This window comes from Streptomyces sp. NBC_01275 (assembly GCF_026340655.1).
In the GTDB taxonomy this organism is placed as follows: domain Bacteria; phylum Actinomycetota; class Actinomycetes; order Streptomycetales; family Streptomycetaceae; genus Streptomyces.
In genome coordinates this window covers 9,100,590-9,215,932 of sequence record NZ_JAPEOZ010000001.1, presented here as the reverse complement: position 1 = coordinate 9,215,932, position 115,343 = coordinate 9,100,590, and the positions used below count along the sequence as shown (strand labels likewise).

Genomic DNA, 115,343 nt, shown 5'->3' with positions numbered 1-115,343 from the left:
GAGAAGGCGGCGGAGCGGCGCAGGGCCGGCAAGATCACCACCTTCTACGTGTACGGCTCGCCGGCCCACCCCAACACGCTGGCGTACTCGCCCGCCGTCGAGTCGCGCATGCTGCCGTGGATCTCCGCCCAGCGGAATCTGGACGGTTTCCTGCGCTGGTCGTACAACAGCTGGACCAGCGACCCCTTCAAGCAGCCGGTGCACATCTTCACGCAGGGCGACGAGTACCTGGTCTACCCGGGCAAGGACGGCCCGATGTCCAGCATCCGCTGGGAGCAGCTGAAGGAAGGCATCGAGGACTACGAACTCATCGCCCAGCTGCGGAAGAAGGACGGCGGCGCCGACAGCGACGCGCTGACCGGGGCCCTCACCGTCGCGACCCGGAACCTCGACGGGCGGACGAAGGACGTGGGCGACATCGAGGCCGCGCGGGCGGCAGTCGTGAGGGAGCTGACGTCATGAGGGGCAAGTGGAGATCGCTGCTGCTCACCGGAGCCCTGACTGTCATGCCCCTGACCAGTGCAGGTGTGGCGACACCGGCCCGGGCGGGGCAACAGACCCAGGCGCAGCACACCGTCACCTATGACCAGTACTCCGTGCTGGTCGACGGCAAGCCCCTGTACCTCTGGGGCGCCGAGTTCCACTACTTCCGGCTGCCCAGCCCCGACGCATGGCGCGATGTACTGCAGAAGATCAAGGCGGGGGGATTCAACGCGGTCTCGCTCTACTTCGACTGGGGCTACCACTCGGCCAAGCCCGGTTCCTACGAATTCACCGGCATCCGCGATGTGGAGCGGCTGCTCGACGAGGCCGAGCGCGCGGGCCTGTATGTGATCGCCCGCCCGGGCCCGTACATCAACGCGGAGGTCTCCGGCGGCGGCATGCCCGCCTGGCGCACGACACAGGCCGGCGTGAACCGCACCTCCGAGCCGGAGTACCTGAAGGCGGCCCGGGAGTGGATGAGCCGGATCAACCCGATCATCGCGCGCCACCAACTCACCCGTGGCACGGGGTCGGTGATCCTCTACCAGGTCGAGAACGAGTACCAGGGCGGCCGGCACGACGCCGACTACATGCAGACCCTCATCGACTGGGCGAAGGAGGACGGCATCGAGGTGCCCACCTTCGTCAACGACGGCGGCGCCAACAAGAACTGGGTGAGCGGCAAGGGCGCCCCCGACATCTACGGCTTCGACGCCTACCCGCAGGGCTTCGACTGCAAGGACCCCGACACCTGGAAGAACCTGCCCGACTACTCGTACGTCAACGAGTGGAAGCCCGAGTCTCCCCTGATCATCCCCGAGGCACAGGGCGGCGCCTTCGACCCCTGGGGCGGCACCGGATACCAGGACTGCGCGAAACTCACCGGCACCGACTTCACCCGGGTGTTCAGCAAGACGAACATCGCCGCCGGGGTGAGCGGCCAGTCCTTCTACATGACGTACGGCGGCACCAACTGGGGCTGGCTCGCCGACCCCAACGCGGTCTACACGTCGTACGACTACGGGGCCCCGATCAACGAGTCCCGCCAGCTGACGGACAAGTACCAGGAGTTCAAGCGTCTCGGGTACATGGTCAACTCCGTGACCTCGCTGGCGCGCACCGACAAGGCCGAGGCCCCCGTCCCGTCGGACGACGCCCTGCGCATCGACCGGCGCGTCAACCCCGACGACGGCACCCAGTTCTTCACCGTCCGGCACGCCGACACCCGTGTGAAGGACAAGGACGAGACGACCCTGTCGCTGAAGGGCGCGGACGGCGACTACCCGCGCGTGCCCCAGCAGGGAACGATCACCGTCGACGGCCGGGACGCCAAACTCCTCGTAGCCGGCTACGACTTGAGCGAGAGCCAGCGGCTCGTCTACTCCACCTCGGAGATCATGACGCACGCCCGGATCGGCGACCGGGACGTGGCACTGCTGTACGGGCGGGAGGGTGAGGCCGGCGAGACCGTGCTGCGGTACGCCGAGCGGCCCGAGGTGACCGTCCTGGACGGCGATGTCACCACCGCCTGGGACGCCGAACGCGGCGACCTGCGCCTGAACTACACGCACAAGGGTCTGGCCCGCGTGCTGGTGAACGGCCTGGAGCTGCTGATCGCCGACACCGCCGAAACCGCCCACTGGTGGCGGCAGGACACCGCCGCGGGCCCCGTTCTCGTACGCGGCCCGTCCCTCGTCCGTACGGCCGAACCGGCGGGCAGCACCCTGAAGTTGACCGGCGACTCCACCAAGGCCGCGAAGATCGAGGTCATCGCGGACGCTCGGAAGGTGACCTGGAACGGCCGCAAGGTCGCCGTCACCCAGGCGCCGCGCCCGGTCGGGCTGCCCGCGCTGACGACATGGAAGTACAAGGAGGAGGCGCCGGAGGCCGCCCCGGGCTTCGACGACTCCACCTGGACCACCGCCGACCATCTCACGGCCGACAACCCGGAGCTGGCCGGGTCGTTGCCGGTCCTCGCGATGGACGAGTACGGCTACCACCACGGAGACGTCTGGTACCGCGGCCGGTTCAGGACCACCGGTGCCGCGACCGCGCTCGCACTCGACGCCAAGACCGGTGCGACCGGCCAGTACGCGGTCTGGCTCAACGGCCGCTACCTCGGCAGCTCCGGCAACGGCGCGCACACCTTCGACATCCCGGCGGACACGCTGAAGGGCAGCGGGGACAACGTCCTCTCCGTCCTCGTGGAGAACGCGGGCCACAACGAGGAATGGGGTCACGACTACTCCAAGGAGCCGCGCGGTCTGCTCGGCGCCGAGGTGATCGGCGGGGCCTCGACCCTCACCTGGAAGATCCAGGGCAGCCTCGGCGGCGAAGACCCGGTCGACAGCGTCCGGGGCCCGTACAACAACGGCGGACTGTACGGGGAGCGAGCCGGCTGGTCGCTGCCGGGATACCCCGACGGCAGCTGGAAGAGCACCACCCTCGCTCAGCAGACCGGGGTGACCGGGCCCGGCGTGCGCTGGTACCGCACCTCCGCCCGGCTCGACCTGCCGCAGGGCCAGGACGACGCGATAGCGCTCGATCTCGCCGAAGCCGACGGCGAAGCCGAAGCCGAAGCCGACGGCGGCAACACCGGCTATCGCGCCCAGATCTTCGTCAACGGCTGGCTGATCGGCCGCTACCTGCCGGACACCGGACCCCAGACACGGTTCGTCATCCCCAAGGGCATCCTGCGCGAGCAGGGCGCCAACACCGTCGCCCTGGCCGTGTGGTCCACCGAGGCCGGTGCGGGCCCGGGTTCGGCGAAGTTCGTCGACCTCGGCGCCTCGGCGGGCGGGATCAAGGTCGCTGCGGTGGCCGCGCCCTCGTACGACGCCGGGACGTACGCCCTGCCGACCGTGGGCGCCCGTGTCACCGTCGACGCCGAACCGTTCCTGAGCACCGGCGCCGCCGCAAGGGTCCCCGTCACCCTCAGCGTGCCGAAGGACGCGCCGACCGCCCGGAACGTCGAGCTGGCGCTGAAGGTCCCGGACGGCTGGACCGCGACCACCGACGACACCACCCGTTTCGAACGGGTCCGGCCCGGCGACACGGTGACCGCCGACTACACCGTCACCCCGCCCGCCGACCCGGTCCACTACGCCGTCCTGTCCGCGACGGCCGAGCTCACCCAGCCCGGCCGTCCGGGCGCCGTCACCGGTGTACGGGCCGTGCAGGCGCCGCCGCCGGGGCTGTCCGCCGACGCCCAGGTGAGCGACCTGACCCTCGTCAAGGCGGTCAACGGCTGGGGTCCGGTGGAGAAGGACGCCTCCAACGGGGAGTCCGCGGCCGGCGACGGACGCCCCCTGAGCATCGGCGGCACCCCCTACGCCAAGGGACTCGGCGTGCACGCCGACAGCCGGATCCGGGTCTACCTCGGCGGCGGCTGCACCCGGTTCACCGCGACCGCCGGGGTGGACGACGAGGTCGGCGACAACGGCAGCGTCTCCTTCGAGGTGATCGCCGACGGTCGCTCCCTTACCACAACCCCGGTGGTGCGCGGCTCCGACGGCGGCGCCGACATCGACGTGGACGTGACCGACGCCCGGTGGCTCGACCTGCTGGTCGACGGGGACGGCGATGTCTCCACGGACCACGCCGACTGGGCCGATGCCAAGCTGACCTGCGCGGGAGGCAACTCGTGAACCTCACCCGAGTCCCACAACTGCGTACCGCACTGGCCGGAGCGTTGGCCGCCGTACTGCTCGCGATCCTGACCGTGGCGATGCCCGCGCACGCCACGGTCCCGGCCGCCGCAGCCGCCAGGCCCACGCCGCACACCGTCAGTTACGACAAGTACTCCGTCAAGGTCGACGGCGAGCGGCTCTTCGTCTGGTCCGGGGAGTTCCACTACTGGCGGCTGCCCAGCCCCGACCTGTGGCGCGACGTGCTCCAGAAGATCAAGGCGAGCGGCATGAACGCCGTCTCGATCTACTTCGACTGGGGCTACCACTCCCCCGCGAAGGGCCGTTACGACTTCACCGGTGTCCGTGACGTCGACCAGCTCCTCGACATGGCCGAGGAGGCCGGGCTCTATGTCATCGCCCGGCCGGGCCCGTACATCAACGCCGAGACGGACGGCGGAGGCTTCCCCGGCTGGCTGATGACGCAGAAGGGACAGGCCCGCTCCACCCACCCCGAATACCTCGACGCCGCCCGCGAGTGGCTCAAGGAGATCGACGGGATCCTCGCCCGCCGCCAGGTCACCGACGGCACCGGACCGGTGCTGCTCTACCAGGTCGAGAACGAGCTGTACGACCCGCAAGGCCGCGACTACATCGTCGAGCTGAGCAAGCAGGTACGGGCCGACGGCATCACCGTGCCCCTCGTCGGCAACGAGCCGATGCCGCAGTACGCGGGCGGTGAGGGCCTGGACTTCGTCGGCGAGCTGGACCAGTACAACTCCTTCTGCAAGGGCGAGTGGTGGGTGCCCACCCTCAAGCGGCAGCAGGAGGACGCCCCGCTGGCGATCTTCGAGGCGGGCACCGGCTGGTTCCGGACCTGGGGCGACACCGGCTATGAGAAGTGCCCGGAGAAGATGGGTCCCGCCTACCAGAAGATCGTCAACAAGCACGAGGTCATGCAGGGCACGACGATCGAGAACCTCTACATGACCTACGGCGGCACCAACTGGGGCTGGCTCGCCGACCCGCGCCAGGTCTACACCTCGTACGACTACGGCGCACCGATCAGCGAGCCCCGTCAGACCGGCGCCGACTACGACGAGATGAAGCGGCAGGGCCTCTTCTACACCACCACAGGACCGCTCACCGCGACCGATCCGGCCGACGCCCCCGCCTCGTCCGACGACGCCGTCCACATCGAGGCCCGTGCCAACCCGGACACCGGCACCCGGTTCCTCTACCTCCGGCACAGCGACCCGATGGCCGACGCCGACGCCACCACCACCTTCGACTGGAAGACCCCGGACGGCACCTATCCGGTCACCGCACGGCTGAACGGCAGGACCGGCAAGATCCTCGTCGCCGGTTACGACCTCGGCGGCGGCCGACGGCTCGTCTACTCCACCAGCGAGCTGCTGACCAGCACGCGGACCGGAGACCGCACCCAGGCCGTGCTGTACGGCGGCGAGGGCGACCCCGGGCAGACCCTGCTCCGCTACTCCGCCGAGCCCGAGGTCACGGTGCTGGACGGCAAGGCGGACGCCAGCTGGGACGCAGAGCGCGGCGACCTGAAGCTCGACTACACCCACTCCGGCCTCACCCGGGTCCTCGTCCAGGGCGGCGGCCGCCCCGATCTGCTGCTGCTCATCGGCACCGACGCCGATGCCGCCGGCTTCTGGCGGCAGGACACGGCGGCCGGTCCCGTGCTGGAACGCGGCGCCGAACTGGTCCGTACGGCGTCCGTCAGCGGCCGGGGGACGACGCTCGCCCTCACCGGCGATGCGAAGGAGGCGGGCCCGCTGGAGGTCTTCGCCCCGCCCGGCGTACGGAAGGTCACCTGGAACGGCGCACCCCTCAGGGTGAAGCCGACGTCCTCCGGCAGCCTGCTGGGCACCGTGCCCGGCCCGAAGGACGTCAAGCTCCCCGAGCTGACCGGCTGGAAGACGTCCGCCGAAACCCCCGAGGCCGACCCGGACTTCGACGACGCGTCCTGGACCTACGCCGACAAGTTGAGCAGCAACAACCCGACCAGGCCGGGGACTCTGCCGGTGCTCTACCAGGACGAGTACGGCTACCACTACGGCTCCGTCTGGTACCGGGGCCGCTTCAAGGCCACCGGCGCCGAGAAGTCCCTCTCCCTGACCGCCTACGCCACCAACCCGGACACCGGCTCGGCCGCGGTCGGCGCGTACTCGGTGTGGATCAACGGGAAGTTCGCCGGGACGAGCCGGACCGGCCGCCAGACCTTCCCCCTCGCCGAAAGGTTGCTGCGCAAGGGCAAGGAGAACGTGATCTCCGTCCTGGTCGGCACCATGGGCCACAACGAGGACTTCACCTGGAACAGCGACGACCACAAACAGCCGCGCGGCCTCACCACGGCGTATCTCGCCGGCTCCGACGCGCAGATCACCTGGCGCATCCAGGGCGCCCGAGGCGGTGAGCAGCCCGTCGACACCGTACGCGGGCACATGAACAACGGCGGTCTGTACGGGGAGCGTTCGGGCTGGACCCTGCCCGGCTACCCGGACCGCTCCTGGGCCGACGCCACGCTGCCGACCAGTGACACCGCCCCCGGCATCGCCTGGTACCGCACCACCTTCAACCCGAAGTTGCCCAAGGGCCAGGACGTCTCCGTCGGCGTCACCGTCACCGACGACCCCGGCCGGAACTACCGCGCCCTCATCTACGTCAACGGCTGGCTGATGGGCCAGTACGTCAACGACACCGGTCCGCAGCACACCTTCCCCATCTCCAACGGCATTCTGCGCGCCGACGGCAGGAACACCATCGCCATCGCCTCGTGGAGCGAGGACGCGAACAGCGGTGGACTCGGGAAGGTGGGTCTCACCACGCTCGGCAATGTCACCTCCTCGCTGCGGGTCGGCAATGTGGCCGCCCCGGCCTACGACGCCGCCGTCTACGCCGACCCGGCCGTCCCGGCGCGGGTGACCGTCGACGCCCCCGACACCGTCGAGCCGGGCAACAGCTACCAGGTCACGACGACCGCTGCCGTACCGGACGACGGCAAGCCGCTCCGCGACCTCACCCTGAGCCCGAAGCTGCCCGACGGCTGGACCGCGACCCCGGCCGCCCCGGTGCGGCTCGGCACCCTCAAACCCGGTGCCTCGGCGAAAGCCCGGTGGACCGTCACCGTGCCCGCCGACCAGAAGACCGGCACGGTCGCGATTCTCCGCGTCACCGCCGACTTCACCCGCGCCGGCAAGCCCGGTTCGGTGACCGGGGAACAGGTGGCGGCGGCGCAGCCACCACCCCTCGCGGCCGGCGAACACTACGTCAGCGATCTGCCGTTCCAGGCCGACAGCAACGGCTGGGGGCCGGTCGAACGCGACCAGTCCGTCGGCGAGAACGCCGAGGGCGACGGCCTGCCGCTCACTCTCCACGACACCGTCTACGACAAGGGCCTCGGCACCCACGCCGCCAGCAGCGTGCAGGTCTGGCTCGGCGGCGCCTGCACCGCCTTCCACGCCGCGCTCGGCCTCGACCAGGAGACCTACGGCCGGACCGACGGCCCGGCCACCGTCGCCTACACCGTCCTCGCCGACGGAATCCCCGTCTACGAGAGCGGCGCCGTCGGCCGGGACACCGCGACGAAGAAGATCGACGTCGACGTGACGGGCGCGCGCCGACTCGAACTCGTCGTCTCGGACGCCGGTGACGGCAACGCCCTCGACCACGCCGACTGGGCCGACGCCAAGCTGACCTGTGAGGACGGTGCCTGATGCCCCTGCGGAGAAGATGCGCCGCCCTGGCAGCCGTCCTGGCGGCCGCCCTGTCGGCCCTGCTTCCGGCGCCTTCGGCCGAAGCCGGGGCGGCCCGGCAGCAGGACTGGACGGGGACGTGGGCGACCGCGCAGCACGCGTCGTACGACCCGGGCACCTCTGAAGTGACCGTGCGGATCCCGGTGCGCGTCAGTGCGGGCGGGACGAGTGTCCGGATCCGGTTGACCAATGAGTTCACCGACCGGCCGGTGACGATCGGACACGCGACCGTGGGGCGGCGCGTGAGCGGCTCGTCCGTGTCCGGCCCGCGCGATCTGACCTTCGGCGGGAAGGAGGACGTGACGATCCCGGCCGGGGGGCAGGCGGCGAGCGACGGGGTGCGGATTCCCGTGGCCGCCCGTAGCGACCTGGTGGTGAGCCTGTACTTCCCCGGCAGGCTCACCCACATCAGCCAGCACTGGATGGGGCTGCAGACCGTCTACTGGACCCCCGACGGCGGCGGCGACCACGCCGGGGACGCCGGTGGCGACGCGTTCACCACGACCGACACCACCTTCCCGTTCCTCACCGGTGTCGATGTGCGGGGCGGCCCGGCTCAGGGTTCGGTTGTCGCGCTCGGCGACTCCATCACCGACGGGGCAGCCTCCACCTCGGACGCCGACCGGCGCTGGCCCGACTATCTGGCGGCCCGGCTGTCGGCCTGCACCACCCCCGCCGGAGTGCTGAACGCGGGCATCAGCGGGAACCGCATCACGGCCGGGACCGACGGCAACCCCTCGGCGCCGGAGCGGCTGGAGCGCGATGTGCTGTCCCAGCCGGGCGCCCGGACGGTGATCCTCTTCGAGGGCGTCAACGACCTCAGCTGGGGCGGCGCCACCGGCGACCAGGTGATCGACGGGATGAAGGAGATCGCGCGGCGGGCCCACGCCCGCGGGCTGCGGGTGATCGGCGCGACCGTGGTCCCGTACCGGGGCTGGGGCGACTACTGGACCGAGGCCAAGGAGGCCGACCGGCAGAAGGTCAACACCTTCGTGCGCGACGGCGGCGTCTTCGACGGCTACGCCGACTTCGACAAGGCGGTACGGGATCCGGGCGACCCCACCCGCTACGCCGCCGCGTTCGACTCCGGTGACCATCTGCATCCCAACGACACCGGGATGAAGGCGTTCGCGGACGCGGTCGACCTCGCCGGTCTCGGGGTGGCCCGCGACTGCCCCTCGGCCCGCGTCCGGCTCACGCCGTACCGCCCGAGCCTCCCGACCGGCAGCGCCGCCGAGATCACCGCGACCGTCACCAACACCGGCTCCAGGGCGGTCACCCGGGTCACCACCGGGCTGCGCCTGCCGGACGGCTGGACCGCGGAAGCGGAGGGGGAGACGGGTGTCGACTCCCTTGCCCCGGGCCGGAGTTCCACCGTCACCTGGCGCGTCACCCCGGCCGCCGACGCGGCCTGGGGGCCGTACGACATCGGCGTGGGCGCCTCCTTCCGGCAGGGCGGGCGGACGCGCCACGACACCGACGGCGTGAGTGCCGACGTCACCCCGGTACCGTCCGCGGTCCGGCCCCCGTACCAGACGTTCGCCACCACCGACGACGCCCAATACGCCCAGAACAACGGCCAGTTCGCGATCTGGGCCGGCGGTCGGGACCTGGCCGGCTGGATGGACGAGAAGGCCGCCGTCCAGGTGCCGGACGCCATACCCGCCTCGGGCAGCGTCACCGCCCGCCTCGTCGGCCAGACCGGGAGCGGGCCCTCCGCCAAGGCCGGGATCGCCGTCGCGAACGACCTGACCGCGCCGGAGAACGGCGGCTACGCCGTGCTCACCATGTCCAAGTCGTACGGCGTGGAGTTCATGACCGACAGCGACGGCGACGGACACCTCGACACCTGGGCGGGCGGCGGCTCCTCGTACCACCCGGCCTGGCTCCGGCTCACCCGCGACGGCACCGCCTACACCGCGTACGCCAGTGCCGACGGCACCGCCTGGCAGCGGATCGGGACCGCGACCGTGCCGTCCGCCGACGGCGGCGGCGGCGGCCTCGACGCCGGGATGGTCGCCAGCGCCGTCAACCTCGACCACCCCGGCCAGACCACCACAGCCGTCTTCGACTCCTTCTCGATCACCGACTGACTCGACCACTGACGGAGAGGCCTCCCGTGAACGTCAGCCGTAGACGCTTCCTGACCACGGCCACCGCACTCGGCTCAGCAGTTCTTCTGGCCCCGCCCGGCGCCGCCCACGCGATCAGCGGCAGCATCCCCGACTACGCGCCCACCAGGGCATCCCTCGACACCCACCCCGTACCGCGCTGGTACAAGGACGCGAAGTTCGGCATCTTCGTCCACTGGGGCGTCTACTCGGTCCCCGCCGGCTCCGCCCGCCAGATGGCCGCCGAGTGGTACCTCTGGTACCAGAGCTTCAATTCCGATCCCACCTGGAAGTACCACCGCGACACCTACGGCCAGGACTTCCTCTACGACGACTTCATCCCGCAGTTCACGGCCGAGAACTACGACCCGGACGCCTGGGTGCGGCTGTTCGAGCAGGCGGGTGCCGAGTACTTCACGCTGACCAGCAAGCACCACGACGGATTCGCCCTGTGGCCCAGTGAGGTGACGGACCGTCACGCCGGGAAGTACGGCCCGAAACGCGACCTGGTCGGCGAGCTGATGACGGCCGCCCGCAGACGCGGCACCGTACGGCCCGGCCTGTACTACTCGCTCGGCGAGTTCTTCAACCCGTCGATCGGCCGGCCGATGAAGAACTTCTACACCGGTGAAGAGGTCCCGATGACCGGCTACAGGCCGGTCGCCGACTACATCGGGGACTACGAACTGAAGCAGCTGTACGAGATCGTCGACCGCTACGACCCGGAACTGCTGTGGGCGGACGGCCAGTGGTTCCGGCCGGCCGGCGAACCGCCGTGGCGCAGCGAGGAGCCCCTCTCCCACTACTACAACCAGGCCAAGAACCGCAGAAAGCCCAAGGGTGTCGTGGTCAACGACCGCTTCGACACGCACTTCGACTTCGCCACCTACGAGCAGCGCACCAACCCCACGATGGACCCCCAGAAGTGGGAGTGCTGCATCACCATGGGCTACTCCTGGGGCTACAACAGGTTCGAGGTCGAGGAGGACTACAAGACCTCCGAGTTCCTCGTCCATCTGCTCGCCGACGTGACCAGCAAGAACGGCAACCTGCTGCTGAACATCGGGCCGAAGCCGGACGGCACGATCCCGGACGTCATGCAGCGGCGGCTGCGGGACATCGGCGCCTGGCTGGACGTCAACGGGCCGGCGATCTACGGCTCGACGCCCTGGGTGCGGGCGGAGGAAGAGGGCAGTGCCCTCGGCATCCGGTACACCGTCACCCCGGGCAAGTTCAACATCATCGTGCTGGGCGCCCCCAGCGGCGCCCTCTCCGTACCCGCGGACATCCCCCTCTCCGCGACCTCGCGGATCCGGCTGCTCGGCCACGACAGACCGCTGAAATGGACTCGTTCCGACGGCAGGGTCCACATCAGCGTCCCGGAGACGCTGCCCAGCGGCCTCGCCAACACCTTCACCGTCGACTGGGAGCGGTGGTGAACAGCGTGAGCACGCGTACGGACGCCCTCGGTCCCACCCTGACCGTCACCACCGAACCCGCCGAACCGGCCGGCGGCGACGCCGTCACCGCCACCGCGGTCCTCGTCAACGACTGCCCGTTCCCGCTGCGCGGGGCCGTCCTGTACCTGGTCGACCCAGGCAGGGCGACCGCCGCACGCACCGTCCCGCTCGGTGATCTGCGCCGCGGCGCAGCGACCACCCGCAGCTGGCGCACGTCGATGCCGGCCGACGTCGCCGGGGACGTCGCGTTCACCGCGCACGTCCTCTTCGACGTGGACGGACGCAGCGCCGACTGCGCGCGGGCCGCGAAGACCGTGAGCGTGCCCTACGAGCCGAACGGGGTGCGGGACCCGTACAGGACGTTCGCCACCGCCGACGACGCCCGGTTCGGCCAGTACGGCAGCCAGTTGGTGATCTGGGCGGGCGGCGGTGACCTGTCCGGCGGCCGTGACGAGAAGGGCGGCATCCTGCTTCCCGGCTCCGCCGCCGCGTCGAGCGTGGTGCAGGTCAAGACGGTCGGCCTCACCGGGAGCGACAACCCCTCCGCCAAGTACGGGATCGCCGTCGCGAACGACCTGACCGCGCCGGAGAAGGGCGGTTACGCCGTGCTCACCATGTCGAGGTCGTACGGCGTGGAGTTCATGACCGACAGCGACGGCGACGGCCGCCTCGACACCTGGGCCGGCGGCGGCGCTTCCACCCACCCCGCCTGGCTGCGCCTGGTCCGCTCCGGCACCGCGTACACCGCGTACTCCACCACCAACGGCCTGGCCTGGAACGAGATCGCCAGTGCCACCGTGCCGTCCGCGAACGGCGCTCTGGACGCCGGCGTGGTGGCGAGCGCCGTGAACCTCAACTATCCCGGCACGACGGTCCGGGCCGTGTTCGACCACTTCACCGTGGGGGAATCATGAACGCCTACCGCCCCGAGGAGGACTTCCTCCCGCCGCCCGTCTCGCTCACCGTCACCCCGCCCGCACCCGAGCCGGGCAAGGCCGTGACCCTGACGGCCACCCTCACCAACACCACCGGGACCGCGCTGCGCGGCACCGTGCTGTACCTCGCCGTGGACGACACCGGGGAGCCGGACAGCCTGGGCAGCCTCGCGCCCGGGCGGTCGGTGACCCGCACCTGGCGGACCCGGCTCGACGACGACGCCGAGGGCCGGATCGCTTTCACCGCCCACGCCCTCTTCGACGTGCACCGCCACGGCTCCGACTGCACCCGCGCCACCTCCTCCGTCGTGCTGCCCTACCGCTCACTGCCCGGGGCCTTCGACAACGCGGGGATCGCCTCCGACGACGCCCTCACCGTCGCGAACATCGACGGCTCGAACTCCAGTCTGTCGGCCGAGGCGCTGGCGTCGGTGGGGCTGACTCCGGGTGCCGCGGTCACGTACGACGGGGTGCCCTTCACCTGGCCGGACACCCGGCCCGGGAGCAAGGACAACGTCGTCTCCTCCGGCCAGACCGTGCTGCTGTCCGGCTCCGGTTCCCGGCTCTCCTTCCTCGGCGCCAGCACCTGGGGCGAGGGCAGGGGCGACGGCAAGGTCGTCTACGCCGACGGCGTCGAGCAGGCGTTCTCTGTCGCAGTCCCCGACTGGTACGGGACGAGCTCCTCCGCCGCGGTGGTGGTGCCCTACCGCCACATCACCACCGGCCGGGACGACAACCCCGTCAGCCTGTTCACCTTCGGAGTCGATCTGGCGGCCGGCAAGGAGCTGCGCTCCCTGGTCCTGCCCAAGGTCAGCGACGGCCTCCAGTCGGGCGTCCCCGCCCTGCACCTCTTCGCCATGACGATCACGTCGATCAACTGAGCTCTGCCGGAAGGACGTTCATGCACGAAAACCGAGGCGACCTCGGCATCCCGGGTGTCACCCGCAGACGGATCCTCACGGGTACGGTCGCGCTGGGCGGCGCCGCGCTGCTGACCCGCCCGCAGGGCGCGCACGCGGCCGGCGGCGCCCTGTTCGACACCGCTCCCGCCGCAGCCGCGCTGAAGCGTCTGCTTCCCGACCACCACCGGCAGTTCACCCTGCGGGCCGTCGACGGCGACACCGACCGCTTCCGGGTCACCGGCCGGGCCGGGCACATCACGGTGGAGGGCACCAGCCCCGCCGTGCTGCTCGCGGGCCTCCACACCTACCTGCGGCGGACCGCGCACGCCTCCGTCTCCTGGACCGGCGAGCAGGTGAACCTGCCGCGCACCCTCCCCGCGCCCGCCGAGGAGATCGCGGGAACGGCCAATGTGCCGCACCGCTTCGCCTTCAACGACACCAACGAGGGCTACACCGGCGCCTACCGCGACTGGGACGCCTGGCAGCACGAGCTGGACGTGCTGGCCGTGCACGGAGTCAACCGGGTCCTCGTCTACATCGGCGGCGACGCGGTGTACTACGACGCCTTCCGCGGCCTCGGCTACTCCGACGCCGCGCTGCGCGCCTGGATCCCCGCCCCCGCCCACCAGCCCTGGTGGCTGCTGCAGAACATGTCGGGCTTCGGCGGACCGGTGTCCCGGCAGCTCATCGAGCGGCGTGCCGCGCTCGCCGGGAAGATCGTCGACCGGATACGCGACCTGGGCATGACGCCGGTCCTGCCGGGCTACTACGGCACCGTCCCGGACGACTTCCCCGCCAAGCACGGCGGGGACGCGGCGGTGGTGGCGCAGGGCACCTGGGGCGCCTTCAAACGCCCCGACTGGCTCGACCCGCGCACCTCGGCCTTCGCCGACGTGGCCGCCGCTTTCTACCGGGCCCAGACGGAACGGTTCGGCGACAGCACGATGTACAAGATGGACCTGCTGCACGAGGGCGGCAACCCCGGTGACGTGCCGGTGGGCGAGGCCGCGCAGGCCGTCGAGGCGGCGCTGCAGAAGGCCCACCCGGGGGCCGTCTGGGCGATCCTCGGCTGGCAGACCAACCCGTCCAAGGCGCTGCTCGACGGCCTCGACAAGAGCCGGATGCTGATCGTGGACGGTCTGTCGGACCGCTACACCACCGTCACCGACCGGGAGAGCGACTGGGGCGGCGCCCCGTACGCCTTCGGCAGCATCTGGAACTTCGGCGGCCACACCCCGATCGGCGCCAACGCCCCGGACTGGGTGGAGCAGTACCCCAAGTGGCGTGACAAGGAAGGCAGCTCGCTCGCCGGCATCGCGGCGATGCCGGAGGCCGCCGACAACAACGCAGCCGCCCTCGCCCTCCTCACCGACCTGGCCTGGACGCCCGGCACCGTCGACCTCGACGACTGGTTCGCCGCGTACGCCCTCTCCCGCTACGGCGGCCCCGACCGGCACGCCGCCGCGGCCTGGCAGACCATCCGCGACACCGCGTACAACATGTCCCGCGCGGACGCCTGGAGCGAGGCGCCCGACGGCCTGTTCGGCGCCCGTCCGAGCCTGACGGCGAACAAGGCCGCCGCCTGGGGTCCGGAGAAGGACCGCTACGACACCGTGGCCTTCGACGCCGCCCTCACCGAACTCCTCGCCGTCCGAGCGGAGTTGAGGGACAGCTCGGCCTACCGGTACGACGTCGTCGACGTGGCCCGGCAGGTCCTGTCCAACCGCAGCCGTGTCCTGCTGCCGCAGATCAAGGCCGCGCACGAGGCCGGGGAGAAGGCCCTGTTCGGCAAGTTGACCAGGACCTGGCTGGACTGGATGAACCTCCTCGACGACCTGCTGGCGGCCTCCGGCCCGCACCTGCTCGGACGGTGGCTCTCCGACGCACGCTCCTGGGGCGCCGACCGGGCCGAGAAGGACCGCCTGGAATACGACGCCCGCTCCCTCGTCACCACCTGGGGCGGACGCGCCAGCAGCGAGGAGGGTCTGCACGACTACGCGAACCGGGAGTGGTCCGGGCTGGTCGGCGGCCTGTACCGCACCCGCTGGAAGACGTACTTCGACGCGCTCGCCACGGGACTCGCCACCGGAAAGGATCCGGCGACGATCGACTGGTTCGCCCTGGAGGACAGCTGGGCGCACGCGCACGAGACGCACCCGACCGAGCCCCACGGCTCCCCGTACGCCCTGGCCCGCCGTGTGCGCGACCTGCTCGCCGCCAGCCCCCATCAGGCGGTCCTCGCCGCGGGGGCCGACCGGGGAGCGGTGGCCGAGGGCAGGCCCGCGACGGTGACGGTCACCTTCACCAACAGGAACGGGTTCGCCGCGGCACGCGGCGTGACCCTTTCCGTCACCGCCCCCGAGGGCACGGCGGTGAAGCCGCTCGATCCGGTGCGCACGGAGTCGGTGGCGTCCGGCGCATCGTTCGCCGCTCGCTTCGAGGTCTCTTTGGCGGGTGAGCCGACGGAACTGGTCGGCCAGGTCGTCGCGGCGGCGGCGTACGCGGGCGGCGGGCAGGCGGTCACGCCGGTACGGCTGGTGGCCGCGGCCGGGGTCGGCGACCCCTACCGCACGGTCTCCTACAACGACGCCGTGTTCGGCCAGGCCGGCGACGAGATCGCCGTCGAGGGCGCCGGGGCCGACCTGTGGGGCGGCACCAACGAGTTCGGGGCGGTGTACCGGGCGGGCGCGTACGGCGACGGAACGGTGGCCGAGGTCACGGTCACGTCCCAGGACGCGACCGGGGGCTGGGCACGGGCGGGCCTCGTCGTCCGCAACGACCTGGACGCTCAGGGGAGCGCGGGCTATGTGAACCTGGCGGTCACACCGTCCAACGGCTGCGCGCTGAGCTGGGATGCCGACGGCGACGGCCGTTTCGACTCGATCGCGCTGTCGGGCTCCTTCACCGCGCCGGTGCGGCTGCGGCTGACCAGGTCCGGCGGCTCGTACACCGGGGAGGCCAGCACGGACGGCGTCACCTGGACGACGGTGGGCACGGCCACACCGGGAGGCGCAGCCGCCGCACAGGACGTCGGGGTCTTCATGACCGCGGCCAACGGCTGGAACGGCGCACGGGGCATCGCCACGTTCGACGGATTCACGGTGGCCTGATCTCTGCGACCGCGACGCCCGCCCGGGCGGTCGGCACGCCCCGGCGGAAGCTCGGCCACGAGACGGCGGCCCGCCCATGGGTCCGCGCGCGCGACCGTCTCGGGACCCGCAGTGTGCAGCGGGTGGTTCATGACGGGCTGTCGGACTCCAGGATCTTGGCGAGCTGCTCGATGGTGGTGTGGATGTCACGTTGGAGACGGGCCAGGTCGAGGCCGTCGTCGCCGAGCACGGTCAGGAGGGCGCGTGCGTTGATCGCCTGGACGACCACGTGCCGATCCGCGCTGCGTGTGGCCACTTCGCGCAGTCCCGTGCCCCCGGCCTCATGGGCCATGCGCAGCGCCAGGCTGTGAGTGGCGGCGGACAACGCCGCGATGGACTCCGGGTGCACGGCGTCGACGTCGGCGGCGACGAGGAGGCCGTCGACGGTGGAGATCACCGTCTCGTTCACGCCCATCACGCCTTCGCGCAGTGCCGTGAGGACCTCGACGAGTGGTTCGGGCTGCTGAATCTCGGACATCGGTTTCCTGGCTTGTGGGCGTTGCCGTCCGCGTCGCGCGCGTGACGGTTCAGGACAGTGACTCAAGGCCTGCGCGGACGCGTTGGAGGACGGATGTCTCGGGTTGGTGCTCCTCGATGCTCGGGAGGAGGGACCGCGGGCCGGTCGCCGCGCCGGGTCGGCGAGCGGGCAGGGGCGGCAGCGGGGACGACGGTCCTGCGTGACTTCGACCGAGTCGCAGCGACCTGGAGAGCGCGAGGTTTCTCTGTTTGAACTTCCTGCGCCTACGAGGGTTCACACCGTATCCGATCGATGTGGGTGGTGTGTTCCGGGAGTGCGCTGCGGTAGCGGAGCGCCCGAGGCCGGGGTGATGCCGCCGGACCGGGGGCCCGGCAGGCGGGGTGCGGTGCTCGGCCGACCGGCCGCCGCTTCCATGTCGTGGTGGACGAGACCGAGCGTGCGGAGACGGGCCAGGTCGAGCATCACCGCGTACGTCCCGCGCCCGAGGGCGAAGGCGAGGTCACGAGGGGTACGGCGGCCGTTCGCCGCGTCCAGCACAGCGGTGTACCGCGGGGACAGTGCGGGGCGGGGAGCGTCGGTCGGCCGGATGCGGGTGCGGGCGAACTCCGCAGGCGAACCCCACAGATGGGTGAGGGCCGCGAGGCGGCGGGTGGTCTCGGCGGCGACGACGTGCGGCGCGAAGGCCCGGCCCACGACGACCGTCGGGACCGGGTCGCGTACCTCCCAGTCGCTGCCTGGGCCGAGCGCGAGGGCGAAGGCGCCGTCGAACACGGCGGCTGTGCAGGCGATCTCGAATTCCTGCGGTGTCAGCAGGCCGCGGGCCTGCAGTTCGTCGCGCAGGGAGTACTCCTGCGGCCCGCTCGCCGCCCAGGCCGCCGCCCACGCCCCGTCCTCGACCCGGCCGGACTTGACGAGCGTCGACTGCGGGCTCGGAGCGCCGGGCGTGTCCACGGCGACGATCATCCCCTCGCGCACATGGATGGCGCCCCCGGGTGTTCCGGGCACGAGCACCGCGACCGTGCGCTTGTCTTCGTGGAGGGCGGCGAGGAGGGCAGGAAGATTGCGCGGGTTGCCGGCAGGGACCTTCATGCCGCGACCCCCTCGGCGTAGAGGCCCACGTGATGCAGTACGAGGGCGAGGTTGGTCTGGCTCCGTTCCAGCACGGCGGCCAGCAGAAGCGGATCGCCGCTCCGGGCGATGGACGCCACGACGAGTTGGCGCGTGGTTCCCGTGATCACGACGCTCTCCAACTCCCCTTGCGCACCGGCGGTGCAGAGCCCGTCGCCGACGAGCCCGACGATCCGGCTGCACTCGACCGGATCCAGCCCGCCCGCGCCCGCCTCGCCGTAAGTCAGTCCCGTGACCGCGTCGATGAGCGAGACACCCGTGACGCCCGGTACTTCGAGCAGACGCCGTAGGGAGGCTTCGACTGATGACAACGGGACGCCCTTTCACTGAAGCTTCACATGGCGACTAAAAGCACCGTAGTTTATTTCGAAAGAGTCGGGACAGGGCATCCAGTTCTCATTTTCTGACACGCCGTCATACAGCACCACCGCACAGACCGAAGGGCTGACGATGAACATCGAGACCGCGCTCAAGGAAGCAATGACGATCGACGGCGCACTGGGCGTCGCTCTCGTCGACTACGAGAGCGGCATGTCGCTGGGCACCCTCGGGGGCGGCCAGGGACTGGATCTGGAAGTGGCCGCCGCGGGGAACACAGAGGTCGTCCGCTCCAAGGCGCGGACCCTCGAACTGCTCGGCATGCAGGACACCGTCGAGGACATCCTCATCACCCTCGGCGCGCAGTACCACCTCATCCGCCCCCTCAGCAGCACCAGCGGCAGCCTCTTCCTCTACCTCGCCCTGGACCGCTCCCGAAGCAACCTCGCCCTGGCCCGCCACTCGCTCAAGCGCATCGAGGTCGGCCTGGAGATGTGACGTCGAAGGCGACGGCCGTACGTCACTCGCAGTAGACGTCCCGGCTCGGGCGTTCACCCTTCGACAGAAAGAGCGAGACCGTCTCGTCGCCGCACGCGTTGCCGTTGCCTGAATAGGAGTCGTGGCCGGTGGCGTTCACCGTCACCATGACGGCGCGGTCGCCGAGGGCCGCGCGGAGCTTGCGCGCGCCGGCGAGGGGGGTCGCCACGTCACGCTCGTTCTGCACGAGCAGGATGTTCGACGGCCCCCGGCCGGTGATCCGCACCGGCTGCTGCCGCGGGCGGGGCCACGCGGCGCAGACCATCGCGTTCCTCGGCATGCCCGATGTCAGCGGATACTTCACCCGGCTCTCGGCGACGCCCTTCTCGTACACGGCGGCCGAGGTGGGCCACGCGCTGTCGTTGCAGATGGTCGCCGCGCCGACCGCGACCGCGTTCTGCAGCACCGACTCGGGGGGCGTCTGCGGGGCCGGCGGCACGGCGCCCTGCAGCCCGGCCCGGATCACCCGGGCCAGTGTCGGGAAGTCGTCGGGGTCGTAGAAGGAGTCGAGCATGGTCTGGCGCAGCGTGGTGCCGTTCAGCACCTCGGGGTTGGCGCCGGGCCAGGGCAGCGGTGTGCGGTCGAGCCGCGCGGCCAGGCCGAGGAAGACCGACCGCACCTCGGCCGGGGTGTCCGCGACCCGGTCGGGGTTGCCGGGCTCGGAGGCCCACTTCGCGAACTCGGCGAACACGTCCTCCACGCCCTGCTCGAACCCGGCGAGCCAGGCCCGGGAGACCTGGGTGCGGCCGAAGTCGCCGGTGGGGTCCAGATTGCTGTCCAGGACGATCCGGTCGGTGCGGTGCGGGAACAGCTCGCTGTAGACGGCGCCGACGTACGTGCCGTACGAGACGCCCCACGCGGAGATCCTGCGCTCGCCGAGCGCGGCCCGGACGCGGTCGATGTCGCGGGCGTTGTCGGCCGTGCTGATGTGCCGCAGCAGTTCCCCGCCGTTGCGCGCGCAGGCGTCCGCCGTCCGCCGCGCCGTGGCCATGTTCTCGGCGACGGATCCGTCGGCGGCGGGCCAGGGGCGCAGCCTGGACAGGGCCAGGTCGGCGTGGTCGAGGCCGCAGTCGACGGGGGCGGAGGGGGCGTTGCCGCGCGGGGCGAACCCGATGAGGTCGTAGGCGTCCCGCACGCCCTGGGGTAACCGCTGCCCCTTCTGCGACGGGTCGGCGAGACTGGAGCCGCCGGGCCCGCCGGGGATCAGGAGCAGCGCCCCGCGGCGGGCCCCGGGCTTCTCGCCCGGGATGCGGGAGACGGCGATGCCGATCTTCGGGCCGCCGGGGTCGGCGTAGTCCATCGGTACGAGAACGGTCGCGCACTCCTGTCGGGGATCGAGCCCGCTTCCCTCGCACTCGCTCCACTCGAGAGGCCCGGCGGACGCGGTGGAGGCGGCGGACGCGGCGACCGGCGCGACCAGACCCAGGACGACGACGGAGGCGGACGCGGTCGCCAGGGCGGCGGTCCTCGTGAACTGCTTCTTGCTGTGCCTCTTGCTCTGCTTCCTCATCTGCTTCATGTGGACGAGCCTCGCCGATCACGCCCGCCCCGCCCATCCGGGGAACAACCCCATTCCCATGGGGGTTTACCCCCGTTCTCTCTTCGGGGTCGTCCCGGACGAACGGGCAGGGCTCGCCCCGACGCGGATGGTGGGCGAGCCCTGTCCGATCGATTCTCGGGCCCGGGAGCGCGGCCCGCCCATGAGTGCGGGGTGGGCGACCGTGGTGAACGGAGCGCACCCCGTGCGGGCCGCGCGCGCCCCGTACGGATCGGTGCCCGGTGGGATGCGTAGCCCGCGCCGCGGCTGGGCAGGCGCTCCTGGACCGGGCACCCCCGCTTGATCGCCCATCGCCCGCGGCGGGCGATACTGGTTCTCCCACGCCGACGTCGCCATCGCCCTCACGAATGGACTCATGCACATCTCCTCGACCGCCCCGCCCTCGACTCCCGCCACGGTGTGGCAGACCCGAGGCCGCCACACCGGCCCCGCCGCGCCGGACGTCCTGCGCAAGAATCTCCAGGCCCTCAAGGAGAGCGGAGCCCTCCAGGACTTCCTGGAGCTGCCCGAATCCGAGACCGCCGCAGGAGAAACGGCCTTCGAGGCCCGGTGGCAGGTGCCGGAGGAGGTGACGGTGCGCGCCCGGCTCACGCTCGCGGAGTGGTCCGGCCGAGGCCAGGAATGGACGCTGGTCGCGGAGGCCGAGCAGCCCTGGGACCTGCGGTGGCCGTCGCCCGCCGCCCTGTTCTGGCCCTGGGAGGCGGGGGCCGACGCCCCGTGGGGGCACGAGACCGTCACCGGGCTGCGCTTCCTCGACGTCAACCCGTTGCCGACGGACGAGAAGGAACTGCGGCGCACGCTCCGGGACGCCCTGCGGGACACCTGGACGGTGCACATCGTCGTCCACGAGGCCATGACGCCCGACGAGCGGGGCCGGCGCACCCTGGTCCCGCTGCTGCCGCCCGGACTGCACCACCGGGTGATCGAGCACCGAGCGGCCCCGCACCAACTGCGCACCCTGAACTGGGCGCTGCGGGAGTCCGGGGTGGAAGTGCCGCGCGGCGGCGCACTGGTGCTGCCCGGCATCCCCGCCCCGGACGCCTACGACGCCGCCGACTTCTCGGTGCGCAGCGTGTTCCTGGACGGCACGCACCCCACCGAACTGCTGGACGCCGTCAAGCGGTTCGTCGCCCTGCCCAAGCCGCCGCCGGAGGGCGCCGACGCCGCGCTGACCGTCCTGCGGGAGCAGTGGCTGCTGCTGACCCTGGAGGAGGAACTCGACCAAGAGCGCCGACTCGTCGCGAGGTACAAGGAGGCGCTGGAGGCGATGACCCAGTCCCGGGACCTGTACCGGGAGGCCGCCGAACACGCCCACGAGGCGCTGGAGGCGTTCCGGGAGGCGGCCGCGGAAGCCGGGGAGGCCGGGCAGCCCCGTCAGCCGCAGACCAGGCCGGGGGGCTCGCCGTTCCAGCAGCTGGGCCGGACGCTGGAGCGCCTCCGGGACACGGCCAAGGGGCTGCGCCCGGCCCCGACGGCTACGGCAGCCTCCGCAGCCGCGTCCACATCCGCTCCTACGTCCGCGTCCCCTTCCACGTCCCCTTCCACGGCGGACCACTCGCCGGAGCGGGACGTCACCACCGGCGACGGACCGGAGACGACCGGCCGGTGAGCCGACGGGCCTGAGGCAGGCCCGCCGGCTCGGATCCGGTCACCGAACCGACGTCAGTTCGACGTCAGCGTGACGTCAGCCCTGCGTCGTTGCGGGGAGAACCGCCGGCCGCGCGCCTACGGTCGCCGTACGGCCTCCGCACTGCCTGCGTACAGACGGACGAGCAGGGCGAGCAGGGCCGTCAGCACGGCCACCGCCGCCGTCGGGGCGGCGATCCACGGTGGGACGAGTGTCGCCGCCGTGAAGCGGGGCAGCCAGGCCGCCTCGACGCGGCCCGCGAGCAGCTGGGCTGCCGCGAACAGCGCCGCAGCCGGCACGGCCGCCCCGAGCAGCGGCAGCGCGGGCCTGCGGACCAGCACCAGGGCCAGGGCCGACAGGAGGCACAGGCCGGACAGGACGAACGCGGCCGCGAGGACGTCGAGGGGTACGCCGTCCCGATGGACCGGCAGGTGCGCGGCGCCGCACAGGGCCAGGGCCAGGACGGCGGCCCAGGCCGTCCACGGCACGAGCGCGTCGGAGCGCCGCGGCGGCGGGGACGACGATGCGGACAGCAGCGTGGGCGGCGGCGCGGCCCCTGCCGCCCCCCCCGCTGTCGTGCGAGGCGTCCGATGAGCTCCGCGACCTCCTCGACCGGCCGGCGGGTGGCCGCCGTGCGGACGGCCTCGTCGCCGCAGTGCTGCTCCAGCGGCGCCCGGTACAGCAGGGCCATGAGCCGGGTGACCTCCTCCACGGGACGGCGTTCCGCCGCGGCGCGGATCATGCGGTCGGCGTGCTCCGCGTGGTGCGGCGGCCGGGACAGCACGGCCACCAGCCGGGACACGTCCTCCAGGGGCCGTTCGGCGCCGGCCGCGCGCAGCACGTCGGCCGCCGCGTCCGTGCACTCCGTGGACTGTTCGAGCAGGGTGACGAGTCGGACCACGTCCTCCAGCGGCAGATGCGCCGCGGCGACGCGGAGCAGGCCGTCGATGGGATCGGGGTACGCGGGGCCGGCGTCGTCCGCCTGGGCCGCGTCCGGTTCCGGTGCGGGCGCGGTCGGCGCCGTGCCGGGGAAGACGGCGGTGGCGTTCGCCGCGCCGGTGAGGTGGGGGACGGAACGGTCCGGTACGGGCCGGGTGGAGCGGGTGATCACGCTTGTCTCTCTCCGATGGCTGCGGTCGCCCTGCGCCCCCCGAGATGCGACACGCGACGTGACGCTGACCATTACTACGGACATATGCCACACTTCGCCACTCGAACGGGGCACCCGTGTGAGGTCGGCCGAGGCCGTCCGAGGCACCCGCGTGAGGCCGTCCGGGGCACCCGCGTGAGGCCGTCCGACCGGCGCGCGACCGCGGGCCTCACGCCCCTTCGGTACTGAAGTTCCGTCCGTCCGGCGCGGTAAACCGGCGGTAAAGGGGAATTCGGGAGCCGAAAACGGGAAAATCGAATGCAGGGTGAGAGCCGCGCAAGAAGGCCGACACCTCGCGACGGACCGTACAGGGAGGGCCCGTGGAAGCGACCACCACGCTCATCGTCGTCGCCGTGACACTCGCCGTGGCGCTGTTCGCCGTGGCCGCCGCCGTTCTCGTACGGCTGGTCCGCGCCCGAAAGGGCCTCAGACGAGCGGGACTTCCCACCGGGCCGCGCTGGGTGTTCTGGGGCGCGGTCCTGTACTTCGTGCTCCCGACCGACCTGCTGCCCGACCCCGTCTATCTGGACGACATCGGGGTCCTCCTGCTGGCCCTGCGCTCCCTGCGTCAGACTCCCGAAAGCCTCGGATCCGACCGTTCCGGGACCCTCAACTGACCGTCCGGCAAGACGTTTTCACCCCCGCTCGACCTCCATCTCCGCTGCTCCGCGCCCTGCTCCGGCCCCGACCCGCCGATGATCACGGAGAGTAAGGAAACCAACCACCCGTTCGATTCGTATAAGTGACTGAAGGTGGCACCAATGCAGCGGGCCCGAGTGACGTCGCACAGCGGCACCGCTTGATCGAGGCAGTATCGACGAGGGAGAGACGATGACACCGTTCACGCTCAACTACGCACGCCCCGCGGCGGAGTTGGAGTTCACCACTCCGTATGCCTACGACCCCGGACTGCAGTTGAACGTACTCCTCGACGGCCGGATCGCCGCCCGCGACCACGCCCTGCTGAGAGAGCTGGGGACGACGACGTCGACGGCGGGTTCCAAGACCCACTTCGACGACTGAGCACGGGCCGACGACGATGACCGTGCTCATACTCACCTGTGAAGAGGACGTCACGGCGGACATGGTGGTCGTGCACCTGAACGCCGCGGGCGTCCCGGTCGTACGGCTGGACCCCGCCGATCTCACCAGCACCGTGGCGCTCTCCGGGGAGTTCGTCCACGGCGCCTTCCGGGGACATCTGTCCTCCGCGGGGCGGCTGGTGAGCCTCGAAGGGCTGCGATCCGTCTGGGTCCGCCGGCCGGGGACCGCGGCGGCCCGGGCGCCCGAACCGTCCGCGTGGCTCACGGAGGAGGCCTCGCAGGCGCTGTACGGGATGCTCCGGGGCACCGGGGCGCGCTGGATGAACCATCCCGACGCGGCCCGGCGCGCCCGGCACAAGCCCTGGCAGCTGCGGCTCGCGCAGCGCAGCGGGCTGCCCGTTCCGGCGACCCTCATCACGACGTTCCCGCAGGCCGCGCGGGACTTCGCGGAGCGCTACCCGGATCTGGTGGTCAAGCCGGTGTCCGGGGCCCATCCGCAGGACCCGCCGCGCGCGGTGCCCACCACCCGGGTCCCGCCGGGCGCCGACTTCGCCGCGGTCGCCTACGGGCCGACCCTGTTGCAGCGCCGGGTCGCCAAGCGGGCCGACATACGGCTGACCGCGGTGGGCGACCGGATCCTGGCCGCCCGCAAGGACACCGTCCCGGGCGGCGACCCCGACGTGGTGGACGTGCGCTTCGCGCCCTCCGACACGCCGTGGCGGCCCGCCGACGCCCCACCGCGGCTGGCCGACGCCGTCCGGAAGTATCTGCGCGAGGCGGAACTGTCCTACGGGGCCTTCGACTTCGCGGAGGACTCCGACGGGACCTGGTGGTTCCTGGAGTGCAACCAGTCCGGCCAGTTCGGCTTCGTGGAGGTGGACACCGGGCAGCCGATCGCCCGCACCATCGCGGAGTGGCTGGCCGGCCCGCCCCCTCAGCGCACTCCCCGGGCCGCCGAGAGCTGCGGCTCAGCGGCCTCATGACGTACGGCCGTGGCGGCGCGGCCTCGTGACGCGCGCCGGCGCGGCTGGAGCTCGGGATGAGCCCAGCCGCGCCGGGACGCCGTCGGAACGCCGGGTCAGACCACCAGGGACATCCCCTGCTCGGTCGCCCCGGCCTGCGCCGCCGCCTGGGCCGGGATCTGCGCCGCGCCGGCCTGCTCCAGCAGCACGTCCGCCGCGGCGACCGCCTCCCGGACGTCGGCCGTGCCCATGAGGATGCACAGCGTGTACATCACGTCCGCCAGCTCACGCGCCGCGTAGGGCGTCTCCCTCTCCGCCTGAGCGATCCTCAGCGTCGCGTACCGGGTCAGCAACGTCCTGGCGACCTTCGGGTCCGGAACGATCACGAGCGCCCCTCTCTCGGTTTTTGCGCAGCGTGTGCCCGGACCTGGGCGAATCATGCGTACGGAGCGCTCATGTCACCCGCTGGGGTCACAATCCAGCCGGACCGGCCCAACCCGGTCGGCCCAACCGGACCCGACCCGACCAGACCCGATCCAAGCTGATCCAGTCCGATCCGACGCGACGCGACCCGCTCCGACTCGACCCGCTCCGACACGCCCCGGTCCGACCCAGCCCGACTCGATCCAGTCCGATCCGGTCCGGTCCGGTCCGTTCCAGTCCGTTCCAGTCCGGTCCGGTCCACCAGCGCCTCACGCGACCTGCCCGCCGTGCAGTTCCGTGTACGCGCCGCCCCGGTGCAGCAGTTCGTCGTGCGTGCAGTGCTCGCCCCGGGAACGGTGGTCGAGGGGTCGTTCGTACGACGCCGCCATGGACGGCGGTCCTCCCGGTGGTCGTGTCGGACCGTGGTCGTGTCGGACCGGTGCTGGTGGCGGAGCCGGTGGTCGTGTCAGACGGCGGCGTCGAGCTCCGCGAGTTCCGCGGCGGTCAGGACGAGGTCCGTGGCGGCGAGGGAGTCGAGGATGGTCTCCGGGCGGCTCGCGCCCGGGATCGGCACCACCACCGGCGACTTGGCGAGCATCCAGGCCAGGCACACCCGCTGCGGGCTGACCGCGTGGGCCTCGGCGACATGGGCGAAGGGTGCGTAGGAGGAGCCCAGTTCACGGGCGCGGGAGATGCCGCCGAGCGGGCTCCACGGCAGGAACGCGATGCCGAGCTCGTCGCACAGCCGCAGTTCGGGCTCGCTGGAGCGGAAGGCCGGGGAGAACTGGTTCTGCACGGAGACCAGTCGGCCGCCGAGGATCTCGTTCGCCTGCCTGATCTGCTCGGGGTTCGCGTTGGAGACGCCGGCGGCGCGGATCTTGCCCTCGTCCAGCAGCTCCCGCACCGCGCCGACGGACTCCGCGTACGGGATGCGGGGGTCGGGTCGGTGGAACTGGTACAGGTCGATCGCCTCGACGCCGAGCCGGCGCAACGACGCCTCGCAGGCCGCCTTGAGGTGGCCGGGGCTGCCGTCCACGGTCCAGCTGCCGTCGCCGGGGCGCAGATGGCCGCCCTTGGTGGCGACCAGGACGTCCCGGCCCCGGTCGTGGGTGGCGAGGGCCTTGGCGATCAGGGTCTCGTTGTGACCGACCTCGTCGGCGCCGAGGTGGTAGGCGTCCGCGGTGTCGATCAGCGTCACGCCGGCGTCGAGCGCGGCGTGCAGGGTGGCGAGGGAGCGCGCCTCGTCCGGCCGCCCCTCGATCGACATGGGCATGGCGCCCAGACCGATCGCGCTGACGTCCACGTCTCCGATGCGGCGGGTGTCCATGGGCGCGTGACCTCTCTCGACGGGGTACGAGGGAACTCCGGTGCCCCTGGGGGTGGTTGCGGCGCACCGGACGCGTTCCAGCGTGACCCGGCCGTCGGCCGCAGGTCCAATGGAAGAAACCGAACGCATTCAGCAGCACGACCACTGAATCCGGGAATCCGACCGCTGCGCCCCGGCGGGGGTGCGGGCACGGGTGCGGGGTGCGGGCGCAAGGTGCGGGCGCGGGCGCGAGGTGCGGGCGCGGCGAATTGTTCTCGGCCTATTCTCGGCCGGGTGAACCCGGAGCCCCCGACCCTGCGGTCCCTGCTGGCCTTCGAGGACGGCAACGCGGTGCGCCTGCTGTGCGCGCCCGCCGCGCCCGACACCGTCGTACGGCGGATCGCCGTCGGCCTGGACGATCTGAGTGCTGTTCAGGAAGGCGACGGCATCCTGCTGCTGGCCGTGGGCGCGGTCGCGAACGCCGAGACCGTGCGCGAGGCCGCCCGGCGGGGCGCCTGCGCCGTCGTCCTGGGCGACCCGGGTGAACCGGGCCATCCCTGTGCTCCCGGCGATCCCGGCGACGACGCCGATCCGGTGGCGGCGGCCCAGGAGACCGGCATCGCCCTGCTCGCCCGTGCCGAGGGCGCCGACTGGGCGGAGGCCGCCGCGCTGCTGAGGTCGGCTCTGTCCTACGTCCGAGCGGGAGTCGGCGACCACGACGACGCCGACGTCCTGCGCGGCCCGGAGGCGGCCCCGTCGCTCGCCGTGCTGGCGGCACGGGTCGCGGCGTACGTGAAGGGGTCGATCACCGTCGAGGACACGCGGTTGCGCGTGTTGGCCCACTCCGCGACCGGCCCGGCCGCCGACCCGCTGCGCCGGACGGTCATCCTCGGCGGCCGGGTGCCCGACTGGCGGGTCGCCGAGCTGCGCGCCAGCGGCCTGCTGCGCGCCCTGTGGACCTCGACGGACGTCATCCACCGGCCCGCCGACGGCGACAGTCCCGAGCGGCTGGTCGTCGCCGTGCGCAGCGGGCGGGAGGTCCTCGGCTCGATCTGGGCCGCGGCGGACGGCGCCGCGCTGGCCCCGGACGCGGCCCGGTATCTGCGTACGGCGGCCGGTCTGGCGGCTCCGCTGCTGGTGCGCGAGCGGCTGCGGGAGAGCGGCACGGCGCAGCGCCGGGAGGCCGCGCTGCGCGGGCTGCTGCACGGGCTCGGGGACCGGCGCACCCATGCCTGGTCGCTGGGGCTGTCGCCGGACGCGCCCTGCGCGGTGGTGGTCGCGCAGCGGCGCTCCGCCGGCCGGGCCGACGACCGGTCGCTGGACGTCCTCGTTCTGGAGCTGTCGGCGCACCGCCCGGGGACCGGCGTCCTGCGGGACGGCGACCGCCTCGTGCTGCTGGTCACCGGGGAGGCGTCGGCGGCGGACCACGAGAGGGCCGTACTGGCGCTCGTGCGCGAGCTCGACGCGGTCGTCTCGTCGCTGCCGGACGGGGCCGCGGTGTGGCTGGGCGTGGGGCCGGTGCTGCCGCCGGAGCGGGCCGCCGAGTCGCACGAGCGGGCGGTGCTGGTCGTGCGGGCGCTGCGGGAGCGGGAGGCCCGGGCGCTGGCCGCCGGGCGCCCGCGGCCCGCGCGGCACGCCGACGCGGCCGGGGTGGGCGCCTCGCTGGAGGTGCTGCGGATCCTGGACGCGGCGCGTCCCGTCTGGGAGTCCGGCGGCGGGCCCGTCCACGATCTGATCCGGGCGGACCTCGCCGCGGGCGGGGAGCTCGTACGGACCCTGGCGGCGTATCTGGACGCCGGGGGCGACGTCCCGGAGGCCGCCCGTCGGCTCGTCGTGCACCCCAACACGCTCCGCTACCGGCTGGGCCGGGTCGGGCAGCGCTACGGCGTGGACCTGGCCGATCCCGACGCCCGGCTGCTGCTGACCCTCGCGGTGCGGCTGGCTGTGCGGCCGACGGCGCCCTGACCTCGCGCGTGGACCCTTGCGGACCTCGCGCGTGGAGCTCGTGCGTGGACCCTCGTGCGTGGGCCCTTGCGTGGGGACCCTCGTACGTGGACACGAAGGTTCCGGTTGTCTTTGTGCAGGCCTCCAAAGACGCGCGGCCCCCGCCCGGGCGACTCTGGAGAGGTACCGCCGCAGTACCGCCCGCACTACCGCCGCACCACCGCCGCACCTGACGCCCCAGCGAAGGAGAACAGGCCGTGTCGCTCCCCACCGAGAACCTCGCGCTCGCAGTCCGGCAGGCCGTCGCCGAAGGGCTCCTCGGGGAGGAGCATCCGGTGGCCGGCTTCGTCGACGTGCAGGGCGTGCGCGGCACGGTCGCCGCCCTGCACGAGGCGTTCGCGCAGGTGCCGGACGTGCTGCACGCCTTCGCGGCCAAGGCCTGTCCGCTGGTGCCCGTGCTGCGGCTGCTGGCCGACGCCGGGATGGGCTGCGAGGTGGCGAGCCCCGGCGAGCTGCGGCTGGCGCTGGACGCGGGGTTCGCGCCGGCCCGCATCGTGCTGGACTCGCCCGCCAAGACCCGGCAGGAGATCCGCGAGGCTCTCGCCCTGGGCGTCGCCCTGAACGCCGACAACCTCGCCGAGCTCGACCGGATCGACGCCCTGCGCCCGGCGGACTGCGCGTCCGTCATCGGACTGCGGGTCAATCCGCAGGTCGGCGGCGGGTCCATCGGCGCGATGAGCACGGCCACCGCGCACTCCAAGTTCGGCGTGGCCCTGCGCGACCCCGGGATGCGCGCCCGGGTCGTCGAGGCGTTCGCACGGCGGCCCTGGCTGACCCGGCTGCACGCGCACGTGGGCTCGCAGGGCTGCCCGCTGCCGCTGATCGCCGAGGGGCTCACGGCGGTCCACCGGCTCGCCGAGGAGATCGACGCGCACGTCGGCCACCGTCAGATCACCAGCCTCGACCTGGGCGGCGGGCTGCCGGTGAACTTCGCCGACGACATGGTCACCCCCACCTACGCCGAGTACGTGGCCGCGCTCACGGCCGTGGAGCCGGCGCTGCTGGACGGCCGCTACCAGGTGGTCACCGAGTTCGGCCGCTCCCTGATCGCCAAGAACGGCTTCACCGCCGCGCGCGTGGAGTACGTCAAGGACGCGGGCGGCCGCCGGGTGGCGCTCACCCACGCCGGCGGCCAGGTCGCCACCCGCACGGTGTTCATGCCGGACGCCTGGCCGCTGCGGGTGACCGCCTACGGCCCGGACGGCGCCCCCAAGGACACGCCCCTGCTCCCGCAGGACGTCGCCGGGCCCCTCTGCTTCGCCGGGGACGTGGTGGCGCACGAACGCCCGCTGCCGGAGCTCGCCGAGGGCGATCTGGTCGTGCTGCACGACACGGGCGGCTACTACTTCTCGGCGCACTGGTCGTACAACAGCCTGCCCCGGCCCGCGGTGTACGGCTGTCTGGTGCGGGACGGTCGGGTCGCGTTCACCACCATCCGGTCCGCGCAGACGGTGCGGGAGATCTCCGCGGAGAGCGGACTGGCCCACGCGGACGCCCTGCTGACGGGTCGCGCGACGCCTTCCCTGCGCTGACCGCGCACGGCGTCTCACCTGATGGCCGGGCGCCTCGCCCCGGGCGGCGTCCGTGTGCGAGGCTCACTCACGGTCGGCTTCCCCCGGGCCGCCGATCGCCGCGTCGTCTCGACACTGGGGAGAATCCACGTCATGCGCATAGGTCTGCTCGGCACCGGTCCCTGGGCGCACATGGTGTACGCCCCCGTCCTGAGCGCACACGACGGCCTCGACCTCGTCGGCGTGTGGGGCCGACGCCCGCAGGCCGCGAAGGAACTGGCGGAGGCTCACGGCGCCCAGGCCTACGACGACGTCGACGCCCTCCTCGCGGACGTGGACGCGGTGGCCGTGGCGCTGCCGCCGGACGTGCAGGCGGACCTCGCGGTACGGGCGGCGCGGGCCGGCTGTCACCTGCTGCTCGACAAGCCCGTCGCCACGAAGCCGGCGGGGGCCCGGGCCGTCGTGCAGGCCGTGGCGGAGGCGCGGGTCGCCTCGGTCGTCTTCTTCACCACCCGTTTCCTGTCCGACACCGGGGCCTGGATCGACAGACAGGCCGACGCCGGAGGGTGGTTCACGGCGCACGCGCAGTGGCTGGGGTCGGTGTTCGCCGACTCGGGCGACAGTCCGTTCGCCACGCCCTGGCGTGCGGAGAAGGGCGCCCTGTGGGACGTGGGTCCGCACGCGCTGTCGGTACTGCTGCCGATCCTCGGGGACGTGCGCCGGGTGTCGGCGGCGGCGCGCGGCCGCGGGGGCACCGTCCATCTGGTCCTGGACCATGCCGGCGGCGCGTCCAGCACGCTGACGCTCAGTCTGACGGCCCCGTCCGCGGCGTCGGGCGCGGACCTGGAGATCCGGGGGGAGGCCGGAACGTTCCGGCTCCCGGAGAGCTCCGAGGACGCCGCGACGGCGCTCGGCCGGGCCGCGGACGCGCTGATCGCGACGGCCCGCAGCGGACGTCCGCACCCCTGCGACGCCGCGTTCGGCCTGCGCGTCACGGAGATCCTCGCCGACGCCGAGGCCCTGCTGCCGGCCGACGCCGACTGACCTTCCGGGGGGGGCGGCCGGGCCGCTCAGTCGTCCTCGAACGGCTCGTCGCTCCACCGGAACCAGGCCCGGTCCCCCTCTATGTGCAGCAGGAACTCGGCGACCGGGCCGTCGGGCGAGGTCATGGACACCCGGCGGCGGATCTCGGCGTGGACCGTCTCCCACTCCTCCCAGTCCTCCTCCCGCACGAGGGCGAGTTCGCGGACGAAGAGGGGCTCGACGGCGCCGTACGCCGGTCCGGCGTCGAAGCGGCCCGACAGCCAGGGGAAGTCGGCGTCGTCGATGACGATCTCCCCGACCCGCTCCCGTCCCTCGATGTCCCGCACACACCAGACCTCGCCGTCGAACCCCATCACGCCTCCGTCACCCGCAGCCGGTCGCCTCACGGATCAGCATGCCAGCCGGGTCTGACACCGGTCCGTCAGCCGACGTCGCACTCACCTGACCTCGACGTTCACCCGGCCCGGAGACTCAGCCGACCTCGAAATTCACCCGCTCCCGTACGACGGGGTAGCCGGCCTTCGTGAAGTGCGCGGCCATGGGGAAGTTGCCCTGGTCGGTGGCGGCGGCGATGAACTCGGCGCCCCGCTCGACGAGGTGATGGGTGCATTCGGCGAGGAGGTCGTAGGCGTAGCCGTGGCCCCGGTGCTCCGGCAGGACGCCGATGAACCCGACGCAGGGTCCTGAGGGGTTGTGGGCCGGAATGTGGACGCCGGCCAACTCGCCGTCCGGGGTCCACGCGAGCTGCCACCACGCGCGCGGGGAGGGGCACCAGCGGAAGAAGTCCAGCTCCGACTGGGCCGCCCGGTCGAGGCCGCCCTCCTTGATCGCCCTGCGGGCGTGGGCGTCGAGGGTGTCGGAGTGGATGCGGCGCAGGGCGTCGAAGAACACCGCGTCGTCGGGTTCGGGACCGAACCGCAGACGGCCTGGGCGTTCGGGCAGCCCGCACTCCGGGGTCCAGCGGTACACGAACCGTTCCACCAGCTCGCGTTGGCCGGCTGCGCGGGCTGCGGCGCAGCGGGCCTCGGCGGCGGCCCGCACGGCGGGTTCCTCGCGCCAGCCGGCGGGCAGGACCAGGTCCAGGCCGACCTGCCAGGGCGCGGTGCGCAGCAGTTCGGCGCCGGCGTCCGCCTCGCCGTCGGCGAAGTCGAACCACTCGACGCACAGGGGCTCGGTGTCGTCGGGCCCGCCCCACCAGGCGGCCCGGGCGACGACCCGGCCGTCGCGCAGGGCGACGCGCTTCCACTGCGGGCGGTAGACGGCGCCGGCGAACGCCTCGGCGGCGCGCAGCGGGTCGGGCAGGGCGTCGAAGAGATGGACGTCGCTCTCGTCGAGAGCGCGGATGACCGGATCGGTCACGGATTCCTCCGGGTTGCGTACGACTGGTGCGCTCCCGGGCAGCTGACTGCGTCAGCGAAGGCACGCCGGGGTCACGGAGTGGGAGCGCGGGGTGAGGGCGGATCGCATGGCGCTCGCCTCCTTCCGTGGGTGTCCGGGCGTGCGGGACCCACCGTAGGGAGGGGCCGGGCGGTGCGTCGACCGGTTTTTCGGCGTGCGGCGGACGACGCCGGGGTGGAGCGTGGGAGATGTGGGACCAGTGCACGGGGAACCGCGGGGCTGGCTGCGGGGCGCGCCGCCGCCGCGCTGGGTGCGGGCGCTGCCGCTGGCGCTGATCGCGGGCGTCTGCGCGGCCACGCTGGCCAGCCCCGACCCGTTGGACATCGGCTTCCTGCTGGGCGCCATCCCGCCGCTCGCCGTGCTGTCGTACGGCCCGCTGGCGACCGCCCTTCTCGGCGCGGTCGTGGTCGTGATGCTCAATGTGCCGGCGTTCCGGCTCGACCAGCCGGGGCAGACCGATGTGCTGACGGTGGTGTTCGTGGCCGTGCTGAGCGTGTTCGTGGCGTTCGTGAGCCGTCGGCGGGACGTGCAGCTGGACACCGAGCGCACGATCGCCGAGGCGGCGCAGCGCGCCCTGGTGCCGCCGGTGCCGGATCGGGTGGGGCCGGTGCGCTGCGCGGGTCTGTACCGGGCGGCGGAGCGCGGGACGCTGGTCGGCGGCGACTTCTTCGACGTGCGGGAGAGCGTCCACGGGGTGCGGGCGGTGCTGGGCGATGTGCGGGGGCACGGGCTGGCGGCGGTGGCGACGGTGGCCTCGCTGCTCGGCGCGTTCCGGGAGGCGGCGCTGGACCAGCCGGATCTGGCGGCGGTGGCCGCCCGGCTCGACCGCCGGCTGGTGGTGGACTCGGCGCGGGTGGCGCACGCCGAGCTGTTCGCGACGGCCGTCCTGCTGGAGTTCACGCCTACCGCGGACGCCGTGCGCATCGTCGTCTGCGGCCATCCGCCGCCGGTGCTGCTGCGCGACGGCACGGCCGTCGAGGTGGACGTCGTCCCCTGGACGCCGCTGGGCCTGGGGCTGCCGGACATCACCCCGCTCACCACGCGGACGGTGCCGCTGCGGGCCGGCGACCGCCTGTTCCTCGCCTCCGACGGCGTCTGGGAGGCCAGGGACACGACCGGCGCCTTCTACCCCCTCACGGCCCGCCTGCCCGCCCTCGCCGTCGACGCAGACCCGACCGACCGAGCCGACCCGACCGACCCCACCGACCCGTCTGATCCGACCGACCCCACCGACCCGTCTGATCCGACCGACTCTGACCCGTCTGATCCGTCTGATCCGGCCGACCTCGCCGACCGGGTCTGGGCCGACGTCGTACGCCACTCCCCCGCCGTCCGCGACGACGTCACGATGCTCGTCCTGACTCCTGTGCGTCGGATGCGTCCGACGTCGGGCTGAGGTTCTCGGCGTCGCCCTCGGCGTCGATGTGCGGCAGGATCCGGTCCAGCCAGTGCGGTGTCCACCAGGCGCGCGGTCCCAGCAGCGTCATCACCGCGGGCACCATGAGCAGCCGTACCACGGTGGCGTCGATCAGCACGCTGACGGCGAGGCCCAGGCCCAGCATCTTGACGACGATGTTGTCGCTGATGATGAACGCCGCGAACACGCTCACCATGATCAGCGCGGCGCAGGTGATGACTCGGGCGGTGATCTCCAGGGCGTGGGCCACGGAGTCCTTGGCGTCGCCGGTGCGCAGCCAGTTCTCGTGGACGCGGGAGAGCAGGAAGATCTCGTAGTCCATGCTGAGGCCGAAGATGATCGCGAACATCATCATCGGCACATAGCTCTCGATGGGCACGTCGCCGTTGACGCCCAGCGCGGGACCGCCCCAACCCCACTGGAAGACGGCGACGACCACGCCGTACGAGGCCGTGATGGACAGGACGTTGAGGACGGCGGCCTTGACGGCGACCAGGAGGCCGCGGAAGACGGCGAGGATGATCAGGAAGGCGAGGCCGACGACCACACAGATGATCAGGGGCAGCCGACTGGCGACGATGTCGCGGAAGTCGACCTGGGCGGCCGTGGTGCCGGTGACATAGCCCTTGGCGTCGTAGCCGGAGACCGCCTCGGGCAGGGTCGTGTCCTTGAGCCTGTTCGTCAGGCCGGTGGTGACGGCGTCCTGCGGGGCCTGCGTGGAGTAGACGGTGGCGAGCAGCACGTCGCCGTCCTGGGTGGTCGTCAGCGGGGTGACGGTGTCCGCGTCGGGCACGGCGTTCAGGGTCTTCTGCGCCTGGGACTGGAGGTCGGCGCGTTTGTCGGAGGGGACGGACGTCTGGTCGATGACGACGGTGAGGGGCCCGTTGGAGCCGGGGCCGAAGGCGTCGGTCATCAAGTCGTAGGCCCGCCGGTCGGTGAAGGAGGTCGGGTCGGCTCCGTCGCCGATGTGACCGAGCTGGATGGAGAAGACGGGGATGGCGAGGATCGCGATGACGGCGACGCCGCCTCCGAGGTACTGCCAGGGTCTGCGCTCGACGCGCTTGGCGTAGCGGTGCCAGGTGCCGTGCGGGGTGGCGCCCGGTTCGGCGTCGGTCTCGGCGACGGGTGTGCGCACGTGCCAGCGGTCGATGTGGTGGCCGATGAGCCCGAGCAGGGCGGGGACGAGGGTGAGGGCGCCGATGACGGCGGAGACCACGGTGATGGCGGCGGCGAGGCCGAGTTTGCCGATGAAGGACACGCCGGACGCGTACAGGCCCATCAGTGCGATGATCACGGTGGTGCCGGAGACCAGGACGGCGCGGCCGCTGGTGGCGGTGGCGTGTCCGGCGGCCTCGGCGGGATCGGCGCCGTTCATCAGGGTCTGCCGGTGCCGGGTGATCAGGAACAGGGCGTAGTCGATGCCCACGCCGAGGCCGATCATGGTGGCGAGGGTCGGGGAGACGGTCGCGAAGGTGAACGCGGCGGCCAGCAGCCCCAGGACGGCGAGTCCGCCGACGACACCGATCAGTGCGGTGACCAGGGGCAGACCGGCCGCGATGACACTGCCGAAGCCGATGAGCAGGACGACGACGGCGACCGCGAAACCGATCAGCTCGCTGATCCGGTCGTTGGCCTCGGGCCGGGCCAGTTCGCCGAGAGAGCCGCCGTACTCGACCTCGGCGCCGGCCGACCGCAGCGGCTGGACGGCCTTGTCGACGCCGTTCAGGTAGTCGTCGCCGAGGGTGTTGGGCTGTTTGTCGAAGCGGACGGTGACGTAACCGGTCTTGCCGTCGCTCGACACCGGGCCGACCTTGGTCGGGGACTGCGAGAGGGGGTTCTGCACCGAGAGCACATGGGGCAGCTTCTGCAGGTCGCCGACCGTGGTGGACATCTGCGAGCTCAGCGCGCTCAGGGCCTGCTTGTCGTCGTGCAGGACGATCTGGGCGCTGTAGCCGCCGGCCTGCGGGTCGTGCTCCTTGAGGACCTCGAGGCCCTTCTCGGACTGGGTGTCCGGAAGCTGGAAGTTGTCCTCGTAGGTACCGCCGACGGCGCGGTCGATCAGCTGGAGGGCGACCAGGGCCACCAGCCACGCGATGATGACGATCAGGAAGTGACGGGCGCACCAGGCGCCGAGCCTGCGCAGTCCCCCGCGTCGCGGTTTCCCGGCGGTGGTGGGTGCCATAGCGCCCATTGGACACCAGCTTGATCTTCCCGGCATCTCGGACCGGATCGGTCCGAGATATGCGGGATCCGACCGGGATCTCCCCGATCGGGATTGCAGGGTGCGGCTCCAGGATGAATGGTGTTAGTACATTCCTTCGGACGCGAGGAGCAGACATCATGCCGACGTCACAGCCAGGCGCCGCCCGGCCCTCCCCGGACCGCGTCACCCCGGACAACCTGCTCCACACGCGCACCGGCACCGAGGTGTCGCCGGAGGACATGGTCCTGGCCACGGGCCGGGACCTGACCCCGCGCAACCTCGAGTGGGCCAGGCGCAAGCTCGCCGAGGAGGGCCCCGGCGCGATCGAGAAGCTGCTGCCCTAGAAACCGCTGAAACGGCTGGAAGCCGCTGGAATCCCCTACGCCCTTTCCCTGCGGGCACCCGCACTGTCAGACTCCCGAGGGTGCCCGACTTCGACATGCTCGTCATCGGATCCGGTCCCGGCGGCCAGAAGGCGGCCATCGCCGCGGCCAAACTGGGTCGCCGGGTCGCCGTCGTAGACCGCCCCGACATGGTCGGCGGGGTCTCCCTCCACACCGGCACCATTCCCTCCAAGACCCTGCGCGAGGCGGTGCTGTACCTCACCGGTCTCACCCAGCGCGATCTGTACGGGCAGAGCTATCGCCTGAAGGAGGACATCACCGTCGCCGACCTGACCGCGCGCACCCAGCACGTGGTCGGGCGCGAGATCGACGTCATCCGCAGCCAGCTGTCCCGCAACCACGTCTCGCTGTTCGCCGGCACAGGCCGGTTCGTCGACGACCACACGATCGCCCTGCGGGAGATCACCGGTCAGGATCGGCTGATCAGCGCCGAGCACATCGTGATCGCCACGGGGACGCGGCCGGCCCGGCCGGACAGCGTGGAGTTCGACGAGCGGACCATCCTCGACTCCGACAACGTCCTGACGATCGAGCGGGTCCCGCGGTCCATGGTCATCGTGGGCGCGGGCGTCATCGGCATGGAGTACGCCAGCATGTTCGCCGCGCTCGGCAGCAAGGTGACGGTGGTGGAGAAGCGGGCCGGGATGCTCGACATGTGCGACGTCGAGGTCATCGAGTCGCTCAAGTACCACCTGCGGGACCTGGCGGTCACCTTCCGGTTCGGGGAGACCGTCGCCGCCGTCGAACGCCATCCGCGGGGCACGCTGACCGTGCTGGCCAGCGGCAAGAAGATACCGGCGGACGCGGTGATGTACTCGGCGGGCCGGCAGGGCCTCACCGACGAACTCGACCTGGACAAGGCGGGGTTGGCGGCGGACCCGCGCGGCCGGATCGAGGTCGACGAGCAGTACCGGACGCAGGTGCCGCACATCTACGCCGTCGGTGACGTCATCGGCTTCCCGGCGCTGGCGGCGACGGCGATGGAGCAGGGGCGGGCGGCCGCCTACCACGCCTTCGGCGAGCCGGTCGGGGGGATGCACCGGCTCCAGCCGATCGGCATCTACACCATCCCGGAGATCAGCTTCGTGGGCCGTACGGAGGATCAACTCACCGAGGACTCGGTGCCGTTCGAGGTGGGCGTCGCGCGCTACCGCGAGCTGGCCCGGGGGCAGATCATCGGCGACGCGCACGGGATGCTGAAGCTGCTGGTCTCTCCGGTGGACCGGACGCTGCTCGGGGTGCACTGCTTCGGCACCGGGGCGACCGAGCTGATCCACATCGGGCAGTCCGTGATGGGCTGCGGCGGCACGGTCGACTATCTGGTCGACGCGGTGTTCAACTACCCGACGCTGGCGGAGTCGTACAAGGTCGCGGCCCTGGACGCCACCAACCGGCTGCGCCAACTGGACCGGATCGGGGACTGATCGGGGACTGACCTGGGCTGGGGGAGAAGTTGCGGGCGGGCGCACGTTACCCGCCCGTCAATCTTGAAAGCTCAACAGTTGGGGCTATCATCACTCGCACACTCGGTGTGACCGTCCGCTGACGCAGTGCCGAACGCAGAAACAGTGCGCCCCACCCCCCCCTACGCCGTCGGGCGGTTCCCGCTCCGGTCGCGTGCACGACGGAAAGCAGCACGAGCATGAGCAACGGCACCGGAAGAGGGCTGCAGGCGAACGTCCTGGGCACCTTCGACACGGTGGTGATGGCGGTCGCGGGCAGCGCACCGGCGTACTCCATCGCCGCCACCACGGCGGTCCTGGCCGGCGCGGTGGGCCTGGCCGGCCCGGCGGCGCTGCTGTACTGCGCGATACCGATGCTGGGCATCGCGCTGGCGTTCAGCAGACTCGGCCGGATCGACGTCAACGCGGGGGCCAGCTACTCCTGGGTGGGGCGCACCCTCCATCCGTTCCTGGGCTTCCTCAGCGGCTGGGCGCTGGTGGTCTCGGCGACCCTCTTCATGGTGGCGGGGTCCCTGCCCGCCGGGTCGATGACCCTCGCCCTCTTCGACGAGGGGCTCGCCGACGACACGGCGCTGTCGACCCTCGTGGGCGCCGCCTGGTTCCTGGTGATGCTGGCGGTGGTGCTCGGCGGGGCGAGGCTCACCGTCCGCGCGCAGCTGGTCATGTCGGGCGTGGAACTGGCCGTGCTCGCGCTGTTCGCGGTGCTCGCCCTCGTCCACTCGGACACCTCGCTGCCGTTCGACTGGTCCTGGCTCGGCTTCGGCCACTTCGACGGCGTGTCCGGGTTCGCGTCGGGCGCGCTGGTCGCCGCGTTCTACTACTGGGGCTGGGACGTCACCAGCAACCTCAGCGAGGAGACCCGCGACAGCCGCCGCACGACCGGTCTCGCCGGGCTGATCGGGGTGGGCGTCGTCTTCCTGCTGTTCGAGGTGTTCACCATCGCGGCGAACGTGATCCTCACCTCGCAGCAGATCGAGGACAACGGCGCGAACGTGCTGGCGGTGCTCGGCGACGAGGTGTGGCCGGGGTGGGGCGGCAAGCTGCTGATCGTGGCCGTGATGCTGTCCACCGTCGCCACGCTGGAGACGACCCTGATCCAGGTCACCCGCTCACTGTTCGCGATGGGCCGCGACCGTACGATGCCATCCGCGCTGGGCCGGGTGCACCGCACGTGGAACACGCCCTGGGTGTCGATCGCGGTGGTCGGCGCGGTGGCGCTGGCGATGTTCGTCGCCTCCAACGCGCTGGGCTCGGTGGGCGACATCCTCGCCGACGCGATCTCGGCGATCGGTCTGCAGATCGCGGTCTACTACGGCCTCGCGGGTCTGGCGGCGGTCGTCGCCTACCGCAAGACACTGCTGAAGTCGCCGTCGGACTTCCTCCTCGGCGGGCTGTGGCCGCTGTTCGGCGCTCTGTTCATGTTCTGGATCCTCGTGGAGTCGCTCGGCGAGCTGGACTCCGCGGCGATCGCCATCGGCGTCGGCGGACTCGCGACGGGCCTGGCGCCGATGCTCTGGTACTGGCGGCAGGGCAGCGACTACTACCGGCCCGCCCGGCTGGACGCCTCGCGGACCGTCGAGGCCGACTACGCGCCCGACGGCCGCGCGGCCGCGCACGCCACCTCCTACGAGGGTCTCCCGACCGACTTCTGAGGGGGAACCCGATGGCGCGAGACCGTTTCGCTCCCGACTTCGACCCCGACTGCGGGGACAAGGCCCTCTCCTCCGCCCGGCACGACATCGTCATCGGCCGCTGGCGGGGCCTGCGGGAGCTGTTGCTCACGACCGGCCCCGACTGGCTCGCCCGGGGCCACCGGGTCCGGCTGCTGGCACAGGCCTGCGCGGGCAGCTCGACCGCGGAGAGCTGGCTGGCCGCCGAACCGAACAGCGGCGACGCGCTGGTGCTGCGCGCGGCCACGGAGACGGCCCGGGCGTTCAACCTGGCCATCGCCGCGGGCCGGGGCGCGCAGATCGACCGGAACCGGATCGACGGCGCGGTGCTGGCGTGCCTGGCGGCCACCGAGGCGTACCTGGACGACCCGACGCCGTGGGTGTCACTGATCTCGGTCGCCCGGCTGTACCCGTCGGGGGTGCGCCGGCAGGAACTGGCGCGCTGGTGGGACGAGTTGCACCGGCGGGACCCCTACAGCGCGGAGGGCCACCTCCAGGTGCTGCACTACTACTCCGCCCGCTGGCACGGCTCGCACGGCCTGATGTACGACTTCGCCCGCGACGCGGCGGGCGTGGCCCCGCGGGGCTGCCCGCTGCCGGTGCTGGTGCAGTACGCGCGCGTCGAGGAGTACCGCCACGCCCTCGACGCGACGCCGGGCCGGTCCGCGCCGGTGGGCCTGGGTCAGCACTGGAACAACGACGGCGCGGTCAGCGACGTCCGGCGCACCTGGGACCGCTGGATCATGGGCCGCAGGGAGAACGCCGTGGCCCCCGGCGAGCTGCGCGACCTCAGCCATCTGGCGCACGCGGCGTGTCTGGCCGGCGCGGAGGACGTGGCGGCGCCCCTCCTGCGCGTCCTGGGACGCCGGGCCACCCCCACCCCCTGGTCGCTCACCGGGGATCCGGCACAGCAGATCGTCCGCTGGCGCAAGGAGTGGGGCGTGCGCGAGTGAGCCTCGGGTTACCTGGGCCGCGGTAACCGGCGGTCCGGCCGGCCGCGGCGGGCGCACGCTCGTCCCAGGTGACGGTGCGTCACCACAGGCAAGGGAGGACCCATGACCGTTTCGCTTCAGATGCTGGCCGACGAACTCGCCGCGCTGCGCCCCCGGTTGGACGAGGTGAGTCTGGGCATCCACGCCCGGCCGGAGCTGAAGTTCGCCGAGTACCACGCCCAACAGGCGCTGACCGACTGGCTGATCGAGTCGGGATTCACGGTGTCGGCGGGCGTCGGCGGGCTCGACACGGCGTTCGTGGCAGTGCACGAGGGCAGCGCGCCGGGACCGTACGTCGCCGTCCTCGCGGAGTACGACGCGCTGCCCGGCGTCGGACACGGCTGCGGGCACAACCTGATCGGGGCGGGCGGCGCGGCGGCCGCGATCGGCCTGGTGCGGGCGCTGCCCGGGCATCCGGGGACGGTCGCCGTGATCGGCACGCCCGGCGAGGAGACGGGCGGGGCCGGGAAGGTGCGGCTGGCCGAGGCGGGGGTGTTCGACGGGGTCGACGCGGCGGTGATGTTCCACCCCTCCGACCGGTCGGTGACCACCCAACACGCCCTGGCCGCAGCCCACTTGCGGGTCGCCTTCGCAGGCCTCAGCGCGCACGCGGCGAAGTCGCCCTGGGAGGGGCGCAGCGCGCTCGCCGCCGTGCAGGTGTTCCTGCACGCCATCGACGCGCTGCGGCAGTTCGTGCCGCCGACCGCCCGGCTGCACGGCATCGTCTCGGACGGCGGCCAGGCCCCGAACGTGGTGCCCGCCCGCGCCGCGGTCGACCTGTACGTGCGGGACCGTACGACCGCGGCGGCCGAGGCGCTGGTCGAGCGGGTGCGCAGCGCGGCCGAGGGCGCTGCGCTGGCGACGGGGACGCGGGCGGAGGTGACCGAGACGGGTCCCTTGTACGCGGAGCGCCGCGACAACCCGGTGCTCGCCGCGCACTTCGGCGCGGCCGTGCGCGCACTGGGCCTGGACATCGCGCCCGACACCCCGGACGCGCCCGCCGGCTCCTCCGACATCGGCAACCTCTCCCAGCTCCTCCCGGTCGTCCACCCGTACGTCCAGATCGCCGAGGCCGGTACGCCCGCCCACTCGGAGGCGATGCGGGAGGCGGCGGCGACGCCCTTCGCGCACGACCGCGCCCAGCTCGCCGCGACCGGGCTCGCCAAGGTGGCCGCCGACCTGCTCACCGATCCGGAGCTGCTCGCCGAGGTGCGCGCGGAGTTCGGGGCCGTGAGCGCGGCGGCCCGGTGACCCCGGGCCTTTCGTAGACTCCCCGACCATGTCGGTCGTGATCGTCCTGGACGGCGCCGTGCGCGGCCGCCTCAGCGTCACCGTGTCGCCCTTCGCGGAACTGGCCGCGTGTCTGCACGTCCTGACCGGGCACGCCCACCACGCCGGCCGCTCCGCGTGGGCCGAGCAGGTGACCGGCTCGGCGCCGCCCGGGTTCCGGGCGGGGTTGCGCCGGTTCGCCCCGCTGTGGACGGCGCTGCGCTGGCGGGCCTTCTACCCGGGCCTGGACGCCTCGGCCCCGCCGGGCCACGGGGCGTCGCCGGGCGCGCTGCCGCTGGACCGGTTCGCCGAACTCACCGCGTACACCTGTGTGAGCGGCTACCACGGCTTCGCCTTCGACCGGGTGCTGCGCGATCCGGCGCAGGCGGCCGCGCTGCGGCAGGCCGCGTCGGGGCTCGCCGGGCCCCATCTGCGGCTCGCGGAGGACCTGTTGCGCGATCCGCGGGCGTTGCGCGCGGACATCGCCGACTTCGTCGACCTGTGCCGGCGGGTCTTCTTCGACGCGCTGTGGGCGGACACCGAGCCGGTGTTGGCCCGGGCCGCGCACCAGGTGCGCCGGCGTCTGGCGGACGAGGGGCCGGCGGCGGCGCTGGCGGCGCTGAGCCCCTCCAGCGCCCGGGTCGACAGCGGCACGGCGGGCGGACCCGAGCGGGTCGTCTTCGACAAGGTGCACCACGCGGTCGTCAGCCCGGCGCGTACGCCGGTCGTCCTCATCCCCACCCTGTTCGGCGCCCCGCATCTGCTGGTGAAGAACGAGCCGGGCCTGCCGCCCGTCGTGCACTTCCCCGTGGTGGCCCCGGACGTGGGCGTCACGCTCGCCCGCAGCCGCATGCTGGCGCTCACCGACCCCCGCCGGGTCCGCCTGTGCCGGCTGATCGCCCGCCAGGCGATGCCCACCGCCGACCTGGCCGCCCGGCTGTCGATGACCCGCCCGCAGGTCTCCCGCCATCTGCGCGTCCTGCGGGACCTGGGCCTGGTGCGCGTGGAGCGCCACGGCCGGTACGTCCACTACGGTCTGGACCTCGCGGCGGTCGAGCGGATCGGGCGGGACGTGGCGGTGGCGCTGCAGTACTGAGCCGTCGTGTCACGCGGTGGCGTTCGGCCCGTCCGGCCTGGTGTGGCGCTGCTCGACCATCTCGCGGCTGAGCTGCTCGGTCTCCGCCTCGGGCAGCCGCTCGAAGCCGTCCTCGGTGATGACGGACACGATCGGGAAGATCCGGCGGCTGATGTCGGGCCCGCCGGTGGCGGAGTCGTCGTCGGCCGCGTCGTACAGCGCCTGCAGGGCGGCCAGGGACGCCTCGCGCCGGGTCATGTCGGCGCGGTACAGCTTCTTCAGCGCGCCGTGGGCGTAGGGGGAGCCGGAGCCCTCGGCGTGGAAGGGCGACTTCTCGTACAGCCCGCCGACCACGTCGAAGCTGAAGATACGGCCCCTGGCGCCCCGGGCCGCGGTGGTGTCGTAGCCCGCGAGGAGGGGGACGACGGCGAGGCCCTGCATGGCCTGGCCGAGGTTCTGCCGGATCATCGTGGCCAGCCGGCGCGCCTTCGCGCCGAGGGTCATGGGGATGCCCTCGACCTTCTCGAAGTGCGTCAGCTCCACCTGGTACAGCTTCACCATGTCCACGGCGAGTCCGACGGTGCCGGCGAAGGCGACGGCGGTGTGGTCGTCGGCCGGGTGCACCTTCTCCAGGTCGCGCTGGGCGATGACGTTGCCCATGGTGGCCCGGCGGTCGCCGGCGATCAGCACGCCGTCGCGGTAGACGAGGGCCAGCACCGTCGTGCCGTGCGGGAACCGGTCCGGGGCGGCCCGGACGCCGTCGGGGAACGGGCGGCGCGTCGGGAGCAGTTCGGGTCGGTGCACCGCCAGGAAGTCGCTGAAGGACGAGCCTCCCGGCGTGAAGAACGCGTCCGCCGGCCGACCGTCGTGCCCAGTGCCCACCATGCCACTCCCCTCGATGCCCACTCCGACACTCCCCTACCTACCTGCACCCGGCGGCCGGGAAACACCTGTACGGCCCACCGGTTCCCGGCGGCGCGCACCGGGGCTCGCGGACGGCGGACCGGGACGGCGGTGGCAGACTCTGTCGTGTGTCACTGACCTTCGACGATCTGCTCCTGCGCGCCCGCTCCCTCGCCGGGGACGGCCGCCGACGCGCGCTGCTCGGCATCGCCGGCAGTCCCGGCGCGGGCAAGACGACCCTCGCCGAGCGTCTGGTACGGGAGTTGAACGGCGCCGGGGAGCCGTGGGTCGCGCACATCCCCATGGACGGCTTCCATCTCGCCGACGCCGAGCTGGACCGCCTCGGCCGCCGCGACCGCAAGGGCGCGCCCGACACCTTCGACGCGGCCGGGTACGCGGCCCTGCTCCGACGGCTGCGAGAGGAAGGGGACGGCGACGACCTCGTGTACGCGCCCGGCTTCGAACGGGTGCTGGAACAGCCGATCGCGGGCGCGGTGCCGGTGCCGCCGACCGCCCGGCTGATCGTGACGGAGGGCAACTACCTCCTGCTCGGCGCCGGCGCGTGGACGCGGGTGCGGGCCGCGCTGGACGAGGTCTGGTTCTGTGAGCTGGCGGAGGACGAGCGCTTGCGCCGACTGGTCGCCCGGCACGAGGAGTTCGGCAAGGCGCACGAGGAGGCGGTGGCGTGGGTGCTGCGGACCGACCAGCGCAACGCCGAGCTGGTGGCGACGACGCGGGACCGGGCGGACCTGGTGATCCGCCCGGGGTGAGCGTCAGGCGTCGGCCGCGGTCAGCGTCAACTCCGGTTCTCCGTAGGCGTCTTCGCCGCCGAGGACGGCCGTGAACGCGTCCGTCCGCACGGTCAGCCCCGCCGCGTCCCGCCGCACCGACACCGTGAGCGGCTCCTCGGTTCCGTAGCGCACCGCGAAGACGTGCAGGTCGTCCGGCGCGTCCGCGATCGGGTCCGCCTCCAGCGCCGTGGAGCCGACCAGGTGGAGCCAGCCCTCGTCGGGGTTTCCGTAGCCGCGCGGGTCGGCGGCGAGGGCGAAGGCGGCCTGTTCCTGGGTGAGTTCGGCGCGGGCGTCGAAGTACTCCACGCCCTGTGCCGCGGGGTGGGTCAGGCGCACCGCGCCCGCCGAGGACACGGCCGCCCGCGCGATACGCCGGACCCGGTCGCCGTCGTCCTCGGCGTACGGCAGGCCGGCCAGCAGGTACGGGGTGCCGGTGAGGCGTTCGACCGCGACCGCGGTCCACAGGGTCGTGCCGTCGGTGACGTACAGGGAGCGCACATAACGAAGGACGTGGTCGCGGCCGACGACCGGCTTGGTGACGAGCTTGGCCGTCAGGCCGTCGGCGTGGACGTCGCGCACGCGCACCTCGCCCATGGGGCGGCACAGCAGGAAGCCGTCGGTGACGGGTCCGAAGCCGTGCTGGCGGTTGACGGCGGCCGCCAGCCAGTAGGCGCCCGCCGCCTCGACGACCGCCGGGGTCAGGTGGTCGTCGAAGGCCACCGAGACCGTGCCGGCGCGCAACTGGTGCCGTGCGGAGCCGCTCGCGGGTGTGCGGGTCCAGGGCGTGGTGTCCTGGATCTGCCAGACCAGCATCCACGCGAAGTGGCCGTCGACCCCGCCGTCCGGCTTGACCGCGTGCCGGGCCCAGCGGCTGTCGCCCCGGTAGCGGCCCAGGTCGGAGCCGATCCGGGCGCCGAAGTACCGCAGGCCGAGCACCGACTCGAAGGCCGAGTGCTGCTCGCTGTAGCGGGGGCCGCCGTTGTCGAAGCCGCCGCCGGTGAGGCGGGCGTCGATGTACCGGGCGAGCGCGTCGCCGTCCTCGGCGAACACCTCCTCGCCGCTGACCCGGTGGGCCTGGGCGAGGAAGGACAGGGAGATCGGGCCGTAGTTGTTGTCGTACGCGCCGCCGTGCTCGGGCGGCAGCAGCGCGCCCCGGTCGCGGACCCGGTGGGCGCGGATCTTCTCGGCGTACAGCTCCAGCGCCCGCGCCCGGACCGGCCCGCCCTCGTCCGGGGGCAGATGGCGGGCCAGCATCAGGCCGCCCACGACGCAGCCGATCGCCTGGTTGCCGGCCTCCTGCGGGTTGAAGAAGGTCGCCTCGGTCAGCCAGCGCCAGTAGCCGTGCGCCACCTCCAGCAGTTCGGCGCGCCGGCCGTCGTCGACCAGCCCGTCCGCCGCGTCGAGCACGTTCACCGCCTGGAGCAGCGCCCACGCCGTGCTCGGCCAGTCGCCGATGGGGTGCGCGCCGGCTTCCAGGACGTAACGGGCGTACGGCAGACCCGAGCCGCGGACCTTCAGGTTGGGGTAGCCGGGGTTGTCGTCCCGGTAGACCCGCTGGTCCAGGTGGAAGGCGAGGCTGCGGCGGACCGCCTCCGGCAGGCGCGGGTCCTTGGTGCGCTCCCAGGCCAGGGCGAGGAGGGAGGTGATGCCGAGGGAGGTGTCGCCGATGTCGTCCGTGCAGTCGGGGTGTTCGAGGCTGCCGTCCGGCGTGAGGCGGGCCAGGGCCTGCTCGGCGACGTCGGCGAGGACCGCGTCGTAGGCCTCGGCTGTGTCCGGCAGGTCGTGCAGCGGGCCGCGCTGGTGCGTGAGGTACAGGGGTGGGGGCGTGAGGTGCACGGGGATCAACCCTTCATGCCTGGGGTGGCCATGGCGTGGATCGTCGGGGTCACACGACGGGTGCGGGCCGGCGGGCGTGCAGTGCGACGGTCAGTGTGTGCGGGCCATGTCCACCGATGTAGACGCGGTTCCCGGTCGTCGCGTCGGTGCCGCCCGCCACGGTGTAGTCCTGACCCGGGTCGTACCGCAGTACGTCGCTGCGGTCCGGCCCGGCGAGCGGTTCGCCTGCCTCGATGTCGGCCTCGACCCGGATCTCGTCGTCACCGACCCGGTAGGTCATCGGCCCGGTCGTCAGGCACCAGCGTCCGTCGCCGATCGGTACGGCGCCCTCTGGCACGCCGCCCGGCCGGAAGGTCAGTTCGAGGGCCCAGGGCACCCGTGGTCCGCTGATGTCGATCCGCAGGTCGGCGCCGTCGTCCCTCAGGTCCACCTCGACGCGGGTCGTGTGTGAGACCTCGTCCCGAGGCCGGTCCGGGAAGGCCATCGCGGCCGAGAAGCGTCCCTCGTCCACCAGCCGGTAGACGCCGTCGTCCCGCCGCTGGTCCGTCGGAAGCGGCTGGTAGTAGGCGGCCGTGAGGGTCTCGGTGAGCCGGTGGCGGCTGTCGGCGAGGCGTTGCATGCCGGCGGCGCGGAACGGGCCCAGGTCGAAGAACCCCCGCGAGAGACGGACCGCGTCGAGGACGGCGTCGCCGGCGAACAGACGCAGGAAGGTGGGATTGCAGGCGAGGCCCGAGCGGATGCGCCGGTGCTCGGGCACGTCGGAGCCGCCGTACACCACCGTGTGCGCGGTGGCGGAGGCGCGTGCGGCGAGGCGTGCGGTGGTGAGGTACCGGTCGCGCGGAAGTGTCTGCGCGGCCGGGGCCGGCAGGGCGCGGCCCAGGTCCGGGGTGAGGAGGGTCTGGGCGAGCAGGTCGGGGTCGTCGATGCCGCCGGCGGCCGCCAGCCGCGCCGCCCGGGCGAAGTCGCCCCGGCCGGTGCGGATCGCGAGCAGCCGGTAGTGCGGCAGGTAGGGCGCCAGCGGGAACGGGTGGTTCTGGTCCTGCCGTCGCGAGTGGACGGTCTCCACCGTGCCGTCCGGCCTGATGAGGTCCAGGGTGGTGGCGAGGTTGCGTTCGACGGCGTCGAGCAGGTCGGCGCGGCCGAGGACCTCGGCCAGCAGGATCAGCGACGGGTTGGAGACGTGGGTCGCGTAGACGGCGCTGCGTTCCGAGTACAGGCCCTCCGCGTCGATGTCGACGCCCTCGGCGAGCCACTCCTCGACGCGGCCGAGCAGCCGGTCGTCCGGGAACGACCGGTGCAGCCGGGCCAGCGCCGCGCACAGCTCCCAGCGGTGGTTCGGGGTGTGCACCCCACCCGTCAGGAGACTGCCGGAGGCGGCGCCGGCGATCTCGGCGAGCGCGGCCGTGACCTCGCGCAGTTCCGGCCCCGCGGCGGCGGCGAGGACGTGCGCGTCGCACACGTCGTTGACGGTGAAGGCGGAGTCCGGCGGTGACTGCACGTTGTCGCCGCCGGCGAAGAGGCCGGTGGTGGCCTGCGCGGCCCGCAGGGCGCGGAGATGGGTCATCGCGGCGGCGACGGCCTGCCCGCTGCCGTGCAGTGCCGAGTCCGGGGAACGGTACGCCGCGACCAGAGTCTTCACCCGGCGTGCCAGAGCGCGGTGGGTCGCCCCGGCGGGTTCCTCGTCGGGGCAGGCCGCCTGCGGGGCGGCCTGCCGGTCGGCGGCACGGGCCGCCGCGCGGACGAACTCGTGGTCGAGCGGGGTGGGCACGGTCAGTCCTTCAGTCCGGCATTGATGTCGGCGCCCATGACGTAGCGCTGGAAGACCAGGAAGATCAAGATCAGCGGGATCATGGAGATGACCGATGCGCCGAGCAGTACCGACCAGTTGATGTTCTGCGCGCCGACGATGCTCTGGATGCCGATCTGCACGGTGAACTTGTTGGGGTCGTTGAGCATCAGCAGCGGCCAGATGTAGTCGTTCCACCGCCACTGGAAGGACAGGATGGCGAGGGTCAGCATGATGGGCCGGGAGAGCGGCACCATGATCCGCAGGAAGATCGACAGTTCGCGGGCGCCGTCGATGCGTGCGGCTTCCACGAGTTCGTCGGGAACCGTCAGGAAGAACTGGCGGAACATGAAGCATCCGGTCGCGGTGAGCACCGCCGGGAGGATGATGCCGGCGAACGAGTTGTAGAGGCCGAGGTTGCGGACCACCAGGAACTCCGGGGCGAGCATGACCTCGGACGGGAGCATCGTGGTGGCCAGGATGCAGATGAAGAAGACCTTGAGCCATTTGTTGTCGTACTTGGCCAGCGCGTACCCGGTGCAGCAGCTGACGCCCACCGTGAGGACCGTCGTGATCACGCACACGATGGCCGTGTTGACGAAGTACTGGGAGAAGTTGGCACTGCGCCACGCGGTCAGGTAGCCCGACAGGGTGGGGTTGTGCGGAACCAGCGTCAGCGGATAGGAGAACAGGTCGCTGGCCGGCTTGAGGGAGCTGAGGATGAACCACAGCACCGGCAACCCGTACAGGCACGCCAGGATCCACAGCAGTGTCGTCGGGGCCACCGCCCGCCGGAGCCCGCCGCTGGCCGCCCCGCGGGGCCGCTTCTTGGAGGCGGGCCGTCCGGGATCGGCGTCGACCGGGCGTGGCATGTCTGTGGTTGTCATCGGTTCTCCACCCGCCGGTTGACGATCAGCTGGACGATCGCGACGGCCATCAGGATGAGCATGAGCACGAATGACGCGGCGCTCGCGTAGCCGATCTGGCCCCGTTTGAAGCCGGTCTCGTAGATGTACTGGACAAGCAGGTTGTTCGACGTGCCGGGTCCGCCGTTGTTGAGGGCGACGAACACCGGGTATTCCTTCATCGCGTTGATCGTGTTGAGCAGGATCACGATGAACGAGGTGGGCGCGATGCTCGGCAGCGTGATGCTGAAGAACTGGCGCCAGGGGCCGGCGCCGTCGAGCGAGGCCGCCTCGTAGTACGACACCGGCACGTTCTTGATCGCCGCGATGAACAACAGCATCGAGAACCCCGTCCAGGCCCAGGATGCCGCCATCACCACCACGATCAACGACAGGTCCGCGTTCGACTGCCACGGAACGGCACTTCCGCCGAGCTTCTCGATGACGTAGTTGACCAGTCCGAAGTTCTCACCGAACAGCCACCGCCACAGGACGCCCACGACGATGGGCGACAGAAGCCAGGGGATGAAGAAGATGACGCGGGCGACCGACGCACCCTTGGCGTGCTTGCTCACCAGCAGGTTCGCGGTGAGCAGCGAGACCGCGAAGTTCAGCGGCACGAAGAGCACGGCGTACAGCAGCGTCCGGCTCAGCGCGTCGTAGAAGGTGGAGTCCCCGAACAGGTTGTGGTAGTTGTCCAGTCCGATGAACTGGAACGCCCCCACACCCGTGTAGTTCGTGAAGGAGTAGACGAGCCCGATCACCGCCGGCCAGACGAAGAACAGTGAGAAGAGCACGACATTGGCCGCGATGAGGACGAGCGGCGCAAGCGTGTACTTACTGCGTCTCCTGGGCGGGCTCGCGGACACGTCCGAGGCGCGTTTTGTCATCTTCCTGACTCCGTGCTGGTGGAATGGATTGCTGTCGGCTCAGGTCATCAGCCCGGCATCACGTGGGCGCCCAGGGCCGGGCGGCGGCGTCTCGACCCCGCCGCCCGGCCCTCTGGCCCACGATCAGCCGCCGACCTGCTGGTTGTAGCCGGCCACGATGTTCTCCAGGGCCTTGTCGGCCGACTGCTGGCCGTTGATCGCCTTGCCGAGCTCCGTCTTGGTCGGGTCCTCGGTGAGGCTCTTGCCCTTCAGCACCCAGTTCGTCTGCGCGCCGTTGAAGTAACCCGAGATCGGGGCGTAGAGCGGGATCGACTCGTTGTACAGCTTGAACGCCGCCTGCGCCGCCGCGGACTTGAAGGGGTACTTCGGGTTCAGACCGCTCTCGACCGGCAGGAACCCGGACGCCTCGCACAGCGCCTGGTAGTGGGCCGGCTCGTACAGCCAGGACAGGAACTTCGTCGCGGCGGTGGCCGCGTCGGCGTTGTTGTTGAAGCCCACCGTCATGCCGCCGCTGTTGACGTCGCTGGCCTGCACCGGCTGGGCCGGAGTCGGGACGCTCGCCCACTCGAACTTCTTGATGCTCTCCGCGAAGGCGGGAACCTGCCACACGCCGGACCAGTAGGCGACCACGTCACCGCTCTGGAACATGGCCGACGGGTCGGCGCCGCTGGTCCACACCGACTTCGGCATGGTCTTGTCGTCGTTCCATCCGACGAAGGTGTTCACGGCCTTCTTGGTCGCCGCGTCCACCGAGAACTTGCCGGAGGAGTCCGCGTGGACGTACTGCCCGCCCATCTCGTACACCATGGCACGGAGCCGGGACGGCGACTGGTCGAACGTCAGGGAGTACTTGGCGCCGGCCTTCTCCCGGACCTCGTCCGCCGCCTTGATGAAGTCGGTCCAGGTCCAGGTCTTGTCGGGCGAGGTCGGGAAGGAGACGCCGGCCTTCTCGAAGAGCGACTTGTTGATGTACAGGCCGGACGCGGTGACGTCCGAGGGGATGGCCAGCACCTTCCCGGACGAGTCCTTGGCGATGAAGTTGGCGTTGATCTTGTTGGTCTTGTTGTCGGCGATGGACTTGAGGTCGATCAGCTTGCTCGACCAGATCGGGTCCAGCGCCGGGACGGCCGCCACGTCGGGCAGGGAGTTCGCCTGCGCGGCGTTGTGCAGCTTCGTCGTGTAGCCGTCGTAGGGGATGTTGACGAGCTTGACGTTGACGCCGGTTTCCTTCTTGTACTGCGCCACCATCTTCTTCCAGCCCGCGTCCTGGCCCGGAACCGTGGAGATCCAGAACGTCAGCGACTTGGAGGTCCCGCCCGAGTCGGATCCCGACCCGCAGGCGGAGAGCAGCAGGGCACCTGCCGTGGCCACGGCAGCGAGGGGAACCAGGCGGCCTATGCCGCCGCGGCCGAGTCGGCGGGAGCGCCGCACACCCACATTGGTCATCTTCGATCCCTTGTTTCGTCGTAGGGGACGGAGCACGGCGCCGACCGAGGCGGCACGGGTGCATTTTGCAGGAAATTCGCTTTCCGGGGGCGCGGCCTCGCCCGGCCGCGTCGTCCACGCGGGGCGAGATCCCCGGCCGTCCTGGCCGTCACCGCACGGGCACGCCCTCGTGCGGTTGCCGTACGTCGTGTACGGGCTGGGAGGCTCACCCCAAGCCGGTGTCCCGACCGACTTAGAAAGCGCTTGTCCGGACATTGGCAGACCGAGTCGGAGGCCGTCAATCCTTAGCCCCCGCGGCATCGGTCACGGTTTGGACTCCCCGGGCGACCGCGAGCCGTGCGGCGCCCGTGACGGTGCCGGAGTCCCCGACCGTGCTGCTGACCACGTCGGTGGGCCAGCTCAGCCGCGCCAGCTCGGCCCGCACACCGGGCAGGAGCTGCGGGTCCGCGCCGGTGCTGCCGCCCAGCACGATCAGACCGGGGTCCAGTACGGCGGTCACGGCGGCGGCGAGGCGGCCCACGTCCGTGGCGTGCCGGCCGACGAGGGCGCGGGCCGTGGCCGCGCCCTCCCCGGCGAGGGCGAAGAGCCGCTCGGTGGTGCGGGGGCACGGGCCGTCCGCGCGCTGCCATGCCTCGGCGGCCCGGCGCAGCAGGGAGCGGGCGCCGATGTACTCCTCCAGGGCCTCCTGGTGCGGCTCACGGCCGTCGTCCCAGGGGTAGGGCAGCCGGGACAGCTCACCGGCGGCGCCGTTCGCGCCGCGCAGCACCTGGCCCCCGACAACGATGCCGAGACCGATGCCCACGCCGATCCGCAGATAGCCGAAGGTGTGCCGACCCCGGGCGGCGCCCTCGTGCAGCTCGGCGAGCGCGGCGCAGTTGACGTTGTTCTCCAGGTGCACCGGGACGCCCTGCGGCAGGGCGACGGCCACGGCGTCGAAGACCGGGCCCGCCTTGGCGGTCGCGGGGCGCATACCGCTGCCCCGCCCGTCCCGCGTGGCGACGTCGCCGACGGCGACGACGATGGAGCGCAGCGGCACACCGTCGGGCAGCGCGGCGAGCGCCTCGCGTACGGCGTCGGCGGCGTCCTCGCGGGCGGTGGTGGCCTCGGCGAGCAGGGTGCCGTCGAGGGCGCAGCCCCGCACCCGGGTCAGGGCGGGGCCGAGGTCGACGGCGAGGACGGCTCCGGCGGCCGGCCCGAGACGGTACACGGCGGCGGAGCGGCCGGTGCCGCTGGAGGCGGTGCCGGAGTGCGCGGCGAGCCGGGCGCCCTCGAGTTCGGCCACGGCGCCGGACACCGTCGGCTTGGACAGCCGCGCCAGGGTCGCGAGCTGCGGCCGGGTCGCGCTGCCCGCCTGGGCGAGCACGGCGAATACAGCGCTCGCACTCTCGGTCAGGCGGGGGGCCGCCGCCACGTCGTGTTCCACAATTTCCCCCACACGGGTACCGGGCCGCGAGCCCGGCCGGTCGTCTCGGCGGGCTGCGGCAAATGGGATGCACCGACGTCGCGCGTTCCCGCCCCGCTACGGCCCGCAGGGGCCTCCCGGTGGTCGAGGGCGCGATTACTCTTGACGCACTGTACTTCGTTAGTTAACTTCCTAACGAACTTCACGGTACTCGCCTGCCGTGCTTCACCAGAGGCCCGTCCCGGGGCTTCCCTAGTTCATCAAGTGCGCCAACTCGCCTTCTCCCGGTCACGGTTCGCCCGCCGTCGCAGTCCGGGCCCGATATTCAGGATCGGGCCCTGGCACAACGACGAAAGAGGATCCGTTGGACTCCCCTTCCTCGCGCCCCCTCGTGGTCGGCGTCGACGTGGGCGGTACCAAGACCCACCTCCGCGCCCTCACGGGCGGACGTGTCGTGGCCGACCACCGCCGCGCCAGCGGCGGCTGGCGGCCGCACGACCCGGCCGCCGCCGCGCGCTGGCTGGCCGATCTCGTCCATGAGGCGCTCCCCGAGGGCGCACCGCCCGCCGCGCTCGCCGTCGGCGGGCACGCGTGCGAGACCCCACGCCAGTGCGCGGGCATCCGCGACGCCCTCCGAGAACTCCTGGGCGTACCCACGCACGTAGTAGGGGACGCCGAACTCCTCGTCCCCGCCGCCGGACTCGCCAAGGGGGTCGGCCTGGTCGCCGGCACCGGCTCGGTCGCGGTGGGCCGCACACCCGACGGCGATCCCGTCCAGGTGGGCGGCTGGGGCGCGGTCCTCGGCGACGAGGGCGGCGCCGCCGGTCTGGTCCGGGAGGCGGCCCGCGCCGTGTGGGCCGCGCACGACCGCGGCGAGGCCCCCGACGCCCTCGCCCACGCTCTCGTCGCCGCGTTCGACGTGCCGGAGGTCCCGGCGCTCGGCGCGGCGCTGGAGGGCGCCTCGGACGTCTCCGCCGAGTGGGGCCGCCGTGCCCCCGTCGTCTTCACGGCCGCCGCCGACGGCTCCGCGCTCGCCCGCAAGGTGATCGCGGAGGCCGGTGCGGCTCTCGCCGCGCTCGTCGTCCGGCTCTCCGCCCGCGGGGTGCCGGTCGACGACGTCGTGGTCGCGGGCGGCACCGTGCTCAACCAGCCCGCGCTGTACGAGGCGTTCGCCGAAGCGCTCGCCGAGGCGCTGCCCGGGTCGCGCCCGCGGCGGTTGGAGGTGCCGCCGGTCGAGGGCGCGGTGGCACTGGCCTGTTCTCTGCTGTGAACCGCACGCCACCCGTTCACCCGGGAGACATGCCCCGGCCGCCGGGCCATCGCGGAAGAGACACAACCCGGCCGTAGATCTTCGCTCATACGCATCATCCGGCCCACAAGTCATCAGTCATCTCTAGGCTCATGGGCCGCAGTCGATCGCACCTCCTTCCTCTGGCCGCACCGCCGAAGAACTCAAGAGAGGCACACCCATGCCGTCACCCGCCGCGCCCCACTCCCCCTCGGCCGTGAACAGGAGGCGCTTCCTCAAGGTCTCCTTCGGGGGCTCGGCGGCCCTGGTCGCCGCCCCGACACTGGTCTCCTGGCTGGGCGCCGCCGACGCCAAGGCCGCCACGAGCCCGCTGCCGTTCGTCGACGACTACAAGACGAACCTGACGACGAACCTCACGCCCGAGACCAACGCCGTGGTGCGGGTGCTCGGCGGCTTCGCCCAGGTGTGGAAGACGGGTTCCGCGTGGAACACCGGTACGCCGCTGCGGCCCGAGATCCTGCAGGCCAACGTGCGCTACTCCATAAAGATCACCACCGCCCGCACGGAGGCGCAGGGCAGGGAGGCGTTCGTCTACGACCGCCAGCACCAGAGCTACGCGATGATCGCCGGCCTGGGCCCGCTCGCCGGCCTCTACAAGGCGGGCGCCAAGGCGGTCACGTCGATCACGTCGGCGCCGGACACCACGCCCGCGACCACGATCAGCGACGCCGTGCCCGCCGACGCCCCGGCCGGTTCCGCGCTCGGCGCGGGCTCGTACACCTCGGACCTCGGGCAGGTCGCCAAGCTGGTCGACACCGTGCGCGGCCCCTACGCCTCGGGCAACCCCGGCAAGTACGCCTTCCAGTACCCGCGCCCGTGGCGCATGAACGAGGACAGCCAGGTCGTCGACACCGGGAAGACCGACGCGCTCGGCTACCCCGTGTACGACTCGAAGGTCGTCGTGGTCCCGCAGCTGCTGCGCCAGCGCGGCGCCTCCCCGGCCGACGACGGCGGCTTCCCCAGCGGGCACACCAACGCCTTCCACCTGGCGTCGCTGGCGTTCGCGTACGCCGTGCCGGAGCGCTTCCAGGAGCTGGTGACGCGCGCCCTGGAGCTGAGCCACACCCGGATCATGTCCGGCATGCACTCCACGGTCGACGTCCTGGGCGGCCGCATCATGGCCACCGCCCTGGCCGCGGCCACGCTCGCCGACCCGGCCAACGCCGACCTCAAGGCGGCCGCCCGCGCCCAGGCCCTCGCCTACTTCACGCAGGCGACCGGCACGACGGCCGACACCCTGTACTCCTACGCGCACTCCGACGCCGGCGACGCCTACGCCGACCGCGAGGCCAACGCCCGCGCCGTCGAGCCCCGGCTGACCTATGTGCTGACCCGGCACGGCCGGCAGGACCCCCTCACCGTGCCCAAGGGCGCCGAGGTGCTGCTGGAGACCCGGCAGCCGTATCTGAGCGCCGAGCAGCGTCGCGCGGTGCTGCGCACGACCGCGCTGCCCTCGGGGTACGTCCTGCTGGACGGCTTCGAGCAGTGGGGCCGGCTCAACCTGTTCGCGGCGGCGGACGGTTACGGCGCGTTCGAGTCCGACGTGAGCGTCACCCTGGACGCGGCCAAGGGCGGCTTCCACACGGCCGACGCCTGGCGCAACGACATCGAGGGCGAGGGCGGGCTGACCAAGCGGGGCTCCGGCACGCTCACCCTGACCGGGCACAACCGCTACCACGGCGGCACGGTGCTCGAGGACGGCGTGCTCGTCGCCGGGCACGCCAACGCCCTCGGTCAGGGCGATGTGCGGCTGACCGGCGGAACGCTGCGCGCCGACGCCCCGGTGCGGGTGCGCGGCGCGTGGGCGCAGGAGTCCGGCGCGACGCTGGATCTGACGCTGCGCGGGCACCACGGGCCCGTCCTCACCGTGTCCGGGCGGGTCCGGCTCGACCGGGGCGCGGTGCTGTCGCTGCGCCTGGACTCCGAGCAGCCGCCGGCCGCGGGGACGACCGTCCCGGTGATCGACGCCTCGGCGCTGCGCGGCCAGTTCGACCGGGTGGAGCTGAACTCCGACCGGCTGCGGGCCGTACCTGTGTACACGGCGGACGGTCTGTCGGTACGACTCCTGAAGCGGTAACGCCCTCCGTGGCGGGAGCTGGTGCAGAGTGGGGCCCATGAGGCCGCCGCTCCGCATCGCTCCCGCCCCCGCGCGGCCGGTGTCACCGCGGTGCGGATGATGGCGCGCGAACTGCACACGGTCCTCAAGCCCGTTCCTCCTGCCCGGGCGGCCCAGTCGCCCCCGCGTGCCCGCCGTGCGTGGCTGGTCCCGCTGCTGACGGTCGTGCTGCTCGCCCAGATGGCGGCCGCGATGGTCACGACGGCGGTGCAGCAGACCCCGACCATCGACGAACCCGTCTACGTGGCCGCGGCCGCGGAGTATCTGCACGAGCACCGCGTCCGCCTCAACCCCGAGCACCCGCCGCTGGGCAAGCTCGTCGTGGCCGTCGGGGTGGCGCTGGCCGATCCCCGGGGGACCGCCGACCTCCCCGACGACCAGGGAGCGGCGGGCCGGCGGCTGCTGTACGAGTCGGGCAACGACCCCTGGCGGCTGATGCTGTGGGCGCGGCTGCCGGTGATCGTGCTGACGCTGCTGTTCGGCCTGGTGGTGTTCGCCTTCGCCCGCGACCTCGCCGGGCCCGCCCCGGCGCTGACCGCCCTCGCCCTGTACGCCTTCTCCCCCGACGTCGTCGCGCACGGCTCGCTGGCGACGCTGGACGTCCCGGCGGCGGGCTTTGTGCTGACATCGGCGTGGCTGCTGTGGCGGGCCCGCGGCGACCGGCCGCGGCTGTGGCTGCCGCTCGCCGGGGCGGCGCTCGGCGCGGGGCTCGCCACCAAGATGAGCGCGCTGCCCGCGGTGCCCGTGCTGCTGGCCCTGGCCGTGCTGTCGCTGTGGCCGAAGCGGTGGCGCAGGGCCCTGCTGGGGGCGGCCGTCGTCGCGGCGGCCGCCGTGGCCGTCGTCTGGGCGTCGTATCTGGTGGTCGATCCCCGGCTGAGCTGGGATCCGCAGCAGGCGCAGGCCCCCGTGGTGCACGGGCTGCGCGGGCTCCTGGTCGACGTCCTGCCGTTCCCGGAGTCCTACCGGGACGGCATGCGGATCCAGTTCGGGCTGGAGAACCAGCCGTGGCAGGGCTTCCTGTTCGGGCACGTGTACACCGGCTCGCACTGGTACTACCTGCCGGTCGCCCTGACGGTGAAGACCCCGCTGGGCATGCTCGCGCTGTGGAGCGCCGGGGCCGTCGCGCTGGTGACGGTAGGGCGGCTGCGGCCCGCGGCGCCGTACGTGCTGCTCCCGGCCGGTGTGCTGCTGGCGGCGGCGATGACCGGGTCGCGGGACTTCGGGACGCGGTACGCCGTGTTCCTGCCGATGTTCCTCGCGGTGGCCGCGGGGTGCGTCCTGACGGTGCGACGGCGGTGGGTGACGGCGGTGACGGGGGCGCTGGTGGCGTTCGTCGCGGTCAGCTCGCTGCGGACGTACCCGTACTACCTGCCGTACTCCAACGAGGCGTTCGGCGGGCCCGCGCAGACGCATCTGCGGCTGCACGACTCCAACGTGGACTGGGGCCAGGACCTCGGGAGGCTGGCCGACCGGCTGCGGGAGCGGTACCCGGGCGAGCGGGTGTGGCTGGTCTACAAGGGCAGCGGGGTGCCGTCGTACTACGGCATCCACGCCTCCGATCCCCGACGGGCGCCCCTGGACGAGGTGCGCGGGCTGCTGGTCGTGTCGGACTCGGCCGCGGCCAAGGCCAGGGGGCGGCTGGCGCAGCTCATCGACTCCAGCCGGGCCGTCGACGAGGTCGGGCATTCGATCACCCTCTACCGGCGGTGAACCGCAGGCGACGGGCGTGTCCGGCGTGCTCTCGCACCCCCCTGACCGCCACGGGCCGTGAGCTATGTTGAGCTGCGTGGGAGACAAAGGAGGCGCACCGGTGCCATCGCCTCAGCAGGCACGCGCACAGGCGTCCGCGATCACCTCGGGCAAGACCGCTCCGGAGGCGGAGCTGTCCCCGACGTCCCGGCTCAGGGCGCTCTTCGACGGGCCCCGTCTGTCCCCGGGGCAACGACGGATCGCCCAGTATCTGATCGAGCACATCACCGAGGCGGCGTTCCTGTCGATCACCGACCTCGCCGAACGGGTCGGGGTCAGCCAGCCGTCGGTGACCAGGTTCGCCGCCGCGGTCGGCTTCAGCGGCTACCCCGCGCTGCGGGAGAAGCTCCAGTCGATCGCGCTCGGCACGCTGGCCGGGGGACCTGTGGCGGACGAGGCGAACCGGAGCAACGAGCTCCAGGCGGCGGTCGACGCGGAGATCGAGAACCTGGAGAACCTGCGCCGCGACTTCGCCGACCCCGATCAGGTCATCGACGTGGGCCGCAGACTGTCGAAGTCGACTCCGCTGACCATCCTGGGGCTGCGCATCTCCGCCTCGCTGGCCGAGTACTTCGCCTACGCCGCCCGCCGGGTCCATCCCGACGTACGGCTGGTGACCCGGGGCGGCAGCGTCGCCTACGACGCGCTGCTGCAGTCGCGGGAGGCGGGCGGGACCTGGGTGCTGGCGTTCTCGATGCCCCGGCACGCGCAGGAGACGCTGACGGCGGTACGGGTCGCGCGCAGCGCCGGTCTGAAGGTCGCGCTGGTGACCGATCTGGCGCTGGGCCCGGTGGCCGACGAGGCCGACGTCACCTTCGCCACCGGCACCGGCTCCCGCCTGGTCTTCGACTCCTACGCGGCGCCCGGGGTGATGGCCGCCGCGCTGCTCCAGGCCATGACCGACGCGGGCCCCGAGCGCACCCAGGCCCGGCTGGAGGAGTACGAGCAGATCGCCGAGCAGCACCAGTTCTTCCTGCGCGAATGACCGGCCGCCCCTCCTCTTCCCGCTCCTCGTCCTCCCGTCCTCCCCGTCCTCCCCCCTCCTCCGAAAATGCACAGAGGGATCATTCTGTGCATTTCACGCATGAATGTTTTCATACGTCTTGCAAAGGCGACGGCATATATAAATACTGCTCACGGCCGCACCCGCCCGCGAGGGCTCCTGTACGGGCGTCCGAAGCCGCCGTCCCCTACCCGCGTCGGCGCTCAGGGCGTCCGGGGCATCGCTAGCGCGAGCGCCCGCGGCGGCCCCGGTCATCCCCTGGACCGGGGCCGCCACAAACGTCGGACCACCCGTCCCGACTCCGCACACCGGAAGCGATGATCATGACCCTGACGACGACGCGCATCAGCCCGGACTGGCCGTGCCAGGTCAAGACGCCCGGAAGCTACGACTGGGAGCGATCGGCCGCCAAGTGGCTGCGCGAGCTGGTGCCCGCGCGCTACGCGAGCTACCCCGCGCTGCTGCGCCACCCGGTGCTCCTGGCCCGCCACGCGCAGCTCCAGGTCCAGCAGGAGGTCAGGGTGGCCCGCACGGCCCTGCAGACCGCCCGGGCCGATCTGCCCCGGCTGGGACTGCCCGAGTCGGTCATCGAGCACACGATCAAGCTGTACGCGGCCGAGGTCATGCAGCTGCAGCACATCGCCCGCAGCGTCCGCGCCGTCACCCAGGCCCTGGTGGAGCAGAGTCAGGGTCGCTGAACCGCGGGCCCCGCTCCGCCGGTCGCGGACGGGCGTCGCCCCTGGCAGGGGGCGTTCGGCAAGACGACGATCGCATCCCGGGCCGTGTGCGATGCTCAAGGCGTGACGAGCGAACCCGCGCTGCCCGCGGAGCCCGGTTCCTTGCCCGACCTGGCCGCACTGACCCGGGTGGTGGCGCGCCAGCGTGCCGAGCTGGACCGGCTCCAGGACCTGGCGGCCACCTCGACCGTGCTGGAGCGGGCCAAGGGCGCGGTGATGGCGCGGCTCGGCTGCGCCCCGGAGGCCGCCCAGGAGGAGTTGCAGCGGCGGGCGGACAGCGCGCGGCGAACGCTCCTCGAGGAGTGCTGGATCACGCTCGGCGACCTCGCCCGGCCGCCCCGCACCGCCCCGGAGCGGGTGCCGTCCCCGGCCGCCGCCCCGGAAGCCGCACCCGCCGCGACCCCGCAGGAGCCCGACGCCGACGCCCTCGGCCTGCTCGGCCGGGCCCTCGTGCGGGTGGGCTCCCCGCAGGACCTCGCCCGCTGCCTGCTGGACCGGCTCGCCCCCGGCGTGGACGCCGACGCACTGATGATCTACGCCCGGCGGCCCGCCGGCGGGCTGGAGCTGATCGGGCACGCGGGCGTCGACGACGTGCTGGCCGGCCAGTGGAGCCGGGTGCCGCCGCTCACCGGGATCGCCGCGGTGGACGCCCTCGACTCCGGTCGGGCGCACTGGCTGGAGAACCCGGCCGAGGACGCCCTGCGCCATCCGCTGATCGGCGACCCGCCCTCGACCTGGCGCTCCCGCGCCTGGCTGCCGGTGGTGACCGGGGAGTCGGCCGACGTCGTCCTCGGCGTCCTGCGCCGCCGCGAAGGCCCGTTCACCCCCGCGGTGCGCACGCATCTGCTGGCGGTCGCCCGGCTGTGCGCGGGCCCGCTGCGGACGTTCGGCGCCCGGCCGGACGATTCCGTCGGCACGCTCGCGGACGCCGTGCAGACCGTGTTCGACCGGCTGCCGGTCGCCGCGCTCGTCCTGACCCCGCTGCGCTCCGCGTCGGGAGCCGTCGAGGACTTCCGCATCGACGCGGCCACCGGCGGGACCTCCGACGCCGTCGGCCGCGGCGGCCGCGAGCTGCTCGGACTGCGCTTCCTGGAGTGCTGGCCGGAGGTCGCGGACGAGCCGCTGTGGCAGGGCTGCCTGGAGGCGCTGGCCGACGACGAGCCCTACGAGAGCGAGCCGTTCGCCCGGCAGCAGGTCGTGGACGGGGTCGGCGAACTGTCCACGTACTCGGCGCGGGCCGCCCGCCTCGGCGACGGGCTGGTCGTGAGCTGGGTCCAGCACGATCCCTCGGACCGGCAGGAGCAGCGGCTGGCGGACGTGCAGCGGCTGGGCAAACTCGGCTGGGCCACCTGGAACCTGCTCACCGGCGAACGCAACTGGTCCTCCCAGGTCTTCGCCATCCTCGACCGCGACCCCGCGCAGGGCCCCGTCCCGCTGCCCCGGCTGCCCGCCCTCGCGCTGCCCGAGGACGTGCCCGCGCTGGCCCGCGCCGTCGGGCGGCTGATGCGCGACGGGCAGCCGTGCGACATGCCGTTCCGGATCGCCACCCGGGACGGGATCCGGCATCTGCGGGCGGTCGCCGAGACGCTGTCGGACGTCGACGGCACGCCCATCGAGGTGCACGGCTTCCTCCAGGACCTCACCGCGCAGCGCAACGCCGAACTCGCCCTCGTCGCCAGCGAGCGGGCGATGGTCACCCAGCACGGGGTGCTGCAGGCCGAGCGGACGGTGGCCGCCCGTCTCCAGGACGCGCTGCTGCCCCTGCCCAAGCAGCCCGTCCGGCTGGCCGGGCTGCGCGTGGACATCGTCTATCTGCCCGCGCAGTCGGGGCTCAACGTGGGCGGCGACTGGTTCAGCGCCATCGAACTGCCCGACGGGGACGCCCTGTTCGTGGTGGGCGACGTCGCCGGCCACGGCATGGACGCCGTCGCCGCGATGGCCCTGCTGCGGTTCACCGCCAAGGGCATGGTCATCACGGGTTCCTCGCTGACCGGCGCGCTCACCCGACTCAACGCCCTGCTGCTGCACTCCCGCGATCCGCACGGCACGGCGACCATGGTCCTGGCCCGCTACAGCTCCCGCGAGCGGCGGCTGGTGTGGGCGCAGGCGGGCCATCCGCCGCCGCTGCTGCTGCGCGCGGGCCGGGCGCGCTATCTGGAGCGGCCCGTGGGGATGCTGCTCGGCGCGAGCGACACCCCTCGCTATGAGGAGGCCGAGTTCCGCCTCGAACCCGGAGACCGGCTCGTGCTGTACACCGACGGCCTGGTCGAGCGGCCCGGCGAGAGCATCGACCGGGGCCTGGAGCGGCTGGCCCGCGCCGCCGAGCGCAGCGGCCGGGCCGCGCCGGCCGCGCTGGACCGGCTGCTCGGCACGGTGCTGGAGCCGGAGGGACGCGACGACGTGTGCGTACTCGACGTCCAGGTCCCGCCGAACGCCGGGTAGCAGGGCTCAGTCGTCGCGGTCAGAGGCGGTCGTCCTGGTCCGGGGCACCCGTCCGGGCAGGGCTCAGTCGTCGCGGTGTCGCCAGTACCAGAACGCCCCGGCGACCAGGGCCAGCAGGAAGACGACGGGCAGCACCAGGCCGGGTATGCGGGAGGCGTTCATGGGACGGCTTTCGGCTCGGCGGGCCGAGGCGCCGAACGCGCGCCGACCCGCCGCTCATTGTGACACCCGACACACTGTCGACCGCCCGTTGTTTTTCCAAGGCGTTACCGGGTCAGCCGCTGGTGCGCGACTCCAGGGACTGCCGTGTGTCGTCGCCGTAGACGCCGCTCTCGTCTCCGCGCACCCCGTACCAGACCTGGAAGCGGGCGACGGCCTCGGTGAGGGCGGTGCCGTACGTCCCGTCAGTGGCCCCCTGGTCGTACACGTTCGGGATGCGCAGCAGGCGCTGCTGGAGGTCCTTCACCTCGGGGCCGCTGTCGCCCTCGCGCAGGACGCCGGCGCCGTCCGGGTCGGCGGAGGGTTCGGCGGACGGTGTGGCGCTGGCGGTCGGGGCGGGGGTCGAGGGGATCGTCTGGGCGGCCGCTTCGCCGCCCCGGCCCGGCAGCAGCAGGGCGCAGGCGAAGCCGACGAGCGCCGCCGCGGCCACGGCGATCGTGACGGCGGCACGGCGGTGCCCCGAACCGGAGCCGGAACCGGAACCGGAACCGGAACCGGATGGAACGCGTTCCCGCGCGGGTGCGGATCGGGTGCGCGCGCCCTTCCCCACCGGCCCGGACCGCGACCGGGCGGGGCGCGGCTTCCCGGACCCGGTGTGGTCCCAGGCCCGGCCCTCCCCGCCGGCCGGCACCGGCGGGAGTTCCGCGGTGTCGGCCTCGACGCCGTCCGGTGCGCGCGGCAGCTCCACCTCCTCGTAGGAGGCGGCGGTGTCCTCGGTCATCTCGCGGAACAGCTCCGCGAGCGCGTCGGTGCTGCGCGGCCGCAGGACCACGATGGGCTCCAGGACCGGCCGCTCGTGCGGCTGTCCCCCTTCGGCCGGTGTCGGCACGCTGTCTCCCTCCGTCCGTGTCCCCGGGGAGAGATACGCGCGCGCCGGCGGCGGGGTTCAGCCGGCGAGGAACCGGTGCAGGGAGCGGGTCGTCGCGGCGACGAAGGCGTCCCGCCCGCTGTCGTCGAGGGCGTCCAGGGACAGATACGGGTTGAGGTCCTCCAGCTCCACCAGCAGCAGCTCGCCGCCGGGGGCGCGGCAGGCGTCGACGCGCTGGATGCCGTGCGCGAGGCCGTTCCAGTCGACGAAGCGCCGGGCGAACTCCAGGTCCCGCCCGGTCGGCGCGTAGGGCTGGAGCTCCCAGCGGCGGTCGGGGTGCGGGGCGTACAGGGCGTACTGGAAGTCGTGGTCGACGAAGTAGAAGGAGACCTCGTACGCGAAGTCGACGCAGGGCTGGACGAGGACCGTGCCGTCGGCCAGGGCGGGCAGCGCGTCGGGGGCGACGATCCGCAGGCCTATGGAGTCGGCGCCGAGCTTGGGCTTGACCACATAGCGGTCGGACTCGGGCAGGCGGTGCAGGTCGTCGGCGCGGTCGACGGTCGGGATGACCGGGTAGTCCGCGGCGCTCAGATCGAGGAGGTACTGCTTGCCGGCCATGTCGGCGCGGCCGGTGAGCGGGTTGTAGACGCGTACGCCGTCCTGGAGCGCGCGCTCGCGGAAGGCGTCGTACTCCTCCTGGTAGCCGAGGACGGGTCCGCTGTTGCGGACGACGACGCCGTCGAAGGCGTCCATCAGCGCGGCCGCGTCCAGGGGATGGCACAGGGCCAGGTCGAAGTCGGCGCGGAGCCGGGAGGCGAGCAGGACGTCCTCGTCGCCGTAGCGGCGCCCGCGGGCCGGGTACGCCAGGTCGGTGACGTAGAGGAGGCGGGGGCGGGCGGCGGGCATGCGGGTCTCCTCGCGGGGGTGACGAGCGGTGCAGAAAGGTTACGCCGGCAGGCGGGGCCTCCGGTGGGCGGGCCCGCCCACCGGCCGGGGGCCGGTGGGACGCGCGGCGGGGCGAGGGACGCGCGGGTCGTACGATGAGATGCCGGGGAGCGGGTCGCAGGGCCGGTTCCCGGACCGTCGTCTTCTCCTGAAGGGCTCGTCGACTCCCGTGACCACCGCAACACTTCTCGACGGCAAGGCCGCCGCGGCCGACATCAAGAGCGAACTCGCCCTCCGGGTCCAGGCGCTCAAGGACCGCGGCATCGCGCCGGGGCTGGGCACGATCCTCGTCGGCGACGACCCGGGCAGCCGTTCCTACGTGGGCGGCAAGCACCGCGACTGCGCGCAGGTCGGCATCGCGTCGATCCGGGTGGAGCTGCCCGCCGACGCCTCGCAGGCCGACGTGGAGGCCGCCGTGCTGCGGCTGAACGCCGACCCTGCGTGCACCGGCTTCATCGTGCAGCTCCCGCTGCCCGCCCACATCGACACGCACGCCGTGCTGGAGCTGATCGACCCGGTCAAGGACGCCGACGGGCTCCACCCGACGAACCTGGGCCGGCTGGTGCTGGGCATCCCGGCCCCGCTGCCGTGCACCCCGCGCGGCATCATCGACCTGCTGCGGCGCAACCTCGTACCGATCACCGGGCAGCAGTTCTGCGTCATCGGCTGCGGGGTGACGGTGGGCCGTCCGCTGGGTCTGATGCTGACCCGCAGCACCGAGCACGCCACGGTGACCCTCTGCCACGAGGCCACCCAGGACACCGCCGCGCACGCGCGCGTGGCCGATGTGGTCGTGGCCGCGGCGGGTGTGGCGCACCTGGTCACGCCGGACTGGATCAAGCCGGGCGCGACCGTGCTCTCGGTGGGCCTGACCCGCACGGTCGAGGGCGTCCTCGGCGACGTCCACCCGGACGTCGGCGACGTCGCCGGCTCGTTCGCGCCGCCGATCGGCGGGGTGGGCCCGATGACCCGGGCCATGCTGCTGACGAACGTCGTCGAGGCGGCCGAGCGGTTCTGACCTCTCAGGGCACTCGGTTCCCCCTGAAGAGGGAACTGAGTGCCATCGTCGTCGGTCGAGTGCTACGTTCGGCGACCATGAGCTCCACTCACAAGGCGGAGGCGAAGCCCCCCATGCGGGACGCCCTGGTCGCGGCGGCCTTCCAGTTGTTCCTGGAGCGGGGCTACGAGCAGACCACCGTCGACGACATCGTCGCCCTCGCGGGCGTCGGCCGGCGGTCCTTCTTCCGCTACTTCCCCTCCAAGGAGGACGTGGTCTTCCCCGACCACGAGCGGTGCCTGGCCGACATGACCGCCTTCCTCGCCCTGAGCGACCCGGCCCACGAGCCGGTGCGACGGGTGTGCGACGCGGCCCGGCTCGTGCTCCTCATGTACGCCGAGAACCCCTCCTTCTCCGTGCAGCGCTACCGGCTCACCAAGCAGGTCCCCGGGCTGCGCGCCTATGAGTTGTCGGTGGTCTGGCGCTACGAGCGCGCCCTCGCCGCGTATCTGCGCACCCGCTACGCCGGTCGGCGCGACGGCAGCCTCCGCGCCGACGTGATCGCGGCCGCCGTGGTCGCCGCCCACAACAACGCCCTGCGTTCCTGGCTGCGTTCGGACGGACGCGGCGACGCGAGCGCGACGGTGGACCACGCGCTGGGATACGTGCAGTCGGCGTTCGGGACGCCGACGGCGCCGACGGCGTCGCCCGCGTCCACGCCTCCGGCCGAGGTGCGGCCCGCGATCGTCGAGGACCCCGGCGCGGTGGGCGCCGACGGTGACGTCGTCGTGGTCGTGTCCCGGCGCGGGGCGCCGCTGTGGCGGGTGGTGCAGGAGATCGAGACGACGCTGGGACGGGGCTGAGTCCCGAAATTATGGGTACGCAGTGCCTTTACGCGTGGCACTGAGTGCCATACGCTGTGGCCGTGCGCGGTGGCACGGCGAACCGCGCACGTGGGATTCCGCCCGAGCGCAGGGAGTTGACCAGCGTGTACCACCACTCAGGAAGCGCCGTTCAGCGGGCAGCCGGCTCCACGGCGGGCCTGCTCGACCGCCAGAGCCCGGACACGGAGACGATCCTCTTCCAGCGCTGCAACTGGTGCGGGACCGCCATGTACCACCGCCTGCTCTGTCCGGTCTGCCAGGGCAGCGACCTCTCCACGGAGCGCAGCGCGGGCACGGGCACGGTCCGCCACGCCACGGTGGTGCACCGCAACACCCCTTCCGCGCGCAATGTGTCGCTGGTCGAGATGGCCGAGGGGTTCGTGGTGCGCGGCCGGGTCATGGGGCCGCTCATCGGCGTCCACAGCGGCGACCGCGTCCGGCTGTCCACGGTGAAGGACCCGGTGCGGGGCGAGCCGGTCTTCCAACTGCTCGAAGAGCCTTACCGGGCCTGGCACTAGACAGCATGGTTTCGGGGGCAGTCCCCCGTGGCCTGATTCTTGTGCGCACGGGCAGACTCCTGCGGCACAGGCAACCCACAGGTCCCTTTTCGCTTCCTTCGTGGCGTGAAGGGCTCCCGCTTCGGACGGGCGCCCACACTCCTACGTACGAGGAGGGGACCCTTGATCCGTGCCCGGCGCATAGGTGTCACCGCCGTGGCCGTGCTCGCGGCCCTTGCGGGCTCACCGGGACTGGCCCAGGCCCAACAACCGCCCCAGGCAAAGCCGCCCGCGGCGACCGCCGACAGCACACTGCCGAAGGGCTGGCGCGTCACCGGGGAGGGCGCCGACCGCGAGCTGGTCTGGCGGTCGGCCACACGGGTGCCGGTGGGCGACGCCCGCGTCGAGTTCCACGCGGGCGGCCGGCTGCTCGGCGTACCGAAGGCGGCGAAGGACGGCCGCACGTTCCGGCTCGCCCTGGACCCCGGCGCGTCCCTCGACGACCTGCAAGTACGCGCTTCCGGACGGCGGTTGGACGCGGCCGCCGACGACTCGCGCAAAAGCAGCAGGAATTCACCGGCCGAAGCCGCGCAGCCCCCGGCTCGGCTCCCGGCCAACTCCGTGGACCCCGGCAAGCCGGGCTCGTACCGCACCGCCACCGGCGAGTACTCCCTCGACCCGGTGAAGCTGCCCGACTTCCCCGAGCCGGTGGAGATGAGGGCCGTCGTCGTCGCACCCAAGGGCGCCACCGGGAAGCGGCCGCTCGCACTGTTCCTGCACGGCCGCCACACCACCTGCTACCAGCCGGGCAGCGACGACCTCGACATCTCCTGGCCCTGCCCGGCCGGCATGAAGTCGATCCCGAGCTACCAGGGCTATCTGCAGGACCAGAAGCTCCTCGCCTCCCAGGGCTACGTCACGGTGTCGATCTCCGCCAACGGCATCAACGGCCAGGACGCGAACGTCGACGACGCCGGCGCACAGGCGCGCTCCTCGCTGGTGCGCCGGCACCTCGCCCAGTGGGCCGACTGGGCCGCCCACCCGAGCCACGCCCCCACGGCGGTGCCCGACGCGACGAAGGCCGACCTCTCCCGGGTCCTGCTCGTCGGTCACTCGCGCGGCGGCGAGGGCGTCAACCGGGCCGCCATGGACAGCCTCTACCCGCCGCCCGCCGCGCAGGACGGCTACCGGGGCCCGGTCCGCTGGAAGATCCGCGGCACCGTCCTCATCGGACCGACGATCTTCGGCCAGAATCCGGTCGCCGACGTGCCGTCCGCGACCATCCTGCCCGGCTGCGACGGCGACGTCTCCGACCTCGAGGGCGAGACGTACCTCGACGGGACGCGTGGCGTCAGCAAGGGCGCCGCCCTGCACAGCGCGGTCTACGTGGTCGGCGCCAACCACAACTTCTTCAACACCGAGTGGACGCCGGGCAAGGCCGTGGCGCCGTCCTTCGACGACTTCTGGGAGGACCCGGACGACCCGCAGCCCGACCCGGTCTGCTCCACCGGCGCCCCCACCCGGCTGACCGCCGACCAGCAGCACACGGCCGGCGCGACCTACATCGCCGCCGCGGCCCGGCTGTTCGTCGCCGGTGACGACCGGGTGCGCCCGCTGCTCGACGGCTCGGGCAAGCGCGCCCCCTCCGCCGACCCGGCCCGCGTCCTGACGCACGCCGTCGGCGCCCGCCGTACGGGAGGCTTCCTGCTGAACGGCGGGGTGAAGGTGACCGGCGGCCGGGTGTGCTGGTCGGACCCCGACCCGGCCAAGGCCTGTCTGGGCGACAACGCCCTGGGGAGGTCCCCGCACTTCGGGTGGTGGGACCTGGAGACGGACACCGGCACGAACGCGGTCGCGCTGAAGTGGTCCGCGCCGGGCACTCCGGCGAAGATCACCTCCACCGCTCCCGTCTCCCTCTCCGGGGCCAAGAGCCTCGCGCTGCGCGTCTTCGTGCCGCCGAACACCACCGGCACCAAGCTGGACGTGACCGTCACCGACTCCGCCGGCCGCCGCGCCGAACTCGGACAGATCAAGGTCGACGGGCTGCCGGGCTCCGACCGCACCGCCTCCTACTGGGCCCGCGAACTACGGGTCCCGCTGGCCGCCGCCACCCACGCCGGGCTCGACCTCAAGCACGTCAAGTCCCTTGAGCTGACCCCGCGTTCGGGATCCGGCCAGGCCTGGTTCATGGACGCCTGGGGCTGGGCCCCCGGCACCCCCGCGGTGAAGGCGGCGGCGCTGCCGCGCGTCGACATCGGCCGCCTCACGGTCAAGGAGGGCGACTCCGGCACCCGCACCTACCACATCCCGGTCCAGGTCTCCGGACACGCCAGCGGCAAGGTCCGCTTCTACGTCGTCGACCCGGCGACCGGCGCGGCCAGGGAGAAAGTGCTCACGGTTCGGCCCGGGGCCACCCCGATCGACGTACCGGTCGAGGTGAAGGGCGACACGCGCTACGGCGACGACCTGCAGCACGACCTGCTCGCGAAGGCCGTGCGGGGCGCGGTCGTCGGCTCCTACCGAGGCGGGGTCACCGCGCAGAACGACGACCCGGCGCCGAAGGTCACCCTGACGCCCGTCGCCGACCGGGTGACCGAGGGCGAGTCGCTGACCTGGCGGATCACCCTCTCCGAGACCGCCGACGTGGACATCTGGCAGCCGGTCCGGCTACTCCCGGTCACCGAGGGCGCGGAGCTGTCCACCAAGGACGTGGACCCGCAGTGGCTGCAGGACAACTCCGGTGACCTGCCCGACCCGGAGCGCCCGCTGTCCGAGGCTAACCTGTGGGTGTGGGTGGCCCTCCCGGCCGGGAGCACGGCCGCCGACTTCACGGTGCCGACGGTGAAGGACCAGGTGGTCGAGCCGGCCGAGTCGACGCGCCTGGCTCTGACCGACTTCGAGGCCGAGCCGCTGCCGGACCAGCCGGTGCTGACGGGGACGGTCGTGGACACGCCCTGACCCGCACGAGTCGTCACCCGCACAACCCGAGGGGGCATGGACCGCACGGTCCGTGCCCCCTTTGTCTCTCCGTGCTCACAGCGTGACGCGGATCCCGAGCGTTCCGTCCCGGCCCCGGCGCAGTCGGCTGCCGAGGAGCGTGAGGCGGCCGAAGAGGCCGTACTTGCGGGCGAGGAGCGTGCGGTAGTGGGCGGTGGTGGCCGGGTCGCAGATCTCGGCGGTGGCCGGGACCTGCTCGCCGGTCGGGTTGCCGCGTACGTCGCAGGGGCCGACGAGGACGTCGGCGCGGGCCCGGATCCGCTTCACCTTCCAGGAGTCGGCGACCGTCCACACGCCGAGCGTCTCCCCGTCGCGCACCACCCACACAGGGGTGGCGACCCCGGTTCCGTTCTTGCGATAGCTGGTGATCAGCAGGTACTTGCCCGCTGCCAGCCGGTCGAGCGATGTGTCGTCCATGTGCGCAGTCTAGGCAGCGGCCGGGCCTCGAAGCCGGTCACCACCGGGGCACCTTCAGCTGGTAGTCCGGCTGGACGCGCCGCATGTACCCGGTGTCGTCCCGGCCCCGCATCCCGGAGCCGAGGTAGCGGCTGTGCAGCCGGTCGAGGGCGTCGTGGTCCAGCCGCGTTCGTGGGAGCTGGGCACGGTCGGCAGCAGGGCGGCTCAGACGGCCGTGGTGTCGAAGACGTCCAGCCCTACGACGGCAAGGGCGGCGGGGTGAAGTCGTTCCAGGCGGGTCTCGCCGCCCGTCGCCTCGCCGAGGCCCACCGTGCCGTCCTCCAGGACGAGTTGGAGGATCACACGCAGGGCGAGGGGCTCGTGCACGCCGCCCGAGTTGAGCAGCGGCGGATCGGAGAAGGCGATGGGGGCGACGACGAGTTCGCGGATACGGGTCGCGGGGGTGCTCATGCGGCGACCGCCCGTCGGCGGGCGACGGCCGGGCGGCGACGTCGGCGATCCCCCAGCGGAGGGCGCTCAGCGCACGGCACTCGCCATCCGGCGCACCCCTTCGGTGAGGATCTCCGGCGAGGTGGCCAGATTCAGGCGTACGTGCCCGGCCCCGCCCGTGCCGAACTCCGGTCCGGAGCTCAGCGCCACCCGCCCGCGCTCCAGGAAGACCTCGGCCGGATCGTCCCCGAGACCCAGCGCCCGGCAGTCGAGCCAGGCGAGGTAGGTGGCCTCGCCCGGCCGGTGCAGGACACCGGGCAACCGCTCGGCCAACAGCTGCGAGAGCAGCCGCCGGTTGTCGTCGAGGCCGGTCAGCAGGGCGTCCAGCCAGGGCGTGCCGTCGCGCAGGGCGGCGGTGTGCGCGAGCACGCCCACATGACTGGGGCCGTGGCCGACCTCTTCGGGGAGCAGGGCCAGATCGGCGGCGGCCTCGGGGCCCGCGACGGCGACGGCGGCCTTGAGGCCGGCCAGGTTCCACGCCTTGGACGCCGACATCAGCGACAGGCCGCGCTCCGCGCCGGGCACGCTCAGCCAGGGCACGAAGTCGACTCCCACGGCGGTGAGCGGCGCGTGGATCTCGTCGGCGACCACCCGCACGCCGTACCGCTCGGCGAGGGCGGCGACGGCGGTCAGCTCCTGCGCGGTGTGCACGGCGCCGGTCGGGTTGTGCGGGCTGCACAGCAGATGCGCGGCCCGGCCGCCGCCCTCGACGGCCCGCCGGTAGGCCCGCTCCAGAACATCGAGGTCGAGCCGTCCGTCCACGCCGAGCGGCGCCTCGGCGATCCGCCGGTCCAGATGGGTGACGAACGGGAAGAAGGGCGGGTACACGGGCGGGTTGACGATCACCGGGTCGCCCGGCCCGGTCACCAGCTTGAGCATCTCCACGACGCCGAGCATCACGTCGGGCACGATCGCGGTGCGCTCCACGGCGAGCCCGTGCCATCCCCACCGCTCGGCGGCGAAGGCGGCCAGCGCCTCCGCGTAGCCGGCGCCCTCCGGATAGCCGGTGTCGCCGAGCGCGAGGGCGTCGGCGACGGCCCGGACCACGGGCCCGGCGAGCGGCACGTCCATCTCCGCGACCCACAGGGGCAGCACGTCCGCCGGATACCTGCGCCATTTCATGCTCGTACGACATCGGAGACGGTCGAGGGTGAGGAAGCGGAGGGGATTCGGTTCACCGGACGGTTCGTGCGAGATCCTGGTCATGGGGCACAAGATAGGGGGCTGCGGTGTGACCTGGGATCACCTGAACGGGACATTCGTGGAGGACGCGACGGGAATTGCGGACACGGTGGGAACGGACGCGACGGGGATCGCGGAGGTCGCCTGTGACGAGTCGGGTTCGGACGGGGAGAATCTCACCGGCGGGAACACCGATGTGTTCGCGCACGCGAGTGTGCTGCTGTCCATGGAATCCGCGGCAGACCAGGTGCGGGAGATCCGCGACCGCATCCGTTCGCCCGCCGAGGAGTACAAGGCGAACCATCTGCTGCGCGAGAAGCACCGGGCGGTCCTGGAATGGCTGCTCTCCCCCTCCGGACCGCTGTACGGGCAGGCCTACGTGCATCTGGTCGAGAAGACGTTCTTCGTCGTGGACCGGACCGTCGACCTGCTGCTGGACGATCCGCAAGCGGCCCTCACCCTCTTTCGGAAAGGGCGGCGGACCTTCGCGGAAGAAGAATGGCGGGAGTTCCTGGAGGCGGCCAACCAATTGCTGCGCATGCGCACCGGCGACGCCTCGGACGCGCCCGTCGCGGATTTCCTCCACACGGTCGATACCCTCCGGAAGCGCTATCCCAGGACGGATGCGGCCGGCATTCTGACCCGGCTCTCGGCGGAACGGTCCCGCGCGCTGGCGTACCGGGCCGGAATTCGGGGCGGGCCGTTCGTACTGCTCCCGCTCCTCAATCCGCTTCTCTCCTCCGTGCTGCACACCGCGGCCCACTGGAGCGTCGGCGGACGCCCCGTCCGGCTCGCGCACGACCGGCAGAACCTGCTCACCCCGGAGCGGATCGCCTGGATCGAGGACGCGGCACGCCGGCGGGGCATCGCGCTCGCCGGGCTCCGGCTCGTCGTCGCCCGCGACGACCCTCGGGTGCAGCTCGCCGACTTCCTCGCCGGGATCGCCCGCAAGATCGCCTCCGACGAGCTGAACGGCCGCGGCGACCCCGCCCTCTCCGCACTGCTGCGCCCCTACACCGGCACGACGGCCGTATGGGGCGACGCCCGCAGCTGGGAGCGTCTCGGCCCGCCCGACGACGACCCGCCGTCCCGGCTCGCACCGACCTCCGTAGGAGAAAGCTGAGGTGATCACCTCCTGGGTGAACACGACGGCGTCCCTGCACGTATGGAGGTGAGGGCACTCAACGACCGGAGGGCCCCGCGGTGTTGAGGCCGCGCGTTCGGGGTTTCGGGAGCCAAGCATGAGGCACGTACGACGACGGACCGTCCGGCGAGCGACACGGCTGGCGGCCGTCGGCGGACTCCTCCTGGGAGGAGCCATGGTCACGCAGGCTGCCATGGCAAGTGAGCCGTCCGCCGCGGCGACGACACGCGACTCGGCGGAGTCCGTCGCCACCAACCCCGGTGCGGCCCTGGTCAAGAAGCTCGGCACCTCGCGTACGGCGGGCACCTGGATCAACGCCGACGGGCAGCCGGTCGTCGCGGTCACCGACGAGCAGACGGCCGCCCTGGTCCGTACGTCGGGCGCCCAGGCGAAGGTCGTCTCGCACAGCATGAACGAGCTCAAGTCGGCCGCGGCGACGCTGCGTTCGGCGCCGCGGGTGCCCGGCACCGCCTGGGTCATGGACTACCAGTCCAACCAGGTCGTCGTGCAGGCGGACAGCACCGTGTCGGCCGCCGACTGGGCGGAGCTGACGAAGACGGCGACGGGCATCGGCAGCTTCGTCCGCATGGAGCGCACCACAGGCGCCTTCACCACACGCCTCAACGCCGCCCTGCCGATCCTGTCGACCGGCGGACGCTGTTCGGCGGGCTTCAACGTGACCAACGGGACGAACGACTTCATCCTCACCGCCGGGCACTGCGGGCCCACCGGCTCGATCTGGTTCGCGGACAACCAGGCCAAGCAGCAGGTCGGCAACACGATCAACTCGAACTTCCCCGGGAGCGACTTCTCCCTGGTGCAGTACGCGAGCGGCAAGGCCGGCGACGGGGCCGACGTGGTCGCCGTCGGCGACGGCAAGGGCGTACGGATCACGGGCACCGGCGACGCGTCCGTCGGCCTGCGGGTGTTCCGCAGCGGCAGCACCAGCGGGCTGCACGACGGCCAGGTCACCGGGCTGGACGCCACGGTGAACTACCCGGAGGGCACCGTCAGCGGGCTCATCGAGACCAATGTGTGCGCCGAGCCCGGGGACAGCGGCGGGCCGATGTTCTCCGAGGGCCTCGCGATCGGGGTGACCTCCGGCGGCAGCGGCGACTGCACGACGGGCGGCACGACGTTCTTCCAGCCGGTGACGCGGGCGCTCGCCGCGCTCAACGTGCAGCTGATCGTGGCCGCGCCGTCCGACAACGCCGGTCAGGGCTCCTCGGGCACGGCGTCCGAGGCTCCCCAGCCGTCCTCGTCGCCCACCCAGGCGGCGATCGCCCCGGGCTCCACCTCGCCGGGCTCGACGGCTCCGGTGGCGGGCACCGTCACGGAGACGCTCGCGTCCCGGCTCACCGATCCCAACAACATCGGCCCGGGTCTGCTCGTCATCGGCGGCAGCCTGGTCGGCCTCGTCGCGACCCGCTACATCCGCGCCGAGCAGGACCGCAAGGCCTACCGACAGTACTACTCGGCGACCTGGGGGTGAGCGAGGCGGGCCCGGACGGAGTCGGCGGCGGCCGGGCCCGGACAGCGAAAAGGGCACCCGATCTGGGTGCCCGGTTCGGCGGTGGAGGGTCGATGCACAAAACTCGGTGCACGAGGCTCGACGGCGGAGGCCGGCGGTCCTCGGGGAGGGTCAGGCCGCGTTCATCGGCTGCGGCGACGGGGCGGCGGCCCACTCCAGGACGAGCCGCTGGTACTCCTCGCGCTGCTCGACGCTCAGTGTCCCGCCCGACCGGAGCCACAGGGCCCGGATCTCCTCGTTGACCTCCGCAGCCGATCGCTCGGAGAGGGATTCAACAGTGGTGGACATGGTGTGAATCTTACGATGTCGGAGGTGAAGGGGCCGTGAGTAATCACGAGCTAAAGGGATAAATCGGACAGTGTTACTGATCACGTCCATCTGTCAAGGACGGCCGGTGAGTTCGCCGCGCACGGCCCGGCCGCCCCGCCCTCGTGCAGCCCTCCCCCGCCCTCGCCCCGCCCCTCGGGGGCCCTTCGGCGGGCGACTGTCAGGTGCCCGGCTTGCGGCCGTAGACGAAGACGTCGTCGCCGTTCTTCAGCAGTGACCAGTACTTCTTGGCGGTCGTCGTGGTCATGTTGACGCAGCCGTGCGAGCCCGGCGGGTTCCACATGCTGAGGCCGACCGAGTGGAAGGCCTGGCCGCCGTCGAAGAACTGGCTGTAGGGCATGGACACGTTGTAGATCGACGAGACGTGGTCGATGTCACGCCAGTAGATCTTCTTCAGGCCGGTGCGGGTCTCGTACCCGTCGCGGCCCGTGCGGACCGGCACCGGCCCGTAGACCAGCCTGCTGCCGTCCTGGATCCAGCTGAGCTGGAGGGTGAGGTTGACGCAGGCGATGCGGCCCTTGTTGGTCGGACAGCGGCCGTCCCGGTTGGGAGTGCTGCCCACCGCCTTCTGCTTGTTCATGAGATCCATCACACCCCACGTGACGGATCCCGCGTAGCCGATGTTCGGCGTGATGCCGTGCTTGGTCTGGAAGGCCTGGATGGCCTTGCAGTCGGCGGTGGACTGCCTGCCGTCCACCGGCCGCCCGAGGAACTTCTCCACCTGCTTCTGGTACGGCCCGGCCTGCGTGGTGCAGCTCGCGGCCTGCGCCGGCGCGGCGCCCAGCGCGAGCGTCAACGGAGCCACCAGCCCCGTGACCCCGAGCACGACGGCTCCTCGTCTGCGTATGTCCCCCATGGGTGCCCTCTTCCTGGCTTCCTGGCGCGGTCACATTCCTGACACCGCTACGGCGATCTCGTCAACCTAGACCGATGTGCGGGGATATCGGTTGTAGGGCGGCTCAGGCTGTGACAAAACGGTGAACTTCCTGTCCGTCCAACCGGCCGACGGGCAGCTTACGACCATAGGCGACCAGCAGAAGGTCCTGGGCACTCCCGCACAGGGGTGCTCCGGCGCCGAAGGTCCAGTCGAGGTCGACGGCCTGCAGCCGGACGCCCGCGAGGTCGACGCCGAAGAAGCGGAAGGCCCGCGGGTCGATCGTGGCCAGGGCCGGGCGCAGCCGCTCCTCGGGGACGGGGCGCTCGACGCCGAGGGCGACCGTGACGTCCAGGCCGTGCACGACGTCGTGGGCCAGGGCCGCCGGGCGGCCGCCCACCGGCGGCTTCCACGGGTGGTGCGCGTGCTCGCGCAGGAAGCCGGACAGCCGCCCGGCCGGGTGGGCGGCCGCGTCCGCGCGGGCGACCCGGTCCGCCATCCGGTTCACCCGGCCGCCGGACCTGGCCAGTTCCCACAGCATGCGGCGGGTCGGATACCGGAACCCCGTCGACATGTGGGCCACCACGTCCCGCACCCGCCATCCCGCGCACAGGCTGGGCGCGTCCCACTGGTCCGGGGAGAGGGTGTCGAACAGGTCGGCCAGGTCACGGCGTTCGGCGGCGATGGCGGCGGCGAGGGCGTCCTCATGTGTGCGTCCCGTGGTCATACGTCCAGGATCTTGACGGCCGGTTCATAAGTCCAAGAACAGGTTCGTCTCCCAACTAGCATGATCTGTTATGGAGTTGAGGCAGCTGCTGTGCTTCGTCACGGTCGTCGAGGAGGAGGGCTTCACCCGGGCCGCGGCCCGGCTCCATCTGGCGCAGCCCGGGGTGAGCGCGCAGATCCGCCGTCTCGAGCGGGAGTTGGGGCAACCCCTGCTGGACCGTTCCGGGCGGAGGGTGCGGCCGACGGAGGTCGGCGCGGCCCTTCTGCCGTACGCGCGGGCCGCGTTGGCGGCGGTCGAGGGGGTGCGGCGGACGGCGGAGGAGTACACGGGGCTGCTGCGGGGACGCGTGCGGATCGGCATGGTGCCGTTCGCCGCCGCGCACCCCGTCGACGTTCCGGGTCTGCTGGCCGACTTCCACACGGCGCACCCCCAGGTGGAGATCACCCTCACCGAGGACACCTCGGACCGGATGCTGGCCGCGCTGCACCGCGGGGAACTCGACCTCGTCCTGGCCGGCCTCGCCGCCGAGGAGCCCCCGCCCGGCACGGGCGTGCGGATCGTGGCGGACGAGCCCCTCTACGCGGCGGTGGCGCAGGACCATCCGCTCGCCTCCGCCGGGGGTAGGGCGGTCCCGCTCGCCGCACTGGCCGCGTACCCGCTGATCAGCCTGCCGTGCGGGACCGGGGTGCGTGGGGTGCTGGACCGGCTGTGCGCCGAGGCGGGGTTCCGGCCCCGGATCGCCTTCGAGGCGGCGGCCCCGGACACGCTGCTCCGGCTGGCCGCGCGGGGCCTCGGGGTCGCGGTGGTCCCGGGGCTGCCAACGGCCTTCGGACTGCGGGCGCTACGCATCGACGATCCCCGGGCACGTGGCCGGGTGGCCCTGGTCTGGCGGACGGACGGGCCGGTCGGCCCGGCGGCCCGGTCACTGCTCGGGCGGTTCCACGACGCACTCGCGCAGTAGGTCCACGGCGCGGGTCAGCACGTCGGGGGTGGCGGTGAAGGGCAGGCGGAGGTGGTGGGCGAGGGTCGTGCGGTCGGGGGCGAAGTGGGGGCCCGGGGTCACGGCCAGGCCGCGCCTCGCGGCCCGGGCCACGAGGTCGGCGGCCCGTGTGGCCGTCCCCAGGTGCAGCCACAGGGTCAGCCCGCCGTCGGGGAGCGTGTACGTCCAGCCGGTCCCGTCCAGCATCGCGGCCAGATGGTCGCGCTGGGCGCGCAGCCGGGCACGCCGGTCGGCGAGCACCTCGTCGAAGCCGGGTCCGTCGCCCAGCAGTTCGCAGGCGATGAGCTGTTCCAGAGGCGGTGGGGACAACTGGGCCTGGAGGGGGTTGCCGCGCAGCTGTCGTACGAGGTCGGCGCCGGCCCGGATCCAGCCGACCCGCAGGCCGCTCCACACGGTCTTGCTCGCCGAGCCGATCTGGATCACGCCGGGTCCGGCGAGGTGGGGTTCGGCGCCGGGCGGGGTGCGCAGGTCCAGGTCGCGCATCGTCTCGTCGGCGATCACCGTGAGCGGGAGGCGGGCGATCTCCGTGCGCGTCGCGGCGGTCATGTGGGCGCCGGTGGGGTTCTGGAAGTCCGGGATCAGATAGGCCAGTCGGGCGCCCCGGGTGTGCGCGGCGTGCGCGAGACGCTCGGTGTCCCAGCCGTGGCGCGCGGACACGGGCACGGGCAGCAGTCGGGTGCGGCGGCGGCGCAGGACGGCGAGGGCGCCTGGGTAGGTCGGGCTCTCCACAGCGACCGGGCGGCGGCGGTCGGTGTGCAGGCAGTCCAGGAGCAGGGTGAGGGCGGCCTGCGCGCCCGAGGTGACGAGGATCTGCTCGGGGCGGGTCGGCAGGCCGGTGCGGGTGCAGCGGTCGGCGAGGAGCTCACGTAGGCGGGGCAGTCCGGCGGTGGCGACGCCCGCGTCGACGAGGAGGGCGGCGCTGCGTGCGGCGGCGCGGGTCAGGGCGGCGAGGTAGGCGTCGTGCGGGGCGGCGGTGACGGCGAGGGTGAGGTCGAGTCCGGCGTCGCCCGTTCCGCCCCGGTCCTGGGACCAGGGGGTGGTGCGTTCGGTGAGCCGGGCGGGCAGCCGTACGGCGCTGCCGCTGCCGTGCCGGGTGTGCAGCCAGCCGTCGTCGCGCAGCAGGGTGAGGGCGGTGACGACGGTGCCGCGGCTGAGGCGCAGGGTGCGGGCGAGTTCCCGTTCGGAGGGCAGCCGGGCGCCGGGCGGCAGCCGGCCGTCGACGACGGCCTCGCGCACGGCGTCGGCGAGGGACCGGGACAGGGTTCCGGGGCGTTCGTGCCAGGGGCCGAGGGCGGAGACGAAACCACTCATCATCGGTCCAGTTTCGCTCAAGTGGACCAGTCGCTGCCCTTCACCCCGGCCCTAGGCTGCCCCGTATGCACCGCATCCTCGCCGACGACCTCTCCCGGCTTCCCGAACTCCTGCAGTCCGCCCGCGACTTCGCCGCCCGCGAGGTGACGGGCGTGTCCGACCGGCCGGTGGTCGGCCTCGACAGAGCGCCCGGGCGGGAGAGCCTCCCCGGCGAGGGGGCCGGGGCGAAGGGCGCTCTCGCGCGGTTCGCCGAGCGTTGGGCCCCGGGTTTCTCCGGCTCGGCCGGGCCGCGCTATCTCGGCTTCGTCACGGGCGGCGCGACGCCCGCGTCGGTCGCCGGTGACTGGCTGACGAGCGCGTTCGACCAGAACGTCTCCGGGGCCGCCGGTTCCTGGGCGACGGCGCTGGAGCGGGAGACGGTGGCCTGGCTGCGGGAGCTGTTCGGGCTGGGCGAGGCGCACTCGGGGGCGTTCGTGACCGGTGCGACGGTGTCCACCACGGTGGGGCTCGCGGTCGCCCGGGAGTGGGTGGGCGAGCGGCTGGGCGTGGACGTGTCCCGGGCGGGGGCGGCCGCGCTGGGGCCGGTGGAGGTGCTCTCCGGCTGCCCGCACTCCAGTGTCGCCAAGGCGCTGTCCGTGCTGGGCGTCGGCCGGGACCGGCTGCGGCTCGTGCCCGTGCTCCCCGGCCGGGAGGCCGTGGACGTCGACGCGCTGGAGGCGGCGCTGGCAGCGCTGGACGGGCGGCCGGCGATCGTCGTGGCCAACGCCGGAACGGTCGACACCGTCGACTTCGACGACCTGCGGGCGATCGCCGCCCTCAAGGAGCGGTACGGCTTCTGGCTGCACGTGGACGCGGCGTTCGGCGGCTTCGCCGCCCTCTCCCCCGCCCATGCGCACCTCGTCGACGGGCTCGACGCGGCCGACTCGGTCTGCGTGGACCTGCACAAGTGGCTCAACGTGCCCTACGACGCGGCCGTCCAGTTCACCCGCCGCCGCGACCTCCAGGTGCGGGTCTTCCACAACGCCGCGCCGTATCTCGGTCCGCCCTCCGGCGAGCCCGACTTCCTTCATCTCACTCCGGAGAACTCCCGTCGGCTGCGCGCCCTGCCGGCCTGGTTCTCCCTGGTGGCGTACGGGCGGGCCGGGCATCGTGAGATCGTCGAGCGGAACGTGGCGCTGGCGGCCCGGCTCGGCGAGGGCGTCGGCGCGCTGGACAGGCTGCGGCTGCTGGCCCCGGTCCGGCTGAACGTCGTCTGCTTCACCCTCGCCGAGGACCCGACCCCGGAGCGGGTGGCCGCACTGGCCGACGCCGTCGCAGCGACCGGGGAGGCCTTCCTGACGCCGACGGTGTACGGCGGTGTGCCCGGGCTGCGGGCGGCGTTCAGCAACTGGCGTACGTCCGAGGCGGACACGGAACGTGTGCTCGCCGCGCTCACCGAGGCGCTGTCCGACTGACCGTCATGGTCGCCTGCTGTCGCGGTAGTTCACGGCGGGTACGAACCGGGGAGAGGAACACCGGCAGGAACGCCACCGCGAGCAGGGCCGCGCCCACCCACAACGTGGCCCGCACGCCGACCAGTTCACCGAGCAGGCCGGACACGGCGGCCCCGACGGCAAGCGCTCCCGTCAGCACGAAGCGGAAGGTGGCGTTCATCCGGCCGAGCAGGTCGTCGGGGGTCATGCGCTGGCGCAAGGTCACTCCCAGGACGTTGTCCACGCCGATCTTGAACATGGCCAGCACCCAGCCCGCTCCCGCGATCCACAGCCATGGGCCGCGCCCGTTGAGGGGCGCCAGGAGTGCGGCCGGGGCCAGGACGAGCCCGGCGACGGCGAGGGTGCGGCCGAATCCGAGACGGGCGGCGAGCGGGCGGGCGAGACGGGCGCCGAGCAGGAGGCCGAGGCCGCCCGCTCCCCAGTACAGGCCCAACGCACCGGCAGGCAGGCCCAGTTCTCGGACGAAGAGGATCGGCAGCATGGTGTTGACGATCTGCGAGCCGAGGTTGCTGACGGCGGCGGTGAGGGCGAGGGCGCGCAGTTCGCGGTTTCCGAGGACGTGTCGTACGCCTTCGGCGATCTGAGCCCGCAGTCCCTGCACCGGGGCCGGGCCCCGCTCGGTCTCCCGGCGCCGGACCGCGAGGAGTTGGAGCGCCGAGGCGAGGTGGGCGACCGCCGCGCAGAGCACGGCGACGGGCGCGGTGAGCAGTTGGACGAGACCGCCGCCCGCGCCGCGTCCCGCGACGTTGCTCGCGGCCATCAGGCTGACCACGGCGGCGTTCGCCTGGACGAGGGCTCCGCGGCCGACCAGTTGGGGAAGGACGCTCTGCGAGCCGACGTCGAAGAACACGGTCGCGGCGCCGTTGAGCAGCACCACCGCGTACAGCTGGCCGAGGGTGAGCGCGTCGAGCCACCAGGCGAGCGGGACCGAGGCGAACAGCGCGGCGCGGGCCAGGTCGGCGCAGACGAGCAGCCGCCGCTGCCGCATCCGGTCCACCCAGGCCCCGGCCGGCAGCCCGATGAGCAGGAACGCCAGCGTGCTGAGCGTGGCCAGGGCGCCGACCTGGCCCGGCGTCGCGTCGAGCGCGGCCACGGCGATCAGGGGTACGGCGACATAGCTGACGTTGGTGCCGAGTTGGCTCAGGGCGGTGGCGGAGAACAGGACGCGGAAGTCGGGGACCCGCCAGGGCGAGTCGGGTTTCGAGGGGATCTGCACACAGGAACGCTGCCCGAGGACATCCCCGCAGGACAAGTGAAAAGATCTACATGATCTGTTAAGCATCGCTACGAGGAACTGAGGAACTGTCAGCGATAGCCCGTCGTGTTCGCCGGCTTGCCCACGTCCTGCACCTCGACGAGGTACCGCCAGGCGTCCGGGCGGCTGCCGTCGAGGTCGGTGAAGCCGTACTCGGGGGCGAGTCCTCCGCTGGAGAGGGAGCGGCCGTTGAGGCGGGCCACGTCGGGGTCGGCGGCGAGGGCGGCGACGGCGCGGCCGACGTAGCGGGGCGTCTCGGAGATGGCGAAGTGCGGGACGCGTTCGAGGGCGTCGCGCCAGTTGTCCTCCCGTACGCCGAACTGGTCGAGCATCAGCTCCGAGCGCAGCCAGCCGGGGGTGAGCGCGACGGCGGTGGCGCCGCGCGGGCCGATCTCGTGGGCGAGGGCGAAGGCCATCCGCAGGACGGACGCCTTGGCGAGGTCGTAGAAGAAGTTCACGCGGTAGGTGTCGCGGTTGTACTCGGCCGTTCCGTCGGTCATCTCGACGACCAGGCCGCCGGGGTGACGCAGCAGGAGCGGGAGGGCGTGGTGACTGGTGATCGCATGCGTCTCGACGGCGAGGCGCAGCATGCGCAGGCCGTTGTCGAGGTCGTGCTCCCAGACGGTGGCGTCCCACTCGAAGAGCTTCTCGCCGCCCCAGATGTCGTTGACGAGGACGTCGAGGCGGCCCTGTTCGTCGGCGACGCGGTCGACGAGGGCGCGGACCTGCGCCGGGTCGAGGTGGTCGGCGGGTACGGCGATGCCGTGGCCGCCCGCCGCGGTGACCAGGTCGGCGGTGTCCTCGATCGTCTCGGGGCGGTCGTATTCGGAGCGGTGGGCGCGGGTGCTGCGTCCGGTGACGTAGACGGTGGCGCCCGCCGCGCCGAGTTCCACCGCGATCCCGCGTCCCGCGCCGCGCGTCGCGCCCGCGACGAGCGCCACCTTGCCCTTGAGCGGCTGCGCTGCATTCGACATGTCCGGCTCCCGTTTCCGTGCGGGCGCCGTCCCGCGCCGCGCTGTGGTGTTCCCTCTTCGAGGGTGCCCCGGAAACCGGACGTCTTCTGTCGTCTATTCGGGCGGGCCCGTCGGGGTCAGTGACCCCGGGCGATCCACTCCTCCAGGTGGGGCGCCTCCGCGCCGATGGTCGTGGGGTCGCCGTGGCCGGTGAGGACCTTCGTCTCGGGCGGCAGGCCGAGCAGCCGGTCCTTGAGGGAGGCGATGATCGTCGGGAAGTGGGAGTAGGAGCGGCCGGTGGCGCCGGGACCGCCCTGGAAGAGGGTGTCGCCGGTGAAGAGCACGCCGAGCCCGGGGTCGTACAGGCAGACCGCGCCGGGCGCGTGCCCGGGGGTGTGCAGGACGGTCAGGTCGGCGCCGGCGGCCTCGATGACCTGGCCGTCGGCCAGATGGGCGTCGGGCTCGCGGTCCGGGTGGGTGAGCTTCCACAGCGGCAGGTCGTCGGGGTGCAGCCAGATGGTCGCGCCCGTGAGGTCGGCGAGGGCGGGGGCCGCGTCGATGTGGTCGTTGTGGGCGTGGGTGCACACGATGGCGGTCAGCCGGCGGTCCCCGACGGCCTCGGCGATGGCGGCGGCGTCATGGGCGGCGTCGATGACGATCGCCTCGTGGTCGTCGCCGACGATCCAGACGTTGTTGTCGACGTCCCAGGTGCCGCCGTCGAGGCTGAACTGGCCGGAGGTGACGAGGCGTTCGATGCGGGCGGCCATCACAGCACCACCACCGAGCGCAGCACGTCGCCGTGGTGCATCCGCTCGAACGCCTTCTCCACCTCGTCGAGTCGAATGGTCTCGGTGACGAACGCGCCCAGGTCCAGGCGGCCTTGCAGATGCAGGTCGATCAGCATCGGGAAGTCACGGGAGGGCAGGCAGTCGCCGTACCAGGACGACTTCAGCGCTCCGCCGCGCCCGAAGACGTCGATGAGCGGGAGTTCGAGCTTCATGTCCGGGGTGGGGACGCCGACGAGGACGACCGTGCCGGCGAGGTCGCGGGCGTAGAACGCCTGCTTGTACGTCTCCGGGCGGCCGACCGCCTCGATGACGACGTCCGCGCCGAAGCCGCCGGTCAGCTCGCGGATCGCCTCGACCGCGTCGGTCTCCTTGGAGTTCACGGTGTGCGTCGCGCCCATCGCCCGCGCCGTCTGCAGCTTGCGGTCGTCGATGTCCACGGCGATGATCTTCGCCGCGCCGGCCAGGTTCGCCCCGGCCACGGCCGCGTCGCCGACCCCGCCGCAGCCGATCACGGCGACCGTGTCGCCCCGGCCGACGTTGCCCGTGTTGATGGCGGCGCCGATGCCCGCCATCACGCCGCAGCCCAGCAGCCCGGCCACCGCGGCGGACACCGACGGGTCGACCTTCGTGCACTGGCCGGCCGCGACCAGCGTCTTCTCCGCGAACGCGCCGATGCCGAGGGCCGGGGACAGCTCCTGGCCACTCGAGGCGAGCGTCATCCGCTGCTTGGCGTTGTGCGTGTCGAAGCAGTACCAGGGCTTCCCGCGCAGACAGGCCCGACACTGACCGCACACCGCGCGCCAGTTCAGGATCACGAAGTCGCCGGGCGCGACGTCCGTGACGCCCTCCCCGACCGACTCCACGACGCCGGCCGCCTCATGCCCGAGCAGGAACGGGAACTCGTCGTTGATGCCGCCCTGCTTGTAGTGCAGGTCGGTGTGGCAGACCCCGCAGGCCTGCACCTGCACCACGGCCTCGCCCGGCCCCGGGTCCGGCACCACGATCGTCTCCACCCGCACCGGTTCGTTCTTGCCCGGCGCGATCACTCCGCGTACTTCCTGCGGCATGGCGCTGCCCCTTTCGTCGGCGGTCGTCGTCCCGCTCCGACCCTACGTGTGACTGATCGGTAAGGGCACGCGAGGCAGGGCCGCCGACCGCCCTGAACACGTGGTTCCGGCCACACCCGACGGTGGCCGACGTAGCCTGGGGGCTCCGCCCGAGCCCCCAGGAGCCCCCGTTGAGCAACGCAGAGACCGCCGCCGTACAGCCCCCGTGGCGGCTGCTGCTCGACTACGTACGGCCGCACCGCTGGGCCCTGCTGGCAGGGGCCGTGCTCTCGCTGGTCACCGGGGCGACCGGACTGCTTCTGCCGCTCGTGGCGCGGGGGTTGATCGACGATCTGAGTCATGACCGTGCGATAACCGGCGCGTTGCTGTTGCTGACGGCGCTGGTCGTCGCCAACACGGCGGTGGGCGCGCTGGGTTCGTATGTGCTGCGGCGCACCGCGGAGTCGGTGGTGCTCGGCGCGCGGCGGGCGCTGTCGTCGTATCTGCTGCGGCTGCGGATCAGTGCCGTGGACCGCAGCGAGCCCGGCGACCTGATGGCCCGCATCACCTCCGACACCACCCTGTTGCGCGAGGTCACCACCGACTCCCTGGTCGGGCTCGGCGCCGGCGGGCTCACGTTCGCCGCGACCGTGGTGATGATGGGGCTGGTGGACCCGGTGCTGCTGGGGGTCACGCTGGCGGTGGTGCTGGGCGCGGGCACGGTCCTCGGGGTGATCGTGCCGCGCATCAACCGGGCCAGTCGCCGGGCGCAGGACGCGGTGGGCGTGATGGGGGCGTCGCTGGAGCGGGTGCTCGGCGCCCTGCGCACGGTGAAGGCGTCGGGCGCCGAGCGCCGCGAGGAGGCGACGCTGCATGCGGCGGCCGAGGAGTCGTGGCGGCAGAGCGTGCGCGCCGCCAAGTGGGCGGCGGCCGCGGGCAACACGGCGGGGCTGGCGATGCAGACCGCGTTCATCACGGTGCTCGCGGTGGGCGGGGCGCGGGTCGCCACGGGCGCGATCGACATCGGCACGCTGGTGGCGTTCCTGCTGTACGTCTTCTATCTGATGTCGCCGATCCAGCAGGTGGTCGGCGCGATCACCCAGTACCAGACGGGCGCGGCCGCGCTGAGCCGGATCCAGGAGGCGCTGGGGCTGCCCGCCGAGCCGGTGACCGGCGCCGCGCCGCTGCCCTCGCCGGCCGCCGAACCGGCCTCGCTCGCCTTCTCCGACGTCCGCTTCCGGTACGCCGACGATCTGCCGTACGTCCACCACGGGGTGACGTTCGCCGTGCCCGCCCGGGGCCTGACCGCGTTCGTCGGCCCGTCCGGCGCGGGCAAGACCACGGTGTTCTCCCTCATCGAGCGGTTCTACGACCCCGAGTCCGGCACGATCGCCCTGGACGGCCGCGACCTCGCCGACTGGGAGCTGTCCGCGCTGCGGTCCGCCATCGGCTATGTGGAGCAGGACGCTCCCGTGCTGTCGGGCTCGCTGCGCGACAACCTGCTGCTGGGGAACGCGGACGCGGACGACGACGCCGTACGGCGGGTGCTGAAGACGACCCGCCTGGACGGCCTGGTCGGCCGGTTGCCGCAGGGGCTGGAGACGCTGGTCGGGCACCGCGGGACCAAGCTGTCCGGCGGCGAGCGGCAGCGGGTGGCCATCGCCCGGGCGCTGCTGCGCCATCCGCGGCTCCTCCTGCTCGACGAGGCGACCTCGCAGCTGGACGCCGTGAACGAGGCGGCCCTGCGCGACACGGTCGCCGACGTCGCCCGGACGACCACCGTCCTCGTCGTCGCCCACCGGCTGTCGACGGTCACCACGGCCGACCGGATCGTCGTCATGGACGCGGGCCGGGTGCGGGCGGTGGGCACGCACCGTGAGCTCGTGGCGGGCGATCCGCTCTACGCGGAGCTGGCGGCGACGCAGTTCCTCGCTACGGTCGAGTGAACCGTCGGGCGGTCGATTTCGCCGCCGCACAAGTCCCACCACGCCGACACACGACTGGGGCCGCCCGGACGTCGTCCGGGCGGCCCCAGGGGTCGAGCCGGTGCCGCTCAGGCCTCGACGGCGGGCAGCAGCCCGGTGACGGGGGCGGCGAGGTCGGTGATCTGGTGCAGCTCGCTCAGCTTCTCGAGCTGGTTCACCTTCTTCACCTCGGACAGCTGCTGGGAGACCTTGGGGAGCTCTCCCTGGCGCCCCGCGGGCAGTTCGCTCGCGGCGAGGGAGTCCAGCATGGTCAGCGGGTGCAGCTTGCCGTCCGGGGCTTCGGCCGCGCTCGCCAGGGGCGCGGCGAGGCCCGTGACCCCGGCGGCGAGAGCGGCGATGGCGACGATGCGTCGAGTGGAGATCATGCCCTCAGCAACGCGCCGGAGGCCGTCGTGGACACGGTCGGGCGCCGCCGCTCACCCGACAGGCGGATCGCGTCGGCTGCGCTTGCCGAGGCCGGTGCGGCGGAGGAGTCTCGAAGGTGAGGGCCGGGCGGATCGGCTCCCCTCGGTCCGCGACCCTCCGAGGAGGTCATCATGGGCACCGCGGCAGGCTCCGCCTTCGACACCGAGACCCTACGCAGGGGCGTAGAAGGACACACCGCGACGGCATTGCTGTCGCTCTACGCGGACGACGCGGAACTGCGCGTCGTCGACCACAACACCCAGCCCAGCAGTCCCAAGGTCCTGCACGGCCGGGACGAGATCGCACAGATGCTCGAGGACGTCTACAGCCGGGACATGACGCACAAGCTGGAGGAGTGCATCGTGCAGGGCGACCGGGCCGCCTACAGCGAGTCCTGCCAGTACGCGGACGGGGTGCGCGTCCTCGCCGAGTCGATGGTCACGCTGCGCGACGGCAAGATCGTCGAACAGATCCTGATCCAGGCATGGGACGAGTAAGGCGCGCCGGGAGGAGGTTCGCCGGGGTCCAGGCCTCCTCCCGCCTGACCTGGAACTTCTCGGTCCGGGCACGGCTCGGGCGGTCGCGCCCGGCCCGACGGCTGCTGCCCGTGCCGACCTCGGCGGCAGGCCGGCGCGCGTCCGCCGCGCTGGTGCGGACGGCACTGCATGCGGCACGCCACCGCCCACGCCACCGGACGGGCGCGTCCCGCCGGTCGTCATGAACGGCGGGACGCGCTGCGAGGCGTTCTGACGGTCAGGTCAGCGTCCACTTCTGGTTGTCGGCGCCGGCGCAGGTCCACAGGACCATCGGGGTGCGGTTGGCCGTGCCCGCGCCGCTGGCGTCCAGGCACAGCCCCGCGTTGACGTTGGTGATCGTGCCGTCGCTGTTGACGTTCCACTTCTGGTTGTTCTGGCCGTTGCAGTCCCAGATCACGACCTTCGTGCCGTTGGTCGTGCCCAGGTTGTAGGCGTCCAGGCACTTGTTGCCGTACACCACCAGTTCCTTGCGGGAGGTGTACGTCCAGGCCTGGTTGGAGCCGCCGTTGCAGTCCCACAGCTCGGCCTGAGTGCCTTTGGCGATGGTGCTGTTGAACAGGTCCAGGCAGCGGCCGGACTGTGTGCCGACGACCAGGGCGCCGTTCATGCCCGGCAGGGGCTTGACGGTGATGTCGGCGAGGGTCGGGGCGCCGGTGAAGGCCAAGGTGTTCGACGAGCCCTTCGACAGGGCGACCTGGAGGCTGATCGTGCCCTGCGCGGACCCGGTCGGCGGGAAGGAGACCGTGGTCGCCGTCTGGCCGTTGACCTTGAGGGTCGCGGTACGGGCGGTGGCGGCGGTGTTGGTGTAGGCGACGTCGACGACCTTCAGGCCGGTGCTGCCGGCGACCACGCCGGAGAAGCTCGACGTGCCGGTGTACGTGCTGCCCGACGCCTCGGCGCCGCCGGTGACGGTGAGCATCACCGAGCCGCCCGCGGGGACGTTCGCGGTGTAGCTCGTGCCGTACGAGCCGACGTCGGCGCGGGCCCACAGGTCACGGACGGTCGCGGAGGCGTTCGTCAGGCCGAGGTCGGACCAGCGGACGGTGATGTTCTGGGCGGCGGAGGTCCGGTTGAGTAGGACGACCGCGCGCTTGCCGGAGCCGGCGAGCACCTTGCCGTACACCTGCAGCCCGGTGGCGTCCTCGGCGACCCTGACGCCCTGGAGGCCGCGCGCGTCCTGGTCCACGGCGATGACCTCGGGGTTCTTGAGGATGCCGGCCGTCTCCGTGGTCATCGTGCTGAGGTCGTTGCCGGCGAGGAGGGGCGCGCCGGACATGGCCCACAGGTTCATGTGGGTGCGGTTCTGGGCGGCGGTGAAGCCGGTCATGCCGACCATCAGCATGTCCGGGTCGTTGTAGTAGCCGGTGTGCTGGGAGGTGGGGTGCAGGCCCTGGTCGAAGTTGGACAGCAGGTTCGTCATCGACGGGTTGTTGCCGTAGTAGATGATGTCGGTGCTGGTCCGGTACATGGGGGCCAGGCCCGGGGCCCAGTTCCAGGTGTTCTGGTAGCCCCAGTTGCAGATCGAGAGGGTCAGCGGGCGGCCTGTGGCGGCCGCCGCCTTGGTGACGGCGCCGCTGATCGCGGTGTACGCCGTCGGCGCGTCGAGGCCCTCGGCGTCGCCGCCGCACCAGTCGACCTTCACGAAGTCGAAGCCCCACTGGGAGAACTGAAGCATGTCCTGCTCGTAGTGGCCCTCGCTGCCGCTGCCCGGGGCGGCCGGACGGCCGGTGGGGTAGTAGTAGCCGCAGCCGTCCTTGCCGGCGTCCGTGTAGATGCCGGCCTTGAGGCCCTTGCTGTGGATGTAGTCGGCGATGGCGCTCATGCCGCCGGGCCACTCGGCCGTGTCGACGGTGATGTTGCCCGCGCTGTCGCGGGTGCCCTGCCACCAGCCCTCGTCGATGTTGATGTACTGGTACCCGGCCGCCGGCAGGCCCGCGGCGACGAACGCGTCGACCTGCTGCTTGATGACGTTGTAGTCGATCTTGGCGGCGAAGCTGTTCCAGGACGCCCAGCCCATCGGGGCGCTCGGCACGGCGATCTGACGTGAGGTCGCGGCCTGGGCCGGGCCCGGCTGGGCGAACAGCAGGGCGGCGGTCGCGGTCAGCACCATGACGAGGACCCGTACGGCGGCGGCTCTGCAACGCCGGACGAGGCGGGGACGCTGTGGGGGAAGCATGCGGCGGCTCCGGAAATTCGAAATCTCGAACGTATGTCGGCGAACCGAACGTGTTTTGCGCGCCGAACGTAGAGCTACCGGTGAGTGAAGTCAACGCCTGTGACAGAAGCAGCGGGAATCGCGTGCCGTGACTCAAGTGGCTGCATTTACAGGGTCGTTGACCCCGTACCGGACCGGACGCCGCCATACTGTCCGTCGTGCGAGTGGCGATCATGACAGCGGGCTCCCGGGGCGACGTCGCCCCCTTCACCGGGCTGGGGCACGCTCTCGTGCGCGCCGGCCACGAGGTCACCCTGGTCACCCACGAGCGGTTCGCGCCGCTGGTGAGCGGCTCGGGGGTGGGCTTCCACGCCCTGCCCGTCGACCCGCGGGCGGAGCTGGAGTCCGAGCGGGGCCGGGGGCTGCACCGCAGCAGCACCGGCCCGGGCAAGCTGCTGCGGGTGGCGCGGATGGCGCGGGCGCTGGTCGGGACCATGACCGACGACCTGGTGACCGCCGCCCGCACCAGCGACGTCCTGCTGCTGTCCGCCTCGCTGGCGCCGCTGGGGCACGCCGTCGCCGAGGGGCTGTCCCTGCCGAGCGTCGGACTCTACCTCCAACCCGTCGCCCCGACCCGGGAGTTCGCGCCGCCGATGCTCGGGGGCGGCTCCTGGGGAACGGTCGGCAACCGGCTCGCCGGGCACGGCGTCGCCCTGGCCGTCGAGCAGATCTTCGCCCCGGCGCTGCCGGCGGTCCGCACCCGGCTGGGGCTGCCCCCCGTACGCCGTCCGGGCGCCGGGCTGCGGGCGCGGGAACGCGACTGGCCGGTCCTGCACGGGTTCAGCCCGCTGGTGGTGCCCCGGCCCCGGGACTGGCGGGCGGGTCTGGACGTCACCGGCTACTGGTGGCCGTACGACCGCGCCAGCCGGCTCCCGTCCGAGGTGCGGGACTTCCTGGACGCGGGGCCGCCGCCGGTCTTCGTGGGCCTGGGCAGCGCCACGGTGCCCGACCCGGGGCGGCTGAGCGCCGAGATCGTGGCGGGACTGCGGCGGGCCGGGCTGCGCGGGGTCATCCAGCGCGGCTGGGCGGGACTGGCGGCCGACGGCGACGACATGCTGACCGTCGACGAGGTCCCGCACGCCCTGCTCTTCCCCGAGACCGCGGCTGTGATCCACCACTGCGGCGCGGGCACGACGGCGGCCGGGGTCCGCGCGGGAGTGCCCGCGGTCCCGATCCCGATCCAGTTCGACGAGGGCTTCTGGGCCGACCGCCTGGTCACCCTGGGCGTGGCCCCCGGAGTGCTTCCGCTACGGGCCCTGACGGCCGAGACGCTGGCCGCGGCACTGACACGGGCGACGCACGAGATCGCCTTCCGGGAGCGGGCGCGGGAGTTGGGGGTTCGGGTGCGGGCGGAGGACGGGGTGGGGCGCGTCGTGGAGGCGGTGGGGCGGCTGGGGTGACGGGAGGGCGGCGGGTGACGGTGGGGCGGCGGGGTGACGGCAAGAAGCAATCCCTGCCCTTCGCAGCCACGGACTCCCGACCCCGTCACTCGGGCGCCGCTGGACTCCACCCCGCGGGGCGCAGGATCCCCAGGAGTTGCCGGACCAGTTCGTCCACGGCCTCGTCCAGGGTCGCCTCGACCCAGCCGGCGCTCCAGTCGTGCAGGAGGCCGTTGACGCTGCCGATGAAGGCCGTGGCCGCGAGGCGGTAGTCGCGGGGGGCCGCCTCGCCGCGGGACGCGGCCGCCGTCGCCTCGGCGCAGATCAGCTCGACCCAGCGGGCGCGGCGGGCCAGCCGCTGCTCCTCCAGCCGTGGGCTGACGCCGACGATCTCGACGAAGGTGATGCGGATGCGGCGCGGGTCCCCGGTGACGTTGCCGGCGTAGGCGCGGAAGATCGCGGTGACCCGCTCGGCCAGCGGCAGGTCCGTCGCCTCGGCGAAGGCGGCCAGGACCGCTTCCTCGGCCCAGTCGTTGACCTGGAGGTGCAGCGCCGCCAGCACGTCCTCGAGGGTGCGGAACTCCTCGTAGAACTGGCGGGTGGAGAGGGCGGCCGCCTCGCTGAGCGAGGCGACCGTCGTGCCGCGGTAGCCGGGGGCGTCCCCGAACAGTTGCAGCGCCGCGTCCAGAAATCTGCCGCGCCGCTCGATCTGCCGCTCGGTCGCGGTCTTGCCGCCGTACCGGCCGGTCGGCGGCCTGAGCCTGCCCGTCACTGACCCTCCCTCGTCGTTCCGTGCTCCCCCCGCCGCCAATTTTGTCGTGTACGGACTCTTGTGGCGAAGGGCACCCCTTCCTTACTTTCCAGTAAGTCCATTCTGAACGCGGTCGTGTTCAGATTCGGACGGGCCGCTCGCCCAGCCCCCACTTTTCGCCACTCCAGAGGAGAGAGCAGTCATGGCTGCCTTCAGATCCAGGCACCTTTGCTCCGTAGCCGCCGCCCTCGTCCTGACCGTCACCGCCCCCGCGGCCGTCGCCAGTGCCGCGTCCGACGCCTCGAACGCCGCCGCGCTGCGCGAGGTGATGTTCGTGGGCAACAACTGGGAGGGCACCTCGGACGTCATCAAGTCCACCGGTGACTTCGCGAAGATCGGCCGGATCAACGTGATACCCGACAAGGCCGCCCGGATGGCGGAGATCAACGCCGACCCGATCAAGTGGATCTACTTCCAGGCCATCCGCAACGGCGTCGGCGAGGGCCACGACCAGTTCGTCGACGACATGTACTCCACGCCGGACGGCACGTCGGTGGTCGTCTCCCGGCCCAGCTTCGCCGACGTGGTCTCGATCAACCTGGCCACCGGGGCCATCAACTGGCGCTTCCCGGTGTCCGGTTACCGCTCCGACCACATGGCCGTCTCCCCCGACGGCACCCGGGTCGCGGTCTCCGCGTCGATCTCGAACACCGTGCACGTCCTGGACATCCTCACCGGCAAGCAGCTCGGCTCGTTCAAAACCGGCGACAAGCCGCACGAGAACATCTTCACCAAGGACGGCAAGTACATCTACAACATGGCGATCGGCGACGTGAACACCTCGCAGGACGCCCCGTGGCAGGACTTCACGAAGGGCGACCGGCACATCACCGTCGTCGACGCGACCACGTACAAGCAGGTCAAGATCATCGACATGCGGGACAAGCTGGACGCGATCGGCCTCACCGACTACTCGGACGCCGTGCGCCCGGCCGTCTTCTCGCCGGACGAGTCCAAGCTGTACTTCCAGGTGTCGTTCTTCAACGGCTTCTTCGAGTACGACCTGGCCACGGACCGCATCACCCGGACGAAGACGCTGCCGAAGAACCCGGCGACCAGCGACGACCGCACCACGTTCGTCAACGACTCGCGCCACCACGGCATCTCGATGAAGCCGGACGGCACCAAGCTGTGCGTCGCGGGCACGATGGACGACTACGCGACCGTCGTGGACCGCGCCACCCTCCAGGAGGGACCGCTCGTCCCCGCGTCCAAGCCGTACTGGGCCACGGTCAGCGGTGACGGGAAGGACTGCGTGATCTCCGAGAGCGGCGCCGACCAGGTCACGGCGATCGACTTCGCCACCGGCCAGAAGGTCCTGTCCATCCCGGTGGGCGACCACCCGCAGCGGGTCCGCCTCGGCCATGTCGCCGCGGACTGGACCGGAACCGGCAGCTGACGGGGGCCGAACCGACGGTGGGTGGCGGGCAAGGAGCCCGCCGCCCACCTTTCTCTGCTTCCGGCCGGTCAGCCCACCTTCGAGGCCACCCACGCCGCCAGCTCGCTGCGGGCCGCGGCCAGCAGGGTCGCGGACGGGGAGGTCGCGCCGTTGGTCACCAGCGCGTAGTGCACCGCACCGGAGTCCGTCGTGCTGAGCAACAGCCGACGGCTGCCCGTGCCGCCCGGTTCAGCGGCCGCGGCGATCTTCGTGGAGGTCGTGTAGGCCGGGGGGCCGTAGACCGTGCCGAGGTCGGAGACGACCGTGGTCGAGGCGGTCGGGAAGGACGCGGGCAGATGGAGCTCGGTGGGCGCGGTGGCGCCGTTGGAGCGCCACACCAGCACGCTGTACTGCCCGGAGCCGACGAGCTGGGCGGTGTTGGGCAGGGTGCTGGGCACCGGGTTCCAGGTGAGGGTGGTGGAGCCGTCGCGGGAGCGGTCCTCGTAGGTGAAGGCGACGGTCGTGCCGGCGGTGGCGGACGGGTAGATCCGGTCGAGGAGACGGGCGTCCTGACGGAGCGTCGCCGTGCCGCTGTCGTCGAGGCGTACGGCGGAGAGGTCCTCGTCGTTCCAGCCGTCGCCGGAGGTCTGCACCTTGTCGGCGTTGCCGTTCATCAACTCGTGGTGGCGGCCGTTGTAGATGTCCCACTGCCACTGCGAACCGGACAGGACCGGGCCCGAGGCAGCGGGCGTCGACCACCAACTCGCGCCCTTCACCCGGGAGTCGAGGGCCTGGTACATCGCCTTCAGCACGGTCGGCGCCTTGCCGGCGGTGCTGCCGTTCAGGGGATGACCGAACTCGCTGACGATCGCCGTCGTCCCGGCCGCCGAGGCCCGGTCGCGGACGGTGCCGAAGTCACTGACGTACTGGCCGTCCGCGGCGTTGCCCCACATCAGGATGCCGGAGATGGCCTTCTGGTCGTAGAAGTGGGTGTTGAAGACGTACCGGGAGCCGAGGGTGCCCGCGTCGAGCAGGCCTCCCTCCTCCTTGCTGACGTTGCCGTTCCAGAAGAGGTTCGGCTCGACCAAGGCGGGCTTGTCGGTCCAGCCGGCCGCGTCCATACGGGCCCGGAACTTCACGTAGAAGGGCCACAGCAGGTTCTGTTCCCAGGTGCGGCTGGCCTGGCCGGAGTCGTAGGTGCCGGCGTAGGGCTCGTTGTAGGGGTCGAAGCCCAGGACGCCGTTGAACTCCTCGGTGGTGAGGTTGGCCTTGATGTACGCCATGGTCTTCTGGGCCGTGGCGAGGAAGTAGTCCTGGAGGCCGTAGTTGTTGTGCCAGAAGTCGTACTGGGCGGCCTTCACCGCGCCGTTCTGGGTGATGTTCTGCCCCCAGACGAAGCAGATGCCGCAGGACTCGGCGGAGTAGCCGCCCAGTGCCACCGCCCACGCGGGGGCGCCGTCGCCGGTGTACCAGCTGCCCGAGTTGAACAGGTAGCGGGAGTAGAGGTCCTGGTGGAAGTCGGGGTAGACCCGGATGCCCGCGTCGAGGAAGGCGCGCATCTGTGCGGTCGCCGCGGCCAGGTAGGCGGTGTCGACCTGGCCCTTCACCGGTTCGGCGTAGGCCCAGGAGAGCAGGAAGCGGACAGAGTTGCCGCCGCCGAGGGCGCGCAGGGCGGTCGCCGACTTCTTGGCGTCGGCGACCGAGGCGAAGGGCAGGCCGCTGTTCTCGGCCAGTTTGGTCTCGCCGGAGACGTTGTAGCCGCGCAGCACGACCTCGCGGCCGCCCGCGTCGACGAAACGGCCGCCGGACACGGTGAGGGGGGTGCCGTCGAAGGAGAGGGAGTCGGTGAAGGCGGCGGCGGCGACGGACGGCGCGCTCGCCGCAGTCAAGAACCCGCAGAGTCCGCAGAGGACGACCAGAACAGCGAGCAGACGAGCCCGGAAATTCGGCATGTCCACTACAGTCTGGCGATTTCCGGACTCAGTCAATACCACGTGACTCATGAGTAAGTTTCATCTTTTCCGTCTCAGTGGTTCACCTCACGTGTTCACTCGGCCCGTCACCTTCAACAGGCGCTCCTTGCGGTGCAGCCGAGTCACTCTCCGTGTCGCCGGGCAGCAGAGCGGCGGGCCGGGCGGCGACGGATTAACGTGCGAAGAGGCCCGTAGATCAGGCACGTCGATCAGGCACGTCGATCAGGCCCGTAGATCAGGTCTGCCGATCAGGTCTGCCGACCCGGACGGTCGGCCAGGACGGTCGATCTCCGGCGACCGGAAGGGAGCGGACCGTGCGTGACCTTCTCCCGGCGCTCGCCGGCTGGTACGCGGCCGGTGCGCCGTTCGGGCTCGCGACCGTGGTCGCCGTCGGCGGCAGCGCGCCGCGCGGTCCGGGCGCGGCCATGGCGGTGGGGCCGGACGGCGAGGTCGTCGGCAGTGTGTCGGGGGGCTGTGTGGAGGGCGCGGTGTTCGAGCTGGCCCGGGAGGTCGCAGCGAGCGGACGGGCGCGGCTGGAGACCTTCGGCTACAGCGACGAGGACGCGTTCGCGGTGGGGCTGACGTGCGGCGGTGAGATCACGCTGCTGGTGCGTCCCGTGTCCCCCGGCCTCGATCCCTCCTTCGGGCAGGTCGCCGAGGCGGTCGCCGCGGGCGAGCCGGTGACCGTGGCGACGGTGACCGACGGACCCGCACCGCACGGGGCGACGCTCGCGGTCTGGCCGGAGCGGACCTCCGGCACCCTGGGCGCGCCGGGTCTGGACGCGGCGGTGACGGCCGACGCGCGCGGCGGACTCGCCGTCGGCGCCACGGGCGTACGGCACTACGGGCCGCGCGGACAGCGGCGCGAGGACGCGGTCTCGGTGTTCCTGCAGGCGTTCGCGCCGCCGCCGCGCTTGCTGGTGTTCGGGGCCATCGACTACGCGGCCGCGGTGGCCCGGATCGGCGACTTCCTCGGCTACCGGGTCACTGTGTGCGACGCCCGGCCGGCGTTCGCCACGGCCGCCCGGTTCCCGGCCGGCGTCGAGGTGGTCGTGGACTGGCCGCACCGCTATCTGCGGGGCACGGACACCGACGAACGCACGGTGATCTGCGTGGTCACCCACGACCCGAAGTTCGATGTGCCGCTGCTTCAGGAGGCGCTGCGCCGGCCGGCCGCGTACATCGGGGCGATGGGCAGCCGCCGTACCCACGACGACCGCCGCGCGCGGCTCGTCGAGGCCGGGCTCACGGACGCCGAGCTGTCCCGGCTGCGCTCTCCGGTCGGGCTCGACCTGGGGGCCCGTACTCCGGAGGAGGTGGCCGTGTCGGTGGCCGCCGAGATCATCGCCCTGCGCTGGGGCGGCACCGGCGCCCCGCTGACGGCGGCGACGGGGGCGATCCACCGGCCGGACGCCGCCGCGGGAAGCGGGCTCAGCGGGTCGGCAGGCGGTGCAGGAGTACGTCCGTGAGGCTGCCGTCGGTCGCCGTGGCGGTCAGGTAGGTGCAGTGCGGCTGGCGACGGCGGTCGGTCGGGGAGCCGGGGTTGAGCAGGCGCAGACCGCCGGGGGCGGTGGTGTCCCAGGGGATGTGGCTGTGGCCGAAGACGAGGACGTCGAGGTCGGGGAAGCGGGCGGCGCAGCGGGCCTCGCGGCCCTGGGCCGGGCCCGTCTCGTGGACGACGCCGAAACGCAGTCCGCCGAGGTCGGCGTACGCGACCTCGGGGAGCCGGGCGCGCAGCTCGGGGCCGTCGTTGTTGCCGTACACGCCGATCAGGCGAGCGCTGCGGCTCTCCAGCAGGTCGAGCGTCGCCGTGTCGACCCAGTCCCCGGCGTGGATCACGACGTCGGCCTGCCCCGTCGCGTCGAGCAGCGGGGGCGGGAGGTCCTTGGCGCGCCGGGGCAGATGGGTGTCGGACATGAGGAGCAGACGCACGGCGTCAGCCTACGGCGGGGCGGCCCGCCCCGGCGCGGCCTGCGGGTCGCCGCGCCGCACCCTTCTGCCTCCCGACACGGTCCCCCTACGGCCCGACACAACCCCCTGCCACCCGGCGCATCCCGCTTCCACCCGGCGTACTCCCCCCACCGCCCGACACACCCCCCTGCCACCCCGCACACTCCCCCCACCGCCCGACACACCCCCCTGCCACCCCGCACACTCCCCCCACCGCCCGACACACCCCCCTGCCACCCCGCACACTCCCCCCACCGCCCGACACACCCCCCTGCCACCCCGCACACTCCCCCCACCGCCCGACACACCCCCCCTGCCACCGGCCCCGCCCCTCGGCCGCCCCGCGCACCCCCCCTGCCGCTCGGCACGACAGGTGCGCCGCCGACGGCGGGGTTAGCATCGGGCCAGGCGCACCCGCCACACGGCAAAGATCCCAAAGGGGGGCCAGGAGCCCGATGCCGGTCAAGGTCAGCGTCATCGTCCCCGTCTACAACCCCGGTCCCTACATCGAGGACTGCATCGCCTCGCTGCTGCGCCAGTCGCTGCCGCCGGACGAGTACGAAGTGATCTTCGTCGACGACGGCTCCACGGACGCCACCCCGGCCCGCCTCGACGCGCTCGCCGCCGAGGACCCCCGGGTGCGGGTCGTCCACCAGGAGAACTCCGGCTGGTCGGGCCGGCCCCGCAACGTCGGCATCGACGCCTCCCGGGGCGAGTTCGTGATGTTCGTCGACAACGACGACCACCTCGGCGACGAGGCCCTGGAGCGGATGTACGCCTACGGGATCGCCCATGACGCCGACGTGGTCGTGGGCAAGATGGCCGGCCGGGGCCGCTCGGTGCCGGTGGAGCTGTTCCGGACCAACCGCCCCCGCGCCACCGTGGAGAACGCGCCGCTCATCGACAGCCTCACCCCGCACAAGATGGTCCGCCGGGCGTTCCTGGACCGCACCGGCCTGCGCTTCCCCGAGGGCCGGCGCCGCCTCGAGGACCATGTCTTCGTCACGGAGGCCTATCTGCGCGCGGACAACGTCGCCGTCCTCAGCGACTACGTCTGCTACTACCACGTCCGGCGCGACGACGACGCGAACGCCGGCTTCCAGCGCTTCGACCCGGTCGGGTACTTCAAGAACCTGCGCGAGGCCCTCGACGTCGTCGAGCGGTACACCGAGCCGGGCCCGGTGCGCGACCGGCTGTTCCGGCGCTGGCTGCGCGTGGAGATGGTCGAGCGGCTGCGCGGCAGACGTTTCCTGAAACTGCCCGAGGACTACCGCAGGGAGCTGTTCGAGGAGATCCACGGGGTCGTCGTCGAGCGCTTCGGGCCGGGGGTGGCCGCGCCGCTCCAGCCCACCCAGCGGGTGGTCGCCGCGCTGGCCGCCGACGGGCGCTACGACGACGTCGTCGCGTTCGCGGAGTGGGAGGCGGGCGTCGGGCTCGCCGTGGACCCGGAGGGCGTCGAGTGGCGCGACGGCGCGCTGCGGATCGCCTTCGCCGCCGAACTCACCCACGACGGCGGGCCGATGACGTTCCCGGCAGCCGGGGGCTCCCCGCAGTGGCCGCCACGGGACGTCGCCGAGGCGGTGCGGTGGCTGGGCGAGGACACCGTGGGCCGGTTCGGCCGGGCCGTGCCGGACCTGCTGCTGCGGGACCGCGCCAGCTCCGCCCAGTACTTCCAGCCGGTGGAGGTCGTCCGCGAGACGGTGCCGGCCGGCGACGGCAGCCGGGTGCGGCTGGTGCTGCGGGCGACGGCCGCCGTGGACCCCGCGACGGCCGTGAGCGGCAGCCCGCCCGGCGACGGCCTGTGGGACGTCTACGTCCGCGTCGGCCTCGGCGGCTGGACCAAGGAGCTGCGGCTGGGCCCGGCGCCCCGGCACGACCGGCCCGCCCCGCACGCCGGGCTCGTCGCGGGCCGGGTGGTGCTCCCGTACTGGACCGACCGGCACGCCGGCCTCGCGCTGGACGTCGGGCGCGCGGGCAAACGGCTCGGTCTGGGCCGGCTGACCCCCGGGGAGTTCACCGTCGCCGGGGACCGGATCCGCGCCGTCCTGCCCCTGTACGTGCCCGAGGCCGCCGACGTTCTGCTGCGACTGACCGCGGCGAAGTCGGGGAGCTCCCGCGAGGTGTTCGCGGCGCTCTCCCCGGGCGGCCGGCTGGAGGCCCTGCTCCCGGTCGGGGACCTGACCGGCCGGACCTGGCTGACGGCGCTCTGTCTCACCCCGGACGGGGACGGGGCACGCTTCCACCCGCTTCCCGTCGCCCTGCGCGTCGGCGCGGACGGCGTCCGCCCGGTCCCGGCGCCCCGCCCCGGCGGCGCCCGACGGCTCGCCCGCAGAGCGCGGCGCGCCGTGCACCGGATGCTCGGCAGGATCATGGCACGAAGGGAGTGACGGCATGCGGCAGCTGGAGATCGACGGGGCCTGGGTGCTGGAGCCCGAGGTGTTCCCCGACGAGCGGGGCAGCTTCCACGAGTGGTATCGCGAGGCGGAGCTGCGCGAGGTCGCCGACCACGGCCTGGGGCTCGCCCAGGCCAACTGCTCCGTCTCGCGCCGGGGCGTGCTGCGCGGGGTGCACTTCGCCGACGTGCCGCCGGGCCAGTCCAAGTACGTCACCTGTGTGCGGGGCGCGGTGCTGGACGTGGCCGTCGACCTGCGGGTGGGCTCGCCCGGGTTCGGACGCTGGGTGGCGGTCCGGCTGGACGACGACGCCCGGCATGCCGTGTTCCTCGCCGAGGGGCTCGGCCACGCCTTCCTGGCCCTGACCGACGACGCCACCGTGGTCTACCTGTGCTCGACCGGGTACGCGCCCGAGCGCGAGCACACGGTGCATCCGCTCGACCCCGGACTGGGGATCGCCTGGCCGCGGGGCGTGGAGCCGGTGCTGTCCCCGAAGGACGCGCGGGCGCCGTCGCTGGCCGAGGCGGAGGCGTCGGGGCTGCTGCCGTCGTACGCCTCCTGCCTGGACCGTTACGCGCGGCTGCGCGTCAGCGGCTGACGGGGGTCAGCGGCTGAGGAGTGCCTGTTGCAGCGCGCCGCGCAGCGGCTCCCAGCCCCGGGAGCGGTTCAGGCCGCGGTTGCGGGCCCGCACGAGGGGCCGCCAGAAGCCCGCGTCCAGCAGGGCCTGCGGGTCCACCGTGCGCACCCGGTCCAGGACCGTCTCGGGGACCTTCTGCGGGTCGGGCACGTCGTACTCGGCGACGATCTCCTCGTACTTCTCGTGCAGCACGGTGTTGCGCGGGTTCGCGCCGAAGACGAGGAGCTGGCCGGTGGGCTGCGTGTCGACCAGGACGGTGACGAGGTCCGGGCGGTGGCGTTCGAGGATCTCGGTGATCTTGTAGACGTCGCCGGTCCAGGCGGTGGTGTGGCGGTCGCGGGCGGCCTCGTCGACGCTGCGGGGCAGCATGTCGTCCAGGACGATCACGCTCGCCCAGTCGGAGTGCCGCTCGACGTTGACGAAGTCGCGCAGCGCGTACTCGAACAGGTGCATGCCGTCGATGAACGACAGGTCGAGCGTCGTACGGCGCCAGTGGCCCAGCGGATGGCGGCCGCGGGCGAGGTTGCGCAGCGGGTTGCGGCCGCCCCTGAGGTGGGCGAGGGGGTCGGGGCGGGCGAAGAAGTCGTCGCTGGTGGCCTTCACCAGGTGGACGTCGCAGCGGATCTCCGAGGTCACCTTGAACGCGGGGTCCACGGCGATGCTGGGGACGCGGGACAGCCGCAGGCTGCGGCCGTCGTTGACGCCGATCTCCAGGTAGGTGCGGTTGGCGGTGACCTTGTGCAGTTCCCGCAGGAACTCATGGCGTTTCACGGACGGGCTCCTTTAGAGGGCTTCCTTGCGGATCAGCGGCAGGGCTTCGTGCAGGGCGGTGCGCCAGTCCCGCAGCGGCGGCAGACCGGTCTCCCGCCAGCGGGCGTGCCCGAGGACGCTGTACGCCGGGCGGGGCGCGGGGCGGGGGAAGGCGTCGCCGCCGGTGGGGCGTACCCGGTCCGGGTCGGCGCCGATGCCGCGGAACACCTCGCGGGCCAGCTCGTACCAGGTGGCGTCACCGGCCGCGGTGGCGTGGAAGACGCCGGTCGCGCCCCGGCCTTCGAGCGGCCCGAGGTCGGCGATGCGGGCGGCGACGTCCGCGCTCCAGGTGGGCTGGCCGCGCTGGTCGTCGACGACGTCGACGGTGTCGCGGCGGGCCTCCAGGTCGAGCATCGTGCGCACGAAACTGCGGCCGTGGACGCCGTAGAGCCAGGCCGTGCGCAGGACCGCGGACGTGTGCGGGAGGACGGTGAGGACGGCTCGCTCGCCGGCGAGCTTGGTGCGGCCGTAGGCCGTGCGGGGGGCCGGGGGATGGTCCTCGGGGTAGGGGGCGCCGCGGGCGGCGCCGTCGAAGACGTAGTCGGTGGAGACGTGGACGAGGCGCGCGCCGTGGGCGGCGCAGGCGCGGGCGAGCAGCCGGGGGCCGTCGCCGTTGACGCGCAGGGCGCGGGCCTCGTCGCTCTCTGCGTCGTCGACGGCCGTGTAGGCGGCGCAGTTGACGACCAGGTCGGGGCGGTGCGCGGCCAGCGCCCGGGCCACCGAGTCGGGTCGGGCGACGTCCAGGCCGGCGTGGTCGAGGCCCGTCACGTCCGCGCCGCGCCGGGTCAGCTCCTCGACGGTGTCGCGGCCGAGCATCCCGGCCGCTCCCGTGACCAGCCACCTCATGGCAGCCGTGCTCCCCGCTTCAGCGGCTCCCACCAGTCGCGGTGGTCCCGGTACCAGGCGACGGTCTCGGCGAGGCCGGCCGTGAAGTCGTGGTGGGGCCGGTAGCCGAGCTCGGTGCGGGCCTTGGTCCAGTCGACGCAGTAGCGCAGGTCGTGGCCCTTGCGGTCCTCGACGTACGCGACCCGGTCCCAGCCGGCTCCGCAGGCGTCGAGCAGCAGGCCGGTCAGCTCGCGGTTGCTCAGCTCCGCGCCGCCGCCGAGGTTGTAGACCTCGCCGGGACGGCCCCTGGTCCGCACCAGGTCGACGCCCCGGCAGTGGTCCTCGACGTGCAGCCAGTCGCGGACGTTGCGTCCGTCGCCGTAGAGGGGCACCTGTTCGCCGTCGAGGAGGTTGGTCACGAACAGCGGGATCAGCTTCTCGGGGAACTGGCGGGGGCCGTAGTTGTTGGAGCAGCGGGTGACGCGGACGTCCAGGCCGTGGGTGCGGTGGAAGGCGAGGGCGATCAGGTCGGAGGAGGCTTTCGACGCCGAGTACGGGGAGTTGGGGCGCAGCGGGCGGTCCTCGGGCCAGGCGCCGGTCTCGATGGAGCCGTAGACCTCGTCGGTGGAGACGTGCACGAACGGTCCGACGCCGTGCCGGCGGGCCGCGTCAAGGAGCGTCTGGGTGCCGAGGACGTTGGTGCGTACGAACGTCCCCGCGCCGTCGATGGAGCGGTCGACGTGGGACTCGGCGGCGAAGTGCACGACCTGGTCGGCGGCGGCCATGAGCTTGTCGACGAGGTCGGCGTCGCAGACGTCGCCGTGCACGAACTCCAGCCGGGGGTGGCCGGCCGGCAGGTTGGCGCGGGTGCCGGCGTAGGTGAGCTTGTCCAGGACCGTGACCTCCAGGGCGGGGTCGCGGGCGAGGAGGCCGCGGACGTAGGTGGAGCCGATGAAGCCTGCGGCCCCGGTGACGAGGAGGTTCATGTGTGGATCTGCACCTTGCTGTGGTCGCCGAGGACGAGACGGTGGGCGCTGGGCACGCCGGGCGCCGGGGTGACCTCGACGTGCCGGCCGATGAGGGAGTTCTCGATGCGGCCGACCCCGTCGATCGAGGAGTCGCGCAGCACGATGGAGAACTCCAGCTCGCTGTCGGTGATGCGGCAGTTCTCGGCGACGGAGGTGAAGGGCCCGACGTAGGAGTCGCGGACCTCGGTGCCTGCGCCGATGAGGACGGGTCCGACGAGCCGTGAGTTGACGACGCGGGCGCCCGCCTCCACGACGACCCGGCCGACGGTCTCGGAGGCGTCGTCGACCTCGCCGTCGATCCGCCGCTCGACGCTCTCCAGGACGGTCCGGTTGACCTCCAGCATGTCGACGACGTTCCCGGTGTCCTTCCAGTAGCCCTTGATGATCGTGCAGCGCACGTCGGCGCCGGCGTCGATCAGGTGCTGGACGGCGTGGGTGATCTCCAGCTCGCCGCGCCGGGACGGCCGCACGGCGCGTACGGCCTGGTGGATCGCGGGGGTGAAGAGGTACACGCCGACCAGGGCGAGGTCGCTCTTGGGATGCTCGGGCTTCTCCTCCAGGCCGACGACCTGCCCTGCGGCGTCGAGTTCGGCGACGCCGAAGGCACGGGGGTCGGGGACGCGGGTGAGGAGGATCTGGGCGTCGGGGCGGGTCCTGCGGAACTCGTCGACGAGGTCGGAGATGCCGCCGACGATGAAGTTGTCGCCCAGGTACATCACGAAGTCGTCGTCGCCGAGGAATTCGCGGGCGACGATCACCGCGTGGGCGAGGCCGAGAGGCCGGTCCTGCGGGATGTAGGTGATCTCCAGGCCGAAGCGCGAGCCGTCGCCGACCGCCTCGCGGATCTCGTCGGCCGTGTCGCCGACGATCACTCCGACGTCGGTGACGCCCGCGGCGGCGATGGACTCCAGGCCGTAGAAGAGCACGGCCTTGTTGGCCACCGGCACGAGCTGCTTGGCCGAGGTGTGCGTGATCGGCCTCAGCCGGGTCCCGGCGCCGCCGGAGAGCACGAGAGCTTTCATCTGCCTCACCTCACCCCCCGACGATGTTCCATCGCGGGGCGGACCGCATCCCGGGGCCCGGGCCAGGGGCGCGGCTCAGTCGTCCAGCGAGAGCTCGCTCCACACCTGTTTGCCGCCGCTGACGGGCAGCGAGCCCCAGGCGTCGGACATCGCCTCGACCAGGAGGATGCCGCGGCCGCCGGTGGCCTCCCAGCCGGGGTTGGTGGGTTTGACGGGGGTGCGGGGCGAGGCGTCGGTGACCGCGACGCGCAGCCGGTGGTCGATCAGGGTGAGGTCGAGGCGGACCCGTCCGTCGGTGTGCACGAGGGCGTTGGTGACGAGCTCGGAGACGACGAGCAGGGCGGCGTCCATGGCGTCGGCCGGGACGCCCCAGGTGCGCAGGGTGCGCCGGGTGAAGCGGCGGGCGTGGCGGGCCGCCTCGGGGACGCGCCAGACCGTCCAGCCCTCGCGCCGCGGCTTGACGGCCATGCCGTCGTAGCGCATCAGGAGCAGGGCGATGTCGTCGCCGCGGTGGGCGTTGCCCAGCAGGGCGTCGGCGACGAGGCCCAGATGGGCGGGGTCGGAGACGGACAGTCCGTGCGCGAGCCGGTCCAGGCCCGTGTCGATGTCCATGGCGGCGGACTCCACGAGCCCGTCCGTGGTCAGCGCGATCACCGTGCCGGGCATCAGTCGCAGCGGGGTCATCGGGAACTCGGCCTGCGCCACCACGCCGAGCGGCGGGCCGCCGTCGGTCTCGGCGATCTCGGTTACGCCGTCCGGGTGGCGCAGGACGGGCGGCGGGTGCCCGGCGCGCACGCACCAGGCGGTGCCGGCCTCCATGTCGACGTCGACGTAGCAGCAGGTGGCGAAGAGGTCGGTCTCCAGCTCCATCAGCAGCCGGTTGGAGTGGGAGACCACCACGTCCGGCGGGTGGCCCTCGGCGGCGTAGGCGCGCAGGGCGGTGCGCATCTGGCCCATCAGGGTGGCCGCGCCCGCGCTGTGTCCCTGGACGTCGCCGATGACGAGGGCGACGTGGTGGTCGGGCAGCGGGATCACGTCGTACCAGTCGCCGCCGACCTCGAGGCCGGCGGTGGCCGGCAGATAGCGGGCCACGGCGATCCCGCCGGCGAGCGGGGGCAGCCGGCGCGGCAGGAGCTGGCGTTGGAGCATGCCGACGAGTTCGTGCTCGGCGTCGAAGGCGTGGGCGCGCATCAGGGCCTGTCCGGCGAGGCCGGCGGAGGCGGTGAGCAGGGCGCGTTCGTCGGGGCCGAAGTCGTGCGGGTCGTCCCAGCCGATCACGCAGGCGCCGGCCATCCGGCCCCCGGCCGCCAGCGGCAGCACGGCCAGGCCCCCGGGGCCGACCTCGGCGAGGGCGGGTTCCAGGGCGGTGCCGGCCGGCCAGATCCGGGCGCGGCCCTCGCGCAGGGCGGCGGCCAGGGTGGGCATGGCCCGCACGGGCGCGTCGGGCCACTCCGAGCGCCACTCCTGCCTCCACAGCTCGGGCCAGGACTCGGGCTCGGGCGGGTCCAGGACGGTGACGACGAGTCGTTCGTTCTCCAGCTCGGCGAGTGCTATGCGGGCGGCCCGCAGCGGTTCGCGCAGGGCGGCGACGACGGCCTGGCCGACGTCGTGGACGGTGCGGGCGGTGGCCAGCGCGGAGGCAAGGCGCTGGACGCGGGTCACGTCGGTGACCTCGTCGCGCAGGGTGGAGACGTCGACGACGGTGCCGACGAGCCGGGCCGCATGGCCCTCGCCGCCGGGCAGCAGCCGGCCGCGCAGTCTGAGCCACCTGGGCGGACCGTCGGGCCGCAGCACCCGGAACTCCAGCTCCCGCTCGCCGATCGACATGTGGTCGGCCTCGACGACGGACATCAGCGAGGGCAGGTCCTCGGGGACGGTGCGCCCCAGCAGGGTCTCCACCCGCCCGTCGAAGTCCGACCGGGGCATGGCGAAGACCTCCAGGATCTCGTCGCCGACCTCCACCCGGCCGGTGTCCATGGCCAGGGCGAAGGAGCCCGCGGGCAGTTCCTGGCCCTCGGCGGGGACGGCGGACTCCGGGAAGGCGACGGCCTCGGCGATGAGTTCGAGACAGGCGCGGTCGTCCGCATCGAAGCCGCCGGGCCGCTCGCTGACGACGAGGAGGCAGCCGCCCGCGCCGTCCCGCACGGGCAGGGCCGCCAGGTGGACGTCCCGGGCGGGCATCCGGCGCGCCTCGGCGCAGTCGGCGAGCTCCTGGGGGCTCAGCCACACGGGCCGGCCGGTGCGGTGGGCGTCGGCGAGCGGGGAGTGCCCGTCGAGGGGGTAGGTCTCGCGCAGCCCGTACAGCGTCCTGGGGACCCCGGCCGACTCGGCCAGACAGAGCACGTCGCCGTCGTCGCCGGGCGTGTACACCGCGGCGAGCGCCGCGCCCGCGAACACGAGCGCCTGCTCGAGGACGCGTCGGGCCCGTTCGGGCGAGGCGGGATCGGCGGTGACCGTCTTGAGGGCGATTTCGGCACGCAGGGGCCCCGTTCCGCGCCCCGCAGCACCCTCAGTGGCCACGTCCGTCATTACAGCGCTTGTGGGACGTCTGCGCAGCCCCTGCGGCGGCGGTGCGCAGGCGATGCGCACGGCGATGCGCGCCTTGGGGCGTGCCTTGGGGCGTGGCGCAGTGCCGGCCTTGGGGGCATGCCCCGGTGCGGGCCTTGGGGGCATGCCCCGGTGCGGGCCTTGGGGGCGCGGCCCGATACGGACCTCGGGGGCGCGGCCCGATGCGGGCCTCGGGGTGCACCCCGGTGCCGGGCCGTTCGCCGTGCGCGTCGGGCCGGCAGGGGGCAGATTTGGTGCTTGGGATCCGTGCGACGGGATCCGCGCGGCGCCGGGCGAGGAGGTGGTCGCCGTGTCCGACGGGCAGCCGTCCGGTCCGACGCCGACGACCGTCAGAACGCCGGTCGGCCAACCCCTGCTGTCGCTGGCCCTGACCTCGATGATGGACGCCGTGGGGGCGCACTCCGGCGCGGTGTACCTGCGCCACGGCGACGACCCGGTGCTGGAGATGGCGGTGATGGCCGGGCTGCCCCGGTCGTTCGCCGCGCCCTGGGAGCGGGTGGGTCTGAGCGCGCCGATCCCGGTCGCCGAGGCGGTGCGCGAGCGGCGGCTGGTGTGGGTCGGCGGCGAGGAGGACATGGCCCGCCGTTATCCGCGCATCGCCGTGGTGCTGCCGTACCCCTTCGCGCTGGCCGCGCTGCCGTTGGCGACCGCGTCCCGGGTGTACGGCGCGGTCTTCGTGACCTGGCCCGGCTCGCATCCGTCGGAGCTGTCCGACGGGGAGCGCCGGGAACTGACGACGGCCTGCGAGCGGCTCGCGGTGCGGCTGGAGCGGGCGGCAGCGGACAACCGTAGCGTGCAAGCCGAGTACGACGTGCTGGACGCGGGCCCGGTGGGCGGCGTCTCCGACACGCTCGGCACGGTCGAGGCGGCGCGGATGGTGGCCCGGCTGCCGTACGGACTGTGCTCCCTGGATCTCAGCGGGCGGGTGGGCTTCGCCAACGCCGCTGCGGCCGAACTGCTGGGCGTCCCGGTGCGCACGCTGCTGGGCACCCATCTGTGGGCGTCCGTGCCCTGGCTGAACGACCCCGTGTACGAGGAGCGCTACCGGGCCGCGCTGCTCAGTCAGGACGCGGTCTCGTTCGTGGCGCTCCGTCCGCCGTCGGACTGGCTGTCGTTCCGGCTGTATCCGAGCACCACCGGGCTCAGCGTCCGGATCACCCGGGCCCGGGCCGTGGCGGAGACGGCTCCGGCCGACCCGCGCTCGGGGGACGCGCCGACCCGGCTGGTGTCGATGTCGCAGGCGCTGAGCATGGCGGGGGCGCTGACCGAGACGGTGACCGTGCAGGACGTGGTGGGGCTGGTCGCGGACGAGATCGCGCCGGCCGTGGGCAGCGAGGCGCTGGCGCTGCTCGGGGCGCGGGCCGGCCGGCTGCACGTGCTGGGACACCACGGGTATCCCGACCCGCGGGTCCTGGAGCGCTTCGACGGGATGCCGCTGAGCGCCCCGACGCCCGGCGCGCGCGCCGTCGCGCACGGCGTGCCCGCGTTCTTCGACTCCCGGCAGCAGCTGGAGCACCTGTACCCGCTCCGGCACGGCTCTCCGGACGGCTTCGCCGCCTGGGCCTATCTGCCGCTGATCGCCTCTGGCCGCCCGGTGGGGGCCTGTGTCCTGGCCTACGCCGAACCCCACCCGTTCTCCACGCACGAGCGCGCGGTGCTGACCTCGCTGGCCGGGCTGATCGCACAGGCCCTCGACCGCGCCCTGCTGTACGACGTGAAGCACCAGCTCGCCCACGGACTCCAGGCGGCTCTCCTCCCGCACTCGCTGCCGTCGCTGCCCGGCATCGAGGCGACCGCCCGCTATCTGCCCGCCACCCGGGGCATGGAGATCGGCGGCGACTTCTACGACCTGGTGCCCTCGCAGCCGCTGCCGGCGGCGGTGATCGGGGACGTACAGGGTCACAACGTGACCGCGGCCGGCCTGATGGGGCAGATCCGTACCGCCGTACGGGCCTACACGACCGTGGGCCAGGAGCCGGCGGAGGTCATGCGCAGCACCAACCGGCTGCTGATCGACCTCGGGTCCGAGCTGTTCGCCAGCTGTCTGTATCTGCGGTTGGACCCAGGACGGGGGCGGGCGGTCATGGCGCGGGCCGGGCATCCGCCGCCGTTGCTGCGCCGGGCGGACGGGCGGGTGCGCGTCCTCGATCTCGCGGGCGGTCCGCTGCTGGGCATCGACGCCACGGCGACGTATCCGACGACGGAGGTCGAGCTGACCCCCGGCGGTGTCCTCGCCCTGTACACCGACGGGCTGATCGAGACGCCGGGCGTGGACATCGAGGAGGGGGTCGCCGACCTCGGGCGGAAGCTCGGCGACGCCGGGGACCTGCCGTTGGAGCAGCTGGCCGATGAGCTCGTCGGGCACCACGCGGCCGCGGAGGAGCGGCTCGACGACGTGGCGCTGCTGTTGCTGAGGGCGCGGGGGGACGGCTGAGGGGGCGTCGCCGTGCGGAGACACGAACGGTCCGGCCCTCGTGGGGAAGGGCCGGACCGTTCGACCGCCGTGCGCGGCGGGGTGTCGCTCAGGTGGGGTCAGTGCGTCTCGGTCGCGCCGTTGTCCTGGCCCGACTGGTCCTCGGCTCCGGCGCCGGCCTGGTCCTGCTCGTCCACCACGCCGTCGCCGTTGACGTCCTCACCGGCAGCCTCGTCGCCCGCTCCGGCCTGGTCCTGCTCGTCCACCACGCCGTCGCCGTTCACGTCCTCACCGGCGGCCTCGTCGCCCGCTCCGGCCTGGTCCTGCTCGTCCACCACGCCGTCGCCGTTCACGTCCTCACCGCCGACCGCGTCGCCGCCTGCTCCGGCCTCGTCGCCGCCGACCGCGTCGCCCGCGCCGAGTCCGCCGTCGCCGAGGGTCGCGCCGACCGCCGTCAGCGCGGTGGTCACCGGCTGGAAGAACGTCTCGCCGCCGACCGTGCAGTCACCGCTGCCTCCGGAGGTCAGGCCGATCGCGCTGCCGTCCTGGGTGAACAGCGAGCCGCCGCTGTCGCCGGGCTCGGCGCAGACGTCGGTCTGGATGAGGCCGGTGACCGTGCCCTCGGGGTAGTTCACCGTGGCGTCGAGGGCGAGCACGGTGCCGTCGTTGAGGCCGGTGGTGCTGCCCATCCGGAAGACCTGGGTGCCGACCGTGGCGTCGGCGGCCTGGGCGATCGCGACCGTCTGGCCGTTGCCTATGTTGACGTCGCTCGGCGCCACGGTGGCCGGGTCGTCGTACTTCACGAGTGCGAAGTCGCCGTCGCCGGGGAAGGTCGCCTGGTCGACGGTGGCGATGGGCTGACCGTCCTCGGAGTCGGCCCACTGCTCGGCCGCGACGCCGCAGTGACCCGCCGTCAGGAAGGCCGGGGTGCCGTCGCCCGCCGTGACGTTGAAGCCGAGGGAACAGCGCGCTCCGCCGCCGAAGATGGCGTCGCCGCCGGAGACCTTCGTGGTGAAGGTGCCGGCCGACTTCTGGATGGTCGCCATGCCCGTGCCGAGCGTCTGGACGGTCGACTCCAGCTGGTCCCACTTGCTGCCGGTGACCGTGGAGTCGGCGGTGACCAGGATCTGGTTCGTCCGGGGGTTCACGGCCCACGCGGTGCCGGCGATGGTCGCCTTGGCCTTGAGGGTCTGGGCGGCGGACTCCAGCTCAGCGGTGCTGTTCTCCACCTCGCGGACCTTCGCGCCGGCCTTCTCGGCCTGCACGACGACGTTGTTCTCGTCACCGGAGACGTTGATGACGTTGACCACCAGCTGCTGCTGGTCGGAGTCGTAGTACGAACCGGCGAAGGCGTCACCGAGCAGTTCCTGGAGCTGCGAGGCGAGGTCCGAGGCGTCGCCCGCCTTCAGGGTCTTGACCGTCGCGGCGTTGTTGGAGCCGCTGTCCTGGGAGGCGTTGGCGTTGGGAAGCAGGATGGCCGCCGCTCCGAGCGCCGCCACACCGCCTGCCGCGATGATGACCTTGCGCTTCGTAACTCGCTTGTGACTCAAAAAACTCGACCTCCTGGGGGACGGGGTCTGCTGCCGGTGTTCGGCAGCTCCGTACAGCGGCGCCTGGTTGGCCATGAGTACGCGGCGAGCGCGCGATGCGTTCAATCGCTTTTGCCAACTTCCTTTGCGAAACCGGGAATCGGCCATGACCTGGCGCGTGGTCGGACATGACCTGGCGCAGGGCCGGCCATGACTCACAACCGACTCCCGGCCGGCCCACAGCCGGCTCCCGGCCGGCTCACGGCTGACTCCCGCCTCGTTCCGGCGCACGGCGCCGATCCGCATGCCTTGATCGAATCGACGCCCTCCTGAACCGACACCTGGGCCGATACCTGATCCGATACCCGAAGTGATCGACCAGCGACTCTCCGTCTCTCACGGCGACCGGAATCCATGCTTCAGGGAATCTGCACAGCGCATGCCCAAGCAGGTCACCGGGAGCAGGGATTCTGCACATCTCCGCGGCGGCGGCCAGGTCATTGGGGCGGGAGTGTCGGATTCGCCGCGACAGCGCCCCGCGCTCATCCGAGCGATCCCCGGTCGAGGTGTGAAGAAGTCGCCGACAAGCAGTGGGCGAACCTGCACGGCTTGACTGTCCCGTGACGCAAGTTCCCTGGTGGGGACGGGGTTTGAGTGGCTGCGCAGGCGGCGGACCTGCTTTGATCCATCGCACCGCAGGGGCCGAGACGGCGTCCGGAAACGGGTGCCCGGCACCGGCGGTCGCGGCCGTCGTCTGTCCCCAGAGGGGGCCGCTCCCCCCCTATTGAGTCATCCATGTGAAGGGAAGTTCCCCCATGAGCTCCACCCCCCAGGTTGAGACCGTCGAGATCTCCGACGCCGAGCTGGACAACGTCTCCGGCGGTCTGTCCCTGAACGCCCTCGGCACCGTCACCGGCCTGGTGGACGGCGTCGCCCCGGTCTCCGGCCTGGTCGACACCGCCGTCGGCACGGTCGAGGGTGTCACCGGCCTGAACACGGCCCCGGTCACCAACCTGGTCGCCGGTCTCTGATCGCACCCTGTGCGACCCCTTGGGTCCCGGAGCCGTCACCCGGCTCCGGGACTCTCGGTTGCCGTGAGAATCCCGAGGGAAGTCCCGTGCAGTTCCGCCAACAGGCCCTCGCCAGGCTTCAGTCGCCGGAGGAGCTCGACCTGCCGGTGCGCTTCGCGCGTCCCCAGGGCTGGCTGGTGCTGTCCGTGACCGTCGTCGTCATGGCGGCCGCGTCCGTGTGGGCGGTGACCGGCTCGGTCGCCTCCACGGTGAGCGCGCCGGCCGTGCTCACCCATGGCGAGGGCAGCTACATCCTGCAGAGCCCGGCCGCGGGTCAGGTCACCGCGGTCCTCGTGAAGGAGGGCGAACGGCTGGCCGCCGGCTCGCCGGTGCTGAAGGTGCGTACGGCCGACGGCGACGCCGTGGTCCGTACGGTCGCCGCGGGCCGGATCACCGCGCTCGCCGCCGCCATCGGGCAGATCATCTCCACCGGCGCGAACGTCGCCGCCGTGGAGAAGGTCGCCGACGCCGACGACCCGCTGTACGCGACGGTGTACGTCCCGGCCGAGAACGCCGCCTCCATTCCGGCGCACGCGGCCGTCGACCTGACCGTGCAGACCGTGCCGTCCCAGGAGTACGGCGTGCTGCGCGGCCGGGTGAAGTCCGTGGACCGTACGGCCCAGTCGGCGCAGCAGATCGCCGCGTTCCTCGGCGACGGCCAGCTCGGCGAGCAGTTCACCGAGAAGGGCCGCCCGGTGGCGGTGCTGGTCCGGCTCGACACGTCCAGGTCGACGAAGAGCGGGTACAGGTGGTCGTCCGCGGACGGGCCGCCGTACGCGCTGACCTCCATGACCATGGCCACCGGTTCGATCCGGCTTGCCGATCAGCGTCCCGTCGACTGGCTGCTGCCGTGACCGCCGCCGAGCAGGACGGGCGGACCCGGAGCCGGCGTCGGGCCGCGCCGCCGCGGCGCACGGTTCCCAAGAGCCGGGTGAAGACGGTCCGCACGCCCACCGTGCTCCAGATGGAGGCCGTGGAGTGCGGGGCCGCCTCCCTCGCCATGGTGCTCGGCCACTACGGCCGGCACGTCCCGTTGGAGGAGCTGCGCATCGCGTGCGGCGTCTCCCGTGACGGCTCGCGTGCCAGCAACCTCCTGAAGGCGGCCCGTAGTTACGGTCTGACGGCCAAGGGCATGCAGATGGATCTGGCCGCCCTCGCCCAGGTGCGCACGCCCGCGATCCTGTTCTGGGAGTTCAACCACTACGTCGTCTACGAGGGGCTGGGCCGGCGCTTCGGCCGTCGGGGCGTGTTCGTCAACGACCCCGGCAAGGGGCGGCGGTTCGTGCCGATGGAGGACTTCGACGGCAGCTTCACCGGTGTGGTGCTGGTGCTGGAGCCGGGCGAGGGCTTCGAGCGGGGCGGGCGCAGGCGCGGGGTGCTGGGCGCGATGCCGGCCCGGCTGCGCGGCACGGCGGGCACCATGCCGACGGCCGTGCTGGCGAGTCTGCTGCTGGTCCTGGTGGGCGCGGCGGTGCCGGCGCTCAGCCGGACCTATATCGACATGTTCCTGATCGGCGGTCAGACCTCCCTGCTGAGCGTCCTGTTCGCCTCGATGGGGACGTGCGTCCTGCTCACCGTCGCACTGACCTGGCTCCAGCAGACCAACCTCCACCACGGCCGCATCATCTCCTCGACCCTGTCCAGCGCCCGCTTCCTGCGCCATCTGCTGCGGCTGCCGGTGACGTTCTTCGCCCAGCGCAGCCCGGCCGACCTGGTGCAGCGCCTGCAGTCGAACGACGCCGTGGCCGAGACCTTGGCCCGCGACCTGGCCTCGGCGGGCGTGGACGCGGTGGTCGTCATGCTGTACGCCGCCCTTCTCTACACCTACGACCCGCAGTTGACGTACGTCGGGATCGGTGTGGCGCTGCTCAACATCGTGGCCATGCGGATCGTCGTCCGGATGCGCGCGACCCGGACGGCGAAGCTGCGCGCCGACACCGCGCGGCTGACCAACACCGCTTATACCGGGCTGCAGTTGATCGAGACGATGAAGGCGACCGGCGGCGAGGACGGCTACTTCCGCAAGTGGGCCGGGCAGCACGCCACCACACTGGAGGAGCAGCAGCGGCTCGGGGCGCCGAGCGCCTGGCTGGGCGTGGTCGCGCCGACGCTCGCCTCGCTGAACAGCGCGCTGATCCTGTGGATCGGCGGGATGCGGGCGATCGAGGGCCATATCTCGGTGGGCCTGCTGGTCGCCTTCCAGGCGCTGGTCGCCCGGTTCACGGCTCCGCTGACCCGGCTCAACGGGGTCGCGGGCCGCATCCAGGACTTCGCGGCGGACGTGGCCCGGCTGAAGGACGTGGAGAACTTCCGCGCCGACCCGCTCTACGACCGCCGCGACGGCGCCGACTCCACGCGCCGGCTGCAGGGCCATGTCGAGCTGGAGAACATCGCCTTCGGCTACAGCCCGCTGGACAAGCCGCTGTTGACGGGCTTCGACCTGACCGTGGGGCCCGGGCGGCAGGTGGCGCTGGTGGGCGGCTCGGGCAGCGGCAAGTCGACGGTGTCCCGGCTGATCTCGGGCCTGTACGCGCCGTGGGAGGGCGTGATCCGCATCGACGGGCAGCGGCTCGAGGACATTCCGCGCGGGGCGCTGGCCTCGTCCGTCTCCTTCGTCGACCAGGAGGTGTTCCTGTTCGAGGGCTCGGTCCGCGACAACGTGGCGCTGTGGGACCCGTCGATCCCGGACGACGCCGTGGTGGACGCCCTGCGGGACGCGGCCCTCCACGAGGTGGTCGAGCGACGGCCCGGCGGCATCCACAGCCACGTCGAGCAGGACGGCCGTAACTTCTCCGGTGGGCAGCGTCAACGCCTGGAGATCGCCCGGGCGTTGGTGCGCCGGCCCAGCGTCCTCGTGCTGGACGAGGTGACCAGCGCGCTGGACGCGGAGACCGAGCAGACGGTCATGGACAACCTGCGCCGGCGCGGCTGTGCGTGCGTGGTGATCGCGCACCGGCTCAGCACGGTGCGCGACAGCGACGAGATCGTCGTCCTCCAGCACGGCACGGTCGTGGAGCGCGGGCGGCACGAGGAACTGGTCGCCCGGGGCGGCGCGTACGCGGCACTGGTCAGGGAGCGTTGAGATGACGGTCGTACCCGAGGGCGACGTCGTCCTCGCCGCGCTGGGGCGGTCGGGCTCGCGGATCGACTGCGCCGGCTTCGGCCGCCTCGGCCTGGAGGGGCCGCAGGTGCTGTGGCTGGTCGCGTCGGGCGCGCTGGACCTGTTCGCGGTGGACGCCGAACAGCAGGGACACTGGCACCACTTGGGCCGCCTGGAGGCGGGCTCACTGCTGCTGGGCCCGGTCTCCGGCCCCCAACACACCCTCGTCGCACGCCCGTTGCGCGACTGCGTGGTGCACCGCATCGACCTGCGCGAGCTGTACCAGCCCGCGAGCACCCAGACCTGGTCCTACGACGCGTACGGCAACCCCCAGTATGTGCCGCCGACTTCGAGCCCTCTGGAGTACGCGCTCGCCCTCGGCGTCGGCCGTGGCCTGTCGATCCTCTTCCAGGCGCCGATGGCCACCGAGCGCGCGGCGGAGGATGGGGGCGCCCCCGCGCGGGTCTATTCGAGCGTGGGGGATGACGACGACGTGTTCTGGATGCAGGTCCCGCCCGGCAGCGTGCAGTACGGCTCGCTGTACGGCGCGGAGGCGGCCGCCGATCTGCTGATGGACCCGGCGGTGTGGCAGAGCATGGTCGACCAGCAGTACCGGCTGCTGACCACGCTGGACCGCTGGATCGAACAGCTGGAGCGCACCCACGAGACCCGCACGGCCGCCGGGATCAAGG

90 protein-coding genes and 1 pseudogene (2 of these 91 cut by a window edge) are annotated in these 115,343 nt (G+C 72.6%); 50 read left to right on the top strand and 41 right to left on the bottom strand.

The window, feature by feature from the left end; all coding sequences use genetic code 11:
- The 8 genes in view from OG562_RS40520 to OG562_RS40485 are tightly spaced (at most 26 nt apart) and all read left to right on the top strand, a layout consistent with a single transcriptional unit that may run on beyond the window.
- Positions 1 to 462, top strand: partial view of a glycoside hydrolase domain-containing protein gene (locus OG562_RS40520; protein WP_266406977.1) — the final stretch only. Its footprint begins 1,407 nt before the window's first position; only the last 462 of its 1,869 coding nucleotides appear in the window; its start codon lies off the left edge, out of view; its stop codon occupies positions 460 to 462.
- A complete protein-coding gene (locus OG562_RS40515; RefSeq protein ID WP_266406976.1) occupies positions 459 to 4,130 on the top strand; it encodes a beta-galactosidase in 3,672 nt (1,223 codons plus the stop codon). Before OG562_RS40520 ends, OG562_RS40515 begins: the two co-directional genes overlap by 4 nt.
- Complete coding sequence (locus tag OG562_RS40510; RefSeq protein ID WP_266406975.1) at positions 4,127 to 7,849, top strand: beta-galactosidase; 3,723 nt, start codon at positions 4,127 to 4,129, stop codon at positions 7,847 to 7,849. The genes OG562_RS40515 and OG562_RS40510 overlap by 4 nt, the downstream gene beginning before the upstream one ends.
- Positions 7,849 to 9,981, top strand: coding sequence for a GDSL-type esterase/lipase family protein (locus OG562_RS40505; protein ID WP_266406974.1), 2,133 nt, complete (start codon positions 7,849 to 7,851; stop codon positions 9,979 to 9,981). The genes OG562_RS40510 and OG562_RS40505 overlap by 1 nt, the downstream gene beginning before the upstream one ends.
- A 26-nt stretch (positions 9,982 to 10,007) precedes the next feature.
- Positions 10,008 to 11,438, top strand: a complete 1,431-nt coding sequence (locus OG562_RS40500) for an alpha-L-fucosidase (RefSeq protein WP_266406973.1) — start codon at positions 10,008 to 10,010, stop codon at positions 11,436 to 11,438.
- Between the two features lie 5 nt (positions 11,439 to 11,443).
- Positions 11,444 to 12,373: a hypothetical protein gene (locus OG562_RS40495; protein WP_266406972.1), complete on the top strand. Its 930-nt coding sequence runs from the start codon at positions 11,444 to 11,446 to the stop codon at positions 12,371 to 12,373.
- The gene (locus OG562_RS40490) at positions 12,370 to 13,275 is read left to right on the top strand and encodes a beta-glucosidase (RefSeq protein WP_266406971.1); all 906 of its coding nucleotides are present in this window, start codon (positions 12,370 to 12,372) and stop codon (positions 13,273 to 13,275) included. Before OG562_RS40495 ends, OG562_RS40490 begins: the two co-directional genes overlap by 4 nt.
- A gap of 20 nt (positions 13,276 to 13,295) precedes the next feature.
- Positions 13,296 to 16,406, top strand: a complete 3,111-nt coding sequence (locus OG562_RS40485) for an alpha-N-acetylglucosaminidase TIM-barrel domain-containing protein (RefSeq protein WP_266406970.1) — start codon at positions 13,296 to 13,298, stop codon at positions 16,404 to 16,406.
- Between the two features lie 127 nt (positions 16,407 to 16,533).
- Here the strand turns inward: OG562_RS40485 and OG562_RS40480 are convergent, their stop codons facing one another.
- The 3 genes from OG562_RS40480 to OG562_RS40470 form a co-directional block, all read right to left on the bottom strand.
- Positions 16,534 to 16,923, bottom strand: coding sequence for a roadblock/LC7 domain-containing protein (locus OG562_RS40480; protein ID WP_266406968.1), 390 nt, complete (start codon positions 16,921 to 16,923; stop codon positions 16,534 to 16,536).
- A 273-nt stretch (positions 16,924 to 17,196) separates the two neighbouring features.
- On the bottom strand, positions 17,197 to 18,012 hold the full coding sequence (locus OG562_RS40475; RefSeq protein WP_266406967.1) for a hypothetical protein: 816 nt from the start codon (positions 18,010 to 18,012) through the stop codon (positions 17,197 to 17,199).
- Positions 18,009 to 18,362, bottom strand: a complete 354-nt coding sequence (locus OG562_RS40470) for a hypothetical protein (protein WP_266406965.1) — start codon at positions 18,360 to 18,362, stop codon at positions 18,009 to 18,011. Before OG562_RS40470 ends, OG562_RS40475 begins: the two co-directional genes overlap by 4 nt.
- Positions 18,363 to 18,501: 139 nt before the next feature.
- On the opposite strand from OG562_RS40470, the gene OG562_RS40465 reads away from it, so the two are divergent.
- Positions 18,502 to 18,867, top strand: coding sequence for a hypothetical protein (locus OG562_RS40465; protein WP_266406963.1), 366 nt, complete (start codon positions 18,502 to 18,504; stop codon positions 18,865 to 18,867).
- 22 nt (positions 18,868 to 18,889) lie between these two features.
- On the opposite strand, the gene OG562_RS40460 is transcribed toward OG562_RS40465, so the two are convergent.
- Positions 18,890 to 20,425, bottom strand: a complete 1,536-nt coding sequence (locus OG562_RS40460) for an alpha/beta hydrolase (RefSeq protein ID WP_266406961.1) — start codon at positions 20,423 to 20,425, stop codon at positions 18,890 to 18,892.
- Between the two features lie 394 nt (positions 20,426 to 20,819).
- Here OG562_RS40460 and OG562_RS40455 point away from each other — a divergent pair, with 394 nt between their 5' ends.
- On the top strand, positions 20,820 to 22,073 hold the full coding sequence (locus tag OG562_RS40455) for a hypothetical protein (RefSeq protein WP_266406959.1): 1,254 nt from the start codon (positions 20,820 to 20,822) through the stop codon (positions 22,071 to 22,073).
- A 116-nt stretch (positions 22,074 to 22,189) separates the two neighbouring features.
- On the opposite strand, the gene OG562_RS40450 is transcribed toward OG562_RS40455, so the two are convergent.
- Entirely contained in the window at positions 22,190 to 22,579 is a 390-nt protein-coding gene (locus OG562_RS40450; RefSeq protein WP_266406958.1) for a hypothetical protein, read from the bottom strand.
- A gap of 982 nt (positions 22,580 to 23,561) precedes the next feature.
- Here OG562_RS40450 and OG562_RS40445 point away from each other — a divergent pair.
- The 3 genes from OG562_RS40445 (at position 23,562) to tgmB (ending at position 25,267) form a co-directional block, all read left to right on the top strand.
- A complete protein-coding gene (locus OG562_RS40445) occupies positions 23,562 to 23,858 on the top strand; it encodes a YkvA family protein (RefSeq protein ID WP_266406956.1) in 297 nt (98 codons plus the stop codon).
- A 214-nt stretch (positions 23,859 to 24,072) separates the two neighbouring features.
- Positions 24,073 to 24,264, top strand: a complete 192-nt coding sequence (gene tgmA / locus OG562_RS40440; protein WP_266406955.1) for a putative ATP-grasp-modified RiPP — start codon at positions 24,073 to 24,075, stop codon at positions 24,262 to 24,264.
- 16 nt (positions 24,265 to 24,280) lie between these two features.
- Positions 24,281 to 25,267 (top strand): ATP-grasp ribosomal peptide maturase, encoded by a 987-nt coding sequence (gene tgmB, locus OG562_RS40435; protein ID WP_266406953.1) that lies wholly within the window; start codon positions 24,281 to 24,283, stop codon positions 25,265 to 25,267.
- A gap of 95 nt (positions 25,268 to 25,362) precedes the next feature.
- On the opposite strand, the gene OG562_RS40430 is transcribed toward tgmB, so the two are convergent.
- Both OG562_RS40430 and OG562_RS40425 read right to left on the bottom strand, forming a co-directional pair.
- Positions 25,363 to 25,632 (bottom strand): DUF5133 domain-containing protein, encoded by a 270-nt coding sequence (locus OG562_RS40430; RefSeq protein WP_266406950.1) that lies wholly within the window; start codon positions 25,630 to 25,632, stop codon positions 25,363 to 25,365.
- A 503-nt stretch (positions 25,633 to 26,135) separates the two neighbouring features.
- Positions 26,136 to 26,996 carry an aldo/keto reductase gene (locus tag OG562_RS40425; protein ID WP_266406948.1) on the bottom strand — a complete coding sequence of 287 codons (861 nt, stop codon included), beginning with the start codon at positions 26,994 to 26,996 and terminating at the stop codon, positions 26,136 to 26,138.
- Positions 26,997 to 27,269: 273 nt separating this feature from the next.
- Between OG562_RS40425 and OG562_RS40420 the strand changes: the two genes are divergently transcribed.
- The 3 genes from OG562_RS40420 to OG562_RS40410 all read left to right on the top strand — a co-directional run bounded on the left by OG562_RS40420 (position 27,270) and on the right by OG562_RS40410 (position 31,534).
- Positions 27,270 to 28,940, top strand: coding sequence for a CdaR family transcriptional regulator (locus tag OG562_RS40420; protein WP_266406946.1), 1,671 nt, complete (start codon positions 27,270 to 27,272; stop codon positions 28,938 to 28,940).
- 236 nt (positions 28,941 to 29,176) lie between these two features.
- Complete coding sequence (locus tag OG562_RS40415; protein ID WP_266406944.1) at positions 29,177 to 30,511, top strand: diaminopimelate decarboxylase; 1,335 nt, start codon at positions 29,177 to 29,179, stop codon at positions 30,509 to 30,511.
- Positions 30,512 to 30,643: 132 nt separating this feature from the next.
- On the top strand, positions 30,644 to 31,534 hold the full coding sequence (locus tag OG562_RS40410) for a Gfo/Idh/MocA family protein (RefSeq protein ID WP_266406942.1): 891 nt from the start codon (positions 30,644 to 30,646) through the stop codon (positions 31,532 to 31,534).
- 26 nt (positions 31,535 to 31,560) lie between these two features.
- On the opposite strand, the gene OG562_RS40405 is transcribed toward OG562_RS40410, so the two are convergent.
- The gene (locus OG562_RS40405) at positions 31,561 to 31,887 is read right to left on the bottom strand and encodes a hypothetical protein (protein WP_266406941.1); all 327 of its coding nucleotides are present in this window, start codon (positions 31,885 to 31,887) and stop codon (positions 31,561 to 31,563) included.
- Between the two features lie 118 nt (positions 31,888 to 32,005).
- A complete protein-coding gene (locus tag OG562_RS40400) occupies positions 32,006 to 32,893 on the bottom strand; it encodes a GNAT family N-acetyltransferase (RefSeq protein ID WP_266406939.1) in 888 nt (295 codons plus the stop codon).
- Between the two features lie 229 nt (positions 32,894 to 33,122).
- Here OG562_RS40400 and OG562_RS40395 point away from each other — a divergent pair, with 229 nt between their 5' ends.
- Positions 33,123 to 34,328 carry a PP2C family protein-serine/threonine phosphatase gene (locus OG562_RS40395; protein ID WP_266406937.1) on the top strand — a complete coding sequence of 402 codons (1,206 nt, stop codon included), beginning with the start codon at positions 33,123 to 33,125 and terminating at the stop codon, positions 34,326 to 34,328.
- Here OG562_RS40395 and OG562_RS40390 read toward each other — a convergent pair.
- Positions 34,276 to 36,540, bottom strand: a complete 2,265-nt coding sequence (locus OG562_RS40390) for an MMPL family transporter (RefSeq protein WP_266406935.1) — start codon at positions 36,538 to 36,540, stop codon at positions 34,276 to 34,278. The genes OG562_RS40395 and OG562_RS40390 overlap by 53 nt on opposite strands.
- Before the next feature lie 149 nt (positions 36,541 to 36,689).
- Here OG562_RS40390 and OG562_RS40385 point away from each other — a divergent pair, with 149 nt between their 5' ends.
- The 6 genes from OG562_RS40385 to OG562_RS40360 all read left to right on the top strand — a co-directional run bounded on the left by OG562_RS40385 (position 36,690) and on the right by OG562_RS40360 (position 43,446).
- Positions 36,690 to 36,896 (top strand): hypothetical protein, encoded by a 207-nt coding sequence (locus OG562_RS40385; protein ID WP_266406934.1) that lies wholly within the window; start codon positions 36,690 to 36,692, stop codon positions 36,894 to 36,896.
- Between the two features lie 80 nt (positions 36,897 to 36,976).
- The gene (gene sthA / locus OG562_RS40380) at positions 36,977 to 38,380 is read left to right on the top strand and encodes a Si-specific NAD(P)(+) transhydrogenase (RefSeq protein WP_266406933.1); all 1,404 of its coding nucleotides are present in this window, start codon (positions 36,977 to 36,979) and stop codon (positions 38,378 to 38,380) included.
- Between the two features lie 218 nt (positions 38,381 to 38,598).
- Positions 38,599 to 40,071 carry an APC family permease gene (locus OG562_RS40375; protein WP_266406931.1) on the top strand — a complete coding sequence of 491 codons (1,473 nt, stop codon included), beginning with the start codon at positions 38,599 to 38,601 and terminating at the stop codon, positions 40,069 to 40,071.
- Between the two features lie 11 nt (positions 40,072 to 40,082).
- Positions 40,083 to 41,042, top strand: coding sequence for a hypothetical protein (locus OG562_RS40370; RefSeq protein WP_266406929.1), 960 nt, complete (start codon positions 40,083 to 40,085; stop codon positions 41,040 to 41,042).
- A 102-nt stretch (positions 41,043 to 41,144) separates the two neighbouring features.
- Positions 41,145 to 42,332, top strand: a complete 1,188-nt coding sequence (locus OG562_RS40365; RefSeq protein WP_266406927.1) for a M20 family metallopeptidase — start codon at positions 41,145 to 41,147, stop codon at positions 42,330 to 42,332.
- A 28-nt stretch (positions 42,333 to 42,360) separates the two neighbouring features.
- On the top strand, positions 42,361 to 43,446 hold the full coding sequence (locus OG562_RS40360; protein ID WP_266406925.1) for a DUF5937 family protein: 1,086 nt from the start codon (positions 42,361 to 42,363) through the stop codon (positions 43,444 to 43,446).
- A 9-nt stretch (positions 43,447 to 43,455) separates the two neighbouring features.
- On the opposite strand, the gene prcB is transcribed toward OG562_RS40360, so the two are convergent.
- Positions 43,456 to 44,310 (bottom strand): proteasome subunit beta, encoded by an 855-nt coding sequence (prcB, locus tag OG562_RS40355; RefSeq protein ID WP_266406923.1) that lies wholly within the window; start codon positions 44,308 to 44,310, stop codon positions 43,456 to 43,458.
- A gap of 146 nt (positions 44,311 to 44,456) precedes the next feature.
- Here prcB and OG562_RS40350 point away from each other — a divergent pair, with 146 nt between their 5' ends.
- On the top strand, positions 44,457 to 45,098 hold the full coding sequence (locus OG562_RS40350) for a nucleoside/nucleotide kinase family protein (protein ID WP_266406922.1): 642 nt from the start codon (positions 44,457 to 44,459) through the stop codon (positions 45,096 to 45,098).
- A gap of 3 nt (positions 45,099 to 45,101) precedes the next feature.
- Here OG562_RS40350 and OG562_RS40345 read toward each other — a convergent pair whose 3' ends face one another.
- The 6 genes from OG562_RS40345 to OG562_RS40320 form a co-directional block, all read right to left on the bottom strand.
- Positions 45,102 to 46,934, bottom strand: coding sequence for a hypothetical protein (locus OG562_RS40345; protein ID WP_266409790.1), 1,833 nt, complete (start codon positions 46,932 to 46,934; stop codon positions 45,102 to 45,104).
- A gap of 70 nt (positions 46,935 to 47,004) precedes the next feature.
- Entirely contained in the window at positions 47,005 to 48,723 is a 1,719-nt protein-coding gene (locus OG562_RS40340) for a hypothetical protein (RefSeq protein ID WP_266406920.1), read from the bottom strand.
- Positions 48,724 to 48,725: 2 nt separating this feature from the next.
- A complete protein-coding gene (locus OG562_RS40335) occupies positions 48,726 to 49,628 on the bottom strand; it encodes a carbohydrate ABC transporter permease (protein WP_266406918.1) in 903 nt (300 codons plus the stop codon).
- Complete coding sequence (locus OG562_RS40330) at positions 49,625 to 50,536, bottom strand: carbohydrate ABC transporter permease (protein WP_266406916.1); 912 nt, start codon at positions 50,534 to 50,536, stop codon at positions 49,625 to 49,627. Before OG562_RS40330 ends, OG562_RS40335 begins: the two co-directional genes overlap by 4 nt.
- 123 nt (positions 50,537 to 50,659) lie before the next feature.
- On the bottom strand, positions 50,660 to 51,982 hold the full coding sequence (locus OG562_RS40325) for an extracellular solute-binding protein (protein ID WP_266406915.1): 1,323 nt from the start codon (positions 51,980 to 51,982) through the stop codon (positions 50,660 to 50,662).
- 277 nt (positions 51,983 to 52,259) lie between these two features.
- On the bottom strand, positions 52,260 to 53,393 hold the full coding sequence (locus tag OG562_RS40320) for an ROK family protein (RefSeq protein ID WP_266406913.1): 1,134 nt from the start codon (positions 53,391 to 53,393) through the stop codon (positions 52,260 to 52,262).
- Positions 53,394 to 53,748: 355 nt separating this feature from the next.
- On the opposite strand from OG562_RS40320, the gene OG562_RS40315 reads away from it, so the two are divergent.
- The 6 genes from OG562_RS40315 (at position 53,749) to OG562_RS40290 (ending at position 62,740) form a co-directional block, all read left to right on the top strand.
- Positions 53,749 to 54,654, top strand: a complete 906-nt coding sequence (locus OG562_RS40315; RefSeq protein WP_266406912.1) for an N-acetylglucosamine kinase — start codon at positions 53,749 to 53,751, stop codon at positions 54,652 to 54,654.
- A 199-nt stretch (positions 54,655 to 54,853) separates the two neighbouring features.
- Positions 54,854 to 56,770 (top strand): phosphatase PAP2 family protein, encoded by a 1,917-nt coding sequence (locus OG562_RS40310; RefSeq protein ID WP_266406910.1) that lies wholly within the window; start codon positions 54,854 to 54,856, stop codon positions 56,768 to 56,770.
- Between the two features lie 96 nt (positions 56,771 to 56,866).
- Positions 56,867 to 58,519, top strand: a complete 1,653-nt coding sequence (locus OG562_RS40305) for a glycosyltransferase family 39 protein (protein ID WP_266409788.1) — start codon at positions 56,867 to 56,869, stop codon at positions 58,517 to 58,519.
- 100 nt (positions 58,520 to 58,619) lie between these two features.
- The gene (locus tag OG562_RS40300) at positions 58,620 to 59,543 is read left to right on the top strand and encodes a MurR/RpiR family transcriptional regulator (RefSeq protein WP_266406908.1); all 924 of its coding nucleotides are present in this window, start codon (positions 58,620 to 58,622) and stop codon (positions 59,541 to 59,543) included.
- A gap of 335 nt (positions 59,544 to 59,878) precedes the next feature.
- Positions 59,879 to 60,259, top strand: a complete 381-nt coding sequence (locus OG562_RS40295) for a hypothetical protein (protein ID WP_266406906.1) — start codon at positions 59,879 to 59,881, stop codon at positions 60,257 to 60,259.
- 102 nt (positions 60,260 to 60,361) lie between these two features.
- On the top strand, positions 60,362 to 62,740 hold the full coding sequence (locus OG562_RS40290; RefSeq protein ID WP_266406904.1) for a SpoIIE family protein phosphatase: 2,379 nt from the start codon (positions 60,362 to 60,364) through the stop codon (positions 62,738 to 62,740).
- A gap of 274 nt (positions 62,741 to 63,014) precedes the next feature.
- Here OG562_RS40290 and OG562_RS40285 read toward each other — a convergent pair whose 3' ends face one another.
- Complete coding sequence (locus OG562_RS40285) at positions 63,015 to 63,788, bottom strand: peptidoglycan-binding protein (protein WP_266406902.1); 774 nt, start codon at positions 63,786 to 63,788, stop codon at positions 63,015 to 63,017.
- 57 nt (positions 63,789 to 63,845) lie between these two features.
- Complete coding sequence (locus OG562_RS40280) at positions 63,846 to 64,673, bottom strand: hypothetical protein (RefSeq protein WP_266406900.1); 828 nt, start codon at positions 64,671 to 64,673, stop codon at positions 63,846 to 63,848.
- A 208-nt stretch (positions 64,674 to 64,881) separates the two neighbouring features.
- On the opposite strand from OG562_RS40280, the gene OG562_RS40275 reads away from it, so the two are divergent.
- The 4 genes from OG562_RS40275 (at position 64,882) to OG562_RS40260 (ending at position 70,048) form a co-directional block, all read left to right on the top strand.
- Positions 64,882 to 65,730: a bifunctional methylenetetrahydrofolate dehydrogenase/methenyltetrahydrofolate cyclohydrolase gene (locus tag OG562_RS40275; protein ID WP_266406897.1), complete on the top strand. Its 849-nt coding sequence runs from the start codon at positions 64,882 to 64,884 to the stop codon at positions 65,728 to 65,730.
- A gap of 77 nt (positions 65,731 to 65,807) precedes the next feature.
- Positions 65,808 to 66,572, top strand: coding sequence for a TetR family transcriptional regulator (locus OG562_RS40270; protein WP_266406895.1), 765 nt, complete (start codon positions 65,808 to 65,810; stop codon positions 66,570 to 66,572).
- 125 nt (positions 66,573 to 66,697) lie between these two features.
- Positions 66,698 to 67,111, top strand: a complete 414-nt coding sequence (locus tag OG562_RS40265) for a Zn-ribbon domain-containing OB-fold protein (protein ID WP_266409787.1) — start codon at positions 66,698 to 66,700, stop codon at positions 67,109 to 67,111.
- 162 nt (positions 67,112 to 67,273) lie between these two features.
- Positions 67,274 to 70,048 carry a hypothetical protein gene (locus OG562_RS40260; RefSeq protein WP_266406893.1) on the top strand — a complete coding sequence of 925 codons (2,775 nt, stop codon included), beginning with the start codon at positions 67,274 to 67,276 and terminating at the stop codon, positions 70,046 to 70,048.
- A 75-nt stretch (positions 70,049 to 70,123) separates the two neighbouring features.
- Here the strand turns inward: OG562_RS40260 and OG562_RS40255 are convergent, their stop codons facing one another.
- The 3 genes and pseudogenes from OG562_RS40255 to OG562_RS40245 form a co-directional block, all read right to left on the bottom strand.
- Positions 70,124 to 70,504, bottom strand: coding sequence for a PPOX class F420-dependent oxidoreductase (locus tag OG562_RS40255; RefSeq protein WP_266406891.1), 381 nt, complete (start codon positions 70,502 to 70,504; stop codon positions 70,124 to 70,126).
- A 207-nt stretch (positions 70,505 to 70,711) separates the two neighbouring features.
- Positions 70,712 to 70,954 (bottom strand): annotated as a pseudogene (locus OG562_RS40250) (glucarate dehydratase); the annotation flags it as partial.
- A gap of 66 nt (positions 70,955 to 71,020) precedes the next feature.
- Positions 71,021 to 72,199 (bottom strand): MalY/PatB family protein, encoded by a 1,179-nt coding sequence (locus OG562_RS40245; RefSeq protein ID WP_266406890.1) that lies wholly within the window; start codon positions 72,197 to 72,199, stop codon positions 71,021 to 71,023.
- Between the two features lie 106 nt (positions 72,200 to 72,305).
- Here OG562_RS40245 and OG562_RS40240 point away from each other — a divergent pair, with 106 nt between their 5' ends.
- Both OG562_RS40240 and OG562_RS40235 read left to right on the top strand, forming a co-directional pair.
- Positions 72,306 to 73,298, top strand: coding sequence for a hypothetical protein (locus OG562_RS40240; RefSeq protein WP_266409786.1), 993 nt, complete (start codon positions 72,306 to 72,308; stop codon positions 73,296 to 73,298).
- Between the two features lie 118 nt (positions 73,299 to 73,416).
- Complete coding sequence (locus tag OG562_RS40235) at positions 73,417 to 74,811, top strand: S1 family peptidase (protein ID WP_266406889.1); 1,395 nt, start codon at positions 73,417 to 73,419, stop codon at positions 74,809 to 74,811.
- A gap of 150 nt (positions 74,812 to 74,961) precedes the next feature.
- Here OG562_RS40235 and OG562_RS40230 read toward each other — a convergent pair whose 3' ends face one another.
- The 3 genes from OG562_RS40230 to OG562_RS40220 all read right to left on the bottom strand — a co-directional run bounded on the left by OG562_RS40230 (position 74,962) and on the right by OG562_RS40220 (position 76,778).
- Positions 74,962 to 75,138, bottom strand: a complete 177-nt coding sequence (locus OG562_RS40230) for a hypothetical protein (RefSeq protein WP_266406888.1) — start codon at positions 75,136 to 75,138, stop codon at positions 74,962 to 74,964.
- 199 nt (positions 75,139 to 75,337) lie between these two features.
- Entirely contained in the window at positions 75,338 to 76,033 is a 696-nt protein-coding gene (locus tag OG562_RS40225) for a L,D-transpeptidase (protein ID WP_266406886.1), read from the bottom strand.
- A 103-nt stretch (positions 76,034 to 76,136) separates the two neighbouring features.
- Positions 76,137 to 76,778 carry a maleylpyruvate isomerase family mycothiol-dependent enzyme gene (locus tag OG562_RS40220; RefSeq protein WP_266406884.1) on the bottom strand — a complete coding sequence of 214 codons (642 nt, stop codon included), beginning with the start codon at positions 76,776 to 76,778 and terminating at the stop codon, positions 76,137 to 76,139.
- A 70-nt stretch (positions 76,779 to 76,848) separates the two neighbouring features.
- Between OG562_RS40220 and OG562_RS40215 the strand changes: the two genes are divergently transcribed.
- Positions 76,849 to 77,739 carry a LysR family transcriptional regulator gene (locus tag OG562_RS40215; protein ID WP_266406883.1) on the top strand — a complete coding sequence of 297 codons (891 nt, stop codon included), beginning with the start codon at positions 76,849 to 76,851 and terminating at the stop codon, positions 77,737 to 77,739.
- Here OG562_RS40215 and OG562_RS40210 read toward each other — a convergent pair.
- Positions 77,701 to 79,092: a PLP-dependent aminotransferase family protein gene (locus OG562_RS40210; RefSeq protein ID WP_266406881.1), complete on the bottom strand. Its 1,392-nt coding sequence runs from the start codon at positions 79,090 to 79,092 to the stop codon at positions 77,701 to 77,703. The two genes, OG562_RS40215 and OG562_RS40210, sit on opposite strands and share 39 nt — an antisense overlap.
- Positions 79,093 to 79,154: 62 nt before the next feature.
- On the opposite strand from OG562_RS40210, the gene OG562_RS40205 reads away from it, so the two are divergent.
- Positions 79,155 to 80,543, top strand: coding sequence for an aminotransferase class I/II-fold pyridoxal phosphate-dependent enzyme (locus OG562_RS40205; RefSeq protein WP_266406880.1), 1,389 nt, complete (start codon positions 79,155 to 79,157; stop codon positions 80,541 to 80,543).
- Here OG562_RS40205 and OG562_RS40200 read toward each other — a convergent pair.
- The 4 genes from OG562_RS40200 to OG562_RS40185 all read right to left on the bottom strand — a co-directional run bounded on the left by OG562_RS40200 (position 80,521) and on the right by OG562_RS40185 (position 84,645).
- Complete coding sequence (locus OG562_RS40200) at positions 80,521 to 81,798, bottom strand: MFS transporter (RefSeq protein ID WP_266406878.1); 1,278 nt, start codon at positions 81,796 to 81,798, stop codon at positions 80,521 to 80,523. The two genes, OG562_RS40205 and OG562_RS40200, sit on opposite strands and share 23 nt — an antisense overlap.
- Before the next feature lie 89 nt (positions 81,799 to 81,887).
- Complete coding sequence (locus tag OG562_RS40195; RefSeq protein WP_266406876.1) at positions 81,888 to 82,811, bottom strand: SDR family oxidoreductase; 924 nt, start codon at positions 82,809 to 82,811, stop codon at positions 81,888 to 81,890.
- 116 nt (positions 82,812 to 82,927) lie between these two features.
- On the bottom strand, positions 82,928 to 83,557 hold the full coding sequence (locus OG562_RS40190; RefSeq protein ID WP_266406874.1) for an MBL fold metallo-hydrolase: 630 nt from the start codon (positions 83,555 to 83,557) through the stop codon (positions 82,928 to 82,930).
- Positions 83,557 to 84,645 carry an S-(hydroxymethyl)mycothiol dehydrogenase gene (locus OG562_RS40185; protein ID WP_266406873.1) on the bottom strand — a complete coding sequence of 363 codons (1,089 nt, stop codon included), beginning with the start codon at positions 84,643 to 84,645 and terminating at the stop codon, positions 83,557 to 83,559. The genes OG562_RS40190 and OG562_RS40185 overlap by 1 nt, the downstream gene beginning before the upstream one ends.
- A 170-nt stretch (positions 84,646 to 84,815) precedes the next feature.
- Here OG562_RS40185 and OG562_RS40180 point away from each other — a divergent pair, with 170 nt between their 5' ends.
- The gene (locus OG562_RS40180; protein WP_266406872.1) at positions 84,816 to 86,570 is read left to right on the top strand and encodes an ABC transporter ATP-binding protein; all 1,755 of its coding nucleotides are present in this window, start codon (positions 84,816 to 84,818) and stop codon (positions 86,568 to 86,570) included.
- A gap of 107 nt (positions 86,571 to 86,677) precedes the next feature.
- On the opposite strand, the gene OG562_RS40175 is transcribed toward OG562_RS40180, so the two are convergent.
- Positions 86,678 to 86,974 carry a hypothetical protein gene (locus tag OG562_RS40175; protein WP_266406871.1) on the bottom strand — a complete coding sequence of 99 codons (297 nt, stop codon included), beginning with the start codon at positions 86,972 to 86,974 and terminating at the stop codon, positions 86,678 to 86,680.
- A gap of 171 nt (positions 86,975 to 87,145) precedes the next feature.
- Between OG562_RS40175 and OG562_RS40170 the strand changes: the two genes are divergently transcribed.
- The gene (locus tag OG562_RS40170) at positions 87,146 to 87,511 is read left to right on the top strand and encodes a nuclear transport factor 2 family protein (protein ID WP_266406870.1); all 366 of its coding nucleotides are present in this window, start codon (positions 87,146 to 87,148) and stop codon (positions 87,509 to 87,511) included.
- Positions 87,512 to 87,767: 256 nt separating this feature from the next.
- Here the strand turns inward: OG562_RS40170 and OG562_RS40165 are convergent, their stop codons facing one another.
- Entirely contained in the window at positions 87,768 to 89,726 is a 1,959-nt protein-coding gene (locus OG562_RS40165) for a ricin-type beta-trefoil lectin domain protein (RefSeq protein ID WP_266406869.1), read from the bottom strand.
- A gap of 212 nt (positions 89,727 to 89,938) precedes the next feature.
- Between OG562_RS40165 and OG562_RS40160 the strand changes: the two genes are divergently transcribed.
- The gene (locus tag OG562_RS40160; protein WP_266409785.1) at positions 89,939 to 91,165 is read left to right on the top strand and encodes a glycosyltransferase; all 1,227 of its coding nucleotides are present in this window, start codon (positions 89,939 to 89,941) and stop codon (positions 91,163 to 91,165) included.
- Positions 91,166 to 91,250: 85 nt separating this feature from the next.
- Here the strand turns inward: OG562_RS40160 and OG562_RS40155 are convergent, their stop codons facing one another.
- The gene (locus OG562_RS40155; protein ID WP_266406867.1) at positions 91,251 to 91,916 is read right to left on the bottom strand and encodes a TetR/AcrR family transcriptional regulator; all 666 of its coding nucleotides are present in this window, start codon (positions 91,914 to 91,916) and stop codon (positions 91,251 to 91,253) included.
- 181 nt (positions 91,917 to 92,097) lie between these two features.
- Here OG562_RS40155 and OG562_RS40150 point away from each other — a divergent pair, with 181 nt between their 5' ends.
- Complete coding sequence (locus OG562_RS40150) at positions 92,098 to 93,354, top strand: YncE family protein (protein ID WP_266406866.1); 1,257 nt, start codon at positions 92,098 to 92,100, stop codon at positions 93,352 to 93,354.
- Between the two features lie 68 nt (positions 93,355 to 93,422).
- Here the strand turns inward: OG562_RS40150 and OG562_RS40145 are convergent, their stop codons facing one another.
- Positions 93,423 to 95,285: an endoglycosylceramidase gene (locus OG562_RS40145; RefSeq protein WP_266406865.1), complete on the bottom strand. Its 1,863-nt coding sequence runs from the start codon at positions 95,283 to 95,285 to the stop codon at positions 93,423 to 93,425.
- A gap of 335 nt (positions 95,286 to 95,620) precedes the next feature.
- Between OG562_RS40145 and OG562_RS40140 the strand changes: the two genes are divergently transcribed.
- Positions 95,621 to 96,775: an XdhC family protein gene (locus OG562_RS40140; protein ID WP_266406864.1), complete on the top strand. Its 1,155-nt coding sequence runs from the start codon at positions 95,621 to 95,623 to the stop codon at positions 96,773 to 96,775.
- On the opposite strand, the gene OG562_RS40135 is transcribed toward OG562_RS40140, so the two are convergent.
- Complete coding sequence (locus OG562_RS40135; protein ID WP_266406862.1) at positions 96,738 to 97,238, bottom strand: metallophosphoesterase; 501 nt, start codon at positions 97,236 to 97,238, stop codon at positions 96,738 to 96,740. The two genes, OG562_RS40140 and OG562_RS40135, sit on opposite strands and share 38 nt — an antisense overlap.
- Before the next feature lie 473 nt (positions 97,239 to 97,711).
- Between OG562_RS40135 and OG562_RS40130 the strand changes: the two genes are divergently transcribed.
- Both OG562_RS40130 and rfbC read left to right on the top strand, forming a co-directional pair.
- Positions 97,712 to 99,643 (top strand): glycosyltransferase family 2 protein, encoded by a 1,932-nt coding sequence (locus OG562_RS40130; RefSeq protein WP_266406861.1) that lies wholly within the window; start codon positions 97,712 to 97,714, stop codon positions 99,641 to 99,643.
- Between the two features lie 4 nt (positions 99,644 to 99,647).
- Positions 99,648 to 100,247 (top strand): dTDP-4-dehydrorhamnose 3,5-epimerase, encoded by a 600-nt coding sequence (gene rfbC / locus OG562_RS40125; RefSeq protein ID WP_266406859.1) that lies wholly within the window; start codon positions 99,648 to 99,650, stop codon positions 100,245 to 100,247.
- 6 nt (positions 100,248 to 100,253) lie between these two features.
- Here the strand turns inward: rfbC and OG562_RS40120 are convergent, their stop codons facing one another.
- The 5 genes from OG562_RS40120 to OG562_RS40100 all read right to left on the bottom strand — a co-directional run bounded on the left by OG562_RS40120 (position 100,254) and on the right by OG562_RS40100 (position 106,500).
- A complete protein-coding gene (locus tag OG562_RS40120) occupies positions 100,254 to 101,057 on the bottom strand; it encodes a class I SAM-dependent methyltransferase (protein WP_266406857.1) in 804 nt (267 codons plus the stop codon).
- Between the two features lie 12 nt (positions 101,058 to 101,069).
- Complete coding sequence (gene rfbD / locus OG562_RS40115; protein WP_266406855.1) at positions 101,070 to 101,942, bottom strand: dTDP-4-dehydrorhamnose reductase; 873 nt, start codon at positions 101,940 to 101,942, stop codon at positions 101,070 to 101,072.
- A complete protein-coding gene (rfbB, locus tag OG562_RS40110; RefSeq protein ID WP_266406854.1) occupies positions 101,939 to 102,907 on the bottom strand; it encodes a dTDP-glucose 4,6-dehydratase in 969 nt (322 codons plus the stop codon). Before rfbB ends, rfbD begins: the two co-directional genes overlap by 4 nt.
- Positions 102,904 to 103,971, bottom strand: coding sequence for a glucose-1-phosphate thymidylyltransferase (locus tag OG562_RS40105; RefSeq protein ID WP_266406852.1), 1,068 nt, complete (start codon positions 103,969 to 103,971; stop codon positions 102,904 to 102,906). Before OG562_RS40105 ends, rfbB begins: the two co-directional genes overlap by 4 nt.
- 75 nt (positions 103,972 to 104,046) lie before the next feature.
- Positions 104,047 to 106,500, bottom strand: coding sequence for a SpoIIE family protein phosphatase (locus OG562_RS40100; protein ID WP_266406849.1), 2,454 nt, complete (start codon positions 106,498 to 106,500; stop codon positions 104,047 to 104,049).
- Positions 106,501 to 106,819: 319 nt separating this feature from the next.
- Here OG562_RS40100 and OG562_RS40095 point away from each other — a divergent pair, with 319 nt between their 5' ends.
- Complete coding sequence (locus OG562_RS40095) at positions 106,820 to 108,973, top strand: SpoIIE family protein phosphatase (protein WP_266406847.1); 2,154 nt, start codon at positions 106,820 to 106,822, stop codon at positions 108,971 to 108,973.
- A 98-nt stretch (positions 108,974 to 109,071) separates the two neighbouring features.
- Here OG562_RS40095 and OG562_RS40090 read toward each other — a convergent pair whose 3' ends face one another.
- Positions 109,072 to 110,502, bottom strand: coding sequence for a trypsin-like serine protease (locus tag OG562_RS40090; RefSeq protein ID WP_266406845.1), 1,431 nt, complete (start codon positions 110,500 to 110,502; stop codon positions 109,072 to 109,074).
- A gap of 794 nt (positions 110,503 to 111,296) precedes the next feature.
- Between OG562_RS40090 and OG562_RS40085 the strand changes: the two genes are divergently transcribed.
- The 4 genes from OG562_RS40085 to OG562_RS40070 all read left to right on the top strand — a co-directional run.
- The gene (locus tag OG562_RS40085) at positions 111,297 to 111,512 is read left to right on the top strand and encodes a type A2 lantipeptide (RefSeq protein ID WP_266406843.1); all 216 of its coding nucleotides are present in this window, start codon (positions 111,297 to 111,299) and stop codon (positions 111,510 to 111,512) included.
- 86 nt (positions 111,513 to 111,598) lie between these two features.
- Positions 111,599 to 112,405 carry an HlyD family efflux transporter periplasmic adaptor subunit gene (locus OG562_RS40080; RefSeq protein ID WP_266406842.1) on the top strand — a complete coding sequence of 269 codons (807 nt, stop codon included), beginning with the start codon at positions 111,599 to 111,601 and terminating at the stop codon, positions 112,403 to 112,405.
- Positions 112,402 to 114,633 carry an NHLP family bacteriocin export ABC transporter peptidase/permease/ATPase subunit gene (locus OG562_RS40075; protein ID WP_266406840.1) on the top strand — a complete coding sequence of 744 codons (2,232 nt, stop codon included), beginning with the start codon at positions 112,402 to 112,404 and terminating at the stop codon, positions 114,631 to 114,633. The genes OG562_RS40080 and OG562_RS40075 overlap by 4 nt, the downstream gene beginning before the upstream one ends.
- A gap of 1 nt (position 114,634) precedes the next feature.
- Positions 114,635 to 115,343, top strand: partial view of an NHLP bacteriocin export ABC transporter permease/ATPase subunit gene (locus OG562_RS40070; protein WP_266406838.1) — the 5' portion only. The gene runs 2,144 nt beyond the window's last position; 709 of the gene's 2,853 nt are visible here — the first part of the coding sequence; the start codon lies at positions 114,635 to 114,637; its stop codon lies beyond the right edge, outside the window.

Bases quoted from the DNA above. Each gene is read 5' to 3' on its own strand.
- rfbD (WP_266406855.1), bottom strand. From the start codon at position 101,942: ATGAGGTGGCTGGTCACGGGAGCGGCCGGGATGCTCGGCCGCGACACC.
- OG562_RS40390 (WP_266406935.1), bottom strand. From the start codon at position 36,540: ATGGGCGCTATGGCACCCACCACCGCCGGGAAACCGCGACGCGGGGGA.
- OG562_RS40220 (WP_266406884.1), bottom strand. From the start codon at position 76,778: ATGACCACGGGACGCACACATGAGGACGCCCTCGCCGCCGCCATCGCC.
- prcB (WP_266406923.1), bottom strand. From the start codon at position 44,310: ATGGTGGGCACTGGGCACGACGGTCGGCCGGCGGACGCGTTCTTCACG.
- OG562_RS40370 (WP_266406929.1), top strand. From the start codon at position 40,083: ATGGCGCGAGACCGTTTCGCTCCCGACTTCGACCCCGACTGCGGGGAC.
- rfbC (WP_266406859.1), top strand. From the start codon at position 99,648: ATGCGGCAGCTGGAGATCGACGGGGCCTGGGTGCTGGAGCCCGAGGTG.
- OG562_RS40165 (WP_266406869.1), bottom strand. From the start codon at position 89,726: ATGCTTCCCCCACAGCGTCCCCGCCTCGTCCGGCGTTGCAGAGCCGCC.
- OG562_RS40145 (WP_266406865.1), bottom strand. From the start codon at position 95,285: ATGCCGAATTTCCGGGCTCGTCTGCTCGCTGTTCTGGTCGTCCTCTGC.
- OG562_RS40230 (WP_266406888.1), bottom strand. From the start codon at position 75,138: ATGTCCACCACTGTTGAATCCCTCTCCGAGCGATCGGCTGCGGAGGTC.
- OG562_RS40175 (WP_266406871.1), bottom strand. From the start codon at position 86,974: ATGATCTCCACTCGACGCATCGTCGCCATCGCCGCTCTCGCCGCCGGG.
- OG562_RS40205 (WP_266406880.1), top strand. From the start codon at position 79,155: ATGCACCGCATCCTCGCCGACGACCTCTCCCGGCTTCCCGAACTCCTG.
- OG562_RS40295 (WP_266406906.1), top strand. From the start codon at position 59,879: ATGATCATGACCCTGACGACGACGCGCATCAGCCCGGACTGGCCGTGC.
- OG562_RS40375 (WP_266406931.1), top strand. From the start codon at position 38,599: ATGAGCAACGGCACCGGAAGAGGGCTGCAGGCGAACGTCCTGGGCACC.
- OG562_RS40160 (WP_266409785.1), top strand. From the start codon at position 89,939: ATGACAGCGGGCTCCCGGGGCGACGTCGCCCCCTTCACCGGGCTGGGG.
- OG562_RS40185 (WP_266406873.1), bottom strand. From the start codon at position 84,645: ATGCCGCAGGAAGTACGCGGAGTGATCGCGCCGGGCAAGAACGAACCG.
- OG562_RS40085 (WP_266406843.1), top strand. From the start codon at position 111,297: ATGAGCTCCACCCCCCAGGTTGAGACCGTCGAGATCTCCGACGCCGAG.
- OG562_RS40225 (WP_266406886.1), bottom strand. From the start codon at position 76,033: ATGGGGGACATACGCAGACGAGGAGCCGTCGTGCTCGGGGTCACGGGG.
- OG562_RS40150 (WP_266406866.1), top strand. From the start codon at position 92,098: ATGGCTGCCTTCAGATCCAGGCACCTTTGCTCCGTAGCCGCCGCCCTC.
- tgmB (WP_266406953.1), top strand. From the start codon at position 24,281: ATGACCGTGCTCATACTCACCTGTGAAGAGGACGTCACGGCGGACATG.
- OG562_RS40425 (WP_266406948.1), bottom strand. From the start codon at position 26,996: ATGGACACCCGCCGCATCGGAGACGTGGACGTCAGCGCGATCGGTCTG.
- rfbB (WP_266406854.1), bottom strand. From the start codon at position 102,907: ATGAACCTCCTCGTCACCGGGGCCGCAGGCTTCATCGGCTCCACCTAC.
- OG562_RS40365 (WP_266406927.1), top strand. From the start codon at position 41,145: ATGACCGTTTCGCTTCAGATGCTGGCCGACGAACTCGCCGCGCTGCGC.
- tgmA (WP_266406955.1), top strand. From the start codon at position 24,073: ATGACACCGTTCACGCTCAACTACGCACGCCCCGCGGCGGAGTTGGAG.
- OG562_RS40235 (WP_266406889.1), top strand. From the start codon at position 73,417: ATGAGGCACGTACGACGACGGACCGTCCGGCGAGCGACACGGCTGGCG.
- OG562_RS40460 (WP_266406961.1), bottom strand. From the start codon at position 20,425: ATGAAGCAGATGAGGAAGCAGAGCAAGAGGCACAGCAAGAAGCAGTTC.
- OG562_RS40505 (WP_266406974.1), top strand. From the start codon at position 7,849: ATGCCCCTGCGGAGAAGATGCGCCGCCCTGGCAGCCGTCCTGGCGGCC.
- OG562_RS40475 (WP_266406967.1), bottom strand. From the start codon at position 18,012: ATGAAGGTCCCTGCCGGCAACCCGCGCAATCTTCCTGCCCTCCTCGCC.
- OG562_RS40325 (WP_266406915.1), bottom strand. From the start codon at position 51,982: ATGACCAATGTGGGTGTGCGGCGCTCCCGCCGACTCGGCCGCGGCGGC.
- OG562_RS40195 (WP_266406876.1), bottom strand. From the start codon at position 82,811: ATGTCGAATGCAGCGCAGCCGCTCAAGGGCAAGGTGGCGCTCGTCGCG.
- OG562_RS40210 (WP_266406881.1), bottom strand. From the start codon at position 79,092: ATGATGAGTGGTTTCGTCTCCGCCCTCGGCCCCTGGCACGAACGCCCC.
- OG562_RS40215 (WP_266406883.1), top strand. From the start codon at position 76,849: ATGGAGTTGAGGCAGCTGCTGTGCTTCGTCACGGTCGTCGAGGAGGAG.
- OG562_RS40100 (WP_266406849.1), bottom strand. From the start codon at position 106,500: ATGACGGACGTGGCCACTGAGGGTGCTGCGGGGCGCGGAACGGGGCCC.
- OG562_RS40245 (WP_266406890.1), bottom strand. From the start codon at position 72,199: ATGACCAGGATCTCGCACGAACCGTCCGGTGAACCGAATCCCCTCCGC.
- OG562_RS40385 (WP_266406934.1), top strand. From the start codon at position 36,690: ATGCCGACGTCACAGCCAGGCGCCGCCCGGCCCTCCCCGGACCGCGTC.
- OG562_RS40405 (WP_266406941.1), bottom strand. From the start codon at position 31,887: ATGGGGTTCGACGGCGAGGTCTGGTGTGTGCGGGACATCGAGGGACGG.
- OG562_RS40305 (WP_266409788.1), top strand. From the start codon at position 56,867: ATGATGGCGCGCGAACTGCACACGGTCCTCAAGCCCGTTCCTCCTGCC.
- OG562_RS40170 (WP_266406870.1), top strand. From the start codon at position 87,146: ATGGGCACCGCGGCAGGCTCCGCCTTCGACACCGAGACCCTACGCAGG.
- OG562_RS40465 (WP_266406963.1), top strand. From the start codon at position 18,502: ATGAACATCGAGACCGCGCTCAAGGAAGCAATGACGATCGACGGCGCA.
- OG562_RS40515 (WP_266406976.1), top strand. From the start codon at position 459: ATGAGGGGCAAGTGGAGATCGCTGCTGCTCACCGGAGCCCTGACTGTC.
- OG562_RS40270 (WP_266406895.1), top strand. From the start codon at position 65,808: ATGAGCTCCACTCACAAGGCGGAGGCGAAGCCCCCCATGCGGGACGCC.
- OG562_RS40485 (WP_266406970.1), top strand. From the start codon at position 13,296: ATGCACGAAAACCGAGGCGACCTCGGCATCCCGGGTGTCACCCGCAGA.
- OG562_RS40335 (WP_266406918.1), bottom strand. From the start codon at position 49,628: ATGACAACCACAGACATGCCACGCCCGGTCGACGCCGATCCCGGACGG.
- OG562_RS40480 (WP_266406968.1), bottom strand. From the start codon at position 16,923: ATGTCCGAGATTCAGCAGCCCGAACCACTCGTCGAGGTCCTCACGGCA.
- OG562_RS40410 (WP_266406942.1), top strand. From the start codon at position 30,644: ATGCGCATAGGTCTGCTCGGCACCGGTCCCTGGGCGCACATGGTGTAC.
- OG562_RS40105 (WP_266406852.1), bottom strand. From the start codon at position 103,971: ATGAAAGCTCTCGTGCTCTCCGGCGGCGCCGGGACCCGGCTGAGGCCG.
- OG562_RS40280 (WP_266406900.1), bottom strand. From the start codon at position 64,673: ATGCCCGCCGCCCGCCCCCGCCTCCTCTACGTCACCGACCTGGCGTAC.
- OG562_RS40490 (WP_266406971.1), top strand. From the start codon at position 12,370: ATGAACGCCTACCGCCCCGAGGAGGACTTCCTCCCGCCGCCCGTCTCG.
- OG562_RS40330 (WP_266406916.1), bottom strand. From the start codon at position 50,536: ATGACAAAACGCGCCTCGGACGTGTCCGCGAGCCCGCCCAGGAGACGC.
- OG562_RS40130 (WP_266406861.1), top strand. From the start codon at position 97,712: ATGCCGGTCAAGGTCAGCGTCATCGTCCCCGTCTACAACCCCGGTCCC.
- OG562_RS40190 (WP_266406874.1), bottom strand. From the start codon at position 83,557: ATGGCCGCCCGCATCGAACGCCTCGTCACCTCCGGCCAGTTCAGCCTC.
- OG562_RS40310 (WP_266406910.1), top strand. From the start codon at position 54,854: ATGCCGTCACCCGCCGCGCCCCACTCCCCCTCGGCCGTGAACAGGAGG.
- OG562_RS40360 (WP_266406925.1), top strand. From the start codon at position 42,361: ATGTCGGTCGTGATCGTCCTGGACGGCGCCGTGCGCGGCCGCCTCAGC.
- OG562_RS40255 (WP_266406891.1), bottom strand. From the start codon at position 70,504: ATGGACGACACATCGCTCGACCGGCTGGCAGCGGGCAAGTACCTGCTG.
- OG562_RS40455 (WP_266406959.1), top strand. From the start codon at position 20,820: ATGCACATCTCCTCGACCGCCCCGCCCTCGACTCCCGCCACGGTGTGG.